This window comes from Salimicrobium salexigens, from assembly GCF_900156705.1.
In the GTDB taxonomy this organism is placed as follows: domain Bacteria; phylum Bacillota; class Bacilli; order Bacillales; family Halobacillaceae; genus Salimicrobium; species Salimicrobium album.
Window position 1 is genome coordinate 57672 of sequence record NZ_FTOK01000001.1, and the last position, 114786, is coordinate 172457.

A 114786-nucleotide genomic window follows, 5' to 3' on the forward strand; every position below is an offset into this window, starting at 1 on the left:
ATCGGGTGAAAATCGGGGAAAGCGTAGTAACTGTAGCCGGGACCTCGAAAGGCTCCGGGATGATCCATCCGAATATGGCGACGATGCTCGGGTTTTTGACGACGGACGCAGCTGTCGATCCGGAAGATTTCGACCGGCTTTTAAAATCTACTGTCAATCACTCCTTCAATCAGATTACCGTGGATGGGGAAACTTCGACAAATGACATGGTGCTGGCCATGGCGAACGGAGCGGCTAATAATGAAATTCTTCACGAAGGTCATGAAGACTGGGAACTTTTCGCAGGAGTCTTTTCGGAAGTCTGCTGTGACCTTGCTAAAAAAATAGCAGCAGACGGAGAGGGGGCGACCAAACTGGTCGAGGTTACCGTGAACGGAGCGGCAAGTATAGGAGAAGCAAGAGAAGTAGCTAAAAAAATCGTAGGTTCCAGTCTCGTCAAAACGGCCATATATGGAGAAGATGGAAATTGGGGGCGGATTATCGGTGCGATGGGCCACAGCAGAGCGAGTTTCGATTCCGAAAAATGCACTGTGGCGGTTGGCTCTTGTACCGTTTTTGAAAATGGGGAAGGCGTCGACTTTTCAGAGGAAGAAGTAGCTTCCTATCTGTCCCGGGATGAAGTGAAGATCACTGTAGATCTTAGCGCCGGTGACGCTTCCGGAACAGCATGGGGGTGTGACCTGACGTATGACTATGTCAAAATCAATGCCAGTTACCGGACATAAACCCCTCCTCGTCCTAAAAATAGGCGGCAGTATGATCGAGGAACTGGAAAGTATTTTTCTTAAGAGTGTAGAAGAACTCAGGGATCGGTATCAATTTGTAATTGTTCACGGCGCAGGCCCCTCTATCTCCTATGAACTGAAGAAACGAAAAATCGATGCCCCTTTCATACACGGGCTGAGGAGGACGACAAAGCCGGCAATGGAAGTTGTGGAAACAGTATTGGGAGAGGTAAAAAACCGGGAACTGGCAGACAGGTTTACTGATGAAGGAATGAAGGCAGTGGGCATAAGAGGTTGTGATGATGTGATTTCTGCTGAATTTCTGGACTTTTCTTCCTACGGGTACGTAGGGGGGGCACCCCGTATTGAAACGGGACTTCTGAAGGAAACTCTCGAAAGGTCCTTCCTTCCTGTTGTTTCTCCTCTTGCGCAGACAGAAAATGGGGAAATTGTGAACGTGAATGCCGACACCGCAGCTGCAGGAATTGCAAAAGCACTGAAAGCAGACAAACTTATTTTTGTAACGGATGTACCCGGGGTAATGGAGGAGGGCAGGATAATTCCGCACCTTTCCTCAGCAGACATCAGGCAGCTCATTGAAAAAGAGACGATTTATGGAGGAATGATACCTAAAGTGAGAGCGGCGGAAGAAGCGTTATCCGAAACATTGCGGGAAGCGGTGATTGTCAGCGGGAAAGAACCTATGTCAATAAATGGGGAATGGAAAGGCACATTCATTACAAAAGAGGGAAAGGGGATGTTTCTGTGAGTCTGTTTCCGACTTATCCGCGTCTGCCGGTAACTCTGACGGATGCGGAAGGAACGATCGTAAGAGATGATAATAATAATGAATATCTTGATTTCACCTCCGGTATTGGGGTGAATAATCTTGGTCACCGTCCGGTTGCAGTACAAAGGGCGATTGAAGAGCAGATGAACCGGCTGTGGCATGTATCGAATATTTTTCCGGTTCCGGCTCAGGTGGAAGCGGCGGAAATTTTGACAGCACACTCTTCCATGGATGCCGTTTTTTTCTGCAATAGTGGAGCAGAAGCGAATGAAGCAGCCATTAAGCTGGCCAGAAAACATACAGGCAAAGATAAAGTAGTAACATTCGGTCAGTCTTTCCACGGGCGCAGCTTTGCTACAATGGCGGCTACCGGACAGGAAAAGGTCAGGCAGGGGTTTGGCCGTATGCTCGAGCCTTTTGACTATGCAGTGTGGAATGATAAAGAAAGTGTGGAAAGGAACATAGACGGAACTACAGCAGCATGTATGCTTGAGATTGTTCAGGGAGAAGGAGGAGTTCGACCGGCAGAGCAGAGTTTTCTGGAATTCGTTCAGGAAGTATGCAGATCCCGGGGCGTGCTTCTCATCATTGATGAAATCCAGACGGGAGCCGGACGCACAGGAGAACTGTTCGCTTATGAGACAATGGGGCTCGAACCTGATATCATTACATCGGCTAAAGGGCTCGGCAGCGGTTTTCCGGTGGGAGCGATGCTCGGGAAGGCTTTTTTGAAGGATAATTTCGGCCCGGGAAGTCACGGATCCACCTTTGGTGGGAACCCCCTCAGCGCCACGGCAGCCAGAGCTACTCTGGAAGAGATACTTAAAGAAGGATTTCTCAATGACGTAAAAGAAAAAGGAAAATATATGAAAGAGCAGCTGACCGGAATGGTTGCCGATATCGACGGAGTAAAAGAAGTGCGTGGACTCGGGCTCATGATAGGGGTCGAGTGGGGGTGTGAAGTAAAATCGATTATCGATGAGTTGCGGACCGAAGGCGTGCTTGTACTTCCGGCAGGTCCGGATGTTATACGTTTACTTCCTCCTCTTACCGTGACTAAGGCCCAGATCGATGCAGCACTTCGTATTCTGGACGAAGTATTTCACAGAAGAGCGCAGTGAAGGATAAGAATTCTATAAAAAAACAACAGCGCGCCCGGTCAAATTGGGGCAAAAAGCGCTGTTGTTAAGTGATTACCTGATTCGAAGCTCTGATTCTTTATCGAAGAAGTGAGCTTTATTCATATCCATGGCGATTTCTATAGTATCTCCACCTTTGACGTCGGAGCGGGAGTCCACCCGGGCCACAAATTCCTGATTACCTATTTTCGAGTAAAGATAGGACTCCGCTCCCATCAGTTCGGCAACTTCGATGTAAGCCTTGATTTTTTTATCACTGTTACTGTCGATAAAAAGCTGTTCGTCATGGAGTTCTTCCGGACGTATGCCGAGTACGACTTCTTTACCGATGTATCCCTGTTCGCGCAGTGTCTTAATCTTCCCTTCCGGAATAGCTACTTTCGCCTCATCGATTTCTATATGATCCTCACCCAGTTTTCCGGTAAAGAAGTTCATCGCAGGAGAGCCGATGAAGCCGCCGACAAACATGTTTTCCGGCCGGTCGTATACATCTTTCGGGGCTCCGACCTGCTGGATAACACCATCTTTCATAACTACCAGTCTGGTTGCCATCGTCATAGCTTCCGTCTGGTCATGCGTTACGTAAATAGTGGTCGTCTGCAGGCGCTGGTGGAGCTTCTGGATTTCAGCTCGCATTTGTACACGAAGTTTGGCGTCCAGGTTGGAGAGCGGTTCGTCCATGAGGAAGACTTTCGCATCCCGGACGATAGCGCGACCGAGAGCCACACGCTGGCGCTGCCCGCCGGAGAGTGCTTTCGGCTTACGGTCGAGAAGAGATTCGAGCCCAAGGATGTCCGCGGCCCGTTTGACCCGTTCCTGAATTTCTTTTTTATCCATTTTACGAAGTTTCAGTCCGAATGCCATATTATCGTAAACGTTCATGTGCGGATAAAGGGCATAGTTCTGGAAAACCATTGCAATGTCCCGATCTTTCGGTGCCACATCATTCATGCGGTTTTCATCAATCATGAAATCCCCGTCAGTAATGTCCTCAAGTCCTGCGATCATACGCAGAGTCGTCGACTTCCCGCACCCGGAGGGACCGACGAATACGACGAATTCCTTATCGTTGATATGTAAATTAAAATCCTGTACGGCATGTACATTTCCATCATAAACTTTTTGGATATTGTTTAAATTGATTTCAGCCATTATCATTACCCCCGTCATTTTGAAATCGTTTTCTTTATAAGAACCAGTCTATCTCATCCGTACAATAAAGAAAACGGTTAACGTGCACAGGAAAATCAACGGTGTTTTGTGCACGTTGTCAGTAGCGTATGTGAAGAATAGAGAGGTAAACGAGGACGCCTGCGTCGAACTGCCTGATATCCATCCCGGTGAGTTCCGTGAATTTATCGATACGGTATTGCAGGCTGTTGCGGTGCATATATAACGTTTTGGCAGCGGCTGACGCATTCGCTCCGTGTTCAAGAAACACTTTGACGGTATCCAGAAGTTCCCCGTCGGATTCAGCGCCATTCAGGAAATTGGATGCAAGGATTTCTCTGTTCTCTTCTTTTAAACTATCGATATAAAGATAAAGAGCCGTATTCAAAGGCGTGGCGAGTGCTCCCGGAAGATAGCGGGAGGCTGTTTCGGCCATCGTTTGAGAGAAGGCGAAATGGGCATGGACCGACCGGAAATCTTCATAGAATTCACTTACATAGAAACGGATTTTCATATCGAAATCACTCATAAGTACATCCGTCACTTCGTCGAAAGCGATGGTTTCCACCGGCCTCTCTGTCTGTTCTTCAATGATCACCCCGCCTCTTCCGTCCGTCCAGATAATGGAAACAGGAAACGGGAAGAGCGCCTGGAAGGCTTCGTGAAGAGCTTCCTGATCCACGGAATGAGGGGCGGTAAAAAAAATGAAGCGATAACGGCGAGGAGGCCTCTGGAAAGTTGCTTCTTCCCGTTGAAAAAGCAGACGTCTCCACTGATCTTCCCTTAAAGGGATTTCCCGGTCGGCTTTCGGGAAAAGTTCAAGCAGGAGAGTACGCTCACGTTCCGGAACTTCTTCCCGCTTGAGGCCCACTGGCCCTTCGTCCGTATCGAACCAGTAATAGGAATCGTAGGCGTGTACGGAGACTTCTTCCGGTGTTGTATAATTGGAGTAAAGCTGTTTCAGCTGAGCTGCTTTCATAAAACATATCCTTTCTTTTGTATAATCCCGAGTGATGTAGTAGTATTAAAAGAAAATACCAGAATAGCAAGAGGAGGGGCTCCTTCATGGAAGATATAGAGAAGAAAAGTGAATATGATCAGGATGTGAAAAATCGCCTCAAAAGAGTGGAAGGGCAAATACGAGGCATTTTAAAAATGATGGAAGAAGGAAAAGAATGTAAAGATGTCGTAACACAACTATCTGCCGCCCGGTCGGCGATGGATCGTTCCTTAGCATATATTGTAGCAAAAAATTTGGAAACGTGTATTCGTGATGCAGAGAATGAAGGAGAAAGTGCAGACGAAGTAATAGGTGAAGCTATACAAATGCTCGTGAAGAGCCGCTGAAACGCGCCGGTGCCCCGGTGCGTTTTTTTAGTTAAGAGGAACAAAACAGGGGCGTCCTTCCGTGGCTCGGCACACTTGGCATACCTTCGGGTCCCGCGAACTGATTGCACGTTTTTTACCGATTCGCTTATACTGAAAGAAACATAACCGGAAATGAGGATAATTATATGGATCCGATACTGTTTACAATTATGATGATCGGAATTGGAGCAATGATCGGGGGAGTGACGAACTCTCTCGCCATACGTATGTTGTTTCGTCCCTATCGTCCTGTATATATAGGCAAATTTCAAATACCGTTCACTCCGGGACTTATTCCCAAACGGCAAAGTGAACTGGCAAAACAACTGGGTGAAATGGTGGTGGAACACCTGGTGACTCCGAGCGGGCTCAGGAATAAGCTTTTGAACGAGACATTCAGGGAAACACTGCTAAGGGGAACCAGAAAAGAAGTGAACCGTTTCCTCGATTCAAAAATCACTCTGGGAGAACTCATTTCTCCCATGGCCCCGGAACTTACGAAAGAAAACGTGCACGGAGAACTTGAAAAACAGCTGGAGAAAACTATCAGCGGGTGGCTGGACAGAAGAAAAGACGTAAAAATAAAAGATATTGTGCCGGGAGAATGGGAAGAGAGGGGGATATTTCTTACAAAACGCGCAAGCATCTATGTACAGAGGAAAATAGCTTCGTATCTTGAAAGCCCGGACGGACGATATCGTGTAAAGGCTCTTATCAACGATTATTTTGAAAAACACGGGATGTTCGGCCAGCTCATGTCTTCTATTTTCAGCAGCAGAAACATAAGCGAACGGCTGCATGGCACTATGGTGAGATATGCAAACAAAGAAGAGACCAGACAGTGGATTGAAGACGTGATGGTGGAGGAGTATAAACACCTGATTGCTTTGAAAGTGGAAGATATTGAACAACACATCAGGCGTGAGGAGATAATCGCCTCTTTCTCCGGAGCGTTAAGCAGTCTCGTGCCTCTGGAGAGATACTGGGATAAACCGCTCTCCGAGATTTCGGCCCCTGTGCGGGAGAGGATTACGGAAGATGGAGTGGCTTTTGTCGTTCCGAAAGCGATCGATTTTCTTTCGGTACAGATGGAAAGTGTCATTAAACATTTGCATCTGGAAGATATCGTGAAGGAACAGGTGGAAGCTTTCGAGGTATCACGCCTTGAAGATCTGGTGCTCGGAATTTCACGTCGCGAGTTCAAGATGATCACTTATCTCGGAGCTATGTTAGGGGGATTTGTAGGCCTTCTTCAAAGTGGTATCGTACTCCTCCTTGGAATATAAGTTTTTGCCTATACAGACGGAAACTCGTTTGTTATAGTAGGAAAAGAGTCAAATTTAGGAGGTTATTTTTCAATGGCTAATATTTATGATAATGCATATGAACTGGAAAAAGCACTACGTAACAGTGAAGAATTTACAGCACTTAAAGACGCTTATGACAAAGTGATGAGCGATGAATCTTCTAAACAGATGTTCGAAGATTTCCGTCAGACGCAAATGACGCTTCAACAGAAGCAGATGCAGGGAGAAGAAATCTCCGAAGAAGAAGTGGAAAAAGCGCAGAGCGTTGTACAACTTGTACAGCAGCATCCTGATATTTCCAAGCTGATGGAAGAAGAGCAGCGTTTGAACACGGTCATCAATGAGGTAAGCCAGATCATTACGAAACCTCTTGAGGATCTTTACGGTACCCAGGATCAGGAAGAACAGTAAAAAGTCGCCTTCGGGCGGCTTTTTTTTATGCCAAGAAAAGGGTGCGTATATTGTTAAAAGGAAAGTCGGAATTTTCGTCGAAATGTATAATACAGGAAGGTATGTAAAGAATTAAAAAGGGGGAAACACATTGAATTATTTCCGTTTAGAACAGCACGACTCTTTTGTACACGTTCAATTGGCACGTCCCGACAAATACAATGCATTGAATGCACCGATGCTTAAGGAGTTCAGGGAAGTGCTAGAGGAAGTGAGAGGATACGAAGCGGATCTGGTTCTGATATCCGGCGAAGGTCCCGGATTCTGTGCCGGAGGCGACATTTCGATGATGAAAGAGTTTTCGGATGATGAAAAATACAGCGCACTGATGAATGACATCGAAGCGATTGTTAAAGAAATCTATACGATGCCTAAAATAGTCGTTGCTGCCGTGCACGGCTCTGCTGTAGGACTCGGGTTGAGTATCGCCCTCAGCTGCGATTATATTATTGCTGAAAAAAATGCAGTATTTTCGATGAATTTTATCGGGATCGGTCTGGCTCCGGACGGAGGCGGCCACTACTGGCTGAAGGAAAGGCTCGGTGTGCATCATGCGAAACAGTACGCCTGGGAGGGTGCGAAACTGTCGGGACAAGAAGCTCAGGAACTGAAGCTCGTGGATATGGTTACGGAAGAATTGATGTCCCAGGCGGAAGCTCTGATGACGAGCTGGAGCCGCAGGCCTTTGAGGTCGATGATTGCCACGAAGACTCTGTACCATCAGGCGGGCGTAAAGGAACTGGATTATTACCTGCAGCAGGAACGGGTTAACCAGAGGAAACTGAGTGAAACGAAAGATCACAAGGAAGCGGTCCGTGCTTTTATGGAAAAAAGAAAGCCGGAATTCACAGGTGAATAATCGGGGAAACGACTGAAGAATCTAAGATCAAAGTTCATTCTGAAATTGAATCAAAGAAGCCTTCCTCTGTTTCCAGAAGGAAGGCTTCGCTATGTGTTGAAGTTATCTGTGAAACAGAACGAGATGACCTTCAGGCGCTACGCAGCGATGAGTCTGTTCTTCATATCCCTGCTCGGCCAACTTCCCTTTTCCGATTTCCGCAGCAGATTTATCGTCTTCCGCTTCAAACCTTTCGTCGATCAGGTTGGTGCCGTCCTGGCTGAATACTGTCAGAAAATATGTTTTCATTTATGTACCCTCCTTTTTGGATGAATGCCTATTCACATTATAGAAGTTTTTGTTTAAAAATGAAACGTTTTCACTGAAGAAACGTAATCGAAAGAAAATGAAGGAGGAGGAAATATGCTGAAACTTGAAAATGTAACTAAAAAATTCGGCTCGTTTGTTGCAGTCGACAGCCTTTCCATAGAAATACCCGAAAAGCAGATGTTCGGGTTCCTCGGAGGAAATGGTGCGGGTAAAACGACAACATTCCGTATGATTCTCGGTCTTCTCGACCAGACAGAAGGGGAAATCTCCTGGAATGAAGGAGGAATCGGGTACGATCAGAGTCACCTCGTCGGTTATCTGCCGGAGGAGAGGGGGCTGTATCCGAAACTTAAAGTCGAAGATCAGCTCGTCTATCTGGCCAAACTGAGAGGGATGAATAAGCAGGACGCCCGCGGTGAAATCAACTACTGGCTGGAGCGTTTCAAAGTGCCCGATTACCGGACGAAAAAAGTGGAAGAGCTTTCGAAAGGAAATCAGCAGAAAATCCAGTTCATTTCCGCCGTGCTGCATAAGCCGAAACTGCTGATTCTGGATGAACCCTTTACGGGACTCGACCCGGTAAACGTGGAGATGCTGAAAGAAGCCGTGAAAGAGCTGAAAGAAAAGGGCACTTCCATCGTCTTCTCCTCCCACCGGATGGAGCACGTCGAAGAACTTTGTGAAAGCTTGTGTATTATGCATAAAGGAGCGCCGGTAGTGCATGGGAAATTAAAGGAAATCAAACGCTCGTTCGGAAAGAAAAATGTGCAGATCGAAGCCGACTTCGATGTTTCATTCCTGAAAGAGGAAGAGGTGGTGCTCCACTATAAAGCTGTACCGGAGGGGGCGACCTGTCAGATACATAAGGAAGAAGATGCACAGGTACTTTTCGAAGCCCTGCAGGGCAAAGGATTTGTGAGAAAATTCGAGGTGGAGGAACCGTCGCTTGAAGATATCTTCATTGAAAAGGTAGGGGAATCATATGAATAAGTTTTTTGTCATTCTATCCCATACATATACTAACAGAATTAAATCAAAGGCCTTTATCATTACTACTGCTCTTATGGTGGCTGCTATCCTGCTCATGACGAATATACAGACGGTAATGGAAGTCTTCCAGGGGGACGAGGATGAAAAATCCTCCGTAGCTCTTATTGCAGATGAACCGGAGGCGTCTGCTCTCGCTGCATCCATTCCCGGTGGAGAAATATATGAAGGAGAAGCGGAAGACGCGAAAAAGTCGGTAAGAGATGGCAAATTCGATGGGCTTCTCGTAGTCGAAAAAGGAGAAGCAGGATTGCCGGCCGGTCATTACTACACGGACGAATTCACTTCCTCCACGGATCAGGAAGTCAGGCAGGCATTACAGCAGGTCAAAATGAACGCTGCGGCGCGGCAGCAGAATATATCCGGAGAAGCACTTGCCGAAATTTCCACGCCTGTGGAATTTGAGACGACAGCACTGGAAGAGGGGGCTAAGTCCGAAGAAGAGCTGAACCAGGCCCGCGTGATCGTCTATATTATGCTGTTCGTTATGTATCTTGCTGTCATTATGTACGGAAACATCATTGCCACGGAAGTGACTACGGAAAAGTCGAGCCGGGTAATGGAAATTCTTATTTCCAGCGTATCGCCGGTCACGCAGATGTTCGGAAAAATAACAGGGGTTGCCCTGGTGGGGCTGAGTCAATTCGGGATTTTTATTCTCAGCGGTATTGTGGGTATCCGTATGAGTGACAGTTCGGAGAATTCCCTTATCCAGATGGCCGGTCTCAGCAACCCGGACTGGGGCATCATCACTTATGCAGTCATTTATTTTCTGCTCGGCTACTTCCTGTATGCCACACTGGCCGCGGTGCTCGGTTCACTCGTAAGCCGGGTGGAAGATGCCCAACAGACGGTGACACCGATGATGATGCTGGTGGTCGTAGCGTTCTTTTTTGCGATATCCGCCCTCAGCAACCCGAACGCTTTTTATATAGCGGCGGCTTCCTATATCCCTTTTTTCACTCCCTTCGTCATGTTCACGAGAATAGGAGTGGGAGAAATGCCGGTATGGGAAGTGGTTCTGTCGTTCGGCGTTCTCGTCGGCGCAATCATACTGCTCGGAGTTATCGGTGCCAGAATTTATCGGGGAGGTGTACTTATGTACAGCAGCTCCTCGCTATGGAAAAACACGAAAGAAGCGCTGCAGCTTTCCAAAAAAGAATGAAGAACATGTTTCCCTGCCTCCCGGGCAGGGAATTTGTTATATAGCTGAATACGTTTGATAAGCAGGTGAACTAAAAGATAAAAAGGGATAGAGCTTTTTAAGAAAATATTTGATAGAATAGATGGATGTTAATTTTGAATCAGACGGGAGGGATCCTCCAGTGGAAAATAAAGAATGGCAGCAGTATGAAGAAACGAAAGAAAAGTTTATTCAGGTGATCGCTAAAAATATGAACCTTTACGGGGTTACTCCATCTATCGGACGTCTTTATGGAGTTTTGTATTTTGCCGAGAAACCTATGACGCTCGATGACATGAGAGAAGCGCTATCCATGAGCAAAACGAGCATGTCTACAGGAGTGAAAGTACTATCTGATATGAAAATGGTAGAACCTGCTTTTAAAAAAGGGATGCGCAAAGATCTGTATAAGTCTGAAGAAGACTGGTACAAATCCTTCACTTCTCTTTTTGCTAGTAAATGGAAGAAAGATGTAGAAACGAACATAGAAGAAGCGGATGAAGCCATCGAAGAGTTCCGGAATCTGCAGCAGAACACGGAAGATTTACTGTTAAGGGAACGACTCGAAGACGATATATACAAGTTGCAGTATGCGAAAAACTACTATGAATGGCTGATGAACTTTATTCGTGTTGTGGAATCCGGGGAAATCTTCCGGTATGTTCCCAAAGTGGAGCAGAAACCTGTCAGGAGAGAGGGGGTTTCCTATGAGTAAGGGAATTGCTCATTATCAGGTAGGGGAGACGTTCGACGATTTCCTGCTCATCACCTCGGCGAATAAAAGTATCGCCAGTAACGGTAAACCGTTTTTAGCCCTGCTTTTACGTGACCGTACCGGGGAAATCGACGCCCGGTTGTGGGGCGCAAAAAAAGAAGATGAGACGTTGTTTAAAAAAGGTGTATTAGTGAAGGTATCCGGGGAGATAAGTCAATTCAGAAATAAGCCCCAATTGAAAATTCAGCACATACGTCAGGCGCTGGAGGAAGACGGAAGAGAAGTGAAACAATTCGTGGAGGAAGCGCCGGTGAGTGTGGAGTGGCTTGAAGATCAGATCAAAGAATTCATGTTCGAAATGACCAACGCTAATCTTCAGCGGCTCACCCGCTACTTCGTAAAAGAGTACAACGAAGAACTTTTCACATATCCTGCCGCTACGAGGAACCACCATAACTACGTTTCAGGCCTTGCTCACCATGTTGTCACCATGCTCCGCCTAGCCAGGGAAATCGGTGGAATTTACCCGGAAGTAAACAAGGATTTACTGTACGCCGGAATTATCGTACATGATCTAGGTAAAATAAGAGAGCTTTCGGACCCTGATTCACCCGAGTATACGATTGAAGGCCGTTTGCTCGGGCACATTTCCATAATGGTCGAGGAAATCCAGCATGCGGCCTCGGAACTTCATATCGAAGGGGAGGAAGTGATGGCGCTGAAGCATCTTGTACTGAGTCATCACGGTAAAGGTGAATGGGGCAGCCCGAAACCACCTTACATTCGCGAAGCAGAAATTCTGCACCAGATCGATATGCTGGACTCCCGCATACAAATGATGAACACCTCCCTGCAAAAGACAAAGCCAGGCAGCTTTACGGAGAGGATTTATCCGCTGGAGCAGCGCTCTTTTTACAAACCCCTGTTTGAAATGGAGTGAGAACCACACCTCCCCTGCCTGCAGTTTTACAGAAGTCTATTAATAATAAATTTATGTACAAATAAATAAAACAAGCCGGGGGATTGGATAAATCCCCCAGCTTTTAAATTGGACTATTCTTCGGAACTTCCATCTTCTTCAGAATCCCCGCTGCCTTCTTCAGCTGATTCCTGTTTAAACAGTCCCTCGAATTCTTCCAGTTTCACGTCAATTTCAGCTTCATCCATGATTTTCTGCAGATGCTGCTGCATTTTCTGCTGATCGACTTTCTGACTTACGAGCGTTCTTTTGATTTCCGGTTTAGCTTCCTCGTAAGGTTTCACATCTTCCGCATCACGTTTATCGGTGACCTTTATGATGTGGTAGCCGAATTGAGACTGGACAGGTTCGCTGATTTCACCCTTATCCAGTTTGTAAGCAGCCGCTTCGAACTCCTGGGCCATTTCCCCGGGGCCGAAGTAACCGAGTTTGCCGCCCTGCTGTGCAGAGCCGTCAGAGGAATATTCGCTGGCAAGTTCACTGAATTCTGCTCCATCAGCCAGCTTTTTCTTAACTTCCTCTGCCGTTTCTTTGTCTTCGACAAGAATATGGCTTGCCTGTACTTCTGTTTTCATGCGTTCGTAGTAGTCTTTCATTTCCTTTTCGGAAATATCTACTGTTTCAGCAGCAGCCTGTTCTTGAAGAAGACTTTGACGTATCGTTTCCTTAAAAGCGTCCACATCTTCAAAACCGCTACTCTCGAGAGCTTGATCGAACTGGTCTCCGTATTGTTCCTTCAGGGCGTCCACTTCTTTTTGCACGGCCTCATCACTTACGTCATACTTTTCGGTCAGTACTTCATTCGTCACAAGCTGCTGAAGTACCTCTTCCCCGTGTTTATTTTTCAGTTCGTTATAGAATTCTTCTTTTGTAATTTCACTGTTTGCGGTTTCTGCAACCGTTTCGGAGGAATCATCCGAACTGCATGCCGCAAGCGTAAAAACACTCGTAGCTAAAATTGTGGTTAATACAGCTTTTTTCATAATGGTCGTACACTCCTTGTATGTAATTTGCAGAGGTGGGCCTGAAGGTCTGCCTAAAAGATAATATAACATAAAAAACATTTCACTTACTACTGTGAATGTAAAGAAACGGAAGGGGGAAACTTGCCTCCATAAAATAAAAACACCGCAGCCCGTACCTGCAGTGTTCCTTAACGATAATTATTTTATAGTGCATGACGCTCTATTATAAAACCGTAATGACTTCCACGTAAGAAGAAATCAGCAGAATGGTAATGAGAACGTTGATCGTACGAAATACTCTCATCTGTTTTTCTTTCTCCATTTTCGTTTTCAGACATAGGGAGTGAGTTAATGAGTTGAAAATAAATAGTACAACTAAAGCAAATACACCAAAAACGACTGCGAAGCTCATAAATAGCCCCTCCTTTACTCTTACGGTTTACTGTATCAAAAACTGGAGAAAATGAAAAGACAGCACTCTTACAGGTGCTGTCTTATGCTTCTTTCCGCTGGATCAGTATGTCGTACCCGTCCTTTGCGTTTTCGATTATACACCGGCGCGGAGCTTTCACGAAATGATAAAGATAAAGGAAGTCTGTGAAAGACATCGCTAAGTTAACGGAAGTGATGAGCATGAAATACACGAAATAATCAGGGAACATGTAAGCCATCATATACGAAGGCGCCGATATGAAAAGAGTCGGGCCGAGCGCCATAAGAATGGACGTCTGTTTTGAAAGTTTCGATTTACACTGATAGAAGAAAGTCGGGAAAACGCGCTTTCTGAATTTCAGGAACACCTTCATACGTTTATAAGACAATAGTAACGGAAGCATATGCATCAGCCGATGAAACAGCGGAAGGAGAAACAGAACGACGACTACCGGAAACAGCCCATAGTCTTTTACTTCATTAGAGCCATGATACATAGATAACGGAATAAATAAGATGAGAAAAGAAATAACCCCAATAAAAATTGAAAAGATATAAATCCGGTTCAGGCCGAATTCTTTATTGATGTTTACTGATTTCCAGCAGTTCATCATAGTGAATACCCTCCTCTGCATCAGAATGCAAGTCAATAGTTGGTTGAATCGTCGACATGCCGGGTCTGCGAAGACTTTTTTCCCCGGCCACAAGAGGAATCATAGTACGGATTGAGAAGAAAAGCAACAGTTTTATAAAAAAGAATTTTAACAGCGTGATGGCGGGGGTCGAAGGGTCCATGGAGTCCTTGCGAAAACGTTGGAGAAGAAGGGTTAATAAGTGCAGGGAGAAGAGAGGGCAGAAAGGCGGCAGGAATAAGTCACAAAAATCAAAATAACCGACTATACGCCGGTTATTTTTAAGAGGGGAGGGTATATATAACTAGTTGACTTCATCTTCTTTCAGCGCAAGTATTTTGGTGAATGCTTCCGTAACGCATGCTTGGAATACTTTCATTTCCTCAGCTTTTTCATAAAGCAGATCCGCTTCTTCGGCGGAACCTTCCTCGACTAACTCATAATTGCTGGCCGCCATCTCTGCCTGCAGCCTTTCCAGATTGTCTTTCTGTTCATCAGCCTGCTGTATCCATTTTTCAATAAAAGAAGAAAGGAAACTTAAATACAGGTTTTTATTAGCCTGATAGAAGTCTTTACGCTTCCCCTTCACCCACACCCGTTCTACGAGCCCCTGCTCCAGCAGACTTCGAATCCCGGTGCTCATGGACGTTTTACTTTTACCTGAAGCCTTACTCATGTCATCCAATGTCATAGGAAAAGGGTGGATGTATAAAATGATAAAAAGCCGCGCGTCCCCGGAGGTAAGACCGAACATCTCAAGAGTTTTAGAAAACTCCTGGACGGTTTTAGCCTGAAATTCTTCTAATAAGGGATAGTTTACAGATGTCATGCAATCCTCCTCCAGTACGAATTACTTTAAGGTTACTACAATGCTACTGCGGGAGAAAATAGTAGCACCGGCAGGAAATAGACGAAAAACAAAGAAAAAAGGCGTATTATACTTTGTTTGTTGTGTACAGTTTAAACTGTACGTTATTTTTGAACTGAATAACATTTATAATAAGTTTGTGTTTTATGTGTCGGATAAGTTACAGTATTACAAGTAGGTAACAAAAAGAGAAAACGAATGGAATCGTTGCTAATTTAGAAAGAGGTGAGGGAATTGCCAGTAATCGACGTAAAAGATTTATCGAAAATATTCGGTAAAAACGCCAAGAAGGCTACCAAATATCTGGATGAAGGTATGTCGAAGGAAGAAATTTTAAAGAAAACCGGGAACACAGTCGGTGTAAACCGCGCTACTTTCAGTGTGGAGGCAGGAGAAATCTTCGTAATAATGGGGCTGTCCGGGAGTGGGAAATCCACTCTGGTACGTCTCGTGAACAGATTGATCGAGCCGACGGAAGGAAGCGTGACGATCGACGGAGAAGACCTTTCCCAGATGGATAAGAAGGCTTTGAGAGAAGTGCGCCGTCGGAAATTAAGTATGGTTTTCCAGCGCTTCGCACTGTTTCCTCATCGGACCATTGTTGAAAATGCGGAATTCGGTCTTGAAGTCCAGAACATAGACAAAGATGAGCGCAGAAAGAAAGCGTCCGAATCGCTCGAGATGGTAGGGCTCGGGGATTATATGAATCAGTTTCCCGGTCAGCTCTCCGGCGGGATGCAGCAGCGTGTCGGACTGGCGCGTGCGCTTGCCAACGACCCGGAAGTACTGCTGATGGATGAAGCGTTTTCGGCACTCGATCCTCTCATTCGAAAAGAGATGCAGGATGAACTGATTGCCCTTCAGCAAAAAATGAAGAAAACGATTCTTTTCATCACGCACGATCTCGACGAAGCACTCCGTATCGGAGATCGTATTGCTCTGATGAAAGATGGAAAGATAGTACAAATCGGCACTCCGGAAGAAATACTCATCAATCCGGCTAATGACTATGTAGAGAGATTTGTCGAGGACGTGGATCGTTCCAAAGTACTGACTGCCGAACACATTATGAAACGGCCGGAGACGGTGGATATAGAGAAACATGGCCCGCGGACTGCTCTTGAAAGAATGAGGAAAGAAGGATTATCAAGTATTTACGTCACCGATGCCGATAGAAATTTAAAAGGATACGTTACCGCTGATGACGTAGCCGAGGCGGCAGGTAAGGAAGAAAAAACTCTGAAAAACATATTACGTACAGAAGTAGTACAGGTGAGCAGGGAGACTACGATGCATGAAATCTTTGATGTGATTCATGACGCTAAAGTCCCGGTAGCCGTAGTGGATAATGAAAAATTGGAAGGAATCATTGTGCGAGGGGCAGTAATTGCCGCTCTGTCCGGAAGTGAGGTGAACCTGAATGGGGATATTTCCTGAAATACCGGTAGCTGAATGGATAACAGCAGCAACTGAAGGCATACAGGAAGGTCTTAAACCTATTTTTACATTTATAAGGGAAGATTTCGGCAACTTTATCGAAGTATTTGCCGAAGACTGGCTGATGAACATACCGATCTGGTTGTTCATCGTAGTAATAGCGGCTCTCGCTTTTTTCGCCTCGGGCAAAAAGTTCGGACTGGTCGCTTTTACGGTGATCGGTTTATGGTTTGTGGCGAACCAGGGGCTATGGGAAGAGCTGATGAATACATTTACACTCGTCATATTTGCAAGTCTGATATCTGTCATTATCGGGGTGCCGTTCGGAATATGGATGGCGAAAAGTAAACCGGTAGAAAATATCCTCACCCCGGTTCTTGACTTTATGCAGACGATGCCGGCGTTCGTTTATCTGATTCCGGCTGTTGCGTTCTTTGGTATCGGCATGGTGCCGGGTGTCTTTGCCTCCGTCATATTCGCTACGCCTCCGACGGTAAGGTTCACCAACCTCGGCATACGTCAGGTGTCCGGTGAATTGATCGAAGCTTCCGATGCTTTCGGAACTACGGGAACACAGAAGCTGTTTAAAGTTCAGCTTCCTATGGCCAAGAAAACGATTATGGCCGGTATCAACCAGACGGTTATGCTCGCACTTTCCATGGTAGTTATCGCCTCCATGATCGGGGCGAAAGGTCTTGGACAGACAGTTATTACAGCCCTTCAGCGTGCTCAGGTAGGACCTGGTTTCGTCGCAGGGTTCGGAATCGTTATTCTGGCAATTATTATCGACCGCTTTACGCAGAATCTTAATACACAGCGGGGAGATAATCCTTAAGCAGGTGGAAGAGGACCACGTGTCCTGATTTATATAAAACTTATTAAGAAAAGGGGAGAAGTACATGTTTAAGTTTGATTGGAAAAGAATTGGTATGACAGCTGGGTTATCGTTGACGCTATTAGCCGCGGGGTGCGGTTCGGACGGAGGCTCTTCGGACTCCGGTGGAGAATCGGGCTCTGACGGTGAATCTTCCGGAAAGGCGAACTATGGTGAGGAAATAAACTACGAAATTACAGGTATTGAAGCAGGTGCCGGTGTTGTAGCGGCCTCCCAGGATGCTGTGGAGAAGTATGACAGTCTTGCCGGGTGGGAAGTATCCACTTCTTCTTCCGGGGCTATGGCAACTGCTCTTGGGGAAGCTATTGACAATGAAGAGCCGATTGTCGTTACCGGCTGGACACCACACTGGAAGTTCGCTGAATATGACCTGAAATATCTTGAAGACCCGCAAGGAGTTTTCGGGGACGCTGAAGAAATCAAAACAATGGTGAAAACGGGACTGAAAGACGAGAAGCCTAATGCTTACAAGATTCTGGATCAGTTCCAGTGGGAAACTTCTCAAATGGAAGAAGTTATGCTTGAAATCCAAAATGGCGCAGACCCTGCAGAGGCTGCAAAAAACTGGGTTTCCAATAATGAAGATGCAGTATCATCCTGGACGGAAGGTACAGAAGAAGTTGATGGAAAAGAAGTAGAACTCGTCTATGTAAACTGGGATTCGGAAATCGCATCTACGAACGTTGTAGCTGAAGTCATGAAGGAACAGGGCTTCGAAGTGACCGCCACTCCTCTCGACAATGGTCCGATGTGGGAAGCTGTAGCCAATGGCGAAGCTGATGGAATGGTAGCGGCATGGTTGCCGGCCACTCATGGTTCCCAGTTCGAGAAGTACGGAGAACAGGTAGAGGATCTCGGGGCTAACCTGGAGGGCGCGAAAATCGGCCTTGTAGTCCCGGAATATATGGATGTAGATTCTATCGAAGATTTACAAGCTGCTGAATAATCATGTCAGGAAAGCGTCCCGGGAGCCGGGACGCTTTTTTTATGAAGGAAGATAAAAAAAGAGCACCCGGAGCGGGTGCTCTTTCATCAGTTGCGGGGAGTTTCTTCGTTTCCGGAGGTACGGTGCTGCTTTGCTTTCTCTTCAAGGTCTGCAAGATTTTCTTCAATCTGTTCTAAGTATTTTTGAATTTCTTTCTGATGGGGAGCGATCGTCTGTTTCCAGCCCTCGACAGAAGAGCTGATATCTTCGCTGAGATGACGGATGAGTGAAAGTGTGTCTTTGGATGTTTCAGTAACCTGATCTTTGAATTGTTTACCATCCTGACCGGACCTGCGTAAAAGACTGTTCAATTCTTTACTTTTACTGACAGCGTTCGAGCGGAATTCCTGGCCGGACGAGGGAGTGCTGAAAAGAACGTAAAGGGCTCCGGCAGCACTTCCGGAAACAATTCCCATAACAAACGGTTTAACTCGGACCATTCTGTTTCCTCCTTTACTCACTAACCTGTACCTGTTTACTGTTTCTCCTGATATGTATACATTTAAACCTTTTCCTCCTGAAAGCAGGAGAGCGGCCAGATAGAGAGACCGCTCCTGTAAAGTCAGGAAGCGCGAAGTGTCTGTGCCGGAGAGTTTCTCATAATTCTGAGAGAAACGGGGTGCAATACCACCATCAGCACAGTGTTTAAAAGCGCTGTCGGGAGTACTACAGTCAGGAATATGGCTATAAAGCCTGCATCCATTAAACCGATAACGAACAGAATCAACCCCAGGAAAATGGAGCCGCTGACAATCGTTCCGACAGCCGTAAGAACAGCTGCTTTGATGCGTTCCTGTTTGAAGTTACGCATGGCGAGAACGAGCACAAATACAATCATACCTGTGACGGGTTTTTCAATAAGGTTTGCGATCTGTCCGCCCGGTGCGGTGGTGGTTAATGCAGAGACGATTCCTGTAGCTGTGGAAAGCACAAGAACGTAAGATACTTTGGGGAACATAATAATCCCCAAAAACATCATGGCAAGCAGCATATCCGGCCTCATTCCGAAAAATATCGGCGGCATGACTGCATGCAGTACAGCCCCTATTCCTATAAACAACGACAGCAACACCAGTACACGAGTATTCATCTAATCTCTCCTCTTCTAAGCTTTTCTGATTTCACTCCAACCGTACCCTCGTGGTCGATTGCGAATGTGTTATAAGTATAACAAAAGTCCCGTACAGTTTCTAAGAAATCTTTTCAGCAATCGTCTGCGACAGTTCCTGAAGCTGTTCCGGAGTGTAGGAATTACTGTTGTCCGTCCATTTGACTCCGAAACCGTCTCCATTTTCGTACCTTGGAAGAACGTGGATGTGTAAGTGAAATACAGACTGATAGGCTGCTTCGTCGTTATTATTTACGATGTTCACCCCATCCGCATCAAAAGCGGATTTAACGGCCGTGGCGATTTTCGGTATTCGTGCAAACACATTGGAGGCTACTTGCGGGTGAGTTTCGTAGATGTTTTTAGTATGCTGTTTTGGAATGACGAGCGTATGACCTTTGGTGACCTGACTAATGTCTAAAAAGGCATAAACTTCTTCGTCTTCATATACTTTGGCTGATGGAATTTCTCCGTTGATAATTTTGCAGAAAATACAATCTGTCATAAATATTCCCTCCTTGATGGGTATTGTACCATAGCAGGACGCAAGAACTGTAATAGGAAAGCCAACTATGGTACTATTTTTTAAAGGAAGGGACCACTACATACGAAAAGAGGGAGTCAGATTGGAATCACTATTACATATCGAAAATTTATTTGGGGGCTATACCCGGAAAAACGTTCTGCACGGCATTTCTCTTCAGGTGAATTCCGGTGAAATAGTTGGTCTTATCGGATTGAACGGCGCCGGGAAAAGTACGACCATCAAGCACGTTATCGGAATGATGGAGGCGAAAAAAGGAAGTGTTTCCATAAACAGTACGTCTTTCAGGGAGAACCCCGAAAGCTATCGTCAACAGCTTGCCTATATCCCCGAGATGCCTATTCTGTACGATGAACTTACGCTGGAAGAGCACCTGCGCCTGACTGCCCGTGCGTATCACATTGATGAACAGACTTTTAACAGCAGAGTCCCCCCTCTCTTAAAAGAATTTCATATGGAAAAAAGGCTTCACTGGTTTCCTGTTCACTTCTCCAAGGGGATGCGTCAGAAAGTCATGATTATGTGTGCTTTTCTGATCGAACCCGCTTTATATATCGTAGATGAGCCGTTTGTAGGGCTCGACCCGCTCGGCATCCAGTCTTATCTGGAATGGATGGAAGAAATGAAGGAGAACGGGGCCGGGGTTCTTATGTCGACTCATATACTCGCCACTGCAGAGAAATACTGTGACCGCTTTGTCATTCTTCATGAAGGAGAAATCAGAGCAGACGGGACACTGGAAGAACTTCGCACATTCTTTTCCATGCCGCGGGCTTCCCTCGACGATATATATGTACGATTGACGAAGGACGATTCCCATGATTAACGCCAGACGTTTCTGGAAAGAGCGGATGAGGGAACACACGAAAGAACTGAGCCGGTATACGCGCTATATTTTTAACGGTCATATTGCGGTAGTGATGTTTTTTCTTCTTTCGGCCGGTGCATACTTTTATCAGCAGTGGCTGCAGACCGTTCCGGAAGATTTCCCCGCCGGACTGATTGTAGCTCTGGTTTTCGCCAGCATTACATCCTACAGTCCGGTACGTACAATGATCAAAGAACCGGACCTGGTTTTTCTTCTGCCGGCGGAGTTCGAGTTGAAGGATTATTTCCGTTTCAGTCTTTACTATAGTTATGTGGTGCAGCTTTACGTAATTTTTCTTGCGGGGGCTGCGCTCGGACCTTTGTATTTTACCGTGTATCCTGAACTGGGTACGGATCACTACCTCGCCATCATTCTGCTTATGCTTGTCGTGAAGGCGGGAGTAATGCAGTCCAACTGGTGGATGCTGCAGGAACGTCAGCCTTCTATACGTATCGGCTATCAGGCGGCGGCGTGGATAGTTTCAGCCGCCCTGTTTTACTCTGCGGCCGTTGGTGCCCTCTTGTTTGTCGTTCCGGGTCTTGTGCTCTTGAGCGGGCTTGTAGTATATGCCTGGAGAGTATCGAAGCAGAAAGCCGGGCTTGCCTGGGATCTTCTGCTGGAAAAAGACCAGGGACGGATGAGAGTGTTCTACAGGCTGGCTAATATGTTCACAGACGTTCCGCATCTGAAAAGCCGGGTGAAACGAAGGCGTCTTATCGTAAAACTTTTGACCGCCCGCATTCCTTTTTCCGGAGATACAACGTACACTTACCTGTACCGAATTACTTTTGCAAGATCCGGCGATTACAGCGGGATGTACATTCGTCTGGCTGCTATAGGTGCTCTTGCTGTATGGTTCGTTCCTAATATGATGATAAGTGTAATTATCGGTGTCCTGTTTCTTTATTTGAGCGGATTCCAGATGATGACGTTGTGGCAGCATCATCGGACTATCGCCTGGCTGGATATTTATCCGGTCTCCTTTGAACAGAGAAAAGAAGAATTGATACGTTTCCTGAGACAGCTTCTTTTCTTCCAGACACTCATTTTCGTCGTGGTATTTGCTGTGCAGATGATGTGGGCGGGAGCCCTTTTGATGGCGTTCGGAGGTATTTTTTTCAGTCGGTTATTTACGGAAACCTTTGTAAGGAAACGACTGAATTGAAAAATAATTAAAAAAATATTGACGAATGCTGCGTTCGTCTATATAATTGGTGAAAATCAAATGAATATTAATGGACTCTTATCCAGAGAGGTGGAGGGACTGGCCCTTTGAAACCTCGGCAACCATTGTTTAAAAGCGAACTGGTGCCAATTCCAGCAAAGCCTGTGCTTTGAAAAGATGAGAGGACGATAGTACACAAATGTGTAGAAATCGGCCTCTTTTCAGGAGGTCGATTTTTTTATGGGAGGGATGCCACTATGGTACACGAGAGAGCGACAATACTGACGCAGGCCGGAAACAGGACGGACCCCGGTACCGGCGCAGTAAGCACTCCGGTTTATTTTTCCACAAGTTATGCCCATCACGGGCTCGGGGAATCCACCGGTTTTGATTACACAAGGACGGCTAACCCCACGCGCTCTGTTTTGGAGAAAACACTTCAGGAACTCGAAAAGGGAGACGGGGCTTTTGCCTGCAGTTCCGGAATGGCAGCTATCCATACAGTTTTCGGTCTGTTCCGCTCGGGGGAGGAGGTGATCGTTTCACGTGATTTGTACGGCGGGACCTACCGGCTGTTTGAAGAAGTTCTTGCCCGGTACGGGATAACTTTTCGTTATGCAGACCTCACGAATGATGCGGCACTGGAGAGTGAAATGAGGGAAAGGACAAAAGCCGTATTTTTCGAGACTCCGGCCAATCCTTTGATGAAGGAGGTGGACATTTCGAAATGCGCTGCTGTCTGCAGAAAATACGGTGTAAGGCTAATAGTGGATAACACGTTTTATTCACCTCTCCTTCAGAATCCTCTGGAAGAAGGGGCGGACATCGTTATCCACAGCGGTACGAAGTATCTTGGAGGTCATAATGACGTCCTGGCGGGGGCGATCATAACGAAAGGGGAGGAGCTCACCCGCACTGTCCAGAACCTTCATAACGGGATTGGTGCGACACTGTCGGCGATGGATTCCTGGCTTTTACTGAGAGGGATGAAAACGCTCCACATACGTATGAAACAGCACGAGGAGAATGCGGAAACAATTGTTGATTATCTGAAGAGCCGTGAAGAGGTCCGGGAAGTCCTGTATCCGGGACGGGGCGGGATGCTTTCTTTCCGTTTAACAAGAGAAGAACAGGTGCCGGTTTTTCTGAAGACCTTAAATATCATTACGTTTGCTGAAAGTCTTGGAGGGGTGGAGAGTTTCATTACTTATCCTGCAACTCAGACGCATGCGGATATTCCGGAGGAGACGAGGGTGAAATATGGAGTGGATAGTTGTCTTCTCCGCTTCTCCGTAGGCATTGAAGATAAAAATGACCTGATGGATGACCTGGGCGCAGCGCTTTTGGAGTCTGTTCGAAAAAGTGCATAACTGCCCTGATACGCAAACCATTATAAAAAGGAGCGAGGTATATGACTAAAAGAAGTCTTAAGCAGCGGCTGGAAGAAGGTCCGGTGATTGCCGGGGAAGGTTACCTGTTTGAATTGGAGAGGAGAGGATATCTTCAGGCGGGTTCTTTCGTGCCGGAAGTAGCCCTTAAGAATCCGGAAGCTTTGAAACAGACGTACCGGGATTATATGCTTGCAGGTTCCGATGTAGTGTTAGCTTTTACCTACAACGCCCACCGGGAGAAGATGAGAATCATAGGCAAAGAGGAACTGCTTGAACCGCTGAACCGGAACGCAATCCGTCTGGCTAAAGAAGTGGCGCGAGAACATCCGGAGGAAGAAGCGCTCGTGGCCGGGAACATTTCGAATACGAATATCTTTGATCCGGAAAATGAAGATAGTAAAGTTCAAGTCCGGGAAATGTTCCGGGAAATGGTCGGATGGTGTAAAGAAGAAGGGGTGGATTTTGTGAACGGGGAAACGTTCTACTACCACGAAGAAGCTCTTATTGCTCTGGAGGAGATCAGACGGGTTGAACTCCCGGCTGTCATAACCCTCGGTCTTATGGGGGAAAACATACTGCGTGACGGCTACACCGTGGAGGATTCCTGCGCCTCTCTTGAAGAGAACGGAGCACTGGTCGTAGGTATGAACTGTTTTCGCGGTCCTGATACTATGCAGCCCTACGTAGAGAAAATAAGACGAAAAGTGAACGGATATGTAGGGGCACTGCCGATTCCGTACCGTACGACGGAAGACAATCCCACATTTTTTAATCTTCCGGATGGCGGATGCAGTTGCACTCTCCCGACGGAAACGACTTTTCCGACTTCGCTCGACCCGCTCTATCATAACCGGTATGAACTTGCGGCATGGGCGGAAAAAGCGAAAAATGACGGAGTTAATTATATCGGTCTATGTTGCGGAAGTTCTCCTGCTATGCTCCGCTCTGTTGCGGAAGCGGCCGGTGTGGAGACGGTACACTCCATTTATTCACCCGATATGCATAAACATTTTCTGTTCGGAGAAGAGGAAAGCCTGAATGAATCAAACCTGGCCTACAGGACGAAAGCATAAGCAAAGCCCCGGCAAGGAGGTATACTCTGCCGGGGCTTGTAGTTTGTTTGAAAACGGTGCGGGGAAAGATAGTAAAGAAGTAAGAAGTAGGAGGAAAAGAAATTGTTATTTAGAGGCACACATTTCAAAAATCCCACCAGAACATCCATTATTTTAATAATAGCAGGGTTTATCCTCATAGGAGGAGGGTTCTTCTCTTTCGTTTCCCTCGGTGAAGATGTTCTTGAAGGGGAAAAGTTCGCATTGGATCGCATAGTAAATAATTTTGTGGATACCATCAATCCACCGTGGCTCACAGAAACGATGGGATACATAACCGAAGCAGGGTCCGTATGGATTTTGTCAGCACTGTCGGTCATCGTAATAAGTTATCTTCTGTTTATTTCGAATAAAAGTAAATGGGTGGCACTTTTTTTTGCGGTCAATATGATAGGAATAAGCGCTCTTACGAAAGGTTTGAAGTTATTGTTTGAGCGCCAGCGTCCGGAAGTGATCGAGGCATATGACGGGGTCGGATACAGCTTCCCGAGCGGACACTCTACAGGTGCCTTCGCTTTCTACGGATTTATGATTTATCTCGTTACAGTAAGCAGGTTCACTTCTAAAGTGAAGTGGACCGTGAATATACTGCTTGCATTATTCGGTACTACGGTGGCTCTCAGCCGCATTTTTATAGGGGTCCATTATTTCACCGACGTTCTGGCGGGAATAGCTGTCGGAACGGCCTGGCTGCTCGTCTCCATCGCTGCTCTTGAAATTATGCTGTTCAAAAAAAGAAGAGAGACGGGCAAATAAATAGAAAAATTCCCCGGGCCAGGGCGGCCGGGGAAGCAGGTCTATATGAAAAATTTATGATTCAGCTGCTATATTTATGCTGGTAACTGAGAAATACCTGGAGAAGGGTTTTGGCCCCATGAAGCATAGCCCGTTCATCAAAGTCGAATTTAGGATGATGGTGGGGGAAGTCGTGTTCGGGCAGTTTAGCTCCTGTGAAATAGAAGGCTCCGGGCTTCTTCTGTAAATAATAGGAGAAATCCTCACCGGCCATGGAGGGGTCCACTTCACGGGTTGAGAGAGAGGAATCTGCATGCGGCGCTTCTTTAAGAACCAGGTCAGCCTCATTTTCATGATTGATAACAGGAGGATAGCCGATATTGTAGGAGAAATGGTAGTCGGCGCCTGCCGCCTCACATATCCCTCTCGTAATACGTTCCATCTCTTCCCTGATGGTTTCCTGTACCTCGGGCTCAAACGTTCGTACGGTACCGGAAAGCTCGGCCTGATCGGCGATTATATTGAAGGCTTTGCCGGCTTGAATGGTCCCTACGGTAACTACGGCAGTCTTTAACGGATCGATTCTCCTGGCGACTACCTGCTGGAGAGAAGCTACAATGTCGGAGGCGATGACGATAGCATCTTTCGTCTGGTGAGGCTGGGCGCCGTGGCCGCCTTTTCCTTTAATTTTAATTTCAAAAGCATCGGCGCCAGCCATAAACGGACCCCGGGCCGTTTCGATTGTCCCGTATTCCGTATTTGTCCAGAGATGAGTACCGAAAACGGCGTCTACGTGGTCGAGGGCGCCTGTTTCAAGCAAAGGTTTCGCTCCCCCTGGAGTAATCTCTTCAGCGGGCTGATGTACGAGAACCATAGTGCCGGGAAGTTCCTCCTTATATTTCCACACCGCTTCTGCGAGACCGAGCAGCTCAGCCGTGTGACCGTCATGTCCGCACGCATGCATCACTCCGTCGTTTCTGGAGCGGTAAGGCAGGTGGGTGTTCTCTTCCTGGATCGGGAGGGCGTCAAAATCGGCCCGCAGTGCCACGGTTCTGCCGGGCCGTCCCCCCTGTATCGTGGCTATCACTCCGTTGCCGCCTACATTTTTTTGGAAAGGGATACCGAGTGCTTCGTATGTATCAGCTATATATGCAGCTGTTTCCGTCTCCTGGAAAGAAAGTTCAGGATACTGATGCAGGTACCTGCGTGTTTCCACCATTTTTTCATAGAGGGTTTCTACTTCTTTAAACATGGACTCGGACATTATCTTTCCCTCCTTTTACTCTTTACTATATCATCGTTGTCAGAAGAAAGAAAAAAAGCGGACGGGTAGTCCGCTTTTCGATTATAACGCCAGTCACTCCGGTTATTCGTGCAGTCGGGAGTCCTGAAGCAGACGATCGATTTCTTCCATGTGACCGGTTTCATCGGAAATCAGGTCATCGAGTTTTACAGAGAGTTCGGTAAGATTCAATTCATCGGCCTGTTTCTTTCTTTGTTCGTAACGTTTGATAGTGGCTTCCTCCGAATCACGTGCGGCTACAAGCATCTCTTTAACACGTGTTTCCTGAGGAACCTCCGCTACAGTAGTCGTCGGCGTTCCGCCGAGAGTTGCTATTTTTTCTGCGAGATATAAGGCGTGCCCCTGCTCGTCAGCAATTTCTCCTTCGAAGAACGGTTTCAGTACTGAACGATACAAACCCGAAACCACGGCAGCGTTATTCGTATACATAACAGAAGCTGCGTATTCATGGGAAAGATCTTCATTTAAGCCTTCGATTAATTCTTTCATTTTCTGATCCATAAGACGACCATCCTTTCTTTGGACATAAATATCTTCTCTTTATTTGTATTCCCGCATCGGTCTTGCTTAAACGAACAGATGATGGCGATTTCGTGAATTTTTATTCTATATTTTCAATTCGTTACATTCCCTTGTATAATACTTAAAGAGAGGATGAGGCGAAGTATGAAGAGGTCAGATTTGATGTTTGTGGCCTGGGCGACGGCCCTTACCGCTACGCTCGGAAGTTTGTTCTATTCGGAATTTCTTGGTTATACGCCGTGCGAGTGGTGCTGGTATCAGCGTATTTTAATGTACCCCCTCGTCATCATATATGGTGTCGCTTTACTTAAAAATGAAAAAAACACCGCTTTACCGGGACTGATTTTGAGTGGTGCGGGGGTTCTTGTGTCCACGTATCATTATTCGGTTCAGAAAGTTCCGGCTCTAAAGACTCCGGGCGGAAGCTGCGGGACGGTCCCCTGTACGGTCGAGTACGTCAATTATTTAGGTTTCATTACGATTCCTTTTCTGGCCGGTACAGCTTTTATCATAATTTTCATAAGCCATTTATTACTATTACGGCAGAAGGAGCAGTGACGATGAAAAAGAAGATGATTATATTCGCAGCTGTACTTGTGGTACTGATTGCGGCACTGGCATTGATTGTCAGTTTGCAGAACTCGGAAAAAGCAGAAGGTAACCCTTATAACAAGGACGAAAGTGAATTGCAGCAGTCCACGATCGATCAGCTGGAGAATCCGAACTACGGCAACCAGATCCTTCCTGATGAACTTTCCGGGAAAGTGGAGTCGGGAGAGGAAGTAACTGTATATTTCTACAGTCCTGAATGTGTATATTGTCAGAACACAACACCGTACCTGGTGCCTCTTACAGAAGAGATGGGTGTGGATATGAAGAAGATGAACGTACTTGAATTCCCTGAGCAGAGACATAAGTATGGAATCGAAGGAACACCTACGGTCGTACATTTCGAAAACGGGGAAGAACAGGATCGTATCGTCGGTCAGCAGCCGGAAGAGAACTTCAGGGATTTCTTCGAAAACAACGTTAAAGGAGACTAAGAAAAAAGTGAGCGGGCTCTCCGCTCACTTTCTTTATAGCATGACAGTTCTTTGAAAATGTCAGCGGCCTCTGTTATGTCAATCTTCCGGATTCACCATGCGGTAGTGCATGATATAAGCATCGCCATCGATAAAGGACGGCTTCTGTTTATGTTCCGGGCCCGATTTCTTATGGGCCTGTTCGAAAGATTGGGAGTTCCTCCAGTTATCAAAGCTTTCTTTATCACGCCATTGCGTGAATACGACATAGGTTTTCCCCTGTTTAGGGCGAAGAATACGGATGGCCTGAAACCCGTCCATCCCTTCAACGTTCCCTTTCCGGTTTTTGAAGCGGTCTTCAAATGTAGCGCGTCCTTCTTCGGATACAGGGATATTGTTGGTCACTACGAAACCGTTATTCTGTACATCTCCTGTAGAGTCGACAATTTCATAATCACGGCTTTCTTCGAAAATAGAAGGCTCCTCTCCTTCGTAATAAGCGATTGTGGAATTATCCCCCTGCATAAGCTGGACCTGTTTGTCGGAATGCTGGTTTTGAATCTTTTTCAGGAAATCGATCGTACCGTTAGTCATGGAAACTATCATATAAAGATTCTCCTTTCTTCTTCAGTTAAATTTTAGCAAGAGGGCAGGAGAAACTGCAAGCAGGAAGAAAGGATGGCTTATAGTGAAACGCGAAGAATATAAGCAAATGAGGAAAAAGGGGAAACGGTTAAGGAATACGTTCATAGGGTTGGGGAGCTTTTTATTCGTCATGGCCATAGGTCTGCTTCTGCTCATGTTCGGAGGACGCTTCTTCGTTTCCGAAGATGCAATGACCCTTGATGCAGCGACTACAGTAGTTGCGGATGGAGAAGAGATAGAAGAGATCTATTCCACAAATCGGAGTCCCATATCCTTGGAGGAGGTGCCCGAATTTCTGCAGGAAGCCGTGGTGGCTACCGAGGACAGCAGGTTCTATGAACACTCGGGTATTGACCCCCGTGGCATAGCGAGAGCTCTTTACCGCGACGTTTTAGCGTGGGAGAAGGTGGAAGGAGCCAGTACTATCACCCAGCAGGTAGCAAAGAATTTATTTTTCTCCAACGATAAATCGTGGCTCAGAAAAACAAAGGAAGTAATGGTAGCTCTGTACCTGGAGCGGAATTATACGAAAGATGAAATTCTTGAACTTTATTTGAACTCGATTTACTTCGGTGAAGGAACCTATGGAGTGGAAAAAGCAGCAGAGCGTTATTTCTCAAAGCCTGTACCGGAGCTGAACGAAACGGAATCGGCTCTCCTGGCCGGCCTCCCGAAAGCCCCAAGCAATTATTCACCGATAGCAGATCCCGAAGCGGCCAAAGACAGGCGCGACACGGTTCTGTTCAGGATGGAAGATGAAGGGTACATTACGAAGGAAGAAGAAGAAGCACTCTCCAACCGACAGGTGGAATATACTGAAGAAGCACCTGTCGGCGCGACATGGTCGAATGCTTACGTAAACGTCGTGGTTCAGGAAGTGGTGGATCGTTACGGTGTTTCAAGAGAGGCACTGAAAACGGAAGGGTATGAAATAGAAGTGAATATGAATCCGGAAGCCCAGCGGATAGCTTATGAGACGATGAAGGATGGGAACTACGCGTCCGGTTCTGTCGAAGGGGTGGAAGCGGCTTTTGTGCTTACAGATAAAGAAGGGAAGGTGACGGCTCTTACCGGGGGAAGAGAGTATGAACACGGGGAGATGAACCATGCCCTCACCAAACACCAGCCCGCATCCGTAATGAAACCGCTGGCAGTGTACGGTCCCGCCTTAATGGGTGATACTTACAGCCCTTATTCCGTACTGAAAGATGAGAAGATCAGTTACGGGAGTTATACTCCGAAGAATCTGGACGGGTACGAAGGGCAGGTGACGTTATATGAAGCCCTTGTCAAATCGAAAAACGCTCCTGCAGTATGGCTGCTGAACGAAATAGGCGTGAAGGAAAGTAAGAGCTATCTTGAAAAACTCGGTCTTGCCACTGAAGACGACGACCTCTCCATCGCTCTCGGAGGAATGTCGGAAGGATACAGCCCGATGGAGATCGCCGGCGGCTATCAGGCTGTCGGGAATGACGGGGAACGGGTGCCGCTTAGAACCGTTTCCACCATTACGGACCGGACCGGTGAAACCGTGAAGCCGAAGGAAGAAACAGAAGCTGTGCGCGTCTTCAGTGAAAAAACAGCTTTCCAGCTCCGGGAAATGCTTGAGACCGTAGTGAGTTCCGGCACGGCCCGTAATGGAAGCTACAGTGGTGCACTTGCAGGAAAAACCGGCACTGCGCAGCATCCGGAGGTGGAAGGCAAGAACAGAGACGTGTGGTTTGCAGGCTTCACCCCCAATTATGCTATGAGCATGTGGATGGGGTACGGAGATTCGGGAAGTGACTATTACCTTGAGGATTCAAGCAGCGTACCGGTGTCGCTTACGAAACAGATGCTTACAAATCTTAAAGAAGTGCTCGACCCGGGAGAGGAATTTACCGATCCTGAAGGTCTTACTTCTCTGGAAGAACCGGTGGAGCTGCCTCGGAATATTCAACTGGAAGGTTCCATCGACATCGGTGGATGGACGCTGGTGCGCGGGAAACTCGATTGGAACACAGACGAAAAAGATGAAGATGTAACGTACAGAATTTATCGTAAAAAAGGTGAAGAAAAGGAACTGATAACAAAGACGAAGGAGACCAGCCATACGATTCAGAGCTTCGGACTTTTTGATTCACGGACGTATTACGTCGTGCCTTTTGATCCGGAATCGGGAAGAGAAGGGGAGCCGTCCAATGAAGTAACACTGGAATGGTAGACTCCCGCTCTTTTCAGAGTATGAACGTAAAGGTGAAAGAGACACATCTGTCAGAAGGTACAAAATAGTGACAAATGTGGCTTATCGCTATACACCAGGGCACATAATCGTTATAGTTGGAATCGGATAGAATATAAAGGAGTCAGGTGCTATATGACTAATTCATTTAACGACACAATTTTAAAAGCATTCCGCGGGGAGCCGACAGAGCATACGCCCGTCTGGTATATGCGTCAGGCCGGACGTTCCCAGCCGGAATACAGAAAACTGAAGGAGAAGTACGGGTTGTTTGAGATCACTCATCAGCCTGAACTGTGTGCTTATGTAACAAGGCTGCCCGTTGAGAATTACGGTGTTGATGCAGCTATCCTGTATAAGGATATTATGTCGCCGCTCCCTGCACTCGGTGTAGACGTGGAAATAAGAAAAGGGGTAGGGCCGGTCATTCATAATCCTGTCCGGAACCGTCAGGATGTGGAGAATCTTGGGGAAATCGACCCGCAATCGGACGTTCCGTATGTATTGGATACGATCAGCCTTTTGACGAAAGAGCAGCTTAACGTTCCTCTGATCGGGTTCAGCGGTGCACCATTCACACTGGCCAGCTATATGATCGAAGGCGGCCCTTCGAAAAATTATCATAAAACGAAGTCACTGATGTACAGAGATGAAGAAACGTGGTTTTTACTTATGGATAAACTCGCTTCGATGATCATTACGTATGTTCAGTCCCAAGTGAAAGCCGGCGCCCGAGCCATCCAGATTTTCGACTCGTGGGGCGGGGCTCTTCATGCTGCGGATTACCGGAAATTCATCAAACCTGTCATGGACCGGATTTTCCGCGAATTGAAGAAAGAAGGAGTACCGCTGATTCTTTTCGGTGTGGGCGCTCCGCACCTGCTCGGGGAGTGGGATGAGCTTCCTATTGACGTACTTGGGCTGGATTGGCGCACCTCTATTACAGAGGCCCGGGAGATGGGGATTCAAAAACCTCTCCAGGGAAATCTTGATCCTGCAGTCCTTCTCTCTGAATGGGATGTTATTGAAAGCCGGGCAAAATCCATACTGGATGAAGGGCTGAAACAAGGTCCCCATATTTTCAATCTCGGTCACGGTGTTACTCCGGAAATTAAGCCGGAAACGTTAAGAAGACTGACCGAACTGGTACACACATATTCCAAAAACAATTAAGGGGTGTTCACGGAAATGGCGAATAAACAGGTAGGTTTACTTGTAATGGCGTACGGCACGCCTTACAAAGAAGAGGATATTGAGCCTTATTACACGCATATTAGAAAAGGGCGCAAGCCTTCGGAGGAAGCGCTTCAGGATCTTAAAGACCGCTATGAAGCGATCGGGGGAATTTCTCCACTGGCCCGTATAACGGAAGAACAGGCAGGGGCGCTCCGCAATGAGCTGAATGGCATGCAGGAAGATGTGGAGTTCAAACTTTACATCGGTCTGAAGCACATAAGCCCGTTTATCGAAGATGCAGTCGATCAGATGGCCAAAGATGGAATCGAAGAAGCTGTTTCGATCGTACTCGCCCCGCACTACTCCTCTTTCAGCGTCAAGTCTTATAACGGACGTGCCCAGGAGAAGGCAGAGGAACACGGAATCCGGATCAGCTCTGTGGAAAGCTGGTACAGCCACCCGACGTTTATCGATTTCTGGAAAGAAGGGATTCTTCAGGAATATGAAAAAATGGAGGAAGATGAGAAGCAGAAAGCCTGTCTGATCGTTTCCGCCCACAGTCTTCCGGAGAAGATTCTTCAGGGAGGAGACCCGTACCCGGACCAGCTGCGGGAGACGGCTGAACTGATTTCGGAAGCTACCGGCATCAGCCAGTATGAGATTGGCTGGCAGAGTGAAGGAAATACTCCTGATCCGTGGCTCGGCCCGGATGTTCAGGATTTGACCAGGGATCTCTTTGAGCAGAAGGGCTACACTTCCTTCGTTTACGCGCCGGTAGGTTTCGTGGCAGACCACCTGGAAGTGCTTTTTGATAATGACTATGAATGTAAAGTCGTGTGTGACGAGGTGGGGGCGAATTACTACCGCCCGGAAATGCCTAACACAAATCCGAAGTTCATAGAAACGCTTGTCGATGTGGTCTGGTCCAAGTGGAAGGAAGAGAAATAGAATGAGCAGAAAAACGGTTGTGATAGGCGGCGGGATAACGGGGTTATCTGCCGCTTATTATTTACAGAAAGCCGGCGTGGATACGGAGCTTGTGGAGAAAACAGAACGTCTCGGCGGGAAGGTAAGAACTTTCCATAAGGACGGGTTTACGATTGAAAGAGGGCCAGATTCCTTTCTCGCCCGTAAAACAAGCATGCTTGAACTGGCTGAAGAAATCGGGATGGGGCAGGAAGTGGTCAAAAATTCGACCGGAAATGCATATATTCTGGCGAAAGGGCGATTGAACCGTATGCCTCAGGGATCCCATATGGGAATTCCGACGAGAAAACGGCCGCTCTTGAAGTCCACCCTGTTTTCCGGAAGAGGAAAAGTGAGAGCTCTGCTTGAGCCCGGTAAACGGGTGAAGGAAACGACCGGGGATGAGGCTCTTGGTTTGTTTCTAAGGCGCAGGCTCGGGAATGAAGTAGTAGAGAACGCGGTGGAACCGCTTCTTTCCGGGATTTATGCCGGAGATATCGATCGTCTGAGTATGGACGCCACTTTTCCACAGTTCAGAGAAATCACCGAAGAGTATGGAAGTCTGGTCAAAGGGCTGAAAGATACCGGGACTGCCCCCCCTGTGAGAAAAAAGAAGAATAAGGAAAAACCGAGTGCCTTCCGCTCGTTCGCCGGCGGACTTTCGGGTTTCATCGACGCCCTGCAGGATGCGCTGAAACCGGGGAGCGTTCAGCTGTCCAAAGGTGTGGATCACATCGAGAAGAAAGAGCACGGTTATCACATACTGATGAGTGACGGGGAAGTGAAACAGGCAGACGATATTATTCTGGCTGTTCCCGCTCCAGCAGCTGCAAAAATGCTTGCTCATTATGACTGGACGGAACCTCTGAAACAGATGAAAGCAACATCGGTAGCCAATGTCGCTATGGCTTTTGATAAATCAGCCATCAAACAGGATATCGACGGTACCGGGTTTGTAGTATCAAGAACGACAGATGACTACCGGATTACGGCATGTACGTGGACGCATAAAAAGTGGGCTCATGCAGCACCTGAGGGGAAAGCGCTGCTCCGCTGTTATATCGGAAAGCCGGGGGACGAGGAAGTCGTTGATAAAACAGACGAAGAGATCAGGGATATCGTTATGAAGGATCTGAAAAAAATAATGGATATCACCGACCAGCCTGACTTTTTCGTCGTCACCCGTTGGCACAATGCGATGCCCCAGTACAGTGTAGGGCATAAAGAACGTCTGAATCAGGTCACGAACCATATGAAGAGAGATTTGCCGGGTGTTCAGCTTGCAGGCGCCCATTACTACGGCATCGGTCTCCCTGACTGTATCGATCAGGGGAAAGAAGCAGCCGGACGAATTATTGAAAGTGAATAATAAAAAAGCTTACAGTCAATCCGTACATAGATTGCTGTAAGCTTTTTAGTAACAACTGTTATATAGTAGCAGGTATAGCAACGGGGCTTCGCTTCACAAGTCTCGGAAACATTCTGTTAAAATGAAAGAAAGAAGCAGCAACCTGCTCCCTTCTTTGATTTATTCATCTGACATTAAAGAGCGGGACCTTCACAGTCATGACACGTATTACCGTAGCAGTCCGCCTGCTCCTGGATTACGTCTCCACATTTGGCACACTGTTTTTTAGGCAAGTTACGGAAGAATTCAACGACGTTCATCATAAGGGTAATGCCTCCTCTGTTTTTATGTTAAATTCATTGTATTATAACAGAAGCGAGAAAGCAACAGGATGTTATAAAACAATTCAAAATAGGACTAAAGAATTATAAAAGGAGGAATATTATGAATATTACAACTATCGGATACTGGGGAGCTTACCCTGCCCAGAACAGCGCGACATCCAGCTATGTAATAGAGGAAAATGGTTTTCGACTGCTTCTGGACTGCGGCAGTGGAGCGCTTTCCCGTCTTCAGGGGTATGTGCCTTTAAGTTCCATCGACGCTGTCCTCATTTCCCATTACCATCATGACCACATAGCTGATATTGGTGTACTGCAACACGCCTGGCTTGTACAGACTCTGCTGGAAAAAGTGAATGGAAAACTTCCGGTCTACGGGCATGAAGAAGACATGGATGGCTTCACCGCTTTGTCCTCTTCCTACACGGAGGCGATCCCTTACGATCCCGATGAACCCGTGACGATAGGGCCCTTCACCATTTCTTTCCTGAAAACCGATCATCCTGTTCCGTGCTACGGTATGCGGATTTCAAATGGTGAATCAGCCATCGTCTATACGGCAGATACCTGTTATCAGGAAGAGTGGATCGATTTTTCCAGGAAAGCGGATCTTTTGATTGCCGACACCAGTTTTTACAGAGGAATGGATGCCCGGACGGCCGGTCATATGACCAGTGAGGAAGCGGCTGCAATCGCTGTGAAAGCGGATGTAGAAGAGCTCTGGCTCAGTCACCTTCCGCATTTCGGCAACCATTCGAAGCTGAAACAGGAAGCTGCGGACGTGTTTCAGGGAGAAGTGAAATTGGCGGAGGAAGGATTGAAGTGGACGGACGAGTAATTGCTAAGAAAGCCCCTCTCCCTTATACTTGAGATAAGTAAAAATTGACAGGAAAGGATGAGAATCTTGCTCTTCATCGATAACGAAGGTATTTATGATCCGACTATTAATCTTGCTATTGAGGAGTACGCACTTAAAAACCTCGATATCAGTGAAACGTACTTACTGTTTTATATTAATGAACCGTCCATCATTATAGGAAAAAACCAGAATGCTGTAGAAGAAATCAACACTGATTTCGTAGAGGAGAATGGCATTCACGTCGTTCGTCGTCTTTCCGGGGGCGGAGCAGTGTATCATGATAAAGGGAATCTTAGCTTCAGCTTTCTTACCAGGGACGACGGAAACAGCTTTCATGATTTCGCAAAATTCACCAAACCCGTCGTGGAAGCACTCAAGCAGCTCGGTGCTCCTGCAGAATTATCAGGCCGAAACGATTTGACGATAGAAGGCCGCAAAATTTCCGGGAACGCACAATTCACGACAAAAGGCCGGATGTTCAGTCACGGTACGCTCATGTTCAATTCCGAAGTGGAAAATGTAGTACGCAGCCTTAACGTGAAGTCGGAAAAAATCCGGTCGAAGGGTATTAAATCGATTCGCAGCCGGGTAGCGAATATTTCCGAATATCTTCCGGAAGGAACGACTATGGAAGAGTTCAAGTCGATGATACTCCGCTATATTTTCGATGTGGAAGATGTGAAGGATGTGCCTCAGTACAAACTGACCGAAGAAGACTGGAAGGGGATCAGAAAGCTTTCGGAAGAACGTTACCGCAACTGGGACTGGAACTACGGAAAGTCACCGAAATCAAATATAAGCCAGACGAAGCGTATTGAAGGCGCAGGAACGTATGACATACGTCTTGATGTAGATAAAGGATATATTAAAAACGCTAAAATCTACGGCGACTTCTTCGGAATCGGGGATGTTTCTGATGTGGAAAATCGTTTAATAGGGACAAAATATGAAAGAGAAGCAATCAGGAAGTCAGTCGAAGACATTGACCTTCCCCACTATCTCGGTAAGATTAATGAGGAAGACTTTTTAACAATTGTGTATTAATCAAACAGGCCCGGCTCCGGAAAGAGTCGGGCCGTTTTGTAGAAAGAAATGCACCACAGTTGAATACGAAAAGTAGGAGGTCCAAATGATGATTACCTGGAGTGAAGAGATAACGATTGATGCAAATATTGAAACAGTATGGGAACTTTTTAAAGATAAGAACATCACCAGGATTATGCCGCAAGTGGAAGAACATGCTCTCATTGAAAAAGAAGAGAACGAGGTAGGAGCAAGGCATCGTCAGACCTACAGGGAAGGAAAGAGAACGGAGACATATATCGTGACGACTTTAGCCTGTGAAGACAGGGAAGAGCACAAACTGAAAGAAGTGACATTCACTGTAGGACGTGCTTTTGATATAAAGACTTCCTATACTTTTCAAAAATTGGCAGGAAACAGAACAAGACTCATTTATGAAGGGACCAATGAGGGTGCCAGCGTTTTAGGGAAAATAATGCTGAAATTCGTCAGGGATAAGAGTAACAGAAAAGTGGTGCATGAGTTTCTGGAAAGAGTGCGGGAGGAAGCGGAGCAGGAGGAAGAAAATGTTCGTTCGGAAAGTTGATGAACAAACGGAACTGCGGCTCGTGGAATTTTTCGACGCAGGTGAACTGTTCGAAATAGTTGAGGAAGAACGGCACTACTTACAAACCTGGCTTCCATGGGTAGAGAATACCCGGGAAGTGCGGGACATGGAAAATGCGATAAGGAATTTTCGTCGCGGTTATGACGAATATGAAAGTATGACCGCAGTCGTCCTTTTTCAGGGAGAGATCGTCGGAGTGGTAAGTTTCAACGAACTGGACTGGACGAATCGCACCACTTACATAGGGTATTGGCTTCGGAGAAGGTACCAGGGGAGAGGGATAATCACGAAGTCCGTCAAATCACTGATTACCTGCGCTTTTTCTACATTCGGTATGAACAAAGTGATTGTCCGGGCCTCTGTGGCAAACGAAACGAGCCGGGCCGTCGCAGAACGTCTCGGGTTTACGAAAGAAGGGGTCTCCCGGTCCGGCGCCCGTATGAATAATCATTTCATCGACCAGGTAATTTACGGAATATTAAAAAAAGAATGGAAATAAATTTGCGAATAGTCTGGCAATAATTTATAATTTAAGTTGATATTCCTTATAATGAATGATTATTCATTCATTTAATAAAAGAAGGGGGAAGCACCTATGAACGTAAGTGAACGTTTAAGCTTGACAGCCCGGGAAATGCCGGGGAAAGATGCGTATATTTTTCAGGGAGAGAGGACGGATTACCGAACTTTCGATGCTAAAGTAACTAAATTCGCAAGCGCTCTCGAAGATGCCGGTTTCGAGAAGGGGGATCACGTAGCTCTTATCAGTGGCAACAGTCCTGTGTTTATGATTGGCCTTTACGGCGCTCTTCGTGCAGGTCTCAGCGTCATTCCTATCAATCCTACGTACACTTCCAAAGAAATGAAGTATATTTTAAAAAATGGCGATGTCAAAGGGGTTATAACGCTTGATGTTCTTGTAAGTCAGCTGGATGTAGTGGATGATGAATTGGATGTCACCCATTATTTCGTTGCGGATACCGGGGCAGATATTGATTTGGAAGCTTTTACTATCTCCCCAAAAATGAAATCGTTTACAAAAACAGTAGAGCAAGGATCAGCTTCATTCACTCCTCCTTCGCTGGATGATGATGACCTGGCGGTTATTCTGTATACCTCCGGGACGACCGGGAAGCCGAAAGGAGCGATGCTTACCCACAAAAACATCTATTCGAACGCAAAAGATGTGGCCACCTATCTGGAAATAAGTGAAGAGGACCGTGTAATTGCAACGTTGCCTATGTTTCACGTGTTCTGCCTGACCGTGGCGTTGAACGCTCCGATTGTAAATGGAGGAACGATTATAGTCATCCCTCAGTTCTCACCGGGAGAAGTGTTCAAAGCTGCGAAAGAGTATGAAGCTACTGTGTTTGCCGGTGTACCTACGATGTACAATTACCTGCTGCAGACTGGAGATGGCCAGGAAAGCACATTTGAAAATATGCGTATCAGCGTTTCGGGAGGGTCTTCTCTGCCGGTTTCTCTCCTCGAAGCTTTCGAGAAAAAATTCAACGTACGGGTGTCGGAAGGGTACGGCTTATCGGAAGCTTCTCCCGTGACGGCTTTTAATCCTTTAGACAGGCCGCGGCGGGCCGGTTCTATAGGACAGAATATCACTAACGTTGAGAATAAAGTCGTTGATGAGCTAGGTCAGGAAGTACCTGCCGGAGAAACAGGCGAGCTCGTCGTCAAAGGGCCGAACGTGATGAAGGGTTATTATAAAATGCCGGAAGAAACAGCGGTAACGATTAAAGACGGCTGGCTGTTCACCGGAGATATGGCGCGTGAGGATGAGGAAGGGTATTTTTATATCGTGGACAGGAAAAAAGATCTGATTATCGTCGGCGGATATAACGTTTACCCGAGAGAAGTGGAGGAAGTCCTCTATCAGCATCCGGAAATTACGGAAGCAGCTGTAGTCGGAGAACCTCATCCGGAGATGGGGGAGGCAGTGATCGCTTTCGTCGTTTCAGATAATCCTTCTCTGAATGAAGAAGCTGTTATTGAATACTGTAAGCAGGAAATGGCGAAGTATAAACTGCCGAAGCGCATAGAGTTCATGGAGGAACTTCCTAAAAATACGACCGGTAAAATCTTAAGGAAGAACCTGCGTGATCATTTACAACAAAGCTAACAGATGTCTGTTGTCAGTTAATAGAAATATCGCAGACACATATGCGGTAGACCGCAAAAAGCTTTCGGTGAGATTTTTTAAAGGCTGTATTATAATGAAAATTGAGAAAGGCAGTTTAAATAACTGTCTGCATGAAAGAAAAGCCTTTGTACACTAAAGAGCCTTTTCATTCATGTAAACCCCTCACTCAAAAGTTAATCAGTCGTCTCTTTTGGCCAATGCTCTCCGTAGCATTGGCTCTTTTTTAGGTTGAACAGAGATAAGAATGCCGAGTGCGGGATAGCGTTGATCGAATACCTCTTCGGAGAAGTCACTTCCTCTCGTAATCCACCATGTATTCTTCTTTAGTAATATAAAATTCTCTGTCGGGGCGGTGGGTTATCAAACCGAGGCGCTCCAGTTTGTAGCAGTTAACCCGTCGATAAGGGTCATCTTCAATGACGGGCAGTTCTTTTTCCTGCTGAACGTAAGCATCCACTGCCCGCTGCATCATATCGATATCTTTTGCGAGCTGAAGGTTTTCCTCTTCAAATACTTCGTAAGTTTCCCGGGACATGTAGAAAGTCTTCCTCGGTTTTTTTTCGATGAAGTGAGCAAGAAGCTCATAGTCGATGGTGAGGTCTTCATTAATGATTACACTTAAAGGTACCCTGTCCGATTTTTTTTCGGCATAATCATTGATGGCTTTTCGTATATCATTCAGGGATAAGTCCATAGTTTCCAGTTCTCTGGGGGCAGATTTCTTTCTCCGAATCCACATAGCACTCTCCTCCGGTATTTTACTGTTATTATATCAAATACGGTGAAGATGTTGGAATTTTCGGAAGAAAATAACAGGAACGTAGACGGTTCGAAAATAATCTGCTATATTTAAAAAGCAATTACTGTACTCACAAGGAAGGGATATGATAACCGTGAAAGAAACGTTGAAAACTGAATATGAAGTAAACGAACGTACAGTTGCTCTCATCGCCATAGAGGAAGAGGGGAAAATCAGAACGAGGGTGATGGAAGTGGAAGATTCATTTATAGTGGACCTGCCCCCCACGAAAGTGATCGACAACTCCTGTAAGTATTTTGGAAGCAACCTCTCCGGTAGAATTTCCGGCACAAAAGCTATTACGAACTACACACACAAATCCCCCATCGTCATCTCCGGGATGCTGAAGCTCTATTACTTCCCGACCATGTCCCCTTCAAGACTTGAATGCTCCTGGATTTCCCACAGTTTTGTACGTGATTTCGCCCCCGGCCAGACCGATCCCAGAAAAACGAGAGTTCAATTTGTAAACAAATTATGTGAAGAATTACCTGTCTCCCCCGGCGTATTTTCGAACCAGCTGGAACGTACCGCCCAATTCAGGCTCATGTACGAAAAACGATTCACTTCTACTGTGAGACATTCTTTTGTTTCAGAGCCTTCTCCATCAGTTCCCATAAGATGAATTCCACTTTCCTGCGGATAGCCGGATTGAAATAGTTTCTCTTTTCCTCATAACCTGCAGCCATAAAGGAAAAAGTGGTAAAGGCTTCGTGCCTTGAGGTTTCAATAACGTAAACCTGATGTGTATCCATAAATGAACGAAGACGCTTTCTTTCTTCCCTGGCACACACTTCCATTTTACCGAGCAACTCGAGGTAAGGTTCTTTAATCTTGTGGGCGCCATTCGCTATATGCCGCCGGTCCTGTTTTATGACAGTGATCGCCATTGTCAGGAACAGGTAGCGGGAGGCTTTATCAAGTTGTTTTTCTTTCAGGTGAGCCATGCCACGACCTCCTCTCATTCATTGCGAACATGTGTTCTTATGTGGTAGTATATCATAGAACCCCTTCGCTTATGCAATCCAATTTTCGAAAGTGACACGGTAGGCAGAAAAGAAGAATTCCAGTAAAATAAAATTACTATAGATAAACAGAGTAGGATGAACCTTTATGCCAACGCTTGAGGAATTGAAATTGCTAGCTGAAAATGATCAATTGTTCGATTACGCTATACGGCAACTGGAGAGGCTGGAGCGCTTTGGTCCGCTTCCCGGTATAGTTCTGCCTCTTATCGAAGCTTTTCTCCCTGTTTTGCCGCTCATAGTATTTGTAGTTGCCAATGCCGTGGTATACGGTCTTATTAAAGGATTTCTCTACTCATGGATCGGAGCTGTGGCAGGAGCCGTACTTGTCTTTCTTGTAGTACGCGGTCTCGGACGTCGGCGTTTTTTTCGTTTTTTGAGAAAGAACCGTCAGGTAAAACGGGTGATGGTGTGGTTTGAAGAGCACGGATTCGGTCCGCTGTTTCTTCTCATGTGCTTTCCTTTTTCCCCTTCCGCCATCATTAATGTCGTTGCAGGATTGTCCGGAGTGAAGACCAGAGACTTTTTACTGGCTGCTGTACTCGGGAAATCCGTAATGATTTTTTCGATAACGTTCGTCGGTGACAGCATCACCTCTTTTACTTCGAACCCTGTCAAAACTATTGTTGTGCTTATCTGTATCAGTCTTTTCTGGCTCCTCGGTAAATATTTGGAGCAGCGGCTGGCGACACGTGCCAGAAGGAAGAAGGGTTGAACCGGACCTCTCCCGGGTAAATTACCAGTATTAAACCCTTTGGAGGAAACGGAATGAATAAACATAAATATCTGTTTCGTGCGGTCATTCTGGCAGCCCTTGTGGCGTTGGTTTTCCGCACTTTTATCTTCGCAAGTTACATTGTGGACGGGGAGTCGATGGAGCCTACGTTATATGATGGTAATCTTTTAATGGTGAATAAAGTCTCCTACGAATGGACGGAAATACATCGGCAGGACGTCATCGTTTTTCATTACAACGAAAAAGACGACTATGTGAAAAGAGTAATCGGTCTCCCGGGGGATGAGATAGCCGTGAAAGACGACGAATTATACGTTAACGATGAACGGTTGGAAGAAACGTATCTTGATAAGCTGCGTCCGGAAGACGGGGAAGTGTTCACCTCCAGTTTCACGCTCGAAGGAATAACAGGAATACCGACAGTCCCTCCGGGTAAACTCTTTGTTCTCGGGGATAATCGCCGGCACAGCCTGGACAGCCGCAGCTTCGGTTTTATCGATTCAGCTTCGGTGGTCGGAAAAGTGTCAATACGTTACTGGCCGATGTCACAGGTGGGTGTAACATTTCAATGAACTGCCGCTCGGGTGGTTCATTTTCTTATGGTATTGTAAAATAAGGAAAAAGGAGGAAGGCGGATGAGCATCAAGTTTATAACCGGACGTTCGGGAGCCGGAAAAAGCAACTACTTTCTGAGTGAAATCGAAGCGAAATTGCAGGAGGAGCCTGCAGGCCGCCCAATTGTATATCTTGTGCCGGACCAGATGACCTTCCAGCAGGAGTATGCGTTATTAAAACGGGGAAATATCGACGGGGCGACGAGGGCCCATGTGCTCAGTTTTTCCCGTCTCGCCTGGAAAGTGTTTCAGGAAACCGGAGGGGCGACGAGATCTTATATAAGCTCTACGGGAGTACAAATGCTGCTCAGAAAAATCGTAGAGGAGCGCACATCCGATTGGAATGTTTTCCAAAAGGCGATGGAGAAACAGGGGTTTATTCATCAGCTGGAAGAAATGATTACGGAATTCAAAAGATATCGCGTGACTCCTGACACACTTGAATCCCAAATGGAGGCCATGGAAGGGTATGTCCACCGGACCGCTGAAGAAAGGGCGCTGCAGGATAAACTGGAAGACCTTCATTATATCTACAGCCGTCTCACCCACTATATGGAAGGCGTCTACGTGGATGGGGAAGACCAGTTGAAGCTGCTCGGAGAGAAAATACTCCACTCTTCATTTCTTCAGGATGCAGAAGTATACATAGACGGTTTTCACAGCTTCACTCCCCAGGAGTATGAGGTTCTGCGCGAACTCTTCCAGCATGCGGAACGGGTACAGGTCACACTGACACTCGACGAAGAAGACGGAGATCCTGAGGATATCGATCTTTTTGCGGAAACGAAAGAAACCTGTGCCATTCTCAGAGAGCTGGCTGAAGAAGGGGGTGTGGAAGTGGAGGAGACGCTCACCCTTTCGAATGAACAGGGCCGTTTTCTTGATCGTAAAGCATTTCAGCACCTGGAGAATAACTTTGAAGAACGTCCTGCCCCTTCTTTCGAAGGAGACGTACCGATCGGTATTTATGAAGCTGTCCATCCCAGGGCGGAAGTGGAAGGAGCTGCCCAGGAAATCCTCCGGCTCGTCCGGGAAGACGGGTACAGGTACCGCGATATAGCAATTCTCATGCGTGATGCCGGTATGTATCACAGTTTAATCGAAACGATTTTCACCGATTATGGTATACCGGTCTTTCTTGATGAAAAGCGGACGATGCTGAACCACCCGCTCCTGGAACTGATACGTTCCGCACTTGATGTCGTAGAGGGGGGCTGGCGCTATGATGCGGTATTCCGGCTGTTGAAAACCGGTTTTATCCCTTCCGGCGATAAGAAACATCCTCTTAACGAAGAAGCCATTGATGAGTTGGAAAATTATGTTCTCGAATATGGCATCCGTTCGAGGGAGCAATGGAGATCGGCGGAGCCATGGAAATATCAGCGATTTCGGGGTTTTGAACAGGCGGCACAGACGGATGAAGAGAAACAGAAGCAGGATCGCATTAACGCATACCGTCATCAGGTGACAGAAGCCCTCGGGAATCTGGATGACGACCTCCGGGGCAGGAAATCCAATGAAAAGAGGGCGACCGCTCTTTTTGAATGGCTGGACAGAATGGACGTTCCGGGCACGCTTGAAATATGGAGAAGTTTCTATGATGAAAACGGAGAAGTGGAGAAAGGAAGGGAGCAGGAACAGGTATGGGACAGTCTGCTTCAACTTCTCGACGAAATGGTGGAGATGATAGGGGAAGAAACTATGTCCCTTCAGGTATTCCGCCAGGCATTCGAAAGTGGTCTCGATGCCCTTACTTTCGCTCACGTACCTCCAAGTATGGATCATATCATTGTCGGAAGCGTGGACCGTTCCAGATTAAACGGCATCAAAGCCGGATTTCTTCTCGGAGTCAACGAAGGAACGTGGCCAATGAAACCTGCCGGAGACGGAATGATTTCTGAGGAAGACCGGGAACTTCTGTCCCGGCATGGAGTGGAATTAGCGGCCGGAAGTCGCGAAAGACTGCTTTACGACCGTTTCTACATGTACCTTGCAGCAACCATGCCGAGCGGGAAATTGTGGGTAAGTTATCCGCTGAGTGACGAAGAAGGTAAAGCGAAAGCGGCTTCTCCCCTGATCACCCGCATTGAAGAGCTGTTTCCGGCCTGCAGGGAACATGTGCTTCTTCAGGATCCGGACGATCTGGAAGAAGCCGAACGTTTTATCACGACGCCGGTCAAGACGCGATCGGCTCTCACTGCCCAGCTGGCCCGTTATATTAAAGGATACCGGATCCAGGATGCCTGGTGGGGCGTGTTGAACTGGTATATTCAGGCGGAAACGAAAGAGAGCACGACGCGAAGAGTGCTTCACAGCCTGTTTTATAAAAATGAACCCGTTCAACTCCAGCAGGAAACAGCCCGCCGCATGCATAAGAAACAGGTGAAAACGAGTGTTTCCGCCCTGGAATCTTACTACAGCTGCGGATTTCAGCACTTTGCCGGTAAAGGGCTGAATCTGGAAGAACGACGGACGTATAAATTGGACGCCCCTGATATAGGTCAGTTGTTCCACGAGGCTCTTCGGCAGATAACCGACTGGATCGGAAAGGAAGGGAAGCGGTTTTCGGAGCTGGATCGTTCCTCTGCCGAACAGTATGCGCGCCGTGCCACACAGGAACTTGCACCGGTTCTGCAGCATCAGGTGCTCAGGAGTTCGAATCGATACAGGTATATTCAGGAGAAGTTAAGTAAAGTGATTGCCCAGGCAACATATATCCTCGGAGAGCAGGCGAGACGGACGAATTTTGCTCCTGTCGGTCTTGAACTCGGTTTCGGGGAAGTGAAAGATGCAGCCCTTCCGGCTATGAGTCTGGATCTTCCGAACGGCTTCGAACTCATGCTCAGGGGAAGGATTGACCGGGTGGATCAGGCTGTGAATAATGAAGAGATGTTCCTGAGGATCATTGACTACAAGTCAAGTGCAAGAGGTCTGAATCTTTCCGATGTATATTACGGTTTATCGCTGCAGATGCTTATTTATCTCGAAGTTATATTACAGAATGCGAAAGAGTGGCTCGGGATGGAGGCGACTCCTGCAGGTGTACTGTATTTCCATGTCCATAACCCGATGATTACGGGAAAGAAAGTGCTGAATGATGAAGAACTGGAACGAGAAATAGTGAAAAGTTTTAAAATGCAGGGGCTGCTTCTGGAAGATGAAGCCGCTGTCCGTATGATGGATACAGAAACGGATAAAGGTTACAGCCCGGTGGTTCCGGCAGGATTGAAGGAAAAAGGCGGTTTTTATTCCAATTCCAAAGTGGCGGACAGGGGAAGGTTCGAAGCGCTGGACGGTTACGTTCGTAAACTGATGACGCAGGCGGGGATGGATATTACGGAAGGCAATATTCCGCTTAATCCATATCAGAAGAAACAGGAAACGGCATGCCAGTTCTGTTCCTTCCGTTCCGTCTGTCAGTTCGACCCGACTCTTGCAGAGAACCAGTACCGGAAGCTGGCCGACATGAAAGACAGCAAAGTCTGGGAGAAATTGAAAGAAAAGGGGGAAGTCGATGGTTAGCTGGACAAAAGAACAGGAAGAGGCGATTTATAATTCCGGCCATGATATTCTCGTCTCGGCAGCGGCAGGGTCGGGGAAAACAGCGGTTCTTGTAGAAAGAATCATTCAAAAGGTGATTGGCAGGCAGAACCCGGTGGATATCCACTCCCTTCTCGTAGTAACCTTCACGAACGCAGCGGCTCAGGAAATGAGGAACAGGGTGACGGAGGCGCTCGACAAAGCTCTTGAACAGTCGCCGGATTCTATCCACCTGAAAAAACAGCTGTCCCTTGTGCAGAGTGCGTCCATTTCGACACTCCATTCATTCTGTATGGAAGTGATAAGGAAACATGCATATCTCCTGGATATCGATCCTGCCTTCAGAATTGCGGATTCCGTAGAAGCGGATTTAATGAAGCAGGAAGTGCTGGAAGATCTTCTGGAAGACTGGTATGGACGGGAAGGCGAGGAGCGAACCCGTTTTTTTGACCTGGTGGACCGGTTCTCCGGGGACCGTCACGACCTGGATGTAGAGTCGCTTATCCTTCAGATGTACACGTTCTCGGAACAGCATCCGTGGCCGGAAGATTGGCTGGACCAGGTGGCAGAAATGTATAACGTTTCCGTGAATGAAGAGGTGGAAGATCTGCCCTGGTTTGTGCTGCTGAAAAGAGAAGTTCATCATCAGCTTGAAGCTATGGAAAAAGAAGCAGAAGAATTTCTTGAACTTACCCGCAAGCCGGACGGCCCTTATACATACGGGGAAACGGCAGACAAAGATCTCGCTCTTGTACGCGAAGCGAAAGCCAGCCTCGCTACATCCTGGCAGTCGCTTGAGAACTACGTGAAAGAAGCTAAGTTCCCGTCGCTTTCGAGAAAAAAATCAGACGTGACAGAGGATAAGAAAAATGAAGCGAAAGAAATACGGGAAAGATATAAGAAAAGATTCAAACAGATTCAGGAAGAATGGTTTGCACGCCCCCTTGTGAGATATCTTGAAGAAATGGGAGAGTTGTATCCGGTCATCGTTCAGCTGGGAGTTGTAGTGAAAGATTTTAAACAGCGCTACCAGGAAGCGAAGAAAGAGAAAGGGGTAGTCGATTTCTCCGACCTGGAGCATTATGCACTGGATATTTTACGGGATGAAAGTTCACAGCCGGAGCACCTCGTACCTTCGCAGGTGGCGAAAAATTATCAGCGCCAGTTTGCGGAAGTACTCGTAGATGAGTACCAGGACACGAATCTGGTACAGGAGACGCTCCTTAAACTATTGACTGCCGACGACGAGGCAGGAGATTTGTTTATGGTGGGGGATGTGAAACAAAGTATATACCGTTTCCGGCACGCGGAACCTTCCCTGTTTCTCCAGAAGTACAGCCGTTTTCAGGAGAAAGAAGAAGACGGAGAGAGAATAGATCTGGCTAAAAACTTCCGCAGCCGGACCCAGGTGCTCGATGCAACGAACTACCTTTTTCGCCAAATTCTCGACGAAGAGGTCGGGGAGATGGAGTATGAGAAAGAAGCCGAACTGATTTACGGGAACACCTCCTACGACGAATGGTTCAAAGAAGACACGAGTACGGAACTTCTGTTAATTGACCGGGAAGAAGCAGAAGAAGAGCAAGAGGACATGGAAGAAGATTACCGTGATCTGGAAAAGGCGCAGCTTGAAGCCCGGGCTTACGCAGGGAAAATCAGAGAGTGGCTCGGGTACGATGGCAACGAGCCGATGCAGGTAATGGATAAAGAAACAGGTATGCCGAGACCTCTTAAATTCAGAGACATAGTATTTCTCCAACGTTCTATGACGTGGGCACCGGTTATAATGGATGAACTCAAACAGCAGGGGATACCGGTCTACGCAGAGCTTTCCACCGGGTATTTCGAAGCGATTGAAATCCGGGTAATGATCAGCCTGCTGAAGATTATTGATAATCCGAAACAGGATATCCCGCTGGCTTCGGTCCTCAGGTCTCCGATTGTCGGACTGGACGAGGACGAGCTTGCACGCATCCGTCTGGAAGACAAGCGGACAAATTATTATGAAGCTGTTAAATTGTATACTGCTAAAGAAACGGATTCGTTAAGCGGAAAACTGGACCGGTTTCTGGTTATGCTCCATGACTTCCGGGAGCGGGCAAGACAGGAAGCCCTGTCGGAACTGATCTGGTACATTTACCGTGAGACCGGATATTACGATTTCACAGGTGGTATGCCCGGCGGACGGCAGCGTCAGGCGAATCTGCGGGCACTTTATGACCGTGCCCGATCCTATGAGACTACATCTTTCCGCGGGCTGTTCCGTTTCCTGCGTTTCATTGAAAGAATGGAAGAAAGGGGAGACGATCTTGGAGCGGCCCGGGCTCTTGGAGAGCAGGAAGATGTCGTGCGGATTATGACGATCCACAAAAGTAAGGGGCTGGAGTTTCCGGTGGTCATTCTCGGAGGTATTGATAAGCAGTTCAATATGAAAGATCTTAATTCCCGGTATTTACTCCACAAAGATCTCGGTTTCGGGTCGAAATACATCGACCCCGAAAAAAGGCTCACTTACCCGACGATCGCTTATCACGCTTTGCGCGAAAAGAAAAAAAGAGAGATGCTCGCCGAGGAAATGAGAGTGCTCTACGTGGCTCTTACGCGGGCCAAGGAAAAACTGGTGCTTGTCGGAAATGTGGCTTCTTTTCAGGCAAAACAGGAGGAATGGAAGCGGTTTGTCCGCTATGAACCATGGACACTGCCGGCAGCTGACAGGCTGAGCGCGAAATCGTACCTCGACTGGATCGGTCCTTCTCTTGTCCGACATCAGCAGGCCCAGATTCTTACGGCCGGGGAAGTGGAAGTGGCAACTTCTTCCGCCATTCACAAGGATGAATCACAATGGTCTGTCGGAGTCATCCACGGCAGAGAATTAACCGGTACAGCAAAGGAAAGGGAACATCGGGATGATACAGTGAAAGAATCCGTTCTTAAGTGGGCTCCTGTTGATCATGAAATAGAACCGTTCGTTGAGAAAAGATTGGGTTATCGCTATCCTCACGAGCAGGCGGCAAGACGACGCGCTAAACAGACGGTAACAGAAATCAAGAGGAAACAGGAAGTGGATGAATATGCCGATACGACTCTCGTTCTTCCTTACCGGCCTCCGATGAGAAAGAGACCTAAATTTATGCAGCAGGAAAAAGCGCTCACTGCTGCCGAGCGGGGGACGGCTATGCACACCGTGATGCAGCATATTTCTCTAAAACCACATACCCCCCCGGAAGTGGAAGAATTCACCGAAAAACTTATTGCCCGGGAAATAATAACACGTCAGGAAGCAGACGCAATCGATGCCGAAGCCATTTCCCGTTTTTTTGATACAGAAACGGGAAAAACAGTGATCGCCGAACCGGGAGTGGAACGTGAAGCAGCTTTCAACTATATGCTACCTGCAAAAGAAGTATATAACGACTGGGAGGAAGACGATAACGACCGGGTATTTATCCAGGGGATCGTGGATCTTCTCATCCCTTATAAAGATGGATATATTCTGCTTGACTACAAAACGGACAGTCTGAGCGGAAAGGAAACGGAACAAGAGCTTTCTTCCCGTTACCGTACCCAGCTCTCCCTTTACGCAAAAGCGATTGAAGATATAAGAAAAAGGAAAGTGTACAGAAGTGTGCTTTACTTTTTCGATGCAGCAAAAGTTGTGGAGGTGAAAGGGGATTGAAGTGATGGAGGATATTTGTGAGTTGTGCTGGCGCTTCCCGGTAAAAACGACAGAGCACCATCTTATCCCTAAACAGCATGGGGGCGTACACGGACCGACAGCTCAATTATGTACTGCCTGCCATCGTCAGATCCATGCACTTTTTTCCAACCGGGAACTGGCCCGGTTCTATAACCGGATTGAACGGATCCAGGACCACCCTGATATGAAAAAGTATGTGAAATGGGTGCAGAAGCAGGATCCGGCTAAAAGAGTCACTACGAAAAAAGCCAATAGAAGGAAGTAAGGGGGGAAGATTATGTCGAAGGGAGGTCCAATTGCAGAGAAGGAGCGTCTGGAATGGGTGGATGTCGTCAGAGGCCTCGCGATATTCGGTATTTTTATGGTGAACGCTCCGGCGTTTAATGCTCCTTTCTTTCTATATGGAGGAGGAGAGGAGTACTTTTCTTCAGAAATGAGCGGAGTAATCCGGGCGATCATCGATATCTTCTTCCAGGCGAGTTTTTACACGCTTTTTGCTCTTATGTTCGGGTTTGGCCTGCAAATGATGAGAGACCGGCTGGTAGAAAAAGGTGTAAGTTATGAACCCGTTTTACAGCGAAGGATGTTTTTCCTTTTTCTTTTCGGAGTCATTCATGCTTTTCTTATCTGGCATGGAGATATACTGCTCACCTATAGCATTCTTGGGATGATTCTTCTGCTATTTATGAAAGTGAAGAACCGGACACTGCTTCGTTTCGCTTTCGGAATGCTGGCTGCCGTAACGTTACCATTCACTTTACTGCTTTATGCAGCCAGAGATTTCAATGCGGCTATGGTAAACAGGGAAGCTATACAGGAGGCAATGACTAGTTATGGTAACGGGGCGCTAGGGGAGATTTGGGCGCAGAATTTGACGGACTGGTGGTATACGAACAGCCCGGGGAATTGGCCGTTTTTAATCATGAGCATGCTTCCGATGATGCTGTTCGGAATGTACATTGCGAGAAAAAGGTGGCTTCATGAACCGGAGAATTATAGAAATGAAATGCGGAACTGGTGGGTAGTGACCGGTATATTGTTTTTCATATTCAAGGTCGGCCCTTATTTCTTCGGCAGCCCCGGCTGGTTCGATCTGGCTCAGGATAATATCGGCGGGTCCGCCTCGGCTGTGTTCTATGTACTATCTATTACCATGTTGTATAGAGGTTCGGTCAGACGGGCGATACGTCCGCTTAGATGGGTAGGGAGGATGTCGCTTACCAACTATATATTGCAGTCGGTTGTAAGCTTCATCGCTTTTTACTCTGTCGGTTTCGGATTCTACGGGGAAGTGTCGCCGCTGCAGAGTACCGTTTTTGTCCTGATCGTCTTCTTTCTCCAGGTCGTCATAAGCGGATGGTGGCTGAAAAAACACCGGTATGGTCCGGTGGAATGGTTATGGAGAAGAGGGACGTATAAAACTGAAATATAGAGTTTTTCGAGATAAAAAAGCGGCTTCTGTCCGGGACAGAAGCCGTTTCTTCGTTTTCGTGACATTAAACGCTCAGAACCTCTTTGATATGAGAGATAGCCCAGTTCAGATCTTCTTCAGAAATGACCAGAGGTGGAGCGAAACGAATTACGTTTTCGTGCGTTTCTTTACAGAGAAGTCCTTTTTCTTTCAGTTCTTCACAGTATTTACGCGCAGGTTCGGTAAGTTCTACACCGATGAAGAGGCCTTTTCCCCGCACTTCTTTTATGATGGAACTGTCGATGGATTTTAACTCTTCCATCATATGATTGCCAAGTCTAAGCGAGCGGTCGGCTAGATTTTCGTCTTCTATTACCTGGAGAGAAGCGAGAGATACGGCTGATGCAAGCGGGTTACCTCCGAACGTGGACCCATGGGAACCCGGATTGAATACTCCGAGAATATCCTTGTTGGATACTACACAGGAAATAGGGAACACACCGCCGCCGAGGGCTTTACCGAGAATAAGCATATCCGGATTTACGTCTTCCCAGTCACATGCAAACATCTTTCCGGTTCTCGCAAGGCCGGCCTGGATTTCGTCTGCGATAAACAGAACATTTTCTTCATTGCAAAGATCGGATGCTTCTTTCAGGAAACCTTCCGGTGGCATGACGATTCCCGCTTCTCCCTGGATGGGTTCAAGAAGAAAAGCGGCTGTATTATCTGTAATCGCTTCCTGAAGAGCGTCGATGTCGCCGTAAGGGACTAATTTTATCCCTGGGAGAGTAGGACCGAAACCACGTTTGTTATCCTCGTCCGAGGAGAGGGAAACAGCAGCCATCGTCCGTCCGTGGAAGTTACCGGTGCAGGCGATGATCTCCGCATTGTCTTCTTCCACACCTTTTACATCGTAGGCCCAGCGGCGTGCTGCTTTAAGAGCGGTCTCTACGGCTTCAGCCCCTGTATTCATAGGAAGAGCCATTTCTTTATTAGTGATTTTACAGATCTTTTCATACCAGGGGCCTAGCTGGTCGTTATGAAAAGCGCGGGATGTAAGAGTCACCCGGTCGGCCTGGTCTTTCAACGCCTGAATGATTTTAGGGTGGCGGTGTCCCTGGTTAACGGCCGAATAGGCACTAAGCATATCCATATAACGGTTACCTTCCGGATCTTTTACCCATACCCCTTCTGCTTCCGAAATGACTACAGGAAGCGGGTGATAGTTTTTGGCACCATATTCTTGCGTCTGATCAATGATTTGTTGACTGTTACGAGACATACAGGACCTCCTTTGAATCTTTATAACAATACCTTTTCATTATAACAGGTTTTTCTACTGATTTCTCCAGCCGGTTTTCATTGGGAATCGGTCGGGAGAAGTGATACGATAAGTAAAGAAAGGAGGATGATGAAATGACTCATCTACATATTTTTTCATGGGTGCTGGCTTTAGCACTTCTTGCGCTGGTGTCAACGTTTTTAAATTCGGGAAACTTAAAGCCTGCCAAGATTTCTCACATGATTCTACGCTTAGACTATTTACTGATTCTTTATTCCGGAGGGGACCTGTTCGCTTCTTACGCCAGCTACGGTCCGGCAGTTATCATTAAACTTCTGGTCGGAATCTGGGTAATCGCCTCCATAGAGATGGTGGCTGTCAAAAAGAAAAAAGGCAAAAATGTTACGAGCTGGTGGATACAACTTACCATTTCCGTACTATTGGCGCTCTTCCTCGGTTTCGTAATGCTGCCGATGGGTTTATTGCCATAATCGTAAATTCAATAAAAAAGGAGTGGTCCGGACCAGCGGACCACTCCTTTTTTATTGTGATAAGGGGGCAGACACGGGGGAGTGCCTGCTACTATGTTCAAGGTTATGGCGAGGAATCACCCTCACCTGTAATGATAATCATTCTCATTTGTAAAGTCAATGAATTTTTTGAAAATATTTATAGCGGATAGAATTGAATTTCTGCAATAGGTGGAAGAGTTCGAGACATCGAAAAGAGCTGTGAAGAAAGTGTGGACGGTTTACACTCTTTTCAATCTGAAAGAGTATTTATATAAAGATAATAGTTGACGGTAAAGGTGCTGGAAGGATAACCTTTAATAATGATTGAAAATTTGAGGGGGTAGGACAGATGAGAAGAATGACAGGTCTTATGCTCATTCTTTCGTCTCTTCTTTTTTGGGTACTTCCCACACCGGCTACGGCAGAAGAAGGAGAGAATTGGAAAGGTGAAAGTATTTATTACATAACGGTGGACCGTTTCATGAACGGTAAGACCGCTAACGATAAGAACCTGGAGACCGGTAAAGAAAACGGGTATCACGGTGGTGATCTCCAGGGCGTCACAGAGAAACTGGACTATATCAAGGATCTCGGATTTACGACAATCTGGTTATCGCCGCTGATGAGTTCGTCGGACTTTGAAGGATACGAGGTTAAAGATTACAAAAAAGTGGATGAACACTTAGGTACAATGAAAGAAGTCCGGACCCTTACCGAAGAAGCCCATGATCGAGATATGAAAGTGATTATGGATATGCCACTGATGGACATTGACGAAGATCATCCATGGGTGGAGAAAGGTTTCACGGAACGCTCCGGAAACGGGGAGGTTAAGGTGAAGGAAACCGGCGAGGATGTACAAAAAGAAATAAGTTCGATTCTTTCGTACTGGAAACAAGAAGCGGGACTGGACGGCTTCGGTTTTCCGGAAGTGGAAGAGGCCAGTCCGGACTTTTGGCAAAAAACTTTAAGCAATATTACGGATACGGTACTGATCGGCAAGGGGGAAGATTCTTCCTATAGCAAAACAGGTTTTGACATATGGTATGATGAATCGTATCAGGAAGCGATCTCCGAAAGCTTTTCAGGCACAGGTAACATAGAACTGCCGGCTCCTAAGAAAGAGGGCACTACCGCCAGTGCTGTCGATTTTCACGATACGAGGCGTTTTACGACGTTAGCTCAGGAGTCGGGATTTAATCCGGTGACGAGATGGAAACTGGCTCTGACCCAACTGTATACTGATCACGATGTAGCCGTAGTGCAATATGGAACAGCGATTCCGATGGGGGAAAAGCCGGGAATCGGGAATTTACCGATGATGAATTTTGGTGGAACAGACGAAGAAGTAACCAGAAGGATAAATAAGTTGAACGCGATGCAAAATGAGTTCCCGTCGTTTGCGAAAGGTGAAGTGCAGAAAGTGTACAACGAAGGCGGTATGGAAGTATTTAAAATCGACGGGGAGAAAACAATGCTTGTAGCCATAAACAATTCGGAGGAAACGAAAAGCGGCATTGTAACTTCGCTCGGAGACAACAAACAGTTGCGCGGCCTGATGCATGACGGTTTTCTCAGACAGTCAGATGATGGGAAGTACCGGGTAGTGCTGGAACGTGAGACCGCCGATGTGTTCGTCGTGGAAGATTCGGCAGGGATCAACTGGTTATTCGTCGGTTTTGTCGTAAGCGTTATGGCTATTTTCGTCATCTTTGTTATAATGACAATGGTTAGAAACAGAAAACAAAAAATCAACGGACACTGAGCGTCGTGTTCGTTGATTTTTTTACCTTTTGCTCCATAAATGAGGAGTTGTTACCTGTACTCTTCATTTATAAAAAAGAGTGCTATCGTTCCCGGGCCGGCATGGGCTCCGATAGCTGCACCCACCATATCTATATGAATGTCCGCAGGGGAGAATCTTTCTTCGATCATAGAGGCGAGCTGCTTGGCTCTCTCTTCGCTATCTCCGTGACTGATTGCGATACGCTGGCGTTTCAGATCTTTTCCGCGCTCTTCCATCAGTTCAATCATGCGCTTAAATACTTTCTTCTGACCGCGGATCTTCTCAAGGGGCACAAGGTTCCCGTCGTCGACGTGCAGAAGAGGTTTAATTTTAAGAAGACTGCCGACGAAAGCCTCTGCTTTGGTTACCCGACCACCACGCTGAAGGTATGAAAGGTCGTCTACTGTAAATAAATGTTCCATATGTTTGGAGTGGTAGGAAACGAAGGATATAAGATCCCGCAGCGTCGCGTTTTTCCGACTCTCTTCCGCTGCTCTTAGCACGATGAGTCCGTACCCGAGAGAGGCGGCTTTCGTGTCGATTACTGCAAATTTGGCCTTCGGGTATTCTTCTTTCAACTCCTGCTCCACTACTTTTGCCGACTGATAAGTCCCGGAGAGGGCGGAGGAAAAAGCGATGTATAGAAATGGCTGATCGGCGGCAATTTTTTCGGTGAAGAGTTCGCGGAAGTCCTGGGCCGTCACCTGTGACGTCTTCGGAGCTTCCCCTTCTCTCATCGCATCATACACTTCTTTGGGAGAAAGGTCCTGACCATCTTCATGCTCTTTGCCTTTAAGAAGAACTTTCAACGATACGCGATCCACTCCGTATTCGCTCAATGTAGCTTCTGAAAGGTCACTTGCAGAATCGCAGATGATTTGTACGCTCATTTTTTCACCTTCATTCTATTAGAGTGAGTTCTATGTTAAGTTTATGTCTAAGAAGTTATTTAGTCAAAGTATACCATATGTTCATTTCAGTAATAATAATCTATAATTAAAAAAGACAGGGGGGGAGCACCATGTTTACATTTGAAACGAAAAGGATCATCGTCGTTATTATAGGTGCACTGTTTAACGCAGTCAGCCTGAACTTATTTCTCATAGAAGCAAATGTTTACGCAAGCGGTTTTACCGGTATGGCCCAGCTCTTAACGAGTATCATTCAGGATTTTCTGGACATCCATTTTATCAGCACCGGAATCATATTATTTATTCTGAACATACCTGTTGCGATACTCGGTTGGCTGAAAGTAGGAAAAGGGTTTACTGTGTACAGCGCAATATCAGTGGCTTTTACGACATTTTTCCTCGAAGTTATACCGCTTTTGCAATTGTCGGAGGACATTATACTTAACGCTGTGTTCGGTGGCGTGCTCGGGGGTGTCGGTGTAGGTATCACCCTTAAATGGGGGGCGTCCACCGGAGGGCTTGATATTATCGCTATGGTCCTCTCCCGGATGAAAGACCGGCCAATCGGCACTTATTTCCTTATAATCAACAGTGCTATCATCGCCGTAGCCGGCCTGATTTATAAACCGGAAAACGCTTTATATACTTTGCTGACTCTATACGTTACGACGCGGGTGATTGATGCAATACATACCCGTCATGAAAAACTGACAGCGATGATTATTACTTCGAAGGCAGAAGATATGGAAGAGGCAATCCACGCTCAGGTGGTCCGGGGTATTACTACGTTACCGGCAAGAGGGGCTTTCACCGGTGAGGACAAAAATATGCTGATAATGGTTATCTCCCGCTACGAGCTTTACGATCTTCAACATATTATTCACGATGTCGATGACCGGGCGTTCACCAATATTGTCCAGACCACCGGTGTCTTCGGCTTCTTCCGAAAAGAATGAAAATAAGGTACATTAGTAAAGTGGTATAACAGTCCTGTAAGGGGGAAATGAAATGAAAAAATGGTGGATGGCAATTCTGATCACAGGAGTTATTGGTCTTTCGGCGTGTGGAGCCGATGAAACGGGTAAGACAGAAGAAAAGAAAAATGAGGAAGAGAGCGAACAGCAGAATAACGGAGAAAATGAAGAAAAGAAAACGAGTGACGAGAGTAACGGACAGGTACTGGCTGAACAGCTTGCAGTGAAAAGCAGTGCTGAAACTTCAGGGAAAAAAGCCGATATTAGTTTCTCTTTGACGAATGAAGGTGAAGAAGCTGTAGAAGCAGGATTCCTGTCGGGACAGCAGTTCGATGTCCGCGTAACGGATCAAAAGGGTGAAAATGTGTACACTTTTTCTGCTGATCGCTCATTTACACAGGCTAAAACATCCGAAAATATAGAAGCCGGACAAAAGCTTGAGAATGCAGTAGAGTGGAAAGAGAACGTGACGCCTGGAGAATATGAAGCGACGGTGACATTTCTGGTCAATACGGTAAACGGTGATAAAGTGAAGGACATGGAGTTTACTTCCACTTCAGCTTTCACTATCGAGAAACAGAAAGAAAGTTCTTCCGAAGAGTCAGGAAGTGCTGAGGGAGAAGGAACTGAACAAGGTACAGAGGAAGAAGGAGACCCGGAACCATCCGAGCCATCGAGTTCTGTGGAAGGCAATGACGCTTTTCGTAACCTTGAACTGTCCGGGGAAAAAGGAAACTATACAGTGAGCGGGGAAGCCCGCGTTTTCGAAGGAGACTTCCTCTACAGAGTAGAAGACGGCCATAATGAACTGATTTCGGAAACGACTGTTCAAGTGGATGCGGGGGCGCCGAACTGGTCGCAATTTGAGCTCGCCATTTCCATCCCTGAATCTGAGTTGCCGGATTCCGGAGCAATTACGCTTATGATTTACGACAGAAATGCCAAGGACAATGAACCTGTGAACGTTAATTACGTACCTCTTGACCGATTCGGGGAAAAATGAGCCCGGAAAGACGGATAAAGTAAAAGAAGACTCTGAGACAGCCTTTCTGTCTCAGAGTCTTCTTAATAGCCGGCTTCTTTGACTGCAGCTTCCACTTTCGGAGTCAGCTGATCCCAGTCGGCATCCGGTTTTTTATTGACAGTAATGAAATTTTGGAAGCCGAATACGTTATCGACTCCTTCGAGTTCCATCAGTGCATTCATAATCGGGAAATCGCTCGTCTGTCCCGGCATTACGGACACACTTCCATCCCCGGGGAAAATACGGGAATCCGTCGTGAATTTTCTGGCATTGGGATTCGGTGTTTCTTCTACAACTACGCCCATTTAAAAAACCTCCTTGTAACCTTTGTACTTATTCATTTTAGCAGAAAAAGGGCGGGAGCAAAACGAAGAAACAAAACATTCTATTCGTTGCGAAGGTTTGTGGTACAATAAAAACACTTTTTGAGTAGTAATAGAGGTGAACATATGAAGAACAGACTTAAAGAAACGCTGGAAGAAATTAAGGAAAACGACTATACTCTTCCTGAACGCGTCAACCAGCAGGAAATAACGACAGTGATGCTCCAGAATATGGGGGCGGTGGACCCTTATTTACGTTCGGAACTTATTCACAATATATTGTCCACTTTCATCCAAAGAGAAAAATACTCAGATCAGCAGCTTAGAAATATGCTCACATCTCTGATGAATAAAAATTATTTATTTTATAGAATCAATACGTCCAAACAGGAAGAGGACGCTGTGTTCCGTCGCAGTTATTCAGTATTACTCATGTCCCCCATCCTCTCCCGACATTCAAGTAACGCTTTCCTTTCCGAGGAAAATATACACCGGGTATGGGAAAACCTGAAAAAATACATGAAGCAGGAACATGATCATCGCGGTTACGTGAAAGGGAAAGGCTGGGTGCATACGATGGCTCACGCCGGCAAAGCACTTAACAGCCTGTCCGCCTGCGCGTGTATTACAGGGGAGGAAGTGAAAGGAATGCTGCCGATCATCCGTGAACAATTTCTCATAGACAGACCTTACCTGTTCGATGAAGAAGAGCATATGGTGACTGCGATTATAACTATGTTCGATAAGATAGAAAAAGAAGAAAAGGTCGCGTGGCTATGGACTTTCCTCTATGAACGGGAAAATTGGAAGGATCCGGAGGAAGATCTTATCATTAATAACGGTAAGCATCTGCTCCGCGCTCTTTATTTCCGACTGATTGATGAAGAGGAAGAAGAAATTTGTGAGGTTTTACTTCAGATATTAAGGGAATTAAGAACTCAGGAGCACTACTAAAAGGAGGGGACGGGCATGATCAAAAAAATCGGAGCGTGGATCGGCACTATTGCAGGTGTCGCTCTTGGAGGTTTTCTTTACGGCATAGAGAAGATTTTTGGTCTTTCCGTCTACACCCTTCTGATGAACGTGGATTTTATTCCGGGAGTCCGTCATGCGATGGGTCACCCTGCACTGGAATGGATGCTTCATCTATCTGTCTCTTTGAGCATAGGTTTTATTTTCGTTTATATAGTTGAAAAGAGAAAAGCCTGGGACTCGACATTCCGTTTTGTACTTTCAGGGGTGCTGTCCGCAGGCGCTGCACTTACGTATGTGCCGCTGACTCTTCTCGCTATACAGGAAACCCCCTCGCTTCGGGACGGGAAGGCAATTTCTCTCTGGCTTGCAGGACATGCCGTATTCGGATTGGTCCTGTCGGGCAGTTATGATGTGCTGAAATGGAAAGACCGCCCTGCTGCTGTCTGACAGAGAAAAAAAGATGAGGAGTCAGTTTACAGGTGGCTGCCTTTTTTTAGAGTAGATACCAGGTTGATATAATAAATTAAGAAGTCCTGGCGTGATCAGCATGCCAGGACTTCTCTTTCATACCATCAAGCAATTATCGTATGGAAGGTTTCATTTGAAAATAACTGTTAAGGAAATGGGCGATGCCGTCTTCTTCGTTAGAAGCGGTCGTTTCATCGGCAATTGATTTAAGCCCGTCAATCGCATTCCCCATCGCCACTCCTGTGCCGGCGTAATCTATCATTTCGAAGTCGTTGTCCTCATCACCGAAAGCTATAATCCTCTCGCGTGGTATGCGGTAGTAGTGGGCAATCTTATGAAGTCCTACCGCTTTGTTCAATCCTGACCGGACAATTTCGATAACGTGCCATGGAGCGCCCCATCGCCTATGATCGATGGCTTCGGCATGTTTGTCGAGCTCTTCGCGGATATACTTCACTTTTTCCATGTCTCCTTCTTTCGGTTGAATAAGCAGGGACGTGGGATCGGTTTTCAAATGGTTGGTGAGCGGGCCCACGGTTACGGGATGTTCGTTCGTATCGAATATTTTCATCATGTCTTCGTCGTAATAATGAAGGTGGACGTGATCCTTTACTTCGGCGAGAATATTCTTCACACCCATTTCGTTTGCCATGTGGATGATCTCTCTTGCTTTTCGTAAAGGGAGAGGGGAGTGGATAGCATCCCACTTCTGGTTCAGTGGATGGTGGATAAGTGCCCCGTTGAAGTTCACCATCGGAGTATCCAGTCCAAGTTCGTGATAATATTTAATACTGGCCCTGTGCGGACGGCCGGTAGATATAACTACGATATGGCCTTCCTGAATAATCTGTTGTACGGCTGCCTTCGTACTGGGACTGATCGTTTTTTCATCTGTGAGAAGTGTTCCGTCCAAGTCCAGCGCAATTATATGTTTATTCATTTCGTCACCTCGACTATTGGAAATATGTAAAACTTTCCAATGAAATTTGTGAATGTTACTATTAACTGAGAATATTCGTATTTTACCAAAGTAAATTAAGAAAAGAAAGGAAAGAGCCAATGATTTCAGTACAACGCGAGTCATGGAGAGGAATTCCGCTTCTGCACGTCACCGAAGCGGCGAAACAGGGAGAACCGCTCCCGGTATTTACATATTTCCACGGATTCACTTCCGCCAAAGAACACAACTTACCACAGGCTTATCTGCTTGCGGAGAAAGGGTACCGTGTGCTGCTCCCGGACAGTCTGTACCACGGAGAGCGCGAAGAAAAACTGCACCAGCAGCAGCTCAATCTCAAATTCTGGGATATTGTTTACCAAAACCTGAAAGAACTCCAGGTTCTGTATGATGAACTGGAAATCCGTGATCTGCTGGAAGGGGACCGTTTCGGAGTCGGCGGTACTTCCATGGGCGGCATTACGACTACGGCGGCTTTGACGATGTACCCGTGGATAAATGCGGCCTGCGTCATGATGGGATCTCCGAAACCGGTAGAGTTTTCAAAAAAGATAATAGAGGACGTAAGAGCAAGTGGAGGAGAGCTTCCTGTCAGTGACGAAGAATTGAACAGTCTGTACTGGGCGCTTTCTACGATAGATCTCTCGCTTCATCCTGAGAAATTGAAGGAGAGACCGCTTTTCTTCTGGCATGGAGATGCGGATCCTGTTGTGCCGTTCACTCACAGCTATGAGTTTTACAACGAAGTGGAGTGTCAATACAGAAACAAGCAGGCGATCCGTCATATCAAAGAACCGGGGAGGGATCACAAAGTAAGCCGGAGTGGTATTCTGGAGATGACGAAGTGGCTTGAAAAAATATTGTAGCGAAAAATTTAACGTTCGCTCTATTTTTCGTTATAATACGTATAAGAAGATAAGAAGGAGGCTGAATAATGACTACTGCAATCGAAGAAAACGCAATGGGTGCTCTTGAAAACGTTATTGACCCGGAACTTGGTATCGACATCGTGAACTTAGGCTTGGTATATGGCGTAGACGTAGATGAAAATAATAAGGCGGTTGTTACGATGACCCTTACTGCGATGGGATGCCCATTGGCAGGACACATCGAGCAGGATGTAAAACGCGCTTTATCCGATCTCCCTGAAATTGATGAAATTCAGGTAAATATCGTATGGAACCCGCCGTGGAGCAAAGATCGCATGAGCCGCTATGCGAAGATAGCTCTTGGTATTCCGGATTGATTTATACGAAATCAAAAAATTCCCCCCGAAGGCTGCGTGCTAGTACAGACGCTTTCCTCCGGAGGGAATTTTTTATGCTGATACTCCGGTCGCTGCTCAGGATAAAAACAGCAGGACGAGAATACCGACAGCGAAACAATAGTAGGCGAAATACTTCAGGTTACCGTTGGCCATAACGTTCATGAACCAGCGAAGGGAATAATAGGAAGCTACTATGGAACCGGCAAAAGCCAGTACGTAAGCAGCCCATAATTGTCCGCTTTTTGCTCCGAGAATGTCTTCGAGTGAAAGAAGCATCGAACCGAGACTTACCGGGATAAATAGAAGGAAAGAGAAGCGCAGAGCCGTTTCCTGCTTCATCCCGAGCAGCATGGCGGCTACAATAGTCGCTCCTGAACGACTGATGCCGGGTATGAGGGCCACCCCTTGGGCAAGTCCCACAATAACCGCATCTTTCATTGTCAGGTTCCTGTCGTTTTTCCCCCCGCGTATGTTTCTTATAACCCAGAGAGCCAGTCCCGTTACGAGCAGCGTCGCTCCCACAATCCATACGGCATCGAGGTTACTGTCTATATAATCTCCGAATACAACTCCGAGAATACCTGCAGGAATAGTCGCAACTACAAGGTAGAGGATGAAATCAAAGTCTTCTTTATGTGCTTTTTCCTGTTTGAAAATGTATCCGAAACCGTTCCGGATGAGGCGGGTAATATCATTCCGGTAAATGATAAGCACGGCAATCAATGAACCGAAGTTGACGAGAACAAGAAAATCAAGCCCTTCATCGCTCAGGGAAATAAGTTCCTGTAAAATGACCAGATGTCCGCTTGAAGAGATGGGGATCGGTTCCGTAAATCCCTGAAATATGCCCAATAGTAAGTATTTGATCCATAACCATATCGCTTCCAATGTAAAAAAGCCTCCTTCTGATTAAACTTCTGTTTGCAGTACGGGTCTTCCACCATTAAAAAAAGAAGCGCGCTGAGCGCTTCTTTTAAGCTTCTTCCTCTTTCAGACCTACTTCTCCGAGTAATATAACTGCGCCCGTGAATATGGCAGTCATTAAAATGACCTGAAGCATGGAGAAATCAACCTGATTCATGTTGCTTATTACGTAAGCAGTCATGAAGCTGAATAGGAATGACCATAGAATCGTGTAAAGAATACGCATTGTTATTCACCTCAATTATGTACAATCTTACTACTCATATTACCAAAAGCCGGAAAGAAATAAAACAAAAAAACATATTTCAACGCGTATCTTCAGGAGAAAAGAGGCCAGGAGGACCTTCTGTCATATGATATTTACGAAAAAATCAGGATCGGGAGGGTTCGCCGAAAAGGCGGGGTCAGCCTGAATCTTCGCGGAATAAGGCGATTCTCCGGCCAAAGTGCTTGCAGACAGGTATAATTTACATTAGAATTAGCACCAAGTAATAAGATTAGATTATACCTTAAGGGGATGAAAACATGAATGCTGGATTTCTCGGAATTGGACATTACACACCCGAAAAAGTGCTTACTAATAAGGATATGGAACAAATTGTAGATACAAGTGATGAATGGATACGCACCCGTACGGGGATCGAAGAAAGAAGGATTGCAGCTGATGGGGAAGATACTTCTGATATGTCTTACAATGCGGCAGTCAATGCTCTTGAAGACGCCGGTATGACAGCGGAGGATCTGGACATGATCATTGTCGCTACGGTTACACCGGATCAGCCTTTCCCTTCCGTATCGGCCATGCTTCAGCATAAACTCGGCGCCAATAAAGTTGCTGCCATGGACGTTGGGGCAGCGTGTGCCGGTTTCATGTACGGTGTGATCACCGCTAAACAGTTCATTGATACTGGAGCCTATAAAAACATTCTCGTAGTCGGAACCGAGAAACTTTCGAAAATTACCGACTGGGAAGACCGTAATACGTGCGTGCTGTTCGGAGACGGATCCGGTGCTGCAGTGATCGGTCCGGTAGACGACGAAAAAGGAATACTATCTTTCGAACTTGGTGCCGATGGATCGGGCGGACCGCATCTGTATCAGGACCAGAAGGATGCACTTCAGATGAACGGCCGTGAAGTGTTTAAGTTTGCTGTGCGTCAGATGCCCGAGTCTTCCGTGAATGTCGTGAAAAAAATCGGTCTGAAAGAAGAGGATGTAGACTTTCTCGTGCCTCATCAGGCGAACATCCGTATTATGGAAGCTGCCAGAGAACGTCTCGGCATCCCTCCGGAGAAAATGGCCACAACTATCAGGAAGTACGGGAACACTTCTTCAGCATCTATCCCTGTCGCTTTGTCAGAAGAAGTGAAAGCAGGTAAAATCAAAAACGGAGACCTCGTAGTCCTCGTCGGATTCGGCGGCGGATTGACGTGGGGTGCAGTCGCACTGCGCTGGGGCAAATAAAGCTCTGAGGTTTCACGGACGAGGTGAACCGAAAAGTAACTTATAGATAATATTCAGTGAATTTTTAAGGAGGAAGTAGAGGATGGATAATAAGCGAGTCGTTATTACCGGTCTGGGTGCCGTAACACCCTTAGGTAATAATGTCGAAGATACATGGAACAGTATAAAGAAAGGAGAGTCGGGTATAGGCCCCATGACTAAAATGGACCCTGCCAATTACCCGGTCTCCGTGGCGGCCGAGCTGAAAGATTTCGACGTCTCGCCGTATGTGGATAAGAAAGAAGCCAGACGGATGGATCCATTCGTCCAGTACGCAGTAGCAGCTTCCCACATGGCCGTAAAGGATGCAAACCTTGAAATCACCGAAGAAATCGCTCCGCGTACCGGTGTGTGGATCGGCTCAGGAATTGGCGGCATGGGCACGTATGAATCAGAGTTCGAGAAGTTTCAGAAGAAGGGATATCGGCGCGTGAGCCCATTTTTTATCCCTATGATGATTCCGGATATGGCCGCCGGTCAGGTTTCCATCTCGCTGGGCGCCAAAGGCATCAACTCGTGTACGGTAACAGCCTGTGCCTCGGGTGCCAACTCTATCGGAGATGCCTTCAAAGTGATACAGCGGGGAGACGCCGACATTATGATTGCCGGCGGGACAGAAGCTCCGATGATTCAAATGGCTTTTGCCGGCTTCTCTTCAGCGAAGGCCCTCTCACTGAATGAGGATCCGGCCAGAGCGAGCCGACCTTTCGACCGGAACCGGGACGGGTTCGTAATGGGAGAGGGCGCAGGCGTTGTCATTCTCGAGACGCTTGAGTCCGCGAAAAATAGAGGCGCTAAAATATACGGTGAAATTACCGGTTACGGTTCTACAGGGGACGCTCACCATGTTACGGCTCCTGCTCCGGAAGGCGAGGGTGCTGCAAGAGCCATGAGTCAAGCTCTTGAAGATGCCGAAATCAGCAGGGAGACTGTTGATTACATTAACGCTCATGGTACCTCTACGGAACTTAATGATAAATATGAAACGATTGCCACTAAAACCGTGTTCGGGGATCATGCCTACAAATTGGCCATGTCTTCCACGAAGTCCATGACCGGACACCTTTTAGGAGCGGCCGGAGCGATAGAAGCGATCTTTTCCCTGAAGGCTATCAATGAGAGTATTCTCCCTCCTACAATAAATCATGAGGAAGCGGATCCTGAGTGTGACCTTGACTATGTACCAAACGAAGCAAGATCCAAGGAAATTCAGACAGTAATGAGTAACTCCCTCGGTTTCGGAGGACACAACGTTGCGCTGATTTTTGAGAAATATGCAGACTGACTTTGTAATCTATTAATAAATTACAAAAAAGCCTTCCCTGACCATCTCTAGGGAAGGCTTTTAGCTTATTCCAGAAATTCCTGGATCGTTCTTGCTGTCTCTTCTGTATCGTGATTCAGTACCAGACCGATAGGGTACTCTTTACGTTCATTCCACGTATTGTCATCAGTCGGTATGCGTAGTTTTTCAATATCCTCCACAGGGTTCAAAAGAAAGTCCTTGGCCAGGGAAAGAGTTTTCCCGGTGCCGAGGTTCGTATCGACGTAAGGCTGGATTGTACCGATCAGCCGAGGTGTTTTTAATACACCGTTCAGGGAAATGATTTCCTCTTTTAAACGGGTGATCACCTGCTGCTGGCGGCGGACACGTCCGTAATCCCCTTCCGCATCTTTGCGGAAACGTGCATACCCGAGCAGTTCCTTTCCGTCCAGTTTCTGTTCCCCTTTCTCAAGATCGATTTTGCCTGCGCTATCTTCGAAGTTCATATCTTTTTCCACATCGATACGAAGTCCTTCCGGAGCGATAGTATCCACAATTTGTGTGAAGCCGTCAAAATCTACAAGAGAGTAATACTCCAACTCCACACCAAAATTTTCTTTTATCGTTTTCCGCATCAGTTCCGGACCGCCAATGGCGAATGCAGCATTTATTTTATTATATCCGTGGCCGGGTATTTTGACGTATGTGTCTCTCATAATGGAGACCAGTTTCGCTGACTGGGCACCCGGATCGTACTGGGCAATCATAATTGTATCGGTACGGGATTTTTCCGAGCCGCGCTGATCACTTCCGAGCATCAGGACGTTCGTTTTTCCATCCCCGTTATCCGTACCTTCCCATTCTTTCTTATACTCACTGTTCATTTCACCAGAAGAGTCCTTGGCGTCTGCAGAAGCCGTCCCTTCCGCGTTGTGTTTTCCACTCAAATATTCAAAAGCCGTGTAACCGACGACTGTCAATGTTAAAATCAATATAAGTGCGACGAACAATTTCAGTTTTCTTTTACTTTTTCTTCGTCTGCGCACTGCACGGCTTGAAGCCATAATTATTCCCCTTTCCCGTAGCTTACCAATTCAAATGTACCTTGTATCCTTTCATAAGTAAAGAAGGAATTGAACGTATTATACCGTACTCCAGATACTTACATAAAGTACGAAATCATATCTGTATTTTTGAGCGTTCATACCAATTTATCCGTTGGTCCGCTTCCTTAATGTAAAAACAAAAACCGGAACCTGAAAAAGTTCCGGTTTGTACCGTATGGAAAGTTTCTTGAGATTCATCTTCTTTTTTGATGAACGCGTCCGAGTCCCATCGCTTTTTTCGCTTTTTTCAACGTCTTTTCTGCAGAAGCATTCGCTTTACCGGCTCCTTCATCAAGAATCAGGTCCAGTTCTTCGGAATGGAGAAGCTCGTAGTACTTTTCCTGGATAGGGGAGAGGACTTCGACGACAGCCTCCGCTACGTCTGCTTTGAAGTCTCCGTACCCCTGCCCCTGGTAAGCATTTGTCAACTCCTCCGGCGAACGGCCGGTACAGACGGAATAAATGGTAATCAGGTTTGAAATTCCCGGCTTATTATCGGGGTCGAATTCTACGATTCCTTCCGAATCCGTCACGGCGCTCCTGATTTTCTTTCTTATCGTATCAGGAGCATCGAGCATTGAAATGAATGCTTTTGTGTTGGCGTCGGATTTACTCATCTTCTTGTCGGGCTTCTGGAGAGACATGATCCGGGCCCCGGTAGTGGGTATGCTGACTTCGGGTACCGTGAAAACGTTGTTGTACTTATTGTTGAAACGTTCTGCAAGCGTCCGTGTAAGTTCGAGATGCTGTTTCTGATCTTCGCCTACTGGTACAGTCTCTGTCTGATAAAGAAGGATATCTGCAGCCATAAGCGGCGGATATGTGAGAAGTCCGGAAGAAACCCCGTCTCTGCCGCCTCCCTGTGATTTATCTTTGAACTGGGTCATCCGTTCAAGTTCCCCGATATAGCTGATACTCTGTAGCATCCAGCCAAGCTGAGTGTGGGCAGGTACTTCCGACTGAATGAACAGTGTGGATTTCCCTGGATCGATACCCACAGCAAGGTACAAAGCTGCAAGAGAACGGATATTGTCCCTCAATTTTAATCTGTCCTGTGGCATAGTAATCGCATGTTCGTCTACGATACAGAAGTAACAGTGGTGGTCCTCCTGCAGATCGACGAAGTGCTTCAACGCTCCCAAATAGTTGCCGAGAGTAAGTGTGCCACTCGGCTGAATACCTGAAAAAATAATGGACATAGTAATCGCTCCCTGTTTATATAATTAATTTCCTGCATACAAAAAGCATTCCTCTCTGCCTGTGCAGGGACGAATGCTCGCGGTGCCACCCTAATTGCTGTATTGCGATCATACAGCCGACTTTAATCGTTAACGCCGATATACGGTGAAACTCCGGAAGCCCAATTTCCGTACTATGTCTTCGCTGTTCGCACCCACCACAGCGTCTCTGTACCAATAGAACATTGTACGTACTTATCTTCCATCCTTGTTCTCTGAATATATATTGTAATAGAAGTATAGGGAAACGGGTGCTAATTTGCAACCCCTGCATAGTAGAAGAACAAAAGCCCAAACATAATCATCAGCATAAAAACACCCTGGAAGAAAAACATCCGGAGCCAGCTGTGATTGACGGTTTCTGAGGGCAGAGGTTTTCCTTTCCATTCTTCAAGGTAATCCCGCTGTTTTGAAGTCTTATTGTAGAATCTGCGAAAACTGTAAGTGATTCCGTCGAAGAATCTTCCGCGGATCACCCACATCATAAGTGCGATGAATAAATAAAAGAATACTACGTAGAAAACGGAATTAATATAATACTTCAATGTATATGCAGGAGCGTTGAACAGAAAAAGCAGAGCGGTGATTACAAGATTAACGAGCAATACAAAGAAGGCCTTTTTTACGGCTTCCATATTCAAACACTCCTCACTATGTAACAAATCGTTACAATTATAGCACCGAATTTCGTCCCTTCAAAGATAAAGGTGGTGATAGTTGTAATGTTATTGTAATTTAATATAGGTCTTTAGACTTAAAAAACCGGTCGAATCCACTTTTGTAACAATGTTTATTTCAAAAATATTTAAAAAATTAATGCAAAATTTTAAGAAAACTTGTATAATTCAAATTGCGGGTTGTTCGAACCGCTGAATTTTCAGAATACATTTATAATAAGGGGAGGTCTTTTTCACATGAAGAAGTCGAATTGGTTATTGCTGGTGCTGACACTGGCGTTGAGTATGTTCCTGGCTGCCTGCTCCGGCGGAGGCGACAGCAGTAGTGAGGGCGGAGAAAGTTCCGGATCAGATAACGAAGGTTCCGGTGGGGACGGAGAACAGGTATTGAACCTTTCTGAATCCGCAGATATTCCGACGATGGATTCGTCCATGGCTACCGATACAGTTGCGTTCCAGTGGTTAGGTTCCACGAAAGACGGTCTGTATCGTCTGGATGAAGATGCCCAGGCAGAACCGGGTATCGCTAAAGATCACGAAATGAGCGAAGATGGCACTACTTATACATTCAACCTTCGTGAAGACGCAAAATGGTCCAACGGAGACCCTGTAACAGCGGAAGACTTCGTCTATGCGTGGCAACGTGCCGTAAACCCGGACACAGGTTCCGAGTACGGTCCGTACATGATGAACGGCGTCATTAAAAATGCCGAAGCGATTGCCAGCGGTGAGATGGAAGTTAGTGAACTTGGTGTTACTGCAAAAGATGAACATACGCTTGAAGTACAATTAGAACAGGCGACGCCTTACTTCGAATCTCTGACGGCGTTCGGAACGTTCCTTCCATTGAACCAGGACTTCGTTGAGGAGCAGGGGGATAACTACGCTCAGGAAGCGGATGCCCTTCTTTCTAACGGACCATTCAAGTTTGAAGAATGGAACCACGGTGAAGGCTGGACAGTAGTCAAGAATGAAGACTACTGGGATGCAGAGAACGTGAAACTTGATAAAATCGACGTAAACGTAGTGAAAGATACAGCGACAGGAGTGAACCTTTTCAACTCCGGTGAAATCGACCGGACAGGTCTTTCTTCTGAGTTCGTAGACGAATACCGTTCCTCGGAAGAGTTCCAGATCAAAGATGAACCTACTCTTTTCTATATTAAGATGAACCAGGAAGGCGAAGTGCTTTCGAACGTGAATGCACGTAAAGCTATCCAGTACGCAATCGACAGACAGGGTATGGTGGACGTCATTTTGAACAACGGTTCGAAACCTTCTACAGGACAGGTGCCTGAGAACTTCGTTTCTCACCCTGAATCCGGAAAAGATTTCCGCGAACTGAACGGAGATCTCGTAACATCCGATCTTGAAAAAGCGAAAGAACACTGGACGAAGGCGAAAGAAGAGCTCGGTAAAGATTCTGTTGAGCTTGAGTACCTCGGCGGAGATACAGAGGTTGCTAAAAATCTTGATGCTTACATCAAAGATCAGCTGGAGCAGCTCGAAGGACTTTCCGTTAAAGTTAATTCCGTGCCGTTCGAAGTACGTCTGGAGCGCGACACGAGTATGAATTACCAGCTTCAGAACGCAGGTTGGGGACCTGACTACATCGACCCTAATACTTTCCTTAACTTGTGGCTGACAGACGGTGGTAACAACCATACCGGTTATGCAAGTGAAGAGTACGATAAACTGATCAATGAAGCGAATACAGATCTTGCCCAGGATCCTGAAGCCCGTTGGGAGAACTTCCTGAAGGCGGAGGAACTGCTTATGAAAGAAGATGCTGTACTTGCTCCACTTTATCAGCGTAGTGTGGCCCAGCTGCAGAAACCTTACGTAAAAGGTGTCTATGTAAACCCTATGGGTGCCGACTACACGTACAAGTATGCTTATATTGAAGGTAAATAAGAAGGACATTCTTAACTTTATATAGGCCAGTAACAAGAAAGGAGAGTATATGTCGGAGGACGTATGCTCTCTTTTTCCCTGTAAAGGAATTTTTCCGATAATACGGAACTTTCAGTCAATTAACTGCTTTAATAAGATTTTACAACCAGGAGGTGTCAGCATATGGTGCGTTACATATTAGAGAGACTTGTGTATATGTTAATAACGTTGCTGCTCATTGCAACGATGACGTTTTTCCTGATGAAGCTTCTGCCGGGTACACCTTTGAGTGCTGCAGATAAGCTGTCGGAAGAACAGCAGGCGATTGTTTTGGAGAAATACGGTTTGAATGACCCTCTCCCTGTCCAGTATTTCAATTATATTACCGGACTCTTCCAGGGGGATCTCGGACTATCTTTCCAATTTGATAATCGTGAAGTAACGACGATTCTGCTCGAAAGAATGGGACCTTCGATGACACTCGGGGCACAGTCTCTGATTTTAGGTACAATCATCGGTGTCCTGCTTGGGTTGCTGGCGGCGATTTATCACAATGGGGTCGTGGACTATGGTTCCACATTCATCGCGGTAATAGGTAAATCCATACCTTCTTTCGTTTTCGCAGGTATTCTCCAATTTTATTTAGGTGTTCAGTGGGGGCTTTTTCCAGTTGCTCTTTGGGAAGGCTGGGAATATACAATCTTACCAACCATAGCGTTGGCGATCTTCCCAATTGCAATTGCCGCACGTTACATGCGGACTGAAATGCTGGAAGTGCTGGGTTCCGATTTTATAACTACAGCGAGAGCAAAAGGAGTGAACAAGTTCGGAGTGGTATTCAAACACGGACTTCGTAACGCTCTCATTCCGATTATAACCATTATCGGACCGCTTGCTGTAAGTCTGATGACAGGTACGCTCGTAATTGAAAACATTTTCTCGGTACCGGGAATCGGAGAACAGTTCGTCAAATCCATCAACACAAACGACTACCCGATTATTATGGGGACGACACTTTTCTTCTCGTTCCTGTTCATCCTTATCATCCTGATCATTGACCTGTTATACGGGCTCATTGATCCAAGAATCCGACTGACAGAAGGAGATTAATTGAGTATGGAAAATCAAACACCTTCAAAAGATTTATTTGTACCTGTGGATCGCGAAAGAGAAGAGCAGCACGAAATAGGGAGGCCGAGCCTATCCTTCTGGAGAGATTCTATGATCCGTCTCCGGAAGAATAAGGGAGCGATGGCCGGGCTGGTTCTCCTTATTATCGTAGCGATTATGGCAATATTCGGACCTTACATGAATGAATACACAGCAAATGAACAGGATCTGTCGAGGGCTAAAATCCCTGCGAAGGTCGATGGGCTCGGCTGGCTCGGTCTTGATGGGACACTCTCCCAGATTGAAGAGGGGGACACGGTGGAAGCCGCCCGCTCCAGTGCACTTGCCCGATTCAGCAACGATGAAGAATTCACGGAAATAAATGTATTGAATGATGGCTCCGATGGCGGGGAAGCAAGAGTCGAAGCCGTACACGACCCATATGCAGCCAAAGGTATTGACTCTAACTTCTGGTTTGGAACAGACGGGCTCGGAAGGGATCAGTGGACGAGAGTATGGGAAGGAACAAGAATTTCTCTTTACATAGCTCTTCTTGCGGCTGCAATCGATATGGTGATCGGGGTTGCCTACGGCGGTATTTCCGCCTATTACGGCGGGCGTGTCGACAACTACATGCAACGTATCATTGAGATACTTACCGGTATACCGAACCTTGTCGTCGTCGTACTGATGATCCTCATTCTGGATCCGGGGATCATGTCCATTACCATTGCGCTCGTCATTACCGGGTGGATTCCAATGGCGAGAATAGTGAGGGGACAGGTACTGAAGCTGAAAAGCCAGGAATTTGTGCTCGCTTCCCAGACCCTCGGTTCCTCGGATAACAGGGTGATCAGAAAACACCTCGTACCTAACGTAATGGGACTGATCATCATTAATACGATGTTCACGATTCCATCAGCCATTTTCTTTGAAGCTTTTCTGAGTTTCATCGGCCTTGGGCTACCGACACCACAGGCATCTCTCGGTACGCTCATTGATGAAGGGTTCAAATCTCTGCAGATTTATCCGTTCATTCTGTTCTGGCCGGCGCTTATATTATCGATACTGATGATTGGATTTAACGTATTAGCAGACGGTCTTCGTGATGCATTCGATCCGAAGATGCGTGAATAGGAGAAAGGGGTACATCATGGATAACTTACTCGAAGTGAACAACCTGCACGTATCCTTTGATACCTACGGAGGCGAAGTGAAAGCAGTCCGGGGTGTGGATTTCAGTGTTAAAAAAGGGGAAACCCTTGCCATTGTAGGCGAGTCCGGTTCCGGTAAATCCGTAACAACGAAAGCTTTAATGGGACTTATACCAAGTCCTCCGGGCCGTATCAAAGAAGGGGAAATCCTTTTTGAGGGTAAAGACTTAACGAAAATGAAAGATAAAGAACTTTCCAAAATCCGCGGGAAAGATATAGCGATGATTTTTCAGGATCCGATGACTTCCCTGAACCCGACGATGAAAGTCGGCAATCAGATCATGGAAGGTTTGATCAAGCACCAGAAGAAGAGTAGAAGCGACGCAAAAAAAAGGGCTCTGGAACTTCTGGAACTCGTCGGAATCGCAAATGCCGAAGAGCGTCTTAAACAATATCCCCATCAGTTCTCAGGAGGGATGCGTCAGCGTGTAGTGATCGCTATTGCGCTTGCGTGTAATCCGAAGCTTCTTCTTGCAGATGAACCGACGACCGCTCTCGACGTTACCATTCAGGCACAGATTCTTGAAGTGATGAAAGATATTCAGAAGGAAATGGAGTCCGGTATCGTGTTCATCACTCACGATCTAGGAGTTGTGGCGAACGTAGCTGACAGAGTAGCTGTCATGTATGCCGGTAAAATAGTGGAGATCGGTAAAGTGGATGACATTTTCTACAACCCGAAACATCCCTATACGTGGGGGCTGCTCGGCTCCATGCCTTCGCTTGACAGTAATGACGACGAACTGTACGCCATCCCGGGATCTCCCCCGGATCTGATGCACCCGCCAAAGGGAGATGCTTTCGCTCCGCGCAGTGATTTCGCCATGAAAATCGATTTTGAACAGGAACCACCGATGTTCAAAGTATCAGATGATCACTACGCAGCTACCTGGCTTCTTCATGAGAATGCACCGGCCGTCCAGCCGCCTGAAAGTGTGCAGACTCGTATGAAAGGGACGACACAGGAAAGTGCGGGAGGAGATGGAGTATGAGTAAAGAAAAGCTGCTTGAGATCAACAACCTGAAACAGCACTTTAAAGCAGGAAGGAAAGGCGTCATCAAAGCAGTGGATGGCCTTAATTTCGATATATACAAAGGCGAAACTTTCGGGCTTGTAGGAGAGTCGGGGTGCGGTAAATCTACGACGGGCCGTACCATCATCCGCCTTTATGACGCAACAGACGGGGAAGTGCTTTTTAATGGAGAAGACGTACACAGTGTGAAAGATAAAAAAGAATTGAAGCGTTTCAATCGGGAAATGCAGATGATTTTTCAGGATCCTTACGCTTCTTTGAATCCCCGTATGAAAGTGGAGGATATTATAGCGGAAGGCCTCGATGTTCACGGCCTTGCTTCCAACGATCAGGAACGTAAAGATATCGTTGTGAACCTGCTTGAAACAGTAGGACTTAATGAAGACCATGCTAACCGCTACCCGCACGAATTCAGCGGGGGCCAGCGCCAGCGTCTCGGTATTGCACGGGCCCTGGCGGTAGACCCGAGCTTTATTATCGCTGACGAGCCGATTTCAGCTCTCGATGTTTCCATTCAGGCACAGGTGGTGAACCTGCTGAAGAAGCTGCAGAATGAGAAAAATCTCACTTATTTATTCATCGCTCATGACTTGTCGATGGTAAAATATATCAGTGACCGTATCGGAGTAATGTATTTCGGAAAAATGGTCGAACTGGCAGATGCTGATGATTTGTATGAGAATCCGATGCATCCGTATACAAAGTCCCTGTTATCAGCTATTCCTCTTCCGGATCCGGATTATGAAAGATCCAGAAGAAGATTCAACTACGACCCGAGTGATCACGATCAGAGTGAGGAACCTGAATTCCGTGAAGTGCGACCGGACCATTGGGTACTCTGTACGACAAAGGAAATGGAAAAGTATCAACAGGATCATCCGGGTAAGTAACCGGAAGGACCGCTTCTGCACAGAAGCGGTCCTTTTAAATATAAGTATTTTTATGAAAGTAATGGAAAACTATGGTCATTGAATAGGAATTTCGTATATAATAGAGGAAATGATGGCAGGGGATGGTAAAATGAAAGCAGTATTGTGCAATGTTTTGTTCGTTATAATAGTGATTGGCAGTCTTGGGGGAGCAGTGCAGGCGGAAGAAGGGGAAGAGTTGCCTGCAACGGAGGTTTCAGGCAAAGAACTTGTTCCTGAAAAATATCCGTTTCCCGACAGAATTCAGCGTTTTATGCGTGAGTCGGAACTCTCATTTACATATCCCGATGCAGTAAGGGGAATCTATGTCACTGCCAATTCGGCAGCAGGGAAAAAAATGCCTGAATTGACGGAACTGGTAGAATCAACGGATTTGAATGCAATGGTAATTGATGTTAAGGAAGACCACGGCGAAATTATGCTCGAACCGCATAACGAGAAATATAAAAAAATATTCGAAGGTAAATACGATAGCGTGATGGACGATCCCGAGGCCATACTGAAAGATCTTGAAAAGAAAGGTATCTACCCGATAGCGAGAGTTGTCGTATTTAAAGACAATGTGCTGGCAGAAGAGAGACCTGAGTTATCTTTTACCAAAGAAAATGGGGAGATATGGACGAATGGGAAAGGGGAAGCCTTCGTGAACCCATTCAAGAAAGAAGTGTGGGAGTACAACGTTGAAGTTGCTAAAATGGCGGCTGATCTTGGTTTCCAGGAAGTTCAGTTCGACTATGTACGCTTTCCGGAAGGGTTCGCGTCAAGAGACGACGTACTTCAGTATGGAAGAGGGGATTACGATTCAGAAGGTGTGAGTGATGTCCAGCAAAGAGTCAATGCAGTGACGGACTTTGTAGAATATGCGAGAGAATCGCTCAGAAATTACAATACTGATGTATCGGTGGATATTTTCGGTTACTCGGCAGTAGTTCCCGAAGAACCGAATATAGGCCAGAATTTTTCGAAAATCGCCTCGAATGTCGATGTGATTTCCTCGATGATTTACCCGAGCCACTGGGGTTCTTTCTTTGGAATTGAAAATACAGATACAGAACCTTATAAGCTTGTTGAGGAATACGCTAAAGTGGAAAATGACCGATTGAAAACATTGGAAGAGCCGCCGGTTTCCCGGCCATGGATTCAGGACTTCGAAGCTCCGTGGTTATATTCGGGTCCGACGAAACAGTATGGAGTAGCGGAAGTGGAAGCACAGATCGAGGCTCTTAATAATAACGGAATCGAAGAATATCTTATCTGGAATGCAGGAAACAACTATACTGAGGGAGTGGACTATACTCCGTAATCAAAGATCCGGGCGCAGTTAAATTGCGACCGGGTTTTCTGTTTATTTACTCCAATTTAACAAAAGAGCGGATTTCCGTTATAATAGAGAAGACTACGAAAAAGGGAGTAGATCGATGAACTGGTTTGAAAAGCTTAATCAGTATTTTCCAATTGAAGAAATGAAATCTCAGGAACATATGGAAGCTCTTTTGAATGAAAAGGGAGATTTATACTACAAAGATGAAGGGGATAAACACGTATTAATGTATGCCGAATTCCCGACTTTCGTCTTTATCGATTACGTGTATGTTTCCTCAAGCGCCCGGGGCGAAGGTCTCGGTCACAAACTGATGGACAGGATGAAGGAAAAGAACAAACCGATTATACTTGAAGTGGAACCGGTCGATTACGAAGATTCGGATACGGAGAAACGCCTCCGCTTCTATCAGCGTGAAGGATTCTCACACGCACAGTCTATTGGATATTCCCGGCGTTCCCTGGCTACGAATGAATGGAGCCAGCTTGAGATTCTGTACTGGTCTCCGGAAGATTACAGTGAAGAGAAAACATTTGAACAGATGAAACAGATGTATAATGAAATACACACGTATAAAGATAAGAAGTTTTACGGCAAATCCTATCAGCCGGTAGAAGAAGTTCTCCAGCTGGATGAAGAAAGGGCCGTAGACAACATGATTGATTCTCTCGATGCTAAAAAGAAAGTTTGAAAAGAGCTCCCGTATCAGTACGGGAGCTTTTTCAATGAAGGTATATTAATTGATAATGAAAACTTTGTGAACTTAATCGCTTGCGGGGTTTAAGTAGAGGTCAGACGTGGTATAATAGTATATGTAAGGCAAAACGACACCGAGCATCGCTACCTCAATTTCACCAGTTTTTTCGGGAAGCGATATGGATTTTCGGTCCCTATTGTGTTATACTGAACATAAGGATTTAATTAAAGTGATTTTAAACTGATAAACAATTTCGCTTGCAGATATTGTTATATTCCAAAAATGAGGAGTGAAGTCTCACATGGTTACACTTTATACCTCACCAAGCTGTACATCATGCCGTAAAGCCAAAACCTGGTTAGAAGAGCATAACATTGGATACACGGAAAGAAATATTTTTTCAGAACCTTTGACTATCGATGAAATAAAAGTAATACTCCGAATGACTGAAGACGGGACAGAAGAGATCATATCGAAGAGATCCAAAGTGTTCCAGGAAATGGACACTGATTTCGATCAATTACCAATGCAGGAATTGTTCGATCTTATCCAGGAAAATCCCGGTTTGTTACGCCGTCCTATCATTATTGATGACAAACGGTTGCAGGTCGGATACAACGAAGATGAAATACGCCGCTTCCTTCCAAGGAGCGTTCGAACTTTCCAGTTGAAAGAAGCTCAGCGTCTTGTCAATTGATGTTAAAGGCTATGCCCCGATAAGAGGCATAGCTTTTTTATTAATCAATAATCAACGAACGTGAAAACGATAAATTTCGTTCCTTCTTATCTAGTGACAAAAGAAAGTAAATAGTCTAAAATATAATACCAACTTACATTTACTTTACGTGAAAGCAATTTATTTTGAAGCCGAGGGAAGGTATCCTATAATGAAGTCAACAGCACAGATGAATTATTCGAAAGCAGGGTGTAGACCGTTGCGGATTCGGGTACTGTGTTAAATAATAGAGCAGTCTCTTCAGCCTGTTATACTACCTCGAAGGGAGAGAGACGAAAATGGAAATAGAACGGATTAATGAAAACACTGTTAAGTTTTATATAACGTATCAGGATGTAGAACAACGGGGATTCAATCGCGAAGAAATCTGGTATGACCGGGAGCGCAGCGAGCAGCTTTTCTGGGACATGATGGATGAAGTGAGCGACCAGGAAGATTTCTCTCCGGAAGGGCCGTTGTGGATCCAGGTACAGGCGATGGATAAAGGAATGGAAATCATTGTAACAAAAGCACAACTTTCCCAGGACGGACAAAAGCTGGAATTGCCGGATGAGGAAGACAAGAACATCGACATTCCGATGGATGAGAAACTGGAGTCGTTACTGGAAAGTGAGCCTTCAGAGAAAAGCACTGCAGAAGATAAGAAAGACAATGAAGGTGAGAAAGAAGAAGAAAATAAAGAGCCGTTGTCCTTCGTTCTTCACTTTCCGGATATCGAGGATGTCATTCAGTTGAGCCATTACCTGACATTGCCGGACAGCGTTCACAATGCCTTGTACCATTATGAGGAAGGGTATTATCTAAGTGTTCGCTTCCAAGATGAGAATATGGATGATAGTATCCAGGAAAATTATTTAAGCCGTCTGATGGAATTCGGTTCAGAAACGAAGCACACTGTTCACGTCATTAATGAATATGGTAATCCTATATTTGAAGAAGATGCTCTAAAATCTATCAAAAAGCACTTTTCCGTTTAAGGAAAGTGCTTTTTTTTATGTCATTCGGAAGTCGGAAAAGAAAGCAGGATTTTCATAATGCGTGACGAATATAATACTTTGAACGGTGGTATAACTTTCATAAAGGAGATGAGACATGTTTTCAGCTTTAGATACACAAGGAACCTTGTTTTCTCTGTATAGACGAACGACAAGGGAAGTTGCACACCTCAAACATATAAAAGCTTTCTACTGTCCTGAATGTAAAGAAAGAGTGCGGCTCCGGCTCAGTGATAAGTACGCTCCGCATTTTGCACATTTACCGGGAAATGCATGTGACCGTAAAGGGGAAACGCTCCAACATCATTCCGGGAAGGTACTTCTATACGAATGGTTGAGAAATCAGAATCTGAATCCTGTTCTGGAATATTACATACCCGCTATCAACCAGCGGCCCGACGTTTACGTGGAATGGAAAAATCGTAAGTTTGCTGTAGAATTTCAATGCTCCGTCATCCCCGCCGAAAAGATAGAACAAAGAACCGTAACGTATCGTGAGGCCGGTATTATTCCGATATGGATTCTGGCTGACGAGAAAGTGACAGGAGATTCCCGACGGATTTCTTCTTCAGCGTTTCTCAGGTCGTTTCTTTACGTATTCAATCTTCAACCCGTCTTCTACACTTTTTCTCCCCCCACAAAAACCTTCTCTATCATATATGTCCGTCAGGCCCTCTCCTCCGCAAAATGGCTCATCAGGAAACAGAGGCGCTCCCTTGAATATCTATCCTTCACTGATCTTTTCCGCATACGTACAGCCGACAAATCTCTTCGGCACTGGCTACAGACCGTCTATTATTACCGGACGACTCCCGCACCACGGAACTTCGGGAAAGAAAATGAATTCCGTCAGTTCCTTTATTCTAAAAATCTATCCCCTTCTCTTCTTCCTTCCGTATGTTTCCTGCCTGTAAGCTGTCAGCCTCTGTATTACGATATATCCGTCAGATGGCAGACGAAGATAATTCTTGCCATGTCTTCTTTGAAGCGGGGAGAGAAGGTGACCTGTCCACCTGTCTCTGTGTCGGACGCAATCGGCAGCAGAAAGTTCAACCTTGCAGAAGCTTACATGGAGGAACTGGCGGACTTTGGATATGTTCAGAAAATAAAAGAAGGATGGTGCAAAGGAAAAGGTGTCCCTTTCCCTAAAAACGTAGAGCAGGCTGTAAGGCAGGACAGGGAATTAATGATACAATTAAGGCGAAGGGACGAATGGTCCTGAGCAGTATAGAATAAGGAGGCTTTTAAGTGGCACAGACGAAAGAACTTCCAAAACGCGAGGACGTGGCTGAAGAGCGCACGTGGAAACTTGAAGATATTTTTGAAACGGATGAGAAATGGTACGAAGAATTTGAGCAGTTAAAAAGAGAAGTGGAAAAAATCCCTCCATTTGAAAATACGCTCGGAAATTCAGCAGAGCGATTGTACGAACTGTTCGATTTTCAGGATCGATTTATGCAAAGGCTCGGGAAGCTGTTCACGTATGCACACATGCGCAGTGACCAGGATACGACGAATGCATATTACCAGGAGATGAATACGAAAGCTGAGACGTTGCTTACTGAAGCGTCTCAGGCAATGAGTTTCATAGTACCCGAAATTTTGGCACTGCCTGAGGGAACGGTTGATAAGTTTCTCGGAGAGTACGAGCCGCTTAAATTATACGAGCACACGTTAAACGAAATCATCCGCCAGAAAGAACATATACTATCCGAGAAAGAAGAGAAATTGCTTGCCGGTTTTTCTGAAGTCGCAGGTGCTCCTGCTCAGACTTTCGGAGCTCTTAATAACGCCGATCTCACTTTCCCTTCCATAAATGATGAGAAGGGGAATGAAGTGGATGTGACACACGGCCGCTTTATCAATTTCCTGAAATCCGACAATCGGAAAGTACGGGAAGATGCTTTTCGTGCTATGTATGATACATTCGGCTCCTTTAAGAACACGTTCGCTTCTACACTCAGTGCTAACGTTAAGAAAAACAATTTCAAGGCGACGGTGCGTAATTACAGCAGTGCGAGAGAAGCGGCGCTCGATTCTAATAAAATACCGGAAACCGTCTATGACAATCTTATCGAAGCGGTACATGACCGTCTTGACCTTATGCACAGATATGTCCGTTTAAGAAAACGGGTTCTCGGACTGGATGAAGTCCATATGTATGACCTTTATACACCTCTGGTCAAAGATGTCGAAATGAAGGTTACGTTTGAAGAAGCGCAGTCGAAAGTGATAGAGGCCCTCAGACCTTTGGGTGAGGATTATACTGCAAAACTTGAAGAAGGATTCAAAAATCGATGGATTGATGTAGAAGAGAACAAAGGGAAAAGAAGCGGGGCCTATTCTTCCGGACATTACGGCACAAACCCTTACATTCTTATGAACTGGCAGGATAATGTGGATAACTTATTCACGCTGGCTCACGAATTGGGTCACTCGCTTCACAGCTACTACACGCATCAGCATCAGCCGTATCGTTACGGGAATTACTCGATTTTCGTAGCCGAAGTCGCTTCCACTACAAATGAAGCATTATTGAACGATTATATGGTGGAACAGACGGATGACGAGAAAGAGAAACTTTTCTTATTGAATAACTACCTGGAAGGTTTCCGGGGCACTGTCTTCCGTCAGACGATGTTTGCTGAATTCGAGCATGAAATCCACAGAAGAGAGCAGGAAGGCGAAGCTCTTACTGCAGAGAGACTGACAGAAATCTATTACAATCTTAATAAAAAGTACTTTGGAGACGATGCGTTTATCGATGAAGATATCGGCCTGGAATGGGCGCGGATTCCTCATTTTTACATGGGATATTACGTCTATCAGTACGCAACCGGCTATTCTGCCGCTACAGCTCTTGCAAGTCAGATCCAGGAGGAGGGGGCTTCCGCTGTGGAACGGTACAAAGATTTCCTTAAAGCCGGAAGCAGCGATTATCCTATTGAAGTCCTTAAAAAAGCCGGTGTCGATATGACATCCAAACAGCCCGTACTGGAAGCGCTCGACGTGTTTGAACAGAAGCTTGACGAAATGGAACGTCTGCTGGAAGGGTGATAGTTTGATTCTCCTGACAAATAAATAGTCGAAGTGAAAGATACTATCAGCTGGCCCCCGGTACAACACCGGGGGTTAAATTTTGCCCTCAGCCTCAGTCCATCCCTGCAAGCTCAAAACAACTGTACCGGCTGCGTTATTCTCGCTTATTGGTATTCGTCCCGCACGAGTGGCACAAAAAAAGCTTGCAGAGAAACACAGGGTTTCTCTGCAAGCTGTGGACATCTTATAGATGTCCATTTTTTTAACGTATATATTCCCAAAACACGCCGTGTTTCACAGGTATTTCCTGTACTTTCTGTTTCAGAACGAGTTTGCGCATTTCCCGTCGGGCTTCTTTTTCTGTCCAGTCGTAGACGACAGCGATTTCTTTGTTGGCTACGAACCGGTATTGGTTCATGAATTCTTCCAGGCTTGGTTTTAACGAAGGGGCCGGGTTCTGTTGAAGCATGTCTTTCAAAACTTTAACATAAATATGATATTCATAAAGGCCTGTGATTTTCAGACCGGCATCCTCTTCGGATTCGTTGAAAATAACGATTGTAGGGGTTTCGTCAACTTCCATTTCCTGTCTAAGTTTCATGTCATCCTGAAGTGCCCGCTTAGCGGTTTCGGAATGAAGATCCCGTTTGAACTCTTCCACATCTATATGACTCTTTTCTGCGCATTCCACCAGTATTTCTTCTTTGGAAACGTCCTGTTTTTCAAGGAATACATACTCCTGAACTTTTCTCAAAAATCTCATACCCGATTTCTTTCCCTGAAATTCGGCGGCTTTCACTGCAAGAGCCGTAGAAAGAGGGGAGTGGACCGGGTTTTCAATCCATACATCACCATCACAGCACATACCTGTGAGGGAAGTAGTCTGATCCCACTGACGCTTCAGGTTCTCGGGTTTCTCTGAGTGGCTCCGCTGCCAGGTGGTAAGAGATCCGCTTAATATGGGACGGATTTTGAAATATCTGCCGTACTCAAGCGTAAGTTTTTTGATGAAAGGTTCAAGAGACCAGCATTCGGGGCAGAGCGGGTCGACGAAAACGTAGATTTCGATAGGCCGTTTCTGCAAATTGAAAAAACCTTCCTCAAAGCCCTGGGATGTTTGATCCGCCTGGCTTAAGCTTCTCCAACTCACATAGATTCCCCTTTCTCGTCTTCCGGTGTATTCATCATATTGTTTGCTGTCATTGTCAGCCTCTCTAATATGATACGTTCATATGGCTGTTCAATACCGACCTCAAAAACGGCTTCTCTCATGCATGAAAGCCAGGCGTCCCTTCTGGTCGGCGTGATGGGAAAAGGCATGTGCCTGGCTCTCAGCATCGGGTGTCCATGTTCCTGAATGTACAGGGGCGGCCCTCCGAAAAATTGAGTCAGAAACTGCTTCTGCTTACGTTTTGTTTCGGTTAAATCGGCCGGGAAAATGGGTGTGAGCTCCGGGTGGGAGGCCACACGTTTATAAAAAGCGTCGACAAGTATCTGCAGCTTTTCGTCTCCGATCGCTTCGTAAATAGATCGATGTTCCTGGGGCATAATTCATCCCTTCCTATCTATATAATCTATTGTAGCAATGAGGAGGGGTGCCGACAACTAATCTGACCTGCCCCTCGCTTCATAGAATCGCTGAATTTTATTTTTCGTTTCTCTTTGAGGGATGGAAAACTTGGAGAGAAGCTCCTGAAAAACTCTCACACCCTGTTCCCGGGAATCGGCTTCGATTTCAAGTTCATAATCGTGTGTCTGAAAATAACGGCTGTAGTCAAGTGTCACTGTTGTCTTCTGATAACTGATTTCCCGTCTCCGGGTGGAAAGAGAACCGAGGTAGTACAAATCGCTGATATCGATTCCAAGATTATTAAGCCGTTTTGTAATGTTCGGCTGAGCGTGTCCTTCATTCCGGATCCACAGGTTGGCTTCGTATTCATCGATTTCATCATGAGTCTCAAGGAGGCCCTCAGGGTGAGGTTCTTTCAGAGTCATTGTCCATCCCGAACCTTTTTGACGTATACGAAGAGCAGCTCCATGCTGTTTCAAAAGAAGCTTTCCTGTTTCGAAATAATAATTGGTCTGACCAAAGAATTCGTCCGGATCAAACGGCAACTCCTCGAGCATTCTCTTATATTCTTCTTCCGTAAGCAAGTTTTTGAACTCAATCTCGATTTCCTGACTCACTACTTCACGCTCCTTCAGTAAAAAAATATGATTCGGCTGATGTATGCAGTCTGCTGGTTATGGTATTATGATACAATGGTTTTGAACAAAAAATCACTTCATAACTATTATAAATGAGTGATAAGGTGGTGCGCAGTATGAATTGGGAAGCCTTTTTTGCACCTTACGCCCAGGTAGTCGAGGAACTGAAAGTGAAGCTTAAAGGGATGCGGCAGCAGTATGATTTCGAGGGGGAAGAATCTCCGATTGAATTCGTTACTGGAAGGGTAAAACCAAAGAACAGCATTATTGAAAAAGCAAAAAAGAAAGCGATCAACCCCGAAAACATAGAAGAGGAAATGCAGGACATAGCCGGTGTCCGCGTAGTCTGTCAGTTTGTAAGTGACATTTATGTCATAGCCGCAATGCTGCGTCAGCGCAGCGATCTGTCTATTGTGGAAGAAAAAGACTACGTCACCAGTCAGAAAGACAGCGGCTATCGCTCCTATCATGTCGTTATTTTATACCCGGTAGAGACGATACACGGTCAGAAGAAGGTACTTGCAGAAATTCAGATCCGTACGCTTGCTATGAACTTTTGGGCAACGAATGAACATACGTTGAATTACAAATATTCGGGGCAGATTCCTCCGGAAATAAAGGCACGTTTAAGAAGTGCAGGGGAAGCTGCTTTCCGTCTCGATGAAGAGATGTCCAAGATCAAAGACGAAGTGTATGAGGCGCGGAAAGAATTTCGCAAGAAGGAGGAGTATAAAAAGAAAAACTCCCGGGAATAAGAAAGGTGGGAAAATGATGAAATTCGCTATTTTATCCAAAGGGGACCGCAAATCGAATGAGCTTCGGACGAAGATTAAAAATTACCTAGCCGAATTCAAGCTGGAATACGATGAGGACACCCCGGAACTTGTTATTTCGGTAGGCGGGGACGGAACGCTGCTTGAGGCGTTCCATACGTATTTACACAGGCTGGATGATACGGCCTTCATCGGTATTCATACCGGCCACCTTGGCTTTTACGCCGACTGGATGCCTGAAGAAGTAGAGAAACTGATTATTGAAATCGCCCGCACTCCTTTCCAGGTAGTCGAGTATCCGCTCCTGGAAGTGATGATTAAACAGAAGGAGCACGAGGAAGAAGAACGTCATCTCGCTCTCAATGAGTGTGCGATTAAAACGTCTGAGGGTTCTGTCGTAGTTGATATCGATATTAAAGGGGATCATTTCGAAACCTTCCGTGGAGACGGGCTGTGCATTTCTACCCCTTCAGGCAGTACCGCCTACAACAAAGCACTTGGGGGCGCGATTCTGCACCCGTCCCTGGAAGCGATTCAGGTGACCGAAATGGCGTCGATCAACAACAGGGTGTTCCGTACGGTAGGGTCTCCACTTGTATTACCTGCTCATCACACTTGTGTGTTCCGTCCACTTAATGAGAAAAGCTTTCTTTTTACTATCGACCATTTAACAAGAACTTACAGTAACGTCGAGTCTATTCAGTGCAGAGTGGCTAAAGAGAAAGTGAGATTTGCAAGATTCCGTCCTTTCCCTTTCTGGCGCAGAGTGCACGACTCCTTCATTTCCGATCAGTACAACGATGGGGAGTAACGGATGAAAAAGGCTTTCTCAGTTGTTGTGGAAAAGAAAGTGCAGGATTTCCTTCGTGACGAAGCAGGGATGTCACGCCGAATGGTCAAAGATCTTAAGAAAAACGGAGGATTCTTCCGGAATGGAGCTGTGGTCAGTCATTACGATAAACTCTCACCGGGGGATGTGCTGACTGTAGAATTCCCTGCGGTGCATACTTTACCCGCCGAACCGGAAGCTACTCCGCTGACTGTAGTTTACGAGGATGAGGATGTACTGCTTATCGACAAGCCGGTCGGTATGGTGACCACGCCTTCCTGCCAGCATCCTCATGGTACGGTCGTCCAGGCTGTGCTTCATCATTACACACTGCAGAACTGGAAGCAGACCGTCCATTTGGTTAACAGGCTCGACAGAGATACAGGAGGACTGCTGCTGATAGCGAAACATCCCTACAGTCACTCGCTATTTTATAAAGAAGAGGCGGGACTGAGAAAAGGGTACACTGCCCTTGTTGAAGGAATGATGGAAAGGAAACAAGGCAGGATCACCTCGCCGATCGCCCGGGCGCAAGATTCGATTATAAAAAGAGAAATTTCCGCTGAAGGTAAATCAGCTGTCACCCGTTATGAAGTGCTAGAAGAAATGGGAGACAAAACCCTCGTCAGCGTGGGTCTTGAAACCGGAAGAACGCATCAGATAAGGGTGCACATGGCAAGTATCGGTCACCCTTTGACCGGTGACACGCTCTACGGGGCAGGTCCGTCAGCATGGTCCGAAGGGCAGGCTCTGCACGCAAGTTTTTTACAATTCATCCACCCCTGGACAAAAGAAAAGATGAGTTTCCGCTCTGCGCCTTCTTTTTACCCGAAAGCACGGAAGTTATCGGGCTGAAAAGTCAGCAGGGAAGGGACCTGGACAATTTCTTCTTCCGGGAGGCGCAGAGCCGTCAGTTTATTACCGAAGACACATCCGGTGTCTATATTGACGGTATTGTTAATGAAACGGGGTTCCAGGACAGGCGTATGTCCATAAACGACACGTCTCGAACCGCTGTAATTCAGCGCCCAGTCCACGCGCTCCGGCCTTCCGTCCCGTAGTTTATTACCGGTGACGGGCCCGTAAAGAACGAAAGCGCGTATCCGTTTATTTAAATCACCGATATCCTGAGCCCGGATGCCGGCATGAGCTGCTACAGTATTTATTTCGGGCAGATCCAAATAAACCGGTGCTTCCTCGAACAGCTGCATAAATCGAGTCCGGACCGTTTTCTGCTGCCGATTCGACAGACTCCGGTATTCCTCCACAGTTGTTTCGAGACCGTGTTTCACCTGAACATCATTTCCCAGAAAGAAACGATACAGTTTATCACAGTGATTGCCCGGGATATACAGTCCTTGTCGAGCTTCGATCACAATATCCCAAACGAATTCGATCGTTTTAAGGGAATGTGGACCCCGGTCTGTAATATCTCCGATAAACAGGGGGATTCTTCCTTCGGGGTGGACGGGCACCCCGTTTTCATAACTGTACCCGAGCTCTGTGAACAATTGTTTTAATTCTTCGAGGCAGCCGTGCACGTCACCGATGATGTCGTAAGCCATAGAACATACTCCTTGTCATTGAAAATCGAACATGCCTTTTATGTAAAAAATTATGAGCGTTTCAGTAAGCCTTCTGAATGACAGCTGTCGCTTACACTTACTATATTATAACAAAGGGGGCGGGATAAAATGGAACATTTGGATGAAGAGGAACGCCAATATGCCTGGAACGAGGTGGAAGATTCGCTGAGTGAAGGGAAAATCGACCAGTTTCGGGCCGAATTTCTGGAGCTGCACCCTTATGATCAGGCAAAAGTTTTCGAAGAACTGGAAGAAGAGCTCCGCCAGGTTATTTATACATATGTGTCACCAAAAGAAATGGCGGATGTAATGGAGCACGTAGAACACGAGGAGTCGGAACCATACTTTTCTGAAATGGATCCAAGGTTCGCCTCCGAAGTTTTCGCCGAGATGTCCTCGGACGACGCCGTGGACATTCTGAATCAGCTGGAAAAAGATAAGGTCGCCAGTTTTCTGACGATAATGAACAAAGAAGACGCACAGGAAATCAAGGATCTGCTTCATTACGAAGAGAAGACCGCCGGTTCTATTATGACGACAGAGTACGTTTCCCTGAAAGCCTCCATGAAAGTAAGAGAGGCAATGGAGCATTTGCGTACGGAAGCACCGGACGCCGAGACGATTTACTATACGTACGTAGTGGACGATGACAAAAAACTGGCCGGCGTAATTTCTCTCCGGGATCTGATCATTTCTGAACCGGACTGGACTATCGAAGAGGCGATGAGCGACCGGGTAGTAAGTGTCTCAGTGGCTAAAGATCAGGAAGAGATTGCTCAGATGATGAGAGATTATGATTTTCTTGCGCTCCCCGTTGTCGACTTCCAGGACCATCTGCTCGGAATCATCACGGTGGATGACATTATGGATGTAATGGATGAAGAAGCAAGTGATGATTACTCCAAGCTGGCCGGTATATCCGATGTGGATGGCCCTAACGATAATGCGTTCACTTCTGCAAAAAAGAGACTCCCGTGGCTTATTATTCTGCTGTTTCTCGGCAGTCTCACGGCAAGTCTGATCAGTCAGTTCGAAGCTCAGCTGAATCAGGTAGCTATCCTGGCTATTTTCATCCCTCTTATCGCCGGTATGGCAGGAAATACGGGTACTCAGGCGCTGGCGGTCGCTATACGCGGAATAGCGACGGGAGAGATCAGGAAGCAGGGGAAAATGCGGATGATGTTAAGAGAAGCTTCCACCGGTCTCATAACAGGAGTCGTCTGTGGTGTTATCATTACCTTAGTAGTGTATGTGTGGCAGGGAAACTTTTTCCTCGGTCTGCTCGTAGGTATATCGATCATGTCCGCTTTAATCGTAGCGACTATTGCAGGAGCCTTCGTTCCGCTGATTATGGATCGACTTAATATCGATCCGGCAGTAGCTTCCGGTCCTTTCATAACAACGATAAACGATTTGATTTCCATACTGATTTATTTCGGTATGGCTTCTGCATTCATGAATTTGCTGGTATAATTGTATTTTTGATAAAGGTATAATAAAATAGGAGCAGGTACTAACAACAAATACTAACCTCAAGGAGGGGTTTTGATGAATTTTTCATTAGAAGGCCGTACATATGTTGTAATGGGTGTGGCCAATAAGAGAAGTATAGCGTGGGGAATTGCCCGTTCTCTTCACGAAGCGGGAGCAAGACTTATTTTCACTTACGTAGGAGAACGTTTCGGTAAGTCGGTCCGTGAACTCGCCGAGTCACTTGAGGGACAGGAGCCTTTATTCTACGAGTGTGACGTGACGGATGACGAATCGATCATTCAGACTTTCGAATCGATCCAGAATGACGTGGGGACCATACACGGTCTGGCGCACTGCATTGCTTTTGCGAACCGTGAAGAACTTAAGGGAGAATTCCTGAACACGAGCCGGGACGGATTTCTTACAGCTCAGAATATAAGTTCCTATTCACTCACGGCAGTTGCCCGTGCAGCCAAACCACTTATGAAAGACGGCGGCAGCATTTTGACTATGACTTATCTCGGTGGAGAGAAAGTCGTCCAGAACTATAACGTGATGGGGGTAGCAAAAGCGAGTCTGGATGCTAATATGCGGTACCTTGCCAGCAACCTTGGTAAAGACAATATCCGTGTAAATGCTATTTCGGCCGGACCGCTCCGTACCCTCAGTGCAAAAGGCGTGGGAGACTTCAATTCGATTCTTGCCGAAATAGAAGAAAGAGCGCCGCTTCGTCGTCCGGTTACGCAGGAAGAGGTAGGAGATACTGCTTATTATCTTCTTAGTGACCTTTCCCGCGGCGTAACAGGAGAAATTATCCACGTTGATTCAGGGTTCAATATTATCGGTTTTTAAGTGTACAGATAGTGATGCCTCTCTCAAAACCGGAGGGGCATCTTTTTTAGTTTCCGGACATCAGGAAGCTATTAAGGAAGACTTCGCAATTAAGCAATGGTTTCGTTATAATAAAGGGGAAAGGAGGGAGGGCATGCGTCAGACTCCCGCAAATCTCATTGAAGAAACGGCTGTCAGTGCCTGGAGGTTAACGGCTGTGTTGTATCTTATCATCCCCGTTGCTCTTCTCGCCGGTTCGATAGCAGCTTTTGTATACATATCATGGCCCTGGTGGGTCATCGCTATAGCAGTCTCCCTGCTAATAATTGACATAATTTTTTTTGTATTTCTTATTCCCAGGCTAAGATGGCGGCGCTGGAGATATGAAGTTTTTGAGCAGGAAGTTTATATTCAGCACGGCATCATTATCAGGAGAAGAACGCTAGTTCCTATGCTTCGTGTTCAGCACGTAGATACGAAACAGGGACCGATCCTGAAGAAATTCTCTCTTGCTACGGTGACGATATCGACTGCAGCGACGACTCATGAAATACCGGCGCTGACCGAGGAGGAAGCTTCCGGGTTGCGGGACAGAATTTCGGAACTTGCGAGGGTGGAAGAAAATGATGTATGAAAAACGTCTCCATCCTGCCTCCATCGTTTTTCAGTTCTTCCGTTCTCTGAAAGACGCAGCGCTCGGTTTTCTGCCTGTCCTTTTTATCATTTTCAACAGCGGTGCTTCGTGGTACGAATTCGCAGGTGTCGGGTTACTGCTTGTAATTCTGCTTGTTTTCTCTATTGTGAAATGGTTCAGGTTCTCTTATGTGGTTACAGGAGAAGAATTACAGATTAAGCAGGGGATCTTTGTACGCAGGGAACGCCGTATTTCCAAACACAGAATACAGTCGATAGATCTTACTCAAACCCTTCTGCACCGGATTTTCGGTTTGACGAAAGTGCAGATCGAAACCGCTGGAAGCGACGAGAACGTAGATGCTTCCCTTGCTGCGGTCACGTTTGAAGAAGGGGAGCGGGTTTCGGGAAATCTGAAACATAAAGGGGAAAGAACAGAAGAAGATTATGAAAAAGTATATCCGGAAGAAGTGATGAGCTATTCCAGACTGGCGCTTACCGGAGCAACTTCCGATAATGCGATAATTATTTTTGGTCTGCTTTGGCTTCTGTTTTCCCAGGCCAATCAGATTATTCCGGAACAGATGTATGAAGATGCCACCAGATGGCTGTTTTCATTAGCTGTACAGTTTCTTATCTTCCTTGTTCTTATATCGGTCCTCATCGTATGGGGAGCGGGTATTCTCTGGACGATGGTCAAGTATGCGAATTTCACGATTACAAGATATGAAACGGAACTGTACATGAGATACGGACTTATCGAGAAGCGGCAGCGCACGATTCCTGTTAACAGAATTCAGGCAGTTATCGTAAAAGAGAATATCATCAGACAACTGCTCGGTCTTTGTTATGTGTATGTAGAGGTAGCCGGAGGCGTGAATGGGGGAAAAATGGAGGGGAGTACGGTTTACCTGCTTCCGTTATTAAAAAAGAACGACGTGCCCGATTTCCTTAATAAATACCTTCCGGAGTACTATCGGGACAACCCTGGGATGAAAAGACCACCGCTAAGGAGTCTTCCCTATTATATATGGGGAAGTCTACTCGTGTCGTTAACGTCAGTTATCGTCGTTTCATTGACAGTACCCGCATGGGTGCTCCTCCCCGTCGCAGCCCTTGTGTTATTCCCGGGGTGGGGAGTGATCCGCTGGCGGACCTCAGGTATCTCATTTGATGAAACTTATTTAAACCTTCAGTATCGGAAAGTCAGCAGAGAAACTGTGACGTTAAAACGTGCACGTCTCCAGGCGTTCGAGAAAAAAGATACGTGGCTTTACAGAAAACAGGGACTGGCGACGATCGATGCAGCTATTCTGAATAACGCCCAGGGCAGGCACTTCGTGGTGCCGGCCTTATGGGAAGAGCACGTTGCGAAAGCTTCGGAAACTTTTTCAAAAGTGCCCGAGATCCATAAAAAAATTGAATGAAGAAAGGAGAGGGAAGTATTAACATTCCTATTTTATATGAAGATAATCACTTGCTTGTCGTGGAGAAACCGATGAATGTGCCGGTGCAGGAAGATGCGAGCGGGGATGAAGATCTGCTGAGCATTCTAAAAAATGATATCAAAGAAAGATACAATAAACCCGGGAACGTTTATCTGGGGCTCGTACATCGCCTGGATCGTCCGGTAGGCGGAGTGATGGTCTTCGCGAAAACTTCCAAAGCTGCCTCCCGTCTCTCGGATCAGATCAGAAGAAATGCTATGGAGAAATATTATTTGGCGATCTCGAGAGGGAGTATGGATTCACCGAAGGCCCGGCTGAAAGACTACCTCGTCAAAGACCGGAAGAAGAATGAGGTCTATGTCGTAGGTAAGGATCATAGACGCGGGAAAGAAGCGGAACTTGAATATGAAGTAAAGCAGGAAGAATCCGGGATGAGTCTCCTGGAAATAGATCTTTATACCGGTCGTCCCCATCAGATAAGAGTCCAGCTCGCCCACCAGGGAGCACCGATCTATGGAGATCAGAAATACGGAGGGAAAGTCAATCACCCGGGTCAGCAGATTGCTCTCTGGTCTCACAGGCTCGTACTTTCTCACCCTGTGAAAAAAGAGGATATGACATTCGAATCTATGCCACCGGATCAGTATCCCTGGAATGTCTGGCCGGAATACACGAATCGGGATATGTAACATAAACGAATCGCTACTGTACGCAGTACCGGTTCGTTTTTTGCGTATTATATCAAAAAAGGGGGTATAGAGATAAGAAAGAGGAGGGAGAATGATGGGCTATATCTTACCTGTTAACCATTATCAGTATCAGTATCAGGATTACCATCAGCGCATCACGGAACGACAGCAAGCTCCGCGGGGAATAGAAAAAGCCTGGAAAATTGTCCTTGATCAGAAAGTGAAGGAACGCAGGCAGACGAGAGAAGAGGACAGGCTGGAATACCATCAGATCAGCGGGTTGCTATACGCGCCTTCGACGGTTCATAAAACTCATAGCAGAAACTCATCTTTACCTCTTCATACTCAGGAAAAAATTTACTCACGGGTAACAGGAAAAGGTTCCTTTTTCAGCGAATCCGTATAGTATAGCTGGAAAGGGGAGAAGATATATGGAATTCAGGAAACTGACGGAACATGTAAATTATTTTGATGGTGTTGTAAATATCGGCTACGTACAAAGCGGCGATACGGGTCTTTTGATTGATACGGGAATCGATGACTCGACTGTAAAAAAAGCAGTTCGATACCTGAGAGAGAATGAGTTCCCGCTTACCCACCTTTTTCTTACTCATGCACACGCGGACCATTACGGGGGAGCGGCATTTTTACGGAAGAAGTACGGGGTGATCACTATCGCTCCGAAATTTGAAGCAGCAATTATGGAGAATCCGACAATTGAACCTTTATATCTATCCTCCGGTAATGACCCTCTCCCTGAGACGCGGAATAAATTTCTGGAAGGACCTCCGGTGAAAATTGACCGGGTAGTTGAAGAAGGAACAGTGCAAATCGGGGAAGTGGAAGCACGAATGATTACATTTCCCGGCCACAGTTACAACCAGGGCGGGCTGGTAATAGATAACATATTATTCGCCGCTGACAGCTATTTCGGTCCTGAGTACATTCATAAACATAAAATACCTTACATTACTGACAGCTCGTTCCACGAAGCCTCTCTTCACAAATTATTGGATCTTAAAGTGCTTGGAGCCGTACCGGGCCATGGCGTATTTGAACAGGATTTTAAAAAGACAGTGCGGACCAACCTGGATTATTACGAAAAATTAACTGAGTATATGAAGGAATGGATACGGAAGCACGGAGAAGTGTCGCATGAAGAATTGGTAGCCGGCATGTGCCGGACTTATGGAGTGGAAACGCAGCATGTTTCAGCCTGGCTGTTATACCGGACGGCGGTTACAGCTTTTGCTAATGGACTTATGAGAAATGGAGAGGTTACTTCCTTTTTAAAAGATTACCGACTGTTTTTTTCTTTGAAATAAAAGGATGGCACGATACGAGTTCCATGACCATATTAATTTAATATTACCCGGGAAATGTCAATGAAAGCGTTAACAAAATGTTTGACAAATTTGTGAACAAGGGTAATAATAGTAGTAAGAGGTGATGGAAATGAACTCTAAAACTTTAAACACTGTGCAATACGTCGGAGCAACTCTTCTCATTATGGGTACTGTGACATTTTTGTTAAGTATAATGGGACTTGGAGACCGCACGTTGACTATGATCGGAGTTGGTCTCGTAATGGGTTCAGTCTTCATTTTTATGATGGGATTGTTCCTGTCACTATCCGAAGAATTAACGGTCCGTTACAAAAAAGAAAACCGGCGATTCAATCAATAAAATGAAATGAAGAATGCCCTAATTTTTTTGGAATTAGGGCTTTGTTATGGAAATTGGAATAGATCAATGGAGGAGCAGAGCTATGGATACGGAATGCAGATTACTGGAGACAGGGGACGCCCTGGAATTTCTTGAATTAAGTAAAGAACTAGATGAATCGGGAAATATGCTGTATGCACCCGGGGAAAGAGAGATAAGTGTGAAGGAACAGGAAGAAATGATCCGGAATGTTAATGAAGACCGTTCGACAGATTTGTTTATAAGTGAAGAGAATGAAGAAATCACGGGCTTTATTATGCTTCGAGGTAGTGCACTGGAAAGGGCCCGTCATTGTGCATACATAGCTCTTGGAGTAAAGGAAAGTCAAAGAGGCAAAGGAACAGGTAAGCAGCTCCTGCGAAGAGGCTTTCGCTGGGCCAGAGAGCGGGGAGTGACCCGGCTTGAGCTGACCGTACTTACACACAACGCTGCTGCTATTCATTTATACAGGCAAATGGGCTTCAAAATAGAAGGTGAAAAAGTGAATTCCCTGAAAATAGAAGGGGAATACATAAATGAATACTATATGTATAAATTGCTTAAATGAAAGAAACAGGCAGAGTTTGTCTCTGCCTGTTTCTTTATTCCACGTGATTTTCCACTCGTCTGTCTGTGGTTCAGATTAATTAATATCCCCAGACCATAGCCAGTAATGAACCGAACACGATGGCCAGGGCGATGAAAATACCATAGTAAGTGTTCAAATAAATGGAATCTGAATCAGGTGATTCTCCCGCGTGCATAAATACCACAAGCTGAAGTCCTGCCTGTGTAAAAGCAGTAAGCAGAAGAACTACCATGCCAACTGTAAAACTCATATCCAGAAAATAGACGAGCAGGGCAATCACTGTTAAAGCGAGAGAAGCGACGAAACCTGTAAGCTGTTTAGCCGGAAATAGTTCTCTCATATTACATCATTCCTTTCAGGTAGACGAAGCTGAAAATGAAAATCCAAACGACGTCCAGAAAGTGCCAGTACAGGGAAAAGATGAATGTTTTGTTGGCTGTACGTGGCGTAAACCCGTGCTTGACGATTTGTACGATGATCCCGGCTCCCCAGAAGAGACCGAAGGAGACGTGGGCTCCGTGCGTACCGAGAAGAGTGAACAACCCGGCGGAAAAAGCACTTGTCTGAAGAGACAGGCCTTCGTGTACGTACTCGTAAAATTCATAAATCTCAACTCCGACGAACCCGGCCCCTAATACAAGAGTAATTGCCAGGAATGTCAGCGTAGCACCTTTTCGGCCGAGACGCATAGCATTGACCCCGAGACCTATCGTAAAACTGCTGGTCAGAAGGACGAACGTCTGAATCATTAAGGTAGAGATGACGAAAAGCTGGCCACCGGAAGGTCCATCTGCGATGCGACCTTCCATAATGAAATAGGTGGCGAAAAGGGTAGCGAATAACGCGATTTCAGCCCCTATAAAGACCCAGAAACCGATAATGTTCAAAGCGTTAGTTTCCGTGCTGTATTCCATTGGTGTAGAGTGCTCTGTACTCATCGCGTCTCACCTCTCTTATCGTTTTCGGTATCTCTTATTTCCTGTTCATGAATATGACGGCCGTCGTCCTGTTCAAAGGAACGTATGAAGAGAAGGACGGCTATACCGGCAGCGGCAACGTAGACGACCGGCCACAGACTGAAGACGAGACCAAACCCTGCAACAAAGAAGAAAGCTGCCATAATGAATGGCTGTCCACTGTTATTAGGCATATGGATGTCTTTTATTTCCTCTTTGAAAAGCGTTTTCCCTTCATATTTCGAGTCCCAGAATGGTTCGCGTGAATCGACTTGCGGGGTAACCGCAAAGTTGTATTCCGGCACCGGTGTACGGGTAGCCCATTCAAGGGTACGTGCATCCCATGGATCGTCTCCGATATCACGGGTCGCATAGCGGGCACTGTAATATACGTTAAATACAATCAGTATAAAGCCCATTGCAAGACCGAGAGCGCCGAAGAACGACAGAAGGTTCCAGATTCCGAAACCGGCAACCTCGGAATACGTATACATACGACGCGCCTGGCCATCGAGCCCTGAGATGAACATAGGGAAGAAGGCGAGACAGGTACCGATTGCAATGTTCCAGAATGCCCATTTTCCTATCTTCTCGTTCAGCATGAAACCGAACATCTTCGGCCACCAATACGTCATCCCGGCAAGCATTGCAAATACAACCCCTGGGATGATTACGATGTGGAAGTGTGCCACAAGGAACATCGTATTGTGATACTGATAGTCGGCACTGGCGATACCGAGCATGACCCCGGTAACACCTCCGATTGTAAATATCGGAATAAATCCGAGAGAATACAACATAGGCACCGTAAATTGAATTTTCCCTTTCCACATCGTGAACAGCCAGTTGAATATTTTAATACCCGTAGGTATAGCGATGGCCATTGTAGTGATGGAGAAAATACTGTTTACGAGAGCACCCTGCCCCATCGTAAAGAAGTGGTGTACCCAAACGAGGAAAGCAAGGGTCGAAATAACGACAATAGCGACGACCATGGATGTATAGCCGTACAGGTTCCGTTTGGAGAACGTAGAAATAACTTCACTGTATATACCGAAAGCCGGGAGCACCAGAATGTAAACTTCGGGGTGACCCCATACCCAGAAGAAGTTGGCCCACAGCATCGCCATTCCTCCGTTATCCATTGTGAAGAAATGGGTTCCGAACAGACGGTCCATGGTACCCATAGCCAAAGCTACTGTCAGTACCGGGAAAGCAAACGTTATTAACAGGTTGGTAATAAGCGCCGACCAGGTGAAAAGCGGCATTTTCATCAGTTTCATGCCCGGGGCACGCATTTTGAAAATCGTAACGATGAAGTTAATACCGGTAATCAACGTACCCAGTCCGGCAATCTGTAACGCGATCATGTAATAGTTGGTCCCGATGTGTGGGGAAAGTTCGTTACCGGCGAGCGGGAAGTACGATGTCCAACCGGAGCTCGGTGATCCCCCGATGACGAACGACAGGTTGAAAAGCATCGCTCCCATGAAATACAACCAGAAACTGAGGGCGTTCAGTCTCGGGAAAGCAACGTCGCGCGCTCCGATTTGCAAAGGAACGACGAAGTTCATTAAAGCTGTAATAAAAGCCATGGCCATGAAGAAAATCATGACAACGCCGTGGGTGGTGAATATTTCGTTATATTCGGCTGCGCTTAATAGTTCGTTACCGGGCATGGAAGTTTGGGCACGCATCATCAGCGCGTCGACTCCGCCCCTGAAAAGCATAAGCAGTGCAGAAATCAAATACATGATTCCTATTCTTTTATGGTCAACCGTCGTCAACCACTCACTCCACAAGTATCCCCACTTTTTGAAATAGGTGATACCGGCAAGGACCGCAATCAGTGTAAGACCGATTGCGACCATAGATAAATAAATGGTGGGAGTTGGGTTAGGTACGGCAAATTGTTTAAAAAACTCCATCCATAAGACTCCTCTCTTTTAATGGTCCGACTGCTCTTGCTCCATTTCTTTCTTCATTTCTTCCTCGCTCATCTCCCCGTGCTCCTCAGGAGGAGGGCTGAAATCAAGATGAGTACTGCTGAAGGTTTTCTGGCCCAGATGTCCGGGTTCGAGCAGTTTATTGAATGTTTTTTCATCCAAAGGTTCCGCAGTATTTTTTACTTCTTTCACCCATTCATCGAACTCTTTCTGGGAGACAGCACTCACGTTGAAGGTCTGTTCAGCGAACCCTTCACCGGAGAAGTTGGCATTACGTCCCTGCATTTCTCCTTCTTCCGTAGCGGCAAGATTCAGAGTTGTAATCATTCCTGTCATAGCGTATTTTTGACCGGCCAATTGAGGAATCCAAAAACTCGAAATGGCATCGAAAGAATATAAGCGGAACTCTACAGGGCGGTCAGTAGGAAGGAAAAGATAGTTTACAGTCTCAATATCTTCTTCCGGATAACTGAAATGCCATTTCCAGTTGGAGGAAGCAGCATAAATTACCATAGGCTCCTCATCTTTGAACTGTTTCGGCACGCTTTCTGCTTCATATGTGCTTTGTACAGAGACGAAGGAAAGGAATACGATGATCAATACCGGAATACCAATTGTGGTTATCTCCACCCAGATGTTCCCTTTCACTATCGGTGGTCTGTAGTCAGATGGTGTTTTTGTCGAGCGATATTTAACCAGGATATATATTAAGATAACGAAGACCACGACAACAACGAATAGCATAGTCCATATAGATATCCATATGATATCTTTTAATAGTGCTGCCTGTGGTCCCATGGGATCAAAGACAGTTAACGGTTCGCATCCGCTCAGGAAAAGTAAAAAAGACAAAAGCAAACCGGAAAATAGCCACTGTTTCTTCATGTTCAGACTCCTTTCTGAATTAACTGCTGTTAATGCGTGTTTCCATCATAGGGGCTTTATACAGACTTTCGCAACGAATATGACAACAGTTCACAAATTGTTCATGTATGTTGAATGAATTGTCACGAAAAAATGTCGGTCCTGTGAATAATGTGACAAAAAGGTGGAAGAAAAGACACAGAATCAATGTTTGTCAGCACTGACATCACCGGATTGTTATGTACGGTTTTATCGTCATAAAAACACGGAGCGATGGATCTCCTCTTCAGAAAAAATGTCCTGAAGTTTCAGCTTCAGGACATGATTTCAATAAACAGTTCCACAAGTTTGGGGTCGAACTCCTTGCCGGAATACTTTTTAAGCTCCTGTAATGCTTCCTCTTTAGAAATAGCAGGGTGATAAGGGTGGTCACTGACCATCGCATCATACGCCTCGCAGATATGGATAATGCGGGCCTCTAACTTAATGTCTTCCCCTTCCAGGTTAAGAGGATATCCACGGCCGTCATAATGTTCATGGTGGGTGAGTACGATCATTGATAAATCCGCGAACTCTTCGGAAGCATTCAATATCCGGTGCCCAATTTCCGGATGTCGCTGCACGAGTTCATTCTCTTCCGCAGTTAGCGGAGTATCCTTGTTGAGAATAGAGTGATCAATGGTGATTTTCCCTATATCATGGAGCATTCCTGCCGTCTTCAGGTTCAATAGTCTCGTTTCATCAAGATCCAGAGCCTGACCCAATTTTTCGGCCAGGCTGCTCACACGCTGGGAGTGGGCTTCTTCACGCGGGACTTTTTCGAAAAGACTGGCCATCATACTGTTGATATAGCTGGTCCGATGGCTGTTTCGCTGGAACAGTTTATTTCTATACATCCGGTTCTCTGCATATTGAAGAACTTCCTCGGTGGACTGGAAGGCCATTTTTTTGACAGAGGAACCGAAAGAAGTAGTGATGTATAATTTATTATCGCCTTCAATTACACAGGATTTCACTAACTGGGCACGTATTTCCTTCACTTCTTTTTCGGACGTGTTCGGGAGAATAATAGCGAATTCATCCCCTCCGATGCGGAATACTTCATCATTCGTTCTGGTGTTTTCCGAAAGCGCTTCGGAAACTTTTTTTACAACGTTGTCCCCTTCGGGGTGACCGAAGGCATCATTGATAAGTTTCAAACCGTTGATATCTCCCAGTATAAATCCAAGTGGGAAATTTTGGGATGTATCCATTTCCTGAACTTTTTTCTCGAAGTAACGACGATTGTACAGTCCTGTCATTTCATCATGGATGGAAAGGTGTTCAATGTGTTTCTGGTAATTGACGTTTTCTGTCTGATCGATACAGGCGATTCTATACTCACCTTTATTAATCACGTTACTTTCCATATGCACATGTTTTTCTTTTCCGTTTATGTCCAGAGTAATATCTATCGGCTGTATATCCTTCTGATGTTCGAGTTGTTTCGTATGGAAATAAAAAGCATCCTGGCTATCTTCGCTGATCCACTCAAACAGTTTTGAACCTGTCAGATCCTCGTTTTCAAAGAGAGAGGAAGCTTTCCTGTTGCAGTCCGTAATGGAAAAGGAACCATCTACAGTCAGGTAAGAAATAGGGGCTTCATAAAACAAAGATTCATAATTTTCTTTTACCAGTACCAACTCATGATTTGTCCGTTTCAACTCTTCGTTCTGAAAACGGAGTTCTTCATGGTAGACCGACAGTGTAGAAAGAATTTCCTCTTTTGTTTCGTTTTTGTAGTCTTCAATATTGTTCCCCTGAAGAATTTGTTCGATTATTTCTTCCATACGTTCCATAAGTTTAGTCTCCTTGCTTCATGTAGTTGGAAATATCTATGATAGTACCGCCGATACGGAGCGGGTCTTCATCGTGATCTTTCTCGAGGACTCTCCCCAAAAAATGGACAGGGATGAAACTTCCATCTTCACACTGATAAGAAGCGAACAGGTTGATACTCTTCTTCTTCCCCGAAAGCATTTTTTCAAAAGCTACTTTTATATCATTTGTCTTAAAATATCGGCTGACTTCGTTGAGCGTCGTAGGAAAATCTTCCTTTCCATAACCGCAGTTCTGTAAAAAGGAAGGGGAGACGTCGAAATGATCGGCACGGCCATTGAATTCCCACCATCCCATATTGCTGATTTCAAGGACCTGCTCAAATTTCTCCTTCGTTTCCATCACTTTTGACCGTTCCTTTTTCAAATTCGTGATTTCTACGAGTGTGACGATAATTCCGTTTACGGAGTTATATTCTGTCCGGTAAGGACGGATGCGGACGAACCAGTGCCTGCCTTTATTATCTTCTATCTCTTTTTCCTTCTTTATAAGAGAATCCAGCACTTCGTACACGTCATCCACAACTTCGGGGTACTCGGACATGACCGAAATATGGGATATTGGTCTGCCTATATCCTCATCACGTACGTTTGAAACCTCCTTCATAAGTGGGGTGATTCTTCTTATACAGAGCATTTCATCGAGATAGAGCGCTCCTATCTCTGTATTATTCAAAAGGTTGTTCAGGTCGTTATTGGCTTTTTTCAGTTCCTCGATTTTTTCCTGGTACTCGTTATTGACTGTATAGATTTCTTCATTCACGGATTGGAGTTCTTCGTTCGTGCTTTGCAATTCTTCATTGGAAGCGGTCAGTTCTTCGTTGGATGTCTGTAATTCTTCGTTGGATGTCTCCAGTTCTTCCACTGTTGCCTGCAGACCCTCTCTGGCAAGCTGGAGTTCGGATTCCAGATATCGGACCCGCTCTTTCATTTGATCCGACACATCCACTTCCTCACTATTTTTTACTTTCACCTCAGTAGCTTCAATAAAACTGATGAAGTAGAAGAATTGATACTTCATTTCGATGATGTGGCCGCTCAGGGAGAGAGAAGTCTCCTCTCCTGCTCCGTTCATGATATTATTCAACCGGACGTGAGTACGCTCTGCTTTCAGTCTGCGAAGGATATTGTTTACAAATAACGAAAGTTCCCGGGACATGTTGGTATTGAAATTATTTGAAAACTTGCCCGGCTGAGGTCGCAAATAATCCGACATGTCATTAACAACGTGAATAATCTGATCGTTACCGTCGATAATTATGGAAGGGGGAGAGATACTGGATACAGCTTTTTGTAATACATTTTCAAGATTTACGTTCTGGGCCACAGACTTTGCAGGCTGGGTGTTTTTCTCAATTTCCGGGCCTTTGTCACTGTACAGAGATATTCCCGAAGGATGGTCGGGCCGGTAATCCTCCCGAGGTTTGTAAATTTTCCATTTGTTATCTATGGACCGGTAAGCCTTCGTTAAATCTCCGAGAGTTTCACTGGTACCGAGGAATAAGTATCCATTTTTTAATAACGAGTAATAAAATTTATTCAAAATATACTGCTGTGTTTCACTTTTAAGATAAATGAACAAATTTCTGCATACGAGAAGATCAAGCCGGGAAAAAGGAGGATCATTCACAAGGTTATGTTTCGCAAAAACGACCATTTTTCTTATGGAATTAGCTATGCGGTATCCTTCTTCTTCCTTTATAAAATATTTGGCTACAAGTTCAGGAGGGACATCCGCCATCAGGCTCTCCGGGTAGACACCGTTACCGGCGGTTTCAAGTGCTTTGTCATCTATGTCTGTTGCGAAAATTTTCAGACCGGTCTGCAGATTGTTTTTTTCCATGTATTCACATAGAAGTATAGCAAGCGAATAAACTTCTTCGCCGGTGGAACACCCGGCGGACCAGATCCGGAGAGCCTCCTTGTTATAATCGAGTTTGGGGAGGACATTTTCGGTAAGACTGTCAAAAGCCTCTTTATCCCGGAAGAAACCGGTGACGCCTATAAACAATTCCTGTTGGAGTATATTTCTTTCCTTTTCCGAATTAGAGAGATGTTCCGCGTATTCTTCAAGTGTTTGAAGCCGGTTCAGCTTCACTCTTCTGTTAATCCTGCGGATCATCGTCGTCTCTTTATAGTTATCGAAATCTATTTTTGAGTGACTTCTCATAATTCTGTTTATCCGCGACAACATACTTTTTCCGTCGGAGGTTTGTAAAGACCTGTTAACGGGGTCTGCCGGATGAGTAACGTAATTGATTATCTCTTCAGCCATGTCATCCGGAGGGAGAATGTAGTCGATGAGACCGGTGGAAATCGCACTTCGTGGCATCCCGTCAAATTTGGCAGTAGTCTCGTCCTCCGCTATCACCATTCCGTCGGCATCTTTCAGGGCACGAACCCCGAGAGTACCATCGCTTCCGGTACCGGAGAGTATGACCCCGATGCTGTTTCTACCCTGGTCTTCAGCCAGTGATTTAAAAAACAGGTCTATCGGAAGATTCAGGTGTTTTCGTTCGGTTTGTTCACTTAAATGGAGAGTGCCATGATAAATGGAGAGATTTTTACGGGGCGGGATAAGGTAGACGGAGTTCGGCTCCGTCGCCATCATGTCTTCGGCTACATGGATATTCATACTCGTATAGCGGCGTAAAAGGTCATCCATGTGGCTTTCGAAGTCGGGGGAAAGATGCTGGATGATAATGAAAGTGAGACCTGTATCGTTGGGCATGGTTTTGAAAAAGCGTTCGAGAGATTCGAGGCCTCCTGCGGAAGCACCGATGCCGATGTAATATTTTTCTTCAGTATGTGACATAATTTCACCTCTATCGATTTCTTATGCAGATAATAATAATTGTACATGAGAAATCTTTATATGATAAAAAAAAATACTTCCGTAATGGTTTTCCTCAACAAAAAAAGTCTTTCTCTCCCTAAGGAAGAAAAAGACTTTCAGTAGTGGGCCGTGCTGGGATCGAACCAGCGACCTCTTGGTTGTCGACCAAGCGTTCTCCCGCTGAACTAACGGCCCGTGTTTTGAATATGTAAGTAAGACATGTAATAATATACTATGTGTACTCTATATATGTCAAACGTTTTTTAAATAAAGATTCGAAAGCTTAACTATGATAAAATAAAAGTAAATGTTTGAAACTTCAACGTAAGGGTAAAATCTATGGATGATTAAACGATGCAGGGGTGTTCATGTGAAAAGGAAAGGCACATTCGAAGAACATACGATAAACAGTGAGTATTTAAAAGAAGAAATGAAACTGAAAGTATATTTACCGGAGAATTTTTCCGAACTGTACAAATATCAGTTCTGTATCATGCAGGATGGGGACGATTATTTTCAGATGGGAAGGGCAGCTACCCTGAGCGATGAACTTCATGAGTCCAAACAGATTTCTCCGACTATCTTTGTGGGGATCCATTATGAAGATAAATTCGACAGGCAGGATAAATACCATCCGGAAGGGAAAAGACAGCAGAATTATATAGATTTTATTGTAAACGAAGTTGTTCTTTTCCTGGATCAGACGTATCCGAGTCATTGTATGGCCAGCTGTCGTACACTGATCGGTGATTCCCTCGCAGGTTCTCTGGCTTTCATGATCGGATGCCGTTATCCTTATACTTTTTCCAACATTATAATGCAGAGCCCGTTCGTGAATGAGACGGTACTGGAAGAAGCTAAGAAAGCAAGCGACTTCACACCGCTGTCGATTTATCATACGATTGGTACTAAAGAGACAGAAGTAACTACCACAGAAGGCGAAGTAAAGGATTTTCTCAATCCGAACCGCGAACTGAATAAATACCTTGAAAGAAAACCGTTCGATTACACGTTCCACGAAATTGAAGGAGGGGACCACACATGGGGGTCCTGGCAGAAAGACTTCAAAAGGGGACTTGTTACTATAATCGGAAAATGAACAGGAGGGACGCAAGATGAAATATGGTATAGCTATTTTTCCGTCTAAAAAAGTCCAGGATGAGGCAAACTCTTACAGAAAAAGGTACGACTCTCATTATGCTCTCGTACCGCCTCACATCACTTTGAAATATCCTTTTGAATCGGACGATGAAGAAATCGAGAGAACCATTATCCCTGCGCTGGATGAGATTGCAAAAAAAACGAGGCCGATCGATATAGAAGTGAAGAAGGTAGGTTCCTTTAAGCCGGCAGCAAACGTGCTGTATTTAAAGATAGAGCCTAACGAAGATCTCCACAGACTGAGTGAAGAAATGCATGAAGGTGCTCTTGAAGGAGAAAGAGAACATACTTTCGTACCGCATATCACTATTGCACAGAGTCTGTCGGACGATGAATTCTCCGACATATATGAAAGTCTGCGGATGTCCAAGTTCGATCTTACCGACCGGTTAGACCGTTTTCAACTGCTCTACCAGCTCGATAACGAATCGTGGAGTGTGTATGAAACGTTCCGCCTGAAAGGGGAATAGAAATTATGGAAATAAAGACAGTATCTACAGAAGAGGAAAGAAAAGATGCCTACTCCGTACGGAGAAAAGTGTTTATTGAAGAGCAGAATGTTACAGAAGAAGAAGAGCATGATGGTCTTGATGAAGTGTCTGTGCATTTCGTTGGTTATGAAGACGATCAGCCCGTCGCAGCCGCACGTCTCCGCATAATGGATGACTACGGAAAACTTGAACGTATTTGTGTGCTCAAGGAACATCGTGGCTTGTCATTCGGGAAACAGATGATAGGTACGATGGAAGAGCGCGTCCAGAAAGAAGGAAGGGATAAGGCGAAGTTGAATGCTCAGACCCGGGCGGAAACTTTTTATGAAAGTCTCGGCTATCGTACGACTTCTGATGAGTTTATGGATGCCAATATTCCGCACGTAACGATGGAAAAAAGCTTCCGTTAATAAGACAATATAGCAAAAGAGAAAGCAACAGGCGATTTATCCGCCTGCTGCTTTCTCTTTTTGTTTTTCGTTTTTTTGTTCCTGAGCCTGTCTTTCCCACTCGTCCCACTGCTCGTCACTAGGCGGAGAGGTGCGCTTAATGAATAAAGCAAGAACCGTTGATACCGCCGAGAGAGCGGCAATGAGGAAGAAAGCGAAATTAACTCCAAAAATATCGGGCCTATCCATGGATGTGAGAGATGCTGCCACGTCTTTGGATGTTGTCATCAGAGTGACCAGAACGGCAGTACCCACGGAAGCGGCGATTTGTCTCATTGTGTTGCTCACTGCGGCTCCGTGAGGAATTAGTTTGTTGGGCAGTTCGTTCAAACCTGAAGTGGTGACGGGCATCATCACCATCGAGAAACCGAACATGCGGATAGCGTAGACGACCATCAGGTAAGTGAGAGTCGTTTCCGTATCAAGTACTCCCAAAAGAATTGTTCCGGTCGTCATGATCGAGAGACCTATCACTCCGAGCACACGTCCTCCGATCCGGTCAAAAATCCTTCCGGTAATAGGAGACATCAACCCGGAAATGAGAGCCCCCGGCAGAAGTACGAGACCGGATTCGAACGCAGTGAAACCACGCATGTTCTGCATGAAAAGCGGGATCAGTGTTTCAGAACCTATAAGCCCCATGAACGTAATGCCGGCGATAATGGTGGTCAGTCTGAATGTTTTCAGTTTGAATACCCGGAACTCAAGCATCGGATGAGTCATACTCAACTGTCTTCTGATAAAAGCGAAGAGAATGACGGACCCGGCTGCAAGGCCGAGGAGAGTGATAGGGCTTCCCCATCCATTGTTTCCGGCACTTGTAAATCCGTAAAGTAGGCCTCCGAAGCCGAACGTGGAAAGAAGTACGGAAGGAATATCGAGTTTCGGATTTTTTAGTTCCGTCACGTTCCTCAGTACGAAGAAAGCTACCAAAATCATAATAATGACAAGCGGGAAGATGAACCAGAACAGGTATCTCCATGTAAATTCTTCAGTTACCCACCCGGAAAGGGTAGGGCCGATGGCAGGGGCGAAGGAAATAACGAGTCCTATGTACCCCATGGCCGTTCCGCGTTTTTCCACCGGGAATATAAGCAGAAAGACCGTCTGCATCAGCGGGAGCATGATGCCGGCTCCGGCTGATTGAACTACGCGTGCCACGATTAAGCTTTGGAAGTTAAAAGCGATACCTCCAAGAAATGTCCCAACCAGAAAAATTGTCATAGCTGTCATAAACAGCTGTCTTGTTGTGAATTTTTCTATTAAAAATGCGGTAATCGGAATCATTATTCCGTTTACGAGCATAAAGACGGTGGTCAGCCACTGGGCGGAGTTGGCCGATACATTCATTTCTTCCATAATTGGAGGAATGGCCGTGATCATGAGTGTCTGGTTAAGGATCGTAATGAAAGATCCTGATATGAGCAATGCTGCAACCAGAACTCTGTTGTAGTTCTGTTCCACCATTTATAACCCTCCTTTAGTTTGCATAGACTAATGGAATATTATACTCCCACGCTCCGGCGGTGACAACAATTTCAAATCCGTACTCAGTTAATGAGTGAAAACAGGGACATACGACTGTTTTATAAAAAATTACCAGAAACACAAAAAAATGTTTACCTTTGGGAACTGTGGGCATTTTTAACGATTAAGCATAGACAACAGTGTGAATAAATTTTACTATGAATTTAAGATATATGAAGCAAATCTATTTTGAAGTCGTCGAGGGGTGAGTGTTTGGAACTGAACAACAATACCAGGCTGTTAGTGTTGTTACGTATCCTTTTTGAAGAGACGGACGAAAATAACGAACTGAGCATTACGGAAATGAGCAGTAAGTTACAGGAGTTTTTCGGGGTAGATAGAGAATTCGATGCGAGAACCCTGAAAAGTGACATGAACGTGTTGGAAGAGATCGGTTATGAAATTATAAAAAACAGGGGGAAATTCGGCAAAGTATATTACAGTTTTCAGGACAGATTGTTTGAAACGTATCAGCTTCGATTGTTGAATGATGCCATTTTGTCTGCCCGTTTCATTAATGAGGAAGAAAAAAAGAAACTTATTAAAAAGCTGGGCAAATTAACGAGTAGACATATTGCTGCGACCCTCCCGGACCCTCTTATATTTTCACAGATGACAGCGAACGATTACGATCAGGTGAAAATCAATATAGATCATGTGCACCGGGCTATTTCCGAGCAGCGGGTCGTCTGCTTCAAGTATGGTAAATACAACATGAATAAAACGTTCGAATATCATAGGAATGGAGACGAATACGAAGTGAAGCCGTATGCCCTTATCTGGCAGAACGACTTCTACTATTTGATCGGCTGGTTCCGTAAAACAGAAGAGATGCGTCACTACCGTCTGGATCGTATAAGAAACATCCGTATCGCCGATGAGACGTTTGAAAAAGGAGACTTCGATGTTCAGGAGTACGTTAATCAAAGTTTTCATATGTTCTCCGGAGAAAATATGAAAGTCGAAATAAAATTTCATCAGTCCCTTTTGAATGTAGTGCTCGACAGATTTGGTCTCGAAGTATCGGTGAAACAGGTGGACGAAGAGTATTTTCTCCTATCCACAGAAGGAAAGATGAGTACGGGACTAGTCACCTGGGTGCTTCAGTGGGGGCACAAGGCCCGGGTTATATCTCCACGCACCCTTAAACAGGAAGTGGAGAAGGAGATTGAGAAAATGAGACGTCTTTATGAAGAATGAAGTTCTGGACCCTACTCTTTTCAATAGCTGGTCAAGTACCTTGCAGTGTAACGAAACAAAGCTGACAATGGGCATTGAAGAAATACGAAAATAAAAGATTTTTTTGAAACGAATCGATTGTAAAAAGGGCCCTGCTCTGGTATGTTGGAAGTAATTCAATACCACATCTTATTTCAAATAATGTTTGAAGTAAGGGTAGAGGTGCAATAACCATTAGTAGATGCAGGGAGAAGCGGAGGCTTCGGTGAATCGCATCGAAAGGGGACATTGCCGAAGTGGCAGAAACCTCATGATTCTGACCGCTGGTTCTGGTATTTAAAAGATGCAGAACTGTCATATAGGAGACTATATGGAGGGCTATCTTACGGAGAAACGATATACATGTTTCTACGGCAACAGCGGCCCTGATCTCCGTTGTTGCTTTTTATTATGGTCCTCCGCACCTAAATCTAAAAATCTTAAAAAGGGTGTGTAACAATGAATTTTGGACAATTATTGACTGCCATGGTGACGCCTTTTGACGACCAGGAGGACATCGATTATAACCGGACGAGAAATCTCGTGGAGCATTTGATCCTCCACGGTTCGGAGGGACTTGTCGTAGCCGGAACGACCGGAGAGTCCCCGACTTTGACAGCTGAGGAGAAAGTGGAGCTTTGCCGCTTTGTAGTGGAAGTAGCAGACGGAAGAGTGCCGGTCATCGCAGGTACCGGTTCCAACAATACGAAAGCCTCTGTAGAACTGACAAAACGGATAGAAGCAGTGGGAGTGGACGGCATTATGCTCGTAGCTCCTTACTATAGCAAACCTTCTCAGGAAGGTCTGTATCGTCACTTTTCTCAAGTTGCTGCAGCAACCTCGCTCCCGGTCATGTTATACAATATTCCCGGACGGAGCGTTGTAAACATTGAACCCGATACGATTATCAGGCTTGCTGAAATCAAGAACATTGTTTCTGTAAAAGAAGCGAGCGGTGATCTGGATGCTGCCACGCGTATCATCAGCCAGACACCTCAGGACTTTTCCATTTACACTGGAGAAGACAGCCTGACGTTACCTATGTTATCCGTAGGGGGCGCCGGAGTCATTTCCGTGTCTTCCCATGTTATCGGTGACGAAATGAAAGATATGATAGACAGTTACAAGCGTGGGGATGTGAAGACGGCGGCTACTCTGCACGGTTACATTCTGCCTATGATGAAACTTATTTTTGCCCAGCCGAGTCCTTCACCTGTGAAGGAAGCCCTGAATTACATGGGCGTTTCCGTAGGGAGCGTACGCCTTCCTATGATTCCTTTGGACGACGCCGAATGTTCAGCACTGCATAATATGATAGATATTTATCAGCAAAAGAAAGTAGCAAGCATTTAAGCTGTATAAAGACCGGGACAGCACGGATAATGGGAAGACAGGAACCGGTTAATTCATTGAAATGATTTTCTGTAGAACAACACGGAGACTGCTGCGGGCCGTGCCCGCAGGATGCGAAGTGTTGTTCTTTTTTATTTATACGTCGAACCCCCTCCTGGAACCGGACAGCATCGTCCGACTTCCTGGGGGGATAATTTTTGTCATGGACTTTTGTTATACCTGTATTTAAGACCAGATTCTGAATTAATCCATTCGCTGGGTGTTCGTTTTATGGAAAAGTGTTATAATGATAACTGCCGGCCTTGGCCCGGCAAACAAAAGGAGGGATAGTCATTATTAAACAGATTACCGCTCTATTACTTACTTTTTTATTTATTTTTACAGGAACTTTTGCAGTAGCGGCAGACAGTCACTCCACGAAGCAGGTGGACGCTTCCTCTCTGTACTTGAGGGAAGCGCCGGGGAGCGAGTCCGAAGTGCTGGGAGCGCTCTCTCGGGGTACGGAAGTAACAGTGCAGGAAGAGAAATACGGCTGGGCGAATGTTGATTATAATGGACAAAGTGGCTGGGTAGCGGGTCATTATCTTGTATCAGCAGGAAATTCCGCTTCCTCCGGACAGACAGCTTCAGGAGACATAATCGTCCAGGCTGATACCGTTTACCTTCGACAAGGGCCGGGCACAGAGACTCCAATCGTCGGGTTCGCCGGACAGGGGGACACGTATCAGAAATTAGAAGAACAAAATGGCTGGGTAAAAGTTCAACTTGGTAACGGCTCTGAGGCGTGGATTGCAGGATTTTTGACAAGTTCCGGCAGGGCCACTGCTGTTAAAGCGTCCCATTCCGCTTCCCCCTCTGAAGATGTTTCTTCTTTAAAGAATTCCACGATCGTTGTAGATGCCGGCCACGGTGGGTACGAACCCGGAGCGATAGGCAGAGATGGAACGCTTGAGAAAAATTTAACCCTTCAGACCGCACAGACGGTGGCAGGGGCACTCAGGTATGCCGGAGCGGAGGTAATTATGACACGAACCTCCGACCGATACGTTTCGCTTTTCGAACGCACCGGATCTTCCGCCCGTCACAATGCAGACGCTTTCGTAAGTCTTCACTACAATTCTCACAAATACGAAAGTGCAAGAGGGATAAGCTCTTATTACTACGGGTCTCCGTCTCTCGCTGCCTCCATACAGAACCGTCTCACAGCACGCACAAGTTATCAGGATGATGGCACACTTCATGGAATTTTCCAGGTGCTTCGTGGTAACAAGGCTCCTGCTGCATTGCTGGAACTCGGCTATATTTCCAATGGTTACGAACTGGATCTTGCAAAGACGAGGGACCACCAGAATCAGGTAGCTCAGGCAGTAACAGAAGGATTGCGCAATTATTTATCAAAATAACATCAGGACTTACATAACAGATTTTGAAGACATACGAAACCCCGGATTCTCTGAATCCGGGGTTTTTGATTTATACTAATTCGCGATCAAAGAAACGGTGTGCGGCTACGGCTTTAATGAAGTCTTCTCCAAAGGACTCGAGATCATCTGAAGTGATGACTCCCGGCTGTCCGCTCATGCCCGCTTCTTCGAGCCAGTCTTTACCGTCGTGAGTCGCTCCGACAGGCTTGAAGTGCATGTAAGCTTCTTTCGTGAAGTACTTCGCCTTCATTTTGTAAGATTCACTGAGGTCAGGGCCGCCTACAACGTACACAGCATCGAAAAGTACGGAATCTCCGGTAAGGAATGTATGATCCGCCTCTACCGTGTACCCATTATCAGCTTTGATTTTACCGAGTTTGGTACTGAATATTTCAGCATCCGCACCGGCTTTATCGATACCGTCAAGGACTCCCTGAACTTCTTCACCGTTGAAGCCTTCTGCAAGCAGCACGGCAATTTTACGGGTTTCAGGTGACTGTACCGTATTCGCCATGCTCAGAGCCGGAGAAGTTTTTGTTATATTTTCCGCCTGATTTTGTGGTGCTGCCAGTCCGAGATTATCTGCTACGTAGGAAGCAAGATCTCCGCTTATATTGGAAAGCATATCCACAACCTGTTCGCGGACGGCTGTCTGCTGACATTTACCAAGTTCAAAGCTTATAGCATCTTTAATATGACCTTTCTCGTGTTCACTCATACTGTTCCAGAACATGATGGCCTGAGAGAAGTGGTCTTTGAAGCTTTCGCTCCGTGCGCGTACTTTCTCACCTTCCACTTTTTCCTGATAATGTTCGAATCCGCCTTCCTCCGGAGGAACAGTACGCGGATGGTTATCCGCCAACGAGTTATTGTGGTAACTCGACTGACCGCGGTTAATCGTCATTCGGTGCATACCGTCGCGCTGGTTGTTATGGAAAGGGCAGACGGGTCGGTTGATCGGAATTTCGTGGAAATTGGGCCCTCCGAGACGTGTCAGCTGAGTGTCTGTATAAGAGAACAGACGTCCCTGTAACAGCGGGTCATTGGAAAAGTCGATTCCAGGTACGACGTGGCCCGGGTGGAAAGCGACCTGTTCGTTCTCGGCAAACACGTTGTCCACGTTCCGGTTCAGCGTCAGCTTACCTACCCGTTTGACCGGAACTTCTTCTTCGGGCCACACTTTCGTAGGATCCAGAACATCAAAATCGAAAGAATGCTCATCTCCTTCATCGATTATCTGAAGTCCCAGTTCGAATTCGACGAAATCTCCATTTTCAATTGCTTCGTAAAGATCGGCACGATGGAAATCCGGGTTTTTACCATTCACTTTTTGTGCCTCGTCCCATACGAGGGAGTGTACGCCGAGTTTCGGCTTCCAGTGGAACTTCACCAGATGACCTTTTCCTTCTTTATTTACCAGTCGGAAAGTGTTTACACCGAAACCTTCCATCATCCGGAAGCTTCTCGGAATGGACCGGGGACTCATCGCCCACAAAATCATGTGTGCCGATTCCTGGTTATTCGCAATGAAATCCCAGAATGTGTCATGGGCACTTGCTGCCTGAGGGATGCCGTTATGCGGTTCGGGTTTTAGCGCGTGGACGAGATCCGGAAATTTAATGGCGTCCTGAATGAAAAATACCGGTATGTTGTTACCTACAAGGTCAAAGTTGCCTTCTTCTGTATAGAACTTTGTTGCAAACCCACGCACGTCACGTGCCAGTTCTGCTGACCCTTTAGAGCCTGCAACCGTGGAGAAGCGGGTGAAGGTAGGGGTCTTTTTGCTTGTATCCGTCAAAAAATCAGCAGTTGTGTATTGTTCCAGAGACTCATAGAGCTCAAACTCTCCGTGGGCGGAATAGCCTCTGGCATGTACGGCTCTTTCCGGAATACGTTCATGGTCAAAGTGCGTTATTTTTTCTCTGAAATGGAAATCCTCCATTAAAGTAGGCCCGCGTTCTCCCGCTTTCAGGGAAAATTCGTCTTCAGAGAGTTTCGTTCCATGGTTCGTGGTCATCTCTTTATCGCGATCATCAGCTGTAAAACGTTCCAGTTGTTCCTGTTTTCTGCTTTTTTTATCGCTCACACGAATCCTCCTTATCATTATGTCTTCCTAGGGAATGTACCCACGCTCCATCCAGATGAAACTCTTTTTACATTAATTGTGAGATTACAAAGTATACAATTTGAGAGGTGCTTGAAAGTATGAAGCAGGGAAAAATACATACGAATTTTTCAATTATAACTATGAAGAAAAAACTATAGGAAAGTGCTTTCATTATTTTGAATAGTCTGTTATTATTTTTAAAAACCGTTGCCTGGAGTGATTATGTGAAAGTAGTAACAGCAGAAGAAATTCAGAACAACTTCTCCATGAAAGAAACGATGGATGTTATTGAAGAGTTTTATGTACATAATAAAGAAGAATTTACAGCTCCGGAACGGATGCATGTAGAAGACGGTGGCAACACGGCACTTCTTATGCCGGCTTTTCACGGAGAATATTATGCCGCCAAATTGGCGGGGATAGCCCCCGGGAACAAAAAATACGGCAAAGATACACTGCATGGAATAATGGTTCTCCATGACAGGTATACTATGGAGCCTCTTTTCCTATGTGATGCCATAGCGGTTACAGCGCTTCGAACAGGAGCTCTCGGTGGTCTTGGTGTAAAGTACCTGGCAAAAGAAGAGGCTTCTGTACTGGGCATTATAGGAACGGGGACCCAGGGATGGAGCCATTTACATTCAGCACTTGCAGCGCGTGATATTAAAGAGGTACATATATTCAACCGGACAAAAGATAAAGCAAATTCTTTTAAAGAACGGGCTGAACAGGTTTTTCCGGAGGTAAAATTCAACGTAAGTGCTCTGGGAGAACTGGTCGTTCAGTCAGATATAGTTATAACTACAACAACTTCACTGGAACCTGTGTTGCCTGAGTTGTCGAAAGATCAGTGGAAGGGAAAGCTTGTTGTCGGAGTGGGATCTTTTCGTCCGGTAATGCAGGAATTGTCCGATCAGGTTTTGAAAGAGGCAGAGGAGATACACGTCGATTCAAAAAGTGCTTTTCATGAATCAGGAGACATGATTAGAGCTGAGAATATCGGAATCGATTTTGAAAACGTTAAAGATCTCGACGAAATCATCTCGGAAAAATATCACCCTGAGGAAAGAGAGGAGAAGCTGATTGTTTTCAAGTCGGTTGGGGCTTCCATATTCGATTTGATAACGGCCCGTTCCATTTATGAGAAGTATTACAAATAACAGGGAGGGTTTTTATGAGGGATTTGACGAAACAGAAATGGAAAGATCCCGGTATTGTTATGGTGATTCTGTTAAGCCTTATTTCACTAGTGGTTTGGATATGGTGGCCGGCTGACACGCACATAGGCGGCCTTTCTCTTGCCGGATGGTTAATGTTCGCCTGTTTTTTCATCTGGCTTACTTTGACAATCAGTTACGTTATATGGATGGAGAGAATCGAAAAGAAATAAATCAGCCGGGGAGTGAAAAAACGTGCAGGTAATGGAAACAGTTATACTCGCAATTTATTTACTGTTTATGACAGGAATCGGAATATTTTTTACAAAACGCGCCCACTCCTCCGAAGGGGACTACTGGACGGCAGGAGGGAAAATAAATAGCTTCGTCGGCTCCTTCGCTTTCTTCGCCGCTGTAGCGAGTTCAAGCTCTTTGATGGGTGCGGTAGGCTCGGGTGTGGCTCTTGGAGTCCCCTTTCTTCTCGCTTATGGTTTTGGAGCAGTTGCTATTCCTTCTTTTGCCATGTTTCTAATATCTGGACAGATCAGGAGAGCAGGAGTGAAAACGTTACCCGAATTCTTCAAGCGCAGATTTGGAAAATCGGTACAGATCACATCCGCTATACTGGTAGTGCTCAGCATGACTTTTTATATGATTCCACAACTTACTGCTTCAGGTTTAATCGGATCTTATGTGCTGGGAATTGATTATGTAACCGCAGTGATAATACTTGGGTTAGGATTTACGTTATACGCAGCTCTTGGAGGTATGTGGGCGATTACATATACGGACTTGATTCAAGGAGCCGTAATGGTGATAGGAATGTTCATTCTGGCAGTAATTATTTTAGTAGACCACGGGGGAATGGGAGCTTTATTTCAAGATGCGCTTGCAGTGGATGCACAATTTGGTTCTATTACCCAGCCATGGATGTCATATTTCGGTTTGTTTATAGCATTTCTATGGTTTGGTGTAGTTTCTCCTTCAGCCGTTATGAGAAATTTTGCAGCACGTGACGCAAAAACGGCACGACGCTCCGCTCTTGGTGCATGCTTGTTATACGTAACGGTGTTCATTTTTGGGTTTGTAATAGCTTCAGCAGGAGCAAGCCTCGGTATTGCAGATACTCTTAATAATCAGGATATGATTTTTATTTCAGTGATTGAACATTACATGCCTGCCCTGCTTGCAGGTATTATGCTTGCAGGACTCCTTGCAGCTATTATGTCCTCTGCGGATGCGATGCTCCTGGCAGTATCAGCAGGGATAGCTCATGATATCTATAAAGAACATATCAACAAAGATGCTT

General features: G+C 45.9%; 116 protein-coding genes, 1 tRNA gene, 2 riboswitches and 1 other annotated feature (2 of these 120 running past the window's edge). Of the genes, 79 read left to right on the plus strand and 38 right to left on the minus strand.

Going from position 1 to position 114786, the window contains the following annotated elements:
- The 3 genes in view from argJ to BW931_RS00345 are tightly spaced (each overlapping or abutting the next) and all read left to right on the plus strand, a layout consistent with a single transcriptional unit that may run on beyond the window.
- On the plus strand, positions 1 to 725 hold the 3' portion of the coding sequence (argJ, locus tag BW931_RS00335; RefSeq protein WP_076569053.1) for a bifunctional glutamate N-acetyltransferase/amino-acid acetyltransferase ArgJ. 493 nt of this gene lie to the left of the window's left edge; 725 of the gene's 1218 nt are visible here — the last part of the coding sequence; its start codon lies off the left edge, out of view; its stop codon occupies positions 723 to 725.
- A complete protein-coding gene (gene argB, locus BW931_RS00340; protein WP_159435650.1) occupies positions 694 to 1494 on the plus strand; it encodes an acetylglutamate kinase in 801 nt (266 codons plus the stop codon). Before argJ ends, argB begins: the two co-directional genes overlap by 32 nt.
- Positions 1446 to 2636 (plus strand): acetylornithine transaminase, encoded by a 1191-nt coding sequence (locus tag BW931_RS00345; protein ID WP_076569058.1) that lies wholly within the window; start codon positions 1446 to 1448, stop codon positions 2634 to 2636. Before argB ends, BW931_RS00345 begins: the two co-directional genes overlap by 49 nt.
- Positions 2637 to 2708: 72 nt before the next feature.
- Here BW931_RS00345 and BW931_RS00350 read toward each other — a convergent pair whose 3' ends face one another.
- Positions 2709 to 3806, minus strand: a complete 1098-nt coding sequence (locus BW931_RS00350) for an ABC transporter ATP-binding protein (RefSeq protein WP_076569060.1) — start codon at positions 3804 to 3806, stop codon at positions 2709 to 2711.
- Positions 3807 to 3924: 118 nt separating this feature from the next.
- The gene (locus tag BW931_RS00355; RefSeq protein ID WP_076569062.1) at positions 3925 to 4803 is read right to left on the minus strand and encodes a PucR family transcriptional regulator; all 879 of its coding nucleotides are present in this window, start codon (positions 4801 to 4803) and stop codon (positions 3925 to 3927) included.
- Positions 4804 to 4889: 86 nt separating this feature from the next.
- On the opposite strand from BW931_RS00355, the gene BW931_RS00360 reads away from it, so the two are divergent.
- From BW931_RS00360 to BW931_RS00375, 4 genes are all read left to right on the plus strand, one after another.
- Positions 4890 to 5171 carry a metal-sensitive transcriptional regulator gene (locus tag BW931_RS00360; RefSeq protein WP_076569064.1) on the plus strand — a complete coding sequence of 94 codons (282 nt, stop codon included), beginning with the start codon at positions 4890 to 4892 and terminating at the stop codon, positions 5169 to 5171.
- 167 nt (positions 5172 to 5338) lie between these two features.
- Entirely contained in the window at positions 5339 to 6478 is a 1140-nt protein-coding gene (locus BW931_RS00365; RefSeq protein WP_076569067.1) for a DUF445 domain-containing protein, read from the plus strand.
- Between the two features lie 72 nt (positions 6479 to 6550).
- Complete coding sequence (locus BW931_RS00370; RefSeq protein WP_008592250.1) at positions 6551 to 6910, plus strand: YlbF/YmcA family competence regulator; 360 nt, start codon at positions 6551 to 6553, stop codon at positions 6908 to 6910.
- A 130-nt stretch (positions 6911 to 7040) separates the two neighbouring features.
- Positions 7041 to 7808 (plus strand): enoyl-CoA hydratase, encoded by a 768-nt coding sequence (locus tag BW931_RS00375; RefSeq protein ID WP_008592252.1) that lies wholly within the window; start codon positions 7041 to 7043, stop codon positions 7806 to 7808.
- A gap of 102 nt (positions 7809 to 7910) precedes the next feature.
- Here BW931_RS00375 and BW931_RS00380 read toward each other — a convergent pair whose 3' ends face one another.
- Complete coding sequence (locus BW931_RS00380; RefSeq protein ID WP_008592256.1) at positions 7911 to 8096, minus strand: YhzD family protein; 186 nt, start codon at positions 8094 to 8096, stop codon at positions 7911 to 7913.
- 114 nt (positions 8097 to 8210) lie between these two features.
- Between BW931_RS00380 and BW931_RS00385 the strand changes: the two genes are divergently transcribed.
- The 4 genes from BW931_RS00385 to yhaM all read left to right on the plus strand — a co-directional run bounded on the left by BW931_RS00385 (position 8211) and on the right by yhaM (position 12002).
- Positions 8211 to 9107: an ABC transporter ATP-binding protein gene (locus tag BW931_RS00385; protein WP_008592257.1), complete on the plus strand. Its 897-nt coding sequence runs from the start codon at positions 8211 to 8213 to the stop codon at positions 9105 to 9107.
- On the plus strand, positions 9100 to 10329 hold the full coding sequence (locus tag BW931_RS00390; protein WP_008592259.1) for an ABC transporter permease: 1230 nt from the start codon (positions 9100 to 9102) through the stop codon (positions 10327 to 10329). The genes BW931_RS00385 and BW931_RS00390 overlap by 8 nt, the downstream gene beginning before the upstream one ends.
- 160 nt (positions 10330 to 10489) lie before the next feature.
- On the plus strand, positions 10490 to 11062 hold the full coding sequence (locus tag BW931_RS00395; protein WP_008592260.1) for a GbsR/MarR family transcriptional regulator: 573 nt from the start codon (positions 10490 to 10492) through the stop codon (positions 11060 to 11062).
- On the plus strand, positions 11055 to 12002 hold the full coding sequence (gene yhaM, locus BW931_RS00400; protein WP_008592261.1) for a 3'-5' exoribonuclease YhaM: 948 nt from the start codon (positions 11055 to 11057) through the stop codon (positions 12000 to 12002). Before BW931_RS00395 ends, yhaM begins: the two co-directional genes overlap by 8 nt.
- 113 nt (positions 12003 to 12115) lie before the next feature.
- Here yhaM and BW931_RS00405 read toward each other — a convergent pair whose 3' ends face one another.
- The 4 genes from BW931_RS00405 to BW931_RS00420 form a co-directional block, all read right to left on the minus strand.
- Positions 12116 to 13024 carry a peptidylprolyl isomerase gene (locus BW931_RS00405; RefSeq protein ID WP_008592262.1) on the minus strand — a complete coding sequence of 303 codons (909 nt, stop codon included), beginning with the start codon at positions 13022 to 13024 and terminating at the stop codon, positions 12116 to 12118.
- Positions 13025 to 13229: 205 nt separating this feature from the next.
- Positions 13230 to 13418: a hypothetical protein gene (locus tag BW931_RS00410; protein WP_008592263.1), complete on the minus strand. Its 189-nt coding sequence runs from the start codon at positions 13416 to 13418 to the stop codon at positions 13230 to 13232.
- A gap of 82 nt (positions 13419 to 13500) precedes the next feature.
- Positions 13501 to 14052, minus strand: coding sequence for a DUF3267 domain-containing protein (locus BW931_RS00415; RefSeq protein ID WP_008592264.1), 552 nt, complete (start codon positions 14050 to 14052; stop codon positions 13501 to 13503).
- Positions 14053 to 14374: 322 nt separating this feature from the next.
- On the minus strand, positions 14375 to 14899 hold the full coding sequence (locus tag BW931_RS00420) for a GbsR/MarR family transcriptional regulator (RefSeq protein WP_008592265.1): 525 nt from the start codon (positions 14897 to 14899) through the stop codon (positions 14375 to 14377).
- Positions 14900 to 15172: 273 nt separating this feature from the next.
- Here BW931_RS00420 and BW931_RS00425 point away from each other — a divergent pair, with 273 nt between their 5' ends.
- The 3 genes from BW931_RS00425 to BW931_RS00435 all read left to right on the plus strand — a co-directional run bounded on the left by BW931_RS00425 (position 15173) and on the right by BW931_RS00435 (position 18216).
- Positions 15173 to 16375 (plus strand): quaternary amine ABC transporter ATP-binding protein, encoded by a 1203-nt coding sequence (locus tag BW931_RS00425; protein WP_008592266.1) that lies wholly within the window; start codon positions 15173 to 15175, stop codon positions 16373 to 16375.
- Positions 16359 to 17210 carry an ABC transporter permease gene (locus BW931_RS00430; protein WP_076569070.1) on the plus strand — a complete coding sequence of 284 codons (852 nt, stop codon included), beginning with the start codon at positions 16359 to 16361 and terminating at the stop codon, positions 17208 to 17210. Before BW931_RS00425 ends, BW931_RS00430 begins: the two co-directional genes overlap by 17 nt.
- A 64-nt stretch (positions 17211 to 17274) precedes the next feature.
- On the plus strand, positions 17275 to 18216 hold the full coding sequence (locus BW931_RS00435; RefSeq protein ID WP_076569072.1) for a glycine betaine ABC transporter substrate-binding protein: 942 nt from the start codon (positions 17275 to 17277) through the stop codon (positions 18214 to 18216).
- An 86-nt stretch (positions 18217 to 18302) separates the two neighbouring features.
- Here the strand turns inward: BW931_RS00435 and BW931_RS00440 are convergent, their stop codons facing one another.
- The 3 genes from BW931_RS00440 to BW931_RS00450 all read right to left on the minus strand — a co-directional run bounded on the left by BW931_RS00440 (position 18303) and on the right by BW931_RS00450 (position 19868).
- A complete protein-coding gene (locus tag BW931_RS00440) occupies positions 18303 to 18695 on the minus strand; it encodes a YtxH domain-containing protein (RefSeq protein WP_076569075.1) in 393 nt (130 codons plus the stop codon).
- A gap of 122 nt (positions 18696 to 18817) precedes the next feature.
- Positions 18818 to 19345, minus strand: a complete 528-nt coding sequence (locus tag BW931_RS00445) for a tryptophan transporter (RefSeq protein ID WP_076569078.1) — start codon at positions 19343 to 19345, stop codon at positions 18818 to 18820.
- A 100-nt stretch (positions 19346 to 19445) separates the two neighbouring features.
- Entirely contained in the window at positions 19446 to 19868 is a 423-nt protein-coding gene (locus BW931_RS00450) for an HIT family protein (protein WP_008590189.1), read from the minus strand.
- 121 nt (positions 19869 to 19989) lie between these two features.
- Here BW931_RS00450 and BW931_RS00455 point away from each other — a divergent pair, with 121 nt between their 5' ends.
- From BW931_RS00455 to BW931_RS00475, 5 genes are all read left to right on the plus strand, one after another.
- Complete coding sequence (locus BW931_RS00455; RefSeq protein ID WP_076569613.1) at positions 19990 to 20733, plus strand: ABC transporter ATP-binding protein; 744 nt, start codon at positions 19990 to 19992, stop codon at positions 20731 to 20733.
- Positions 20726 to 21940, plus strand: coding sequence for an ABC transporter permease (locus BW931_RS00460; protein ID WP_076569081.1), 1215 nt, complete (start codon positions 20726 to 20728; stop codon positions 21938 to 21940). Before BW931_RS00455 ends, BW931_RS00460 begins: the two co-directional genes overlap by 8 nt.
- A 75-nt stretch (positions 21941 to 22015) precedes the next feature.
- A riboswitch (SAM riboswitch) is annotated at positions 22016 to 22124 on the plus strand.
- Between the two features lie 73 nt (positions 22125 to 22197).
- Positions 22198 to 23310 carry an aminotransferase class I/II-fold pyridoxal phosphate-dependent enzyme gene (locus BW931_RS00465; RefSeq protein WP_076569083.1) on the plus strand — a complete coding sequence of 371 codons (1113 nt, stop codon included), beginning with the start codon at positions 22198 to 22200 and terminating at the stop codon, positions 23308 to 23310.
- A gap of 41 nt (positions 23311 to 23351) precedes the next feature.
- Positions 23352 to 24404: a homocysteine S-methyltransferase family protein gene (locus BW931_RS00470; RefSeq protein ID WP_008590183.1), complete on the plus strand. Its 1053-nt coding sequence runs from the start codon at positions 23352 to 23354 to the stop codon at positions 24402 to 24404.
- A gap of 102 nt (positions 24405 to 24506) precedes the next feature.
- Complete coding sequence (locus tag BW931_RS00475; RefSeq protein ID WP_076569086.1) at positions 24507 to 25199, plus strand: phosphatase PAP2 family protein; 693 nt, start codon at positions 24507 to 24509, stop codon at positions 25197 to 25199.
- A 61-nt stretch (positions 25200 to 25260) separates the two neighbouring features.
- Here the strand turns inward: BW931_RS00475 and BW931_RS00480 are convergent, their stop codons facing one another.
- Complete coding sequence (locus BW931_RS00480) at positions 25261 to 26442, minus strand: M20 family metallopeptidase (RefSeq protein WP_076569088.1); 1182 nt, start codon at positions 26440 to 26442, stop codon at positions 25261 to 25263.
- Between the two features lie 102 nt (positions 26443 to 26544).
- Entirely contained in the window at positions 26545 to 26982 is a 438-nt protein-coding gene (locus BW931_RS00485; protein ID WP_008590177.1) for a ferritin-like domain-containing protein, read from the minus strand.
- Positions 26983 to 27147: 165 nt separating this feature from the next.
- Here BW931_RS00485 and BW931_RS00490 point away from each other — a divergent pair, with 165 nt between their 5' ends.
- Together BW931_RS00490 and BW931_RS00495 are read left to right on the plus strand one after the other, a co-directional pair.
- Positions 27148 to 27561, plus strand: a complete 414-nt coding sequence (locus BW931_RS00490; RefSeq protein ID WP_234972544.1) for a disulfide oxidoreductase — start codon at positions 27148 to 27150, stop codon at positions 27559 to 27561.
- Positions 27562 to 27563: 2 nt separating this feature from the next.
- Positions 27564 to 28046 (plus strand): thioredoxin family protein, encoded by a 483-nt coding sequence (locus tag BW931_RS00495; protein WP_008590174.1) that lies wholly within the window; start codon positions 27564 to 27566, stop codon positions 28044 to 28046.
- A gap of 78 nt (positions 28047 to 28124) precedes the next feature.
- On the opposite strand, the gene BW931_RS00500 is transcribed toward BW931_RS00495, so the two are convergent.
- On the minus strand, positions 28125 to 28631 hold the full coding sequence (locus BW931_RS00500; RefSeq protein WP_076569093.1) for an antibiotic biosynthesis monooxygenase family protein: 507 nt from the start codon (positions 28629 to 28631) through the stop codon (positions 28125 to 28127).
- Positions 28632 to 28713: 82 nt separating this feature from the next.
- Here BW931_RS00500 and BW931_RS00505 point away from each other — a divergent pair, with 82 nt between their 5' ends.
- The 4 genes from BW931_RS00505 to hemY all read left to right on the plus strand — a co-directional run bounded on the left by BW931_RS00505 (position 28714) and on the right by hemY (position 34402).
- Positions 28714 to 30873 (plus strand): transglycosylase domain-containing protein, encoded by a 2160-nt coding sequence (locus BW931_RS00505; RefSeq protein ID WP_076569096.1) that lies wholly within the window; start codon positions 28714 to 28716, stop codon positions 30871 to 30873.
- A gap of 153 nt (positions 30874 to 31026) precedes the next feature.
- Complete coding sequence (hemE, locus tag BW931_RS00510; RefSeq protein ID WP_076569098.1) at positions 31027 to 32064, plus strand: uroporphyrinogen decarboxylase; 1038 nt, start codon at positions 31027 to 31029, stop codon at positions 32062 to 32064.
- Positions 32065 to 32079: 15 nt separating this feature from the next.
- Positions 32080 to 33015, plus strand: coding sequence for a ferrochelatase (gene hemH / locus BW931_RS00515; protein WP_076569100.1), 936 nt, complete (start codon positions 32080 to 32082; stop codon positions 33013 to 33015).
- 1 nt (position 33016) lies between these two features.
- Positions 33017 to 34402, plus strand: a complete 1386-nt coding sequence (gene hemY / locus BW931_RS00520) for a protoporphyrinogen oxidase (protein ID WP_076569102.1) — start codon at positions 33017 to 33019, stop codon at positions 34400 to 34402.
- Positions 34403 to 34575: 173 nt separating this feature from the next.
- Here hemY and yhfH read toward each other — a convergent pair whose 3' ends face one another.
- Positions 34576 to 34704, minus strand: a complete 129-nt coding sequence (yhfH, locus tag BW931_RS00525) for a protein YhfH (RefSeq protein ID WP_008590165.1) — start codon at positions 34702 to 34704, stop codon at positions 34576 to 34578.
- A 121-nt stretch (positions 34705 to 34825) separates the two neighbouring features.
- On the opposite strand from yhfH, the gene BW931_RS00530 reads away from it, so the two are divergent.
- The 5 genes from BW931_RS00530 (at position 34826) to BW931_RS00550 (ending at position 39345) form a co-directional block, all read left to right on the plus strand.
- Positions 34826 to 35560, plus strand: a complete 735-nt coding sequence (locus BW931_RS00530; protein ID WP_076569104.1) for an MBL fold metallo-hydrolase — start codon at positions 34826 to 34828, stop codon at positions 35558 to 35560.
- A 66-nt stretch (positions 35561 to 35626) separates the two neighbouring features.
- On the plus strand, positions 35627 to 36625 hold the full coding sequence (locus BW931_RS00535; RefSeq protein ID WP_008590161.1) for a lipoate--protein ligase: 999 nt from the start codon (positions 35627 to 35629) through the stop codon (positions 36623 to 36625).
- 85 nt (positions 36626 to 36710) lie between these two features.
- Positions 36711 to 37190, plus strand: coding sequence for an SRPBCC family protein (locus tag BW931_RS00540; protein WP_234972545.1), 480 nt, complete (start codon positions 36711 to 36713; stop codon positions 37188 to 37190).
- Positions 37171 to 37710 carry a GNAT family N-acetyltransferase gene (locus tag BW931_RS00545; RefSeq protein ID WP_076569106.1) on the plus strand — a complete coding sequence of 180 codons (540 nt, stop codon included), beginning with the start codon at positions 37171 to 37173 and terminating at the stop codon, positions 37708 to 37710. Before BW931_RS00540 ends, BW931_RS00545 begins: the two co-directional genes overlap by 20 nt.
- Before the next feature lie 96 nt (positions 37711 to 37806).
- Entirely contained in the window at positions 37807 to 39345 is a 1539-nt protein-coding gene (locus BW931_RS00550) for a fatty acid--CoA ligase family protein (RefSeq protein ID WP_076569108.1), read from the plus strand.
- 310 nt (positions 39346 to 39655) lie between these two features.
- Here the strand turns inward: BW931_RS00550 and BW931_RS00560 are convergent, their stop codons facing one another.
- Positions 39656 to 40105: a DUF3939 domain-containing protein gene (locus BW931_RS00560; protein ID WP_076569112.1), complete on the minus strand. Its 450-nt coding sequence runs from the start codon at positions 40103 to 40105 to the stop codon at positions 39656 to 39658.
- Positions 40106 to 40271: 166 nt separating this feature from the next.
- Here BW931_RS00560 and BW931_RS00565 point away from each other — a divergent pair, with 166 nt between their 5' ends.
- On the plus strand, positions 40272 to 40790 hold the full coding sequence (locus BW931_RS00565) for a competence protein ComK (RefSeq protein ID WP_159435651.1): 519 nt from the start codon (positions 40272 to 40274) through the stop codon (positions 40788 to 40790).
- Here BW931_RS00565 and BW931_RS00570 read toward each other — a convergent pair.
- A complete protein-coding gene (locus BW931_RS00570) occupies positions 40735 to 41112 on the minus strand; it encodes a YhjD family protein (RefSeq protein WP_076569114.1) in 378 nt (125 codons plus the stop codon). The genes BW931_RS00565 and BW931_RS00570 overlap by 56 nt on opposite strands.
- Before the next feature lie 166 nt (positions 41113 to 41278).
- On the opposite strand from BW931_RS00570, the gene BW931_RS00575 reads away from it, so the two are divergent.
- The 6 genes from BW931_RS00575 to BW931_RS00600 all read left to right on the plus strand — a co-directional run bounded on the left by BW931_RS00575 (position 41279) and on the right by BW931_RS00600 (position 51209).
- Complete coding sequence (locus BW931_RS00575; RefSeq protein WP_076569116.1) at positions 41279 to 41905, plus strand: TVP38/TMEM64 family protein; 627 nt, start codon at positions 41279 to 41281, stop codon at positions 41903 to 41905.
- Between the two features lie 53 nt (positions 41906 to 41958).
- Positions 41959 to 42498, plus strand: coding sequence for a signal peptidase I (lepB, locus tag BW931_RS00580; protein WP_076569118.1), 540 nt, complete (start codon positions 41959 to 41961; stop codon positions 42496 to 42498).
- Between the two features lie 63 nt (positions 42499 to 42561).
- Positions 42562 to 46062, plus strand: a complete 3501-nt coding sequence (gene addB / locus BW931_RS00585; protein ID WP_076569120.1) for a helicase-exonuclease AddAB subunit AddB — start codon at positions 42562 to 42564, stop codon at positions 46060 to 46062.
- Complete coding sequence (gene addA / locus BW931_RS00590; protein ID WP_076569122.1) at positions 46055 to 49756, plus strand: helicase-exonuclease AddAB subunit AddA; 3702 nt, start codon at positions 46055 to 46057, stop codon at positions 49754 to 49756. The genes addB and addA overlap by 8 nt, the downstream gene beginning before the upstream one ends.
- Positions 49757 to 49760: 4 nt before the next feature.
- Positions 49761 to 50042, plus strand: a complete 282-nt coding sequence (locus BW931_RS00595; protein ID WP_076569124.1) for an HNH endonuclease — start codon at positions 49761 to 49763, stop codon at positions 50040 to 50042.
- A 12-nt stretch (positions 50043 to 50054) separates the two neighbouring features.
- Positions 50055 to 51209 carry a DUF418 domain-containing protein gene (locus BW931_RS00600; protein WP_076569126.1) on the plus strand — a complete coding sequence of 385 codons (1155 nt, stop codon included), beginning with the start codon at positions 50055 to 50057 and terminating at the stop codon, positions 51207 to 51209.
- A gap of 64 nt (positions 51210 to 51273) precedes the next feature.
- On the opposite strand, the gene BW931_RS00605 is transcribed toward BW931_RS00600, so the two are convergent.
- Positions 51274 to 52470: an ornithine--oxo-acid transaminase gene (locus BW931_RS00605; RefSeq protein WP_076569128.1), complete on the minus strand. Its 1197-nt coding sequence runs from the start codon at positions 52468 to 52470 to the stop codon at positions 51274 to 51276.
- Between the two features lie 134 nt (positions 52471 to 52604).
- Between BW931_RS00605 and BW931_RS00610 the strand changes: the two genes are divergently transcribed.
- A complete protein-coding gene (locus tag BW931_RS00610) occupies positions 52605 to 52961 on the plus strand; it encodes a YisL family protein (RefSeq protein WP_076569130.1) in 357 nt (118 codons plus the stop codon).
- Between the two features lie 370 nt (positions 52962 to 53331).
- Positions 53332 to 54747, plus strand: coding sequence for an alpha-amylase family glycosyl hydrolase (locus tag BW931_RS00615; RefSeq protein ID WP_076569132.1), 1416 nt, complete (start codon positions 53332 to 53334; stop codon positions 54745 to 54747).
- A 50-nt stretch (positions 54748 to 54797) separates the two neighbouring features.
- Here the strand turns inward: BW931_RS00615 and BW931_RS00620 are convergent, their stop codons facing one another.
- Positions 54798 to 55658 carry a DegV family protein gene (locus BW931_RS00620; RefSeq protein WP_076569134.1) on the minus strand — a complete coding sequence of 287 codons (861 nt, stop codon included), beginning with the start codon at positions 55656 to 55658 and terminating at the stop codon, positions 54798 to 54800.
- Positions 55659 to 55789: 131 nt separating this feature from the next.
- On the opposite strand from BW931_RS00620, the gene BW931_RS00625 reads away from it, so the two are divergent.
- Both BW931_RS00625 and BW931_RS00630 read left to right on the plus strand, forming a co-directional pair.
- On the plus strand, positions 55790 to 56635 hold the full coding sequence (locus BW931_RS00625) for a YitT family protein (protein ID WP_008590123.1): 846 nt from the start codon (positions 55790 to 55792) through the stop codon (positions 56633 to 56635).
- Positions 56636 to 56687: 52 nt separating this feature from the next.
- On the plus strand, positions 56688 to 57656 hold the full coding sequence (locus BW931_RS00630; RefSeq protein WP_076569136.1) for a BsuPI-related putative proteinase inhibitor: 969 nt from the start codon (positions 56688 to 56690) through the stop codon (positions 57654 to 57656).
- Positions 57657 to 57718: 62 nt separating this feature from the next.
- On the opposite strand, the gene BW931_RS00635 is transcribed toward BW931_RS00630, so the two are convergent.
- The gene (locus BW931_RS00635; protein WP_076569138.1) at positions 57719 to 57982 is read right to left on the minus strand and encodes a NifU N-terminal domain-containing protein; all 264 of its coding nucleotides are present in this window, start codon (positions 57980 to 57982) and stop codon (positions 57719 to 57721) included.
- Positions 57983 to 58126: 144 nt separating this feature from the next.
- Here BW931_RS00635 and BW931_RS00640 point away from each other — a divergent pair, with 144 nt between their 5' ends.
- Positions 58127 to 58954: a DUF2785 domain-containing protein gene (locus tag BW931_RS00640; RefSeq protein WP_076569140.1), complete on the plus strand. Its 828-nt coding sequence runs from the start codon at positions 58127 to 58129 to the stop codon at positions 58952 to 58954.
- Positions 58955 to 58969: 15 nt separating this feature from the next.
- A complete protein-coding gene (locus BW931_RS00645; RefSeq protein ID WP_084193813.1) occupies positions 58970 to 59422 on the plus strand; it encodes a hypothetical protein in 453 nt (150 codons plus the stop codon).
- A 133-nt stretch (positions 59423 to 59555) separates the two neighbouring features.
- Here the strand turns inward: BW931_RS00645 and BW931_RS00650 are convergent, their stop codons facing one another.
- Positions 59556 to 60383, minus strand: a complete 828-nt coding sequence (locus BW931_RS00650) for a Cof-type HAD-IIB family hydrolase (protein WP_076569142.1) — start codon at positions 60381 to 60383, stop codon at positions 59556 to 59558.
- Between the two features lie 119 nt (positions 60384 to 60502).
- Here BW931_RS00650 and BW931_RS00655 point away from each other — a divergent pair, with 119 nt between their 5' ends.
- Together BW931_RS00655 and BW931_RS00660 are read left to right on the plus strand one after the other, a co-directional pair.
- Positions 60503 to 61267 (plus strand): alpha/beta fold hydrolase, encoded by a 765-nt coding sequence (locus tag BW931_RS00655; RefSeq protein WP_008590110.1) that lies wholly within the window; start codon positions 60503 to 60505, stop codon positions 61265 to 61267.
- Between the two features lie 68 nt (positions 61268 to 61335).
- The gene (locus tag BW931_RS00660; protein ID WP_008590109.1) at positions 61336 to 61647 is read left to right on the plus strand and encodes a metal-sulfur cluster assembly factor; all 312 of its coding nucleotides are present in this window, start codon (positions 61336 to 61338) and stop codon (positions 61645 to 61647) included.
- 96 nt (positions 61648 to 61743) lie between these two features.
- On the opposite strand, the gene BW931_RS00665 is transcribed toward BW931_RS00660, so the two are convergent.
- Together BW931_RS00665 and BW931_RS00670 are read right to left on the minus strand one after the other, a co-directional pair.
- The gene (locus BW931_RS00665) at positions 61744 to 62556 is read right to left on the minus strand and encodes an undecaprenyl-diphosphate phosphatase (RefSeq protein ID WP_008590107.1); all 813 of its coding nucleotides are present in this window, start codon (positions 62554 to 62556) and stop codon (positions 61744 to 61746) included.
- Between the two features lie 85 nt (positions 62557 to 62641).
- On the minus strand, positions 62642 to 62818 hold the full coding sequence (locus BW931_RS00670; RefSeq protein WP_008590105.1) for a YjzD family protein: 177 nt from the start codon (positions 62816 to 62818) through the stop codon (positions 62642 to 62644).
- Between the two features lie 299 nt (positions 62819 to 63117).
- Here BW931_RS00670 and BW931_RS00675 point away from each other — a divergent pair, with 299 nt between their 5' ends.
- Positions 63118 to 64056 carry a beta-ketoacyl-ACP synthase III gene (locus BW931_RS00675; protein WP_076569144.1) on the plus strand — a complete coding sequence of 313 codons (939 nt, stop codon included), beginning with the start codon at positions 63118 to 63120 and terminating at the stop codon, positions 64054 to 64056.
- A gap of 82 nt (positions 64057 to 64138) precedes the next feature.
- Positions 64139 to 65380, plus strand: a complete 1242-nt coding sequence (gene fabF / locus BW931_RS00680) for a beta-ketoacyl-ACP synthase II (protein WP_076569146.1) — start codon at positions 64139 to 64141, stop codon at positions 65378 to 65380.
- Between the two features lie 65 nt (positions 65381 to 65445).
- Here fabF and BW931_RS00685 read toward each other — a convergent pair whose 3' ends face one another.
- From BW931_RS00685 to BW931_RS00695, 3 genes are all read right to left on the minus strand, one after another.
- Positions 65446 to 66423: an LCP family protein gene (locus BW931_RS00685; RefSeq protein WP_076569148.1), complete on the minus strand. Its 978-nt coding sequence runs from the start codon at positions 66421 to 66423 to the stop codon at positions 65446 to 65448.
- A gap of 236 nt (positions 66424 to 66659) precedes the next feature.
- The gene (gene trpS / locus BW931_RS00690; RefSeq protein WP_076569150.1) at positions 66660 to 67664 is read right to left on the minus strand and encodes a tryptophan--tRNA ligase; all 1005 of its coding nucleotides are present in this window, start codon (positions 67662 to 67664) and stop codon (positions 66660 to 66662) included.
- Between the two features lie 62 nt (positions 67665 to 67726).
- Positions 67727 to 67921, minus strand: a binding site (T-box leader).
- 36 nt (positions 67922 to 67957) lie between these two features.
- Positions 67958 to 68338: a DUF3899 domain-containing protein gene (locus tag BW931_RS00695; RefSeq protein ID WP_076569152.1), complete on the minus strand. Its 381-nt coding sequence runs from the start codon at positions 68336 to 68338 to the stop codon at positions 67958 to 67960.
- Between the two features lie 279 nt (positions 68339 to 68617).
- On the opposite strand from BW931_RS00695, the gene BW931_RS00700 reads away from it, so the two are divergent.
- From BW931_RS00700 to pepF, 11 genes are all read left to right on the plus strand, one after another.
- Positions 68618 to 70294, plus strand: coding sequence for a peptide ABC transporter substrate-binding protein (locus tag BW931_RS00700; RefSeq protein ID WP_076569154.1), 1677 nt, complete (start codon positions 68618 to 68620; stop codon positions 70292 to 70294).
- Between the two features lie 162 nt (positions 70295 to 70456).
- Positions 70457 to 71383, plus strand: coding sequence for an oligopeptide ABC transporter permease (gene opp3b, locus BW931_RS00705; RefSeq protein ID WP_076569156.1), 927 nt, complete (start codon positions 70457 to 70459; stop codon positions 71381 to 71383).
- A 6-nt stretch (positions 71384 to 71389) separates the two neighbouring features.
- Positions 71390 to 72520: an oligopeptide ABC transporter permease gene (gene opp3C / locus BW931_RS00710; RefSeq protein ID WP_076569158.1), complete on the plus strand. Its 1131-nt coding sequence runs from the start codon at positions 71390 to 71392 to the stop codon at positions 72518 to 72520.
- A gap of 16 nt (positions 72521 to 72536) precedes the next feature.
- Positions 72537 to 73589: an ABC transporter ATP-binding protein gene (locus tag BW931_RS00715; RefSeq protein ID WP_076569160.1), complete on the plus strand. Its 1053-nt coding sequence runs from the start codon at positions 72537 to 72539 to the stop codon at positions 73587 to 73589.
- The gene (locus BW931_RS00720) at positions 73586 to 74521 is read left to right on the plus strand and encodes an ABC transporter ATP-binding protein (protein ID WP_076569162.1); all 936 of its coding nucleotides are present in this window, start codon (positions 73586 to 73588) and stop codon (positions 74519 to 74521) included. The genes BW931_RS00715 and BW931_RS00720 overlap by 4 nt, the downstream gene beginning before the upstream one ends.
- A 130-nt stretch (positions 74522 to 74651) precedes the next feature.
- Entirely contained in the window at positions 74652 to 75863 is a 1212-nt protein-coding gene (locus tag BW931_RS00725; protein WP_084193814.1) for a putative glycoside hydrolase, read from the plus strand.
- Positions 75864 to 75978: 115 nt separating this feature from the next.
- Positions 75979 to 76572: a GNAT family N-acetyltransferase gene (locus BW931_RS00730; protein WP_008590081.1), complete on the plus strand. Its 594-nt coding sequence runs from the start codon at positions 75979 to 75981 to the stop codon at positions 76570 to 76572.
- A gap of 307 nt (positions 76573 to 76879) precedes the next feature.
- Positions 76880 to 77275, plus strand: a complete 396-nt coding sequence (gene spxA, locus BW931_RS00735; protein ID WP_076569167.1) for a transcriptional regulator SpxA — start codon at positions 76880 to 76882, stop codon at positions 77273 to 77275.
- Between the two features lie 317 nt (positions 77276 to 77592).
- Positions 77593 to 78291, plus strand: coding sequence for an adaptor protein MecA (gene mecA, locus BW931_RS00740; protein WP_008590076.1), 699 nt, complete (start codon positions 77593 to 77595; stop codon positions 78289 to 78291).
- A gap of 115 nt (positions 78292 to 78406) precedes the next feature.
- Positions 78407 to 79531, plus strand: coding sequence for a competence protein CoiA (locus BW931_RS00745; protein WP_076569169.1), 1125 nt, complete (start codon positions 78407 to 78409; stop codon positions 79529 to 79531).
- 26 nt (positions 79532 to 79557) lie between these two features.
- Positions 79558 to 81366, plus strand: a complete 1809-nt coding sequence (pepF, locus tag BW931_RS00750; protein ID WP_008590073.1) for an oligoendopeptidase F — start codon at positions 79558 to 79560, stop codon at positions 81364 to 81366.
- A gap of 244 nt (positions 81367 to 81610) precedes the next feature.
- Here pepF and BW931_RS00755 read toward each other — a convergent pair whose 3' ends face one another.
- The 3 genes from BW931_RS00755 to BW931_RS00765 are packed head-to-tail and all read right to left on the minus strand — an operon-like array spanning position 81611 to position 83535.
- Entirely contained in the window at positions 81611 to 82498 is an 888-nt protein-coding gene (locus BW931_RS00755) for a ClpXP adapter SpxH family protein (RefSeq protein WP_008590071.1), read from the minus strand.
- On the minus strand, positions 82495 to 82896 hold the full coding sequence (locus tag BW931_RS00760; protein ID WP_008590069.1) for a globin domain-containing protein: 402 nt from the start codon (positions 82894 to 82896) through the stop codon (positions 82495 to 82497). The genes BW931_RS00755 and BW931_RS00760 overlap by 4 nt, the downstream gene beginning before the upstream one ends.
- 57 nt (positions 82897 to 82953) lie before the next feature.
- Positions 82954 to 83535, minus strand: a complete 582-nt coding sequence (locus tag BW931_RS00765; protein WP_076569171.1) for a CYTH domain-containing protein — start codon at positions 83533 to 83535, stop codon at positions 82954 to 82956.
- A 137-nt stretch (positions 83536 to 83672) separates the two neighbouring features.
- On the opposite strand from BW931_RS00765, the gene BW931_RS00770 reads away from it, so the two are divergent.
- From BW931_RS00770 to BW931_RS00780, 3 genes are read left to right on the plus strand one after another with little or no spacing between them, the layout of a single operon-like run.
- Entirely contained in the window at positions 83673 to 84311 is a 639-nt protein-coding gene (locus tag BW931_RS00770; protein ID WP_008590064.1) for a GTP diphosphokinase, read from the plus strand.
- A gap of 16 nt (positions 84312 to 84327) precedes the next feature.
- Positions 84328 to 85140 (plus strand): NAD kinase, encoded by an 813-nt coding sequence (locus BW931_RS00775; RefSeq protein ID WP_008590062.1) that lies wholly within the window; start codon positions 84328 to 84330, stop codon positions 85138 to 85140.
- Between the two features lie 3 nt (positions 85141 to 85143).
- Complete coding sequence (locus BW931_RS00780; protein ID WP_076569173.1) at positions 85144 to 86013, plus strand: RluA family pseudouridine synthase; 870 nt, start codon at positions 85144 to 85146, stop codon at positions 86011 to 86013.
- On the opposite strand, the gene prpE is transcribed toward BW931_RS00780, so the two are convergent.
- Positions 85983 to 86723, minus strand: a complete 741-nt coding sequence (gene prpE / locus BW931_RS00785; protein ID WP_076569175.1) for a bis(5'-nucleosyl)-tetraphosphatase PrpE — start codon at positions 86721 to 86723, stop codon at positions 85983 to 85985. The two genes, BW931_RS00780 and prpE, sit on opposite strands and share 31 nt — an antisense overlap.
- Before the next feature lie 129 nt (positions 86724 to 86852).
- Here prpE and mgtE point away from each other — a divergent pair, with 129 nt between their 5' ends.
- From mgtE to BW931_RS00830, 9 genes are all read left to right on the plus strand, one after another.
- Positions 86853 to 88217, plus strand: coding sequence for a magnesium transporter (gene mgtE / locus BW931_RS00790; RefSeq protein WP_076569178.1), 1365 nt, complete (start codon positions 86853 to 86855; stop codon positions 88215 to 88217).
- 75 nt (positions 88218 to 88292) lie between these two features.
- The gene (gene fabI / locus BW931_RS00795; RefSeq protein WP_008590055.1) at positions 88293 to 89069 is read left to right on the plus strand and encodes an enoyl-ACP reductase FabI; all 777 of its coding nucleotides are present in this window, start codon (positions 88293 to 88295) and stop codon (positions 89067 to 89069) included.
- A gap of 133 nt (positions 89070 to 89202) precedes the next feature.
- Complete coding sequence (locus tag BW931_RS00800) at positions 89203 to 89682, plus strand: PH domain-containing protein (RefSeq protein ID WP_076569180.1); 480 nt, start codon at positions 89203 to 89205, stop codon at positions 89680 to 89682.
- Positions 89672 to 91108 carry a PH domain-containing protein gene (locus BW931_RS00805; RefSeq protein WP_076569182.1) on the plus strand — a complete coding sequence of 479 codons (1437 nt, stop codon included), beginning with the start codon at positions 89672 to 89674 and terminating at the stop codon, positions 91106 to 91108. The genes BW931_RS00800 and BW931_RS00805 overlap by 11 nt, the downstream gene beginning before the upstream one ends.
- Entirely contained in the window at positions 91105 to 91818 is a 714-nt protein-coding gene (locus tag BW931_RS00810) for an RluA family pseudouridine synthase (protein WP_234972546.1), read from the plus strand. The genes BW931_RS00805 and BW931_RS00810 overlap by 4 nt, the downstream gene beginning before the upstream one ends.
- A gap of 94 nt (positions 91819 to 91912) precedes the next feature.
- On the plus strand, positions 91913 to 92224 hold the full coding sequence (locus BW931_RS00815) for a hypothetical protein (RefSeq protein WP_076569184.1): 312 nt from the start codon (positions 91913 to 91915) through the stop codon (positions 92222 to 92224).
- Between the two features lie 25 nt (positions 92225 to 92249).
- Complete coding sequence (locus tag BW931_RS00820; RefSeq protein ID WP_076569186.1) at positions 92250 to 93143, plus strand: MBL fold metallo-hydrolase; 894 nt, start codon at positions 92250 to 92252, stop codon at positions 93141 to 93143.
- A gap of 130 nt (positions 93144 to 93273) precedes the next feature.
- Positions 93274 to 93504: a hypothetical protein gene (locus tag BW931_RS00825; RefSeq protein WP_008590042.1), complete on the plus strand. Its 231-nt coding sequence runs from the start codon at positions 93274 to 93276 to the stop codon at positions 93502 to 93504.
- An 82-nt stretch (positions 93505 to 93586) separates the two neighbouring features.
- A complete protein-coding gene (locus tag BW931_RS00830) occupies positions 93587 to 94090 on the plus strand; it encodes a GNAT family N-acetyltransferase (RefSeq protein ID WP_008590040.1) in 504 nt (167 codons plus the stop codon).
- A 79-nt stretch (positions 94091 to 94169) separates the two neighbouring features.
- Here the strand turns inward: BW931_RS00830 and qoxD are convergent, their stop codons facing one another.
- The 7 genes from qoxD to BW931_RS00865 all read right to left on the minus strand — a co-directional run bounded on the left by qoxD (position 94170) and on the right by BW931_RS00865 (position 102785).
- Positions 94170 to 94451 (minus strand): cytochrome aa3 quinol oxidase subunit IV, encoded by a 282-nt coding sequence (qoxD, locus tag BW931_RS00835; RefSeq protein ID WP_008590038.1) that lies wholly within the window; start codon positions 94449 to 94451, stop codon positions 94170 to 94172.
- 1 nt (position 94452) lies between these two features.
- Positions 94453 to 95049, minus strand: coding sequence for a cytochrome aa3 quinol oxidase subunit III (qoxC, locus tag BW931_RS00840; protein ID WP_008590035.1), 597 nt, complete (start codon positions 95047 to 95049; stop codon positions 94453 to 94455).
- A complete protein-coding gene (gene qoxB, locus BW931_RS00845; protein WP_076569188.1) occupies positions 95046 to 96995 on the minus strand; it encodes a cytochrome aa3 quinol oxidase subunit I in 1950 nt (649 codons plus the stop codon). The genes qoxC and qoxB overlap by 4 nt, the downstream gene beginning before the upstream one ends.
- An 18-nt stretch (positions 96996 to 97013) precedes the next feature.
- On the minus strand, positions 97014 to 97898 hold the full coding sequence (gene qoxA, locus BW931_RS00850) for a cytochrome aa3 quinol oxidase subunit II (RefSeq protein WP_076569190.1): 885 nt from the start codon (positions 97896 to 97898) through the stop codon (positions 97014 to 97016).
- 293 nt (positions 97899 to 98191) lie between these two features.
- Positions 98192 to 99715, minus strand: a complete 1524-nt coding sequence (locus BW931_RS00855; RefSeq protein WP_008590028.1) for an HD domain-containing phosphohydrolase — start codon at positions 99713 to 99715, stop codon at positions 98192 to 98194.
- Positions 99716 to 99719: 4 nt separating this feature from the next.
- Positions 99720 to 102569, minus strand: a complete 2850-nt coding sequence (locus BW931_RS00860) for a CheR family methyltransferase (protein ID WP_076569192.1) — start codon at positions 102567 to 102569, stop codon at positions 99720 to 99722.
- A gap of 144 nt (positions 102570 to 102713) precedes the next feature.
- Positions 102714 to 102785: transfer RNA gene (locus BW931_RS00865), tRNA-Val, on the minus strand.
- Between the two features lie 175 nt (positions 102786 to 102960).
- Between BW931_RS00865 and BW931_RS00870 the strand changes: the two genes are divergently transcribed.
- From BW931_RS00870 to BW931_RS00880, 3 genes are read left to right on the plus strand one after another with little or no spacing between them, the layout of a single operon-like run.
- Positions 102961 to 103689 carry an alpha/beta hydrolase gene (locus tag BW931_RS00870; RefSeq protein WP_008590025.1) on the plus strand — a complete coding sequence of 243 codons (729 nt, stop codon included), beginning with the start codon at positions 102961 to 102963 and terminating at the stop codon, positions 103687 to 103689.
- A 16-nt stretch (positions 103690 to 103705) separates the two neighbouring features.
- Positions 103706 to 104221, plus strand: coding sequence for a YjcG family protein (locus BW931_RS00875; RefSeq protein ID WP_008590023.1), 516 nt, complete (start codon positions 103706 to 103708; stop codon positions 104219 to 104221).
- Positions 104222 to 104226: 5 nt separating this feature from the next.
- Positions 104227 to 104652: a GNAT family N-acetyltransferase gene (locus BW931_RS00880; protein ID WP_040609351.1), complete on the plus strand. Its 426-nt coding sequence runs from the start codon at positions 104227 to 104229 to the stop codon at positions 104650 to 104652.
- A gap of 36 nt (positions 104653 to 104688) precedes the next feature.
- Here the strand turns inward: BW931_RS00880 and BW931_RS00885 are convergent, their stop codons facing one another.
- Entirely contained in the window at positions 104689 to 106158 is a 1470-nt protein-coding gene (locus BW931_RS00885) for an MDR family MFS transporter (RefSeq protein WP_076569194.1), read from the minus strand.
- 273 nt (positions 106159 to 106431) lie between these two features.
- Between BW931_RS00885 and BW931_RS00890 the strand changes: the two genes are divergently transcribed.
- The 3 genes from BW931_RS00890 (at position 106432) to BW931_RS00900 (ending at position 110192) form a co-directional block, all read left to right on the plus strand.
- A complete protein-coding gene (locus tag BW931_RS00890; protein WP_076569196.1) occupies positions 106432 to 107418 on the plus strand; it encodes a helix-turn-helix transcriptional regulator in 987 nt (328 codons plus the stop codon).
- Positions 107419 to 107606: 188 nt separating this feature from the next.
- A riboswitch (Lysine riboswitch) is annotated at positions 107607 to 107786 on the plus strand.
- A 109-nt stretch (positions 107787 to 107895) separates the two neighbouring features.
- Positions 107896 to 108789: a 4-hydroxy-tetrahydrodipicolinate synthase gene (dapA, locus tag BW931_RS00895; protein WP_076569198.1), complete on the plus strand. Its 894-nt coding sequence runs from the start codon at positions 107896 to 107898 to the stop codon at positions 108787 to 108789.
- A 302-nt stretch (positions 108790 to 109091) separates the two neighbouring features.
- Positions 109092 to 110192: an N-acetylmuramoyl-L-alanine amidase family protein gene (locus BW931_RS00900; protein ID WP_076569200.1), complete on the plus strand. Its 1101-nt coding sequence runs from the start codon at positions 109092 to 109094 to the stop codon at positions 110190 to 110192.
- 70 nt (positions 110193 to 110262) lie between these two features.
- On the opposite strand, the gene BW931_RS00905 is transcribed toward BW931_RS00900, so the two are convergent.
- Positions 110263 to 112317 (minus strand): catalase, encoded by a 2055-nt coding sequence (locus tag BW931_RS00905; RefSeq protein WP_040609349.1) that lies wholly within the window; start codon positions 112315 to 112317, stop codon positions 110263 to 110265.
- Between the two features lie 227 nt (positions 112318 to 112544).
- Between BW931_RS00905 and BW931_RS00910 the strand changes: the two genes are divergently transcribed.
- The 3 genes in view from BW931_RS00910 to BW931_RS00920 are tightly spaced (at most 31 nt apart) and all read left to right on the plus strand, a layout consistent with a single transcriptional unit that may run on beyond the window.
- The gene (locus BW931_RS00910; protein WP_076569202.1) at positions 112545 to 113480 is read left to right on the plus strand and encodes an ornithine cyclodeaminase family protein; all 936 of its coding nucleotides are present in this window, start codon (positions 112545 to 112547) and stop codon (positions 113478 to 113480) included.
- A 14-nt stretch (positions 113481 to 113494) separates the two neighbouring features.
- Positions 113495 to 113710: a hypothetical protein gene (locus BW931_RS00915; protein ID WP_076569204.1), complete on the plus strand. Its 216-nt coding sequence runs from the start codon at positions 113495 to 113497 to the stop codon at positions 113708 to 113710.
- Between the two features lie 31 nt (positions 113711 to 113741).
- On the plus strand, positions 113742 to 114786 hold the 5' portion of the coding sequence (locus tag BW931_RS00920) for a sodium:solute symporter family protein (protein WP_234972547.1). 383 nt of this gene lie beyond the right edge of the window; the window shows 1045 of its 1428 coding nt (coding positions 1-1045); its start codon is at positions 113742 to 113744; its stop codon lies off the right edge, out of view.

Bases quoted from the DNA above. Each gene is read 5' to 3' on its own strand.
- argB (WP_159435650.1), top strand. From the start codon at position 694: ATGTCAAAATCAATGCCAGTTACCGGACATAAACCCCTCCTCGTCCTA.
- BW931_RS00345 (WP_076569058.1), top strand. From the start codon at position 1,446: ATGGAAAGGCACATTCATTACAAAAGAGGGAAAGGGGATGTTTCTGTG.
- BW931_RS00350 (WP_076569060.1), bottom strand. From the start codon at position 3,806: ATGGCTGAAATCAATTTAAACAATATCCAAAAAGTTTATGATGGAAAT.
- BW931_RS00355 (WP_076569062.1), bottom strand. From the start codon at position 4,803: ATGAAAGCAGCTCAGCTGAAACAGCTTTACTCCAATTATACAACACCG.
- BW931_RS00360 (WP_076569064.1), top strand. From the start codon at position 4,890: ATGGAAGATATAGAGAAGAAAAGTGAATATGATCAGGATGTGAAAAAT.
- BW931_RS00365 (WP_076569067.1), top strand. From the start codon at position 5,339: ATGGATCCGATACTGTTTACAATTATGATGATCGGAATTGGAGCAATG.
- BW931_RS00370 (WP_008592250.1), top strand. From the start codon at position 6,551: ATGGCTAATATTTATGATAATGCATATGAACTGGAAAAAGCACTACGT.
- BW931_RS00380 (WP_008592256.1), bottom strand. From the start codon at position 8,096: ATGAAAACATATTTTCTGACAGTATTCAGCCAGGACGGCACCAACCTG.
- BW931_RS00385 (WP_008592257.1), top strand. From the start codon at position 8,211: ATGCTGAAACTTGAAAATGTAACTAAAAAATTCGGCTCGTTTGTTGCA.
- BW931_RS00390 (WP_008592259.1), top strand. From the start codon at position 9,100: ATGAATAAGTTTTTTGTCATTCTATCCCATACATATACTAACAGAATT.
- yhaM (WP_008592261.1), top strand. From the start codon at position 11,055: ATGAGTAAGGGAATTGCTCATTATCAGGTAGGGGAGACGTTCGACGAT.
- BW931_RS00405 (WP_008592262.1), bottom strand. From the start codon at position 13,024: ATGAAAAAAGCTGTATTAACCACAATTTTAGCTACGAGTGTTTTTACG.
- BW931_RS00410 (WP_008592263.1), bottom strand. From the start codon at position 13,418: ATGAGCTTCGCAGTCGTTTTTGGTGTATTTGCTTTAGTTGTACTATTT.
- BW931_RS00415 (WP_008592264.1), bottom strand. From the start codon at position 14,052: ATGATGAACTGCTGGAAATCAGTAAACATCAATAAAGAATTCGGCCTG.
- BW931_RS00420 (WP_008592265.1), bottom strand. From the start codon at position 14,899: ATGACATCTGTAAACTATCCCTTATTAGAAGAATTTCAGGCTAAAACC.
- BW931_RS00430 (WP_076569070.1), top strand. From the start codon at position 16,359: ATGGGGATATTTCCTGAAATACCGGTAGCTGAATGGATAACAGCAGCA.
- BW931_RS00435 (WP_076569072.1), top strand. From the start codon at position 17,275: ATGTTTAAGTTTGATTGGAAAAGAATTGGTATGACAGCTGGGTTATCG.
- BW931_RS00440 (WP_076569075.1), bottom strand. From the start codon at position 18,695: ATGGTCCGAGTTAAACCGTTTGTTATGGGAATTGTTTCCGGAAGTGCT.
- BW931_RS00445 (WP_076569078.1), bottom strand. From the start codon at position 19,345: ATGAATACTCGTGTACTGGTGTTGCTGTCGTTGTTTATAGGAATAGGG.
- BW931_RS00450 (WP_008590189.1), bottom strand. From the start codon at position 19,868: ATGACAGATTGTATTTTCTGCAAAATTATCAACGGAGAAATTCCATCA.
- BW931_RS00460 (WP_076569081.1), top strand. From the start codon at position 20,726: ATGATTAACGCCAGACGTTTCTGGAAAGAGCGGATGAGGGAACACACG.
- BW931_RS00465 (WP_076569083.1), top strand. From the start codon at position 22,198: ATGGTACACGAGAGAGCGACAATACTGACGCAGGCCGGAAACAGGACG.
- BW931_RS00470 (WP_008590183.1), top strand. From the start codon at position 23,352: ATGACTAAAAGAAGTCTTAAGCAGCGGCTGGAAGAAGGTCCGGTGATT.
- BW931_RS00480 (WP_076569088.1), bottom strand. From the start codon at position 26,442: ATGTCCGAGTCCATGTTTAAAGAAGTAGAAACCCTCTATGAAAAAATG.
- BW931_RS00485 (WP_008590177.1), bottom strand. From the start codon at position 26,982: ATGGATCAGAAAATGAAAGAATTAATCGAAGGCTTAAATGAAGATCTT.
- BW931_RS00490 (WP_234972544.1), top strand. From the start codon at position 27,148: ATGAAGAGGTCAGATTTGATGTTTGTGGCCTGGGCGACGGCCCTTACC.
- BW931_RS00495 (WP_008590174.1), top strand. From the start codon at position 27,564: ATGAAAAAGAAGATGATTATATTCGCAGCTGTACTTGTGGTACTGATT.
- BW931_RS00500 (WP_076569093.1), bottom strand. From the start codon at position 28,631: ATGATAGTTTCCATGACTAACGGTACGATCGATTTCCTGAAAAAGATT.
- hemE (WP_076569098.1), top strand. From the start codon at position 31,027: ATGACTAATTCATTTAACGACACAATTTTAAAAGCATTCCGCGGGGAG.
- hemH (WP_076569100.1), top strand. From the start codon at position 32,080: ATGGCGAATAAACAGGTAGGTTTACTTGTAATGGCGTACGGCACGCCT.
- hemY (WP_076569102.1), top strand. From the start codon at position 33,017: ATGAGCAGAAAAACGGTTGTGATAGGCGGCGGGATAACGGGGTTATCT.
- yhfH (WP_008590165.1), bottom strand. From the start codon at position 34,704: ATGATGAACGTCGTTGAATTCTTCCGTAACTTGCCTAAAAAACAGTGT.
- BW931_RS00530 (WP_076569104.1), top strand. From the start codon at position 34,826: ATGAATATTACAACTATCGGATACTGGGGAGCTTACCCTGCCCAGAAC.
- BW931_RS00540 (WP_234972545.1), top strand. From the start codon at position 36,711: ATGATGATTACCTGGAGTGAAGAGATAACGATTGATGCAAATATTGAA.
- BW931_RS00545 (WP_076569106.1), top strand. From the start codon at position 37,171: ATGTTCGTTCGGAAAGTTGATGAACAAACGGAACTGCGGCTCGTGGAA.
- BW931_RS00550 (WP_076569108.1), top strand. From the start codon at position 37,807: ATGAACGTAAGTGAACGTTTAAGCTTGACAGCCCGGGAAATGCCGGGG.
- BW931_RS00560 (WP_076569112.1), bottom strand. From the start codon at position 40,105: ATGTGGATTCGGAGAAAGAAATCTGCCCCCAGAGAACTGGAAACTATG.
- BW931_RS00570 (WP_076569114.1), bottom strand. From the start codon at position 41,112: ATGGCTCACCTGAAAGAAAAACAACTTGATAAAGCCTCCCGCTACCTG.
- BW931_RS00575 (WP_076569116.1), top strand. From the start codon at position 41,279: ATGCCAACGCTTGAGGAATTGAAATTGCTAGCTGAAAATGATCAATTG.
- lepB (WP_076569118.1), top strand. From the start codon at position 41,959: ATGAATAAACATAAATATCTGTTTCGTGCGGTCATTCTGGCAGCCCTT.
- addB (WP_076569120.1), top strand. From the start codon at position 42,562: ATGAGCATCAAGTTTATAACCGGACGTTCGGGAGCCGGAAAAAGCAAC.
- addA (WP_076569122.1), top strand. From the start codon at position 46,055: ATGGTTAGCTGGACAAAAGAACAGGAAGAGGCGATTTATAATTCCGGC.
- BW931_RS00595 (WP_076569124.1), top strand. From the start codon at position 49,761: ATGGAGGATATTTGTGAGTTGTGCTGGCGCTTCCCGGTAAAAACGACA.
- BW931_RS00600 (WP_076569126.1), top strand. From the start codon at position 50,055: ATGTCGAAGGGAGGTCCAATTGCAGAGAAGGAGCGTCTGGAATGGGTG.
- BW931_RS00605 (WP_076569128.1), bottom strand. From the start codon at position 52,470: ATGTCTCGTAACAGTCAACAAATCATTGATCAGACGCAAGAATATGGT.
- BW931_RS00610 (WP_076569130.1), top strand. From the start codon at position 52,605: ATGACTCATCTACATATTTTTTCATGGGTGCTGGCTTTAGCACTTCTT.
- BW931_RS00615 (WP_076569132.1), top strand. From the start codon at position 53,332: ATGAGAAGAATGACAGGTCTTATGCTCATTCTTTCGTCTCTTCTTTTT.
- BW931_RS00620 (WP_076569134.1), bottom strand. From the start codon at position 55,658: ATGAGCGTACAAATCATCTGCGATTCTGCAAGTGACCTTTCAGAAGCT.
- BW931_RS00625 (WP_008590123.1), top strand. From the start codon at position 55,790: ATGTTTACATTTGAAACGAAAAGGATCATCGTCGTTATTATAGGTGCA.
- BW931_RS00630 (WP_076569136.1), top strand. From the start codon at position 56,688: ATGAAAAAATGGTGGATGGCAATTCTGATCACAGGAGTTATTGGTCTT.
- BW931_RS00635 (WP_076569138.1), bottom strand. From the start codon at position 57,982: ATGGGCGTAGTTGTAGAAGAAACACCGAATCCCAATGCCAGAAAATTC.
- BW931_RS00640 (WP_076569140.1), top strand. From the start codon at position 58,127: ATGAAGAACAGACTTAAAGAAACGCTGGAAGAAATTAAGGAAAACGAC.
- BW931_RS00645 (WP_084193813.1), top strand. From the start codon at position 58,970: ATGATCAAAAAAATCGGAGCGTGGATCGGCACTATTGCAGGTGTCGCT.
- BW931_RS00650 (WP_076569142.1), bottom strand. From the start codon at position 60,383: ATGAATAAACATATAATTGCGCTGGACTTGGACGGAACACTTCTCACA.
- BW931_RS00655 (WP_008590110.1), top strand. From the start codon at position 60,503: ATGATTTCAGTACAACGCGAGTCATGGAGAGGAATTCCGCTTCTGCAC.
- BW931_RS00660 (WP_008590109.1), top strand. From the start codon at position 61,336: ATGACTACTGCAATCGAAGAAAACGCAATGGGTGCTCTTGAAAACGTT.
- BW931_RS00670 (WP_008590105.1), bottom strand. From the start codon at position 62,818: ATGCGTATTCTTTACACGATTCTATGGTCATTCCTATTCAGCTTCATG.
- BW931_RS00675 (WP_076569144.1), top strand. From the start codon at position 63,118: ATGAATGCTGGATTTCTCGGAATTGGACATTACACACCCGAAAAAGTG.
- fabF (WP_076569146.1), top strand. From the start codon at position 64,139: ATGGATAATAAGCGAGTCGTTATTACCGGTCTGGGTGCCGTAACACCC.
- BW931_RS00685 (WP_076569148.1), bottom strand. From the start codon at position 66,423: ATGGCTTCAAGCCGTGCAGTGCGCAGACGAAGAAAAAGTAAAAGAAAA.
- trpS (WP_076569150.1), bottom strand. From the start codon at position 67,664: ATGTCCATTATTTTTTCAGGTATTCAGCCGAGTGGCACACTTACTCTC.
- BW931_RS00695 (WP_076569152.1), bottom strand. From the start codon at position 68,338: ATGGAAGCCGTAAAAAAGGCCTTCTTTGTATTGCTCGTTAATCTTGTA.
- BW931_RS00700 (WP_076569154.1), top strand. From the start codon at position 68,618: ATGAAGAAGTCGAATTGGTTATTGCTGGTGCTGACACTGGCGTTGAGT.
- opp3b (WP_076569156.1), top strand. From the start codon at position 70,457: ATGGTGCGTTACATATTAGAGAGACTTGTGTATATGTTAATAACGTTG.
- opp3C (WP_076569158.1), top strand. From the start codon at position 71,390: ATGGAAAATCAAACACCTTCAAAAGATTTATTTGTACCTGTGGATCGC.
- BW931_RS00715 (WP_076569160.1), top strand. From the start codon at position 72,537: ATGGATAACTTACTCGAAGTGAACAACCTGCACGTATCCTTTGATACC.
- BW931_RS00720 (WP_076569162.1), top strand. From the start codon at position 73,586: ATGAGTAAAGAAAAGCTGCTTGAGATCAACAACCTGAAACAGCACTTT.
- BW931_RS00725 (WP_084193814.1), top strand. From the start codon at position 74,652: ATGAAAGCAGTATTGTGCAATGTTTTGTTCGTTATAATAGTGATTGGC.
- BW931_RS00730 (WP_008590081.1), top strand. From the start codon at position 75,979: ATGAACTGGTTTGAAAAGCTTAATCAGTATTTTCCAATTGAAGAAATG.
- spxA (WP_076569167.1), top strand. From the start codon at position 76,880: ATGGTTACACTTTATACCTCACCAAGCTGTACATCATGCCGTAAAGCC.
- mecA (WP_008590076.1), top strand. From the start codon at position 77,593: ATGGAAATAGAACGGATTAATGAAAACACTGTTAAGTTTTATATAACG.
- BW931_RS00745 (WP_076569169.1), top strand. From the start codon at position 78,407: ATGTTTTCAGCTTTAGATACACAAGGAACCTTGTTTTCTCTGTATAGA.
- BW931_RS00760 (WP_008590069.1), bottom strand. From the start codon at position 82,896: ATGCCCCAGGAACATCGATCTATTTACGAAGCGATCGGAGACGAAAAG.
- BW931_RS00770 (WP_008590064.1), top strand. From the start codon at position 83,673: ATGAATTGGGAAGCCTTTTTTGCACCTTACGCCCAGGTAGTCGAGGAA.
- BW931_RS00775 (WP_008590062.1), top strand. From the start codon at position 84,328: ATGAAATTCGCTATTTTATCCAAAGGGGACCGCAAATCGAATGAGCTT.
- BW931_RS00780 (WP_076569173.1), top strand. From the start codon at position 85,144: ATGAAAAAGGCTTTCTCAGTTGTTGTGGAAAAGAAAGTGCAGGATTTC.
- prpE (WP_076569175.1), bottom strand. From the start codon at position 86,723: ATGGCTTACGACATCATCGGTGACGTGCACGGCTGCCTCGAAGAATTA.
- mgtE (WP_076569178.1), top strand. From the start codon at position 86,853: ATGGAACATTTGGATGAAGAGGAACGCCAATATGCCTGGAACGAGGTG.
- fabI (WP_008590055.1), top strand. From the start codon at position 88,293: ATGAATTTTTCATTAGAAGGCCGTACATATGTTGTAATGGGTGTGGCC.
- BW931_RS00800 (WP_076569180.1), top strand. From the start codon at position 89,203: ATGCGTCAGACTCCCGCAAATCTCATTGAAGAAACGGCTGTCAGTGCC.
- BW931_RS00805 (WP_076569182.1), top strand. From the start codon at position 89,672: ATGATGTATGAAAAACGTCTCCATCCTGCCTCCATCGTTTTTCAGTTC.
- BW931_RS00810 (WP_234972546.1), top strand. From the start codon at position 91,105: ATGAAGAAAGGAGAGGGAAGTATTAACATTCCTATTTTATATGAAGAT.
- BW931_RS00815 (WP_076569184.1), top strand. From the start codon at position 91,913: ATGGGCTATATCTTACCTGTTAACCATTATCAGTATCAGTATCAGGAT.
- BW931_RS00820 (WP_076569186.1), top strand. From the start codon at position 92,250: ATGGAATTCAGGAAACTGACGGAACATGTAAATTATTTTGATGGTGTT.
- BW931_RS00825 (WP_008590042.1), top strand. From the start codon at position 93,274: ATGAACTCTAAAACTTTAAACACTGTGCAATACGTCGGAGCAACTCTT.
- BW931_RS00830 (WP_008590040.1), top strand. From the start codon at position 93,587: ATGGATACGGAATGCAGATTACTGGAGACAGGGGACGCCCTGGAATTT.
- qoxD (WP_008590038.1), bottom strand. From the start codon at position 94,451: ATGAGAGAACTATTTCCGGCTAAACAGCTTACAGGTTTCGTCGCTTCT.
- qoxC (WP_008590035.1), bottom strand. From the start codon at position 95,049: ATGAGTACAGAGCACTCTACACCAATGGAATACAGCACGGAAACTAAC.
- qoxB (WP_076569188.1), bottom strand. From the start codon at position 96,995: ATGGAGTTTTTTAAACAATTTGCCGTACCTAACCCAACTCCCACCATT.
- qoxA (WP_076569190.1), bottom strand. From the start codon at position 97,898: ATGAAGAAACAGTGGCTATTTTCCGGTTTGCTTTTGTCTTTTTTACTT.
- BW931_RS00855 (WP_008590028.1), bottom strand. From the start codon at position 99,715: ATGGAACGTATGGAAGAAATAATCGAACAAATTCTTCAGGGGAACAAT.
- BW931_RS00860 (WP_076569192.1), bottom strand. From the start codon at position 102,569: ATGTCACATACTGAAGAAAAATATTACATCGGCATCGGTGCTTCCGCA.
- BW931_RS00875 (WP_008590023.1), top strand. From the start codon at position 103,706: ATGAAATATGGTATAGCTATTTTTCCGTCTAAAAAAGTCCAGGATGAG.
- BW931_RS00880 (WP_040609351.1), top strand. From the start codon at position 104,227: ATGGAAATAAAGACAGTATCTACAGAAGAGGAAAGAAAAGATGCCTAC.
- BW931_RS00885 (WP_076569194.1), bottom strand. From the start codon at position 106,158: ATGGTGGAACAGAACTACAACAGAGTTCTGGTTGCAGCATTGCTCATA.
- dapA (WP_076569198.1), top strand. From the start codon at position 107,896: ATGAATTTTGGACAATTATTGACTGCCATGGTGACGCCTTTTGACGAC.
- BW931_RS00905 (WP_040609349.1), bottom strand. From the start codon at position 112,317: ATGATAAGGAGGATTCGTGTGAGCGATAAAAAAAGCAGAAAACAGGAA.
- BW931_RS00915 (WP_076569204.1), top strand. From the start codon at position 113,495: ATGAGGGATTTGACGAAACAGAAATGGAAAGATCCCGGTATTGTTATG.